Annotated in this window: 98 protein-coding genes and 1 pseudogene (1 of these 99 cut by a window edge); 57 read left to right on the forward strand and 42 right to left on the reverse strand. The window is 55.4% G+C overall.

Features of this window, described 5'->3' with window-relative positions; all coding sequences use genetic code 11:
• Positions 1-30 precede the first annotated feature (30 nt).
• A complete protein-coding gene (locus IEX10_RS04545; protein ID WP_188671306.1) occupies positions 31-681 on the reverse strand; it encodes a tyrosine-type recombinase/integrase in 651 nt (216 codons plus the stop codon).
• Between the two features lie 87 nt (positions 682-768).
• Positions 769-1,077 (reverse strand): annotated as a pseudogene (locus IEX10_RS04550) (Arm DNA-binding domain-containing protein); the annotation flags it as partial.
• A 421-nt stretch (positions 1,078-1,498) separates the two neighbouring features.
• Here IEX10_RS04550 and alaS point away from each other — a divergent pair.
• The 6 genes from alaS to IEX10_RS04580 all read left to right on the forward strand — a co-directional run bounded on the left by alaS (position 1,499) and on the right by IEX10_RS04580 (position 8,314).
• Complete coding sequence (gene alaS / locus IEX10_RS04555; protein WP_188671309.1) at positions 1,499-4,150, forward strand: alanine--tRNA ligase; 2,652 nt, start codon at positions 1,499-1,501, stop codon at positions 4,148-4,150.
• On the forward strand, positions 4,151-4,435 hold the full coding sequence (locus tag IEX10_RS04560; protein ID WP_188671311.1) for a DUF1330 domain-containing protein: 285 nt from the start codon (positions 4,151-4,153) through the stop codon (positions 4,433-4,435).
• Positions 4,435-4,719: a DUF1330 domain-containing protein gene (locus IEX10_RS04565; RefSeq protein ID WP_188671314.1), complete on the forward strand. Its 285-nt coding sequence runs from the start codon at positions 4,435-4,437 to the stop codon at positions 4,717-4,719. Before IEX10_RS04560 ends, IEX10_RS04565 begins: the two co-directional genes overlap by 1 nt.
• A gap of 111 nt (positions 4,720-4,830) precedes the next feature.
• The gene (locus tag IEX10_RS04570; RefSeq protein WP_188671316.1) at positions 4,831-5,604 is read left to right on the forward strand and encodes an RNA methyltransferase; all 774 of its coding nucleotides are present in this window, start codon (positions 4,831-4,833) and stop codon (positions 5,602-5,604) included.
• A 60-nt stretch (positions 5,605-5,664) separates the two neighbouring features.
• A complete protein-coding gene (ctaA, locus tag IEX10_RS04575) occupies positions 5,665-6,813 on the forward strand; it encodes a heme A synthase (protein WP_188671318.1) in 1,149 nt (382 codons plus the stop codon).
• A gap of 13 nt (positions 6,814-6,826) precedes the next feature.
• Positions 6,827-8,314, forward strand: a complete 1,488-nt coding sequence (locus tag IEX10_RS04580; protein WP_188671320.1) for a carboxypeptidase M32 — start codon at positions 6,827-6,829, stop codon at positions 8,312-8,314.
• Positions 8,315-8,331: 17 nt separating this feature from the next.
• On the opposite strand, the gene IEX10_RS04585 is transcribed toward IEX10_RS04580, so the two are convergent.
• A complete protein-coding gene (locus IEX10_RS04585; RefSeq protein ID WP_188671322.1) occupies positions 8,332-9,126 on the reverse strand; it encodes an enoyl-CoA hydratase in 795 nt (264 codons plus the stop codon).
• A 68-nt stretch (positions 9,127-9,194) separates the two neighbouring features.
• On the opposite strand from IEX10_RS04585, the gene IEX10_RS04590 reads away from it, so the two are divergent.
• From IEX10_RS04590 to IEX10_RS04650, 13 genes are all read left to right on the forward strand, one after another.
• Positions 9,195-9,626, forward strand: a complete 432-nt coding sequence (locus IEX10_RS04590; RefSeq protein WP_188671324.1) for a PaaI family thioesterase — start codon at positions 9,195-9,197, stop codon at positions 9,624-9,626.
• A 182-nt stretch (positions 9,627-9,808) separates the two neighbouring features.
• Positions 9,809-10,276 carry a 50S ribosomal protein L13 gene (gene rplM / locus IEX10_RS04595; RefSeq protein WP_188671326.1) on the forward strand — a complete coding sequence of 156 codons (468 nt, stop codon included), beginning with the start codon at positions 9,809-9,811 and terminating at the stop codon, positions 10,274-10,276.
• The gene (gene rpsI / locus IEX10_RS04600; RefSeq protein ID WP_188671328.1) at positions 10,273-10,779 is read left to right on the forward strand and encodes a 30S ribosomal protein S9; all 507 of its coding nucleotides are present in this window, start codon (positions 10,273-10,275) and stop codon (positions 10,777-10,779) included. Before rplM ends, rpsI begins: the two co-directional genes overlap by 4 nt.
• A 162-nt stretch (positions 10,780-10,941) precedes the next feature.
• Positions 10,942-11,754, forward strand: a complete 813-nt coding sequence (locus tag IEX10_RS04605; protein WP_188671330.1) for a glutamate racemase — start codon at positions 10,942-10,944, stop codon at positions 11,752-11,754.
• Positions 11,755-11,856: 102 nt separating this feature from the next.
• Positions 11,857-12,900, forward strand: coding sequence for an N-acetyl-gamma-glutamyl-phosphate reductase (gene argC / locus IEX10_RS04610; protein ID WP_188671332.1), 1,044 nt, complete (start codon positions 11,857-11,859; stop codon positions 12,898-12,900).
• Positions 12,900-13,724, forward strand: coding sequence for a YihY/virulence factor BrkB family protein (locus tag IEX10_RS04615; protein WP_188671334.1), 825 nt, complete (start codon positions 12,900-12,902; stop codon positions 13,722-13,724). Before argC ends, IEX10_RS04615 begins: the two co-directional genes overlap by 1 nt.
• On the forward strand, positions 13,724-14,164 hold the full coding sequence (gene ccmE / locus IEX10_RS04620) for a cytochrome c maturation protein CcmE (protein WP_188671336.1): 441 nt from the start codon (positions 13,724-13,726) through the stop codon (positions 14,162-14,164). The genes IEX10_RS04615 and ccmE overlap by 1 nt, the downstream gene beginning before the upstream one ends.
• A gap of 75 nt (positions 14,165-14,239) precedes the next feature.
• On the forward strand, positions 14,240-14,851 hold the full coding sequence (locus IEX10_RS04625; RefSeq protein ID WP_188671339.1) for a holin-associated N-acetylmuramidase: 612 nt from the start codon (positions 14,240-14,242) through the stop codon (positions 14,849-14,851).
• The gene (locus tag IEX10_RS04630) at positions 14,842-15,303 is read left to right on the forward strand and encodes a holin family protein (RefSeq protein WP_188671341.1); all 462 of its coding nucleotides are present in this window, start codon (positions 14,842-14,844) and stop codon (positions 15,301-15,303) included. Before IEX10_RS04625 ends, IEX10_RS04630 begins: the two co-directional genes overlap by 10 nt.
• Positions 15,304-15,493: 190 nt before the next feature.
• Positions 15,494-15,829, forward strand: a complete 336-nt coding sequence (locus tag IEX10_RS04635; RefSeq protein WP_188671343.1) for a hypothetical protein — start codon at positions 15,494-15,496, stop codon at positions 15,827-15,829.
• Between the two features lie 86 nt (positions 15,830-15,915).
• Positions 15,916-17,898, forward strand: coding sequence for a heme lyase CcmF/NrfE family subunit (locus IEX10_RS04640; RefSeq protein ID WP_188671345.1), 1,983 nt, complete (start codon positions 15,916-15,918; stop codon positions 17,896-17,898).
• A gap of 2 nt (positions 17,899-17,900) precedes the next feature.
• Positions 17,901-18,356: a cytochrome c-type biogenesis protein gene (locus IEX10_RS04645; RefSeq protein ID WP_188671347.1), complete on the forward strand. Its 456-nt coding sequence runs from the start codon at positions 17,901-17,903 to the stop codon at positions 18,354-18,356.
• A 67-nt stretch (positions 18,357-18,423) separates the two neighbouring features.
• Entirely contained in the window at positions 18,424-19,200 is a 777-nt protein-coding gene (locus tag IEX10_RS04650) for an enoyl-CoA hydratase-related protein (RefSeq protein ID WP_188671348.1), read from the forward strand.
• Between the two features lie 87 nt (positions 19,201-19,287).
• Here the strand turns inward: IEX10_RS04650 and gltA are convergent, their stop codons facing one another.
• A complete protein-coding gene (gene gltA / locus IEX10_RS04655; RefSeq protein WP_188671350.1) occupies positions 19,288-20,583 on the reverse strand; it encodes a citrate synthase in 1,296 nt (431 codons plus the stop codon).
• 67 nt (positions 20,584-20,650) lie between these two features.
• Entirely contained in the window at positions 20,651-22,060 is a 1,410-nt protein-coding gene (gltX, locus tag IEX10_RS04660; RefSeq protein ID WP_188671352.1) for a glutamate--tRNA ligase, read from the reverse strand.
• Positions 22,061-22,153: 93 nt separating this feature from the next.
• On the opposite strand from gltX, the gene IEX10_RS04665 reads away from it, so the two are divergent.
• Entirely contained in the window at positions 22,154-24,208 is a 2,055-nt protein-coding gene (locus IEX10_RS04665; RefSeq protein WP_188671354.1) for a ComEC/Rec2 family competence protein, read from the forward strand.
• 18 nt (positions 24,209-24,226) lie between these two features.
• On the opposite strand, the gene lexA is transcribed toward IEX10_RS04665, so the two are convergent.
• The 6 genes from lexA to IEX10_RS04695 all read right to left on the reverse strand — a co-directional run bounded on the left by lexA (position 24,227) and on the right by IEX10_RS04695 (position 29,098).
• The gene (gene lexA / locus IEX10_RS04670; protein WP_188671356.1) at positions 24,227-24,916 is read right to left on the reverse strand and encodes a transcriptional repressor LexA; all 690 of its coding nucleotides are present in this window, start codon (positions 24,914-24,916) and stop codon (positions 24,227-24,229) included.
• Between the two features lie 111 nt (positions 24,917-25,027).
• The gene (locus IEX10_RS04675) at positions 25,028-26,212 is read right to left on the reverse strand and encodes a molybdopterin molybdotransferase MoeA (protein ID WP_188671358.1); all 1,185 of its coding nucleotides are present in this window, start codon (positions 26,210-26,212) and stop codon (positions 25,028-25,030) included.
• Positions 26,209-26,679: a cyclic pyranopterin monophosphate synthase MoaC gene (gene moaC, locus IEX10_RS04680; protein ID WP_101656738.1), complete on the reverse strand. Its 471-nt coding sequence runs from the start codon at positions 26,677-26,679 to the stop codon at positions 26,209-26,211. Before moaC ends, IEX10_RS04675 begins: the two co-directional genes overlap by 4 nt.
• 10 nt (positions 26,680-26,689) lie before the next feature.
• On the reverse strand, positions 26,690-27,502 hold the full coding sequence (trpC, locus tag IEX10_RS04685; RefSeq protein WP_188671360.1) for an indole-3-glycerol phosphate synthase TrpC: 813 nt from the start codon (positions 27,500-27,502) through the stop codon (positions 26,690-26,692).
• Positions 27,495-28,520: an anthranilate phosphoribosyltransferase gene (gene trpD, locus IEX10_RS04690; protein ID WP_188671361.1), complete on the reverse strand. Its 1,026-nt coding sequence runs from the start codon at positions 28,518-28,520 to the stop codon at positions 27,495-27,497. Before trpD ends, trpC begins: the two co-directional genes overlap by 8 nt.
• Positions 28,517-29,098: an anthranilate synthase component II gene (locus IEX10_RS04695; protein WP_188671362.1), complete on the reverse strand. Its 582-nt coding sequence runs from the start codon at positions 29,096-29,098 to the stop codon at positions 28,517-28,519. Before IEX10_RS04695 ends, trpD begins: the two co-directional genes overlap by 4 nt.
• A 157-nt stretch (positions 29,099-29,255) precedes the next feature.
• Between IEX10_RS04695 and IEX10_RS04700 the strand changes: the two genes are divergently transcribed.
• On the forward strand, positions 29,256-30,998 hold the full coding sequence (locus tag IEX10_RS04700) for a divergent polysaccharide deacetylase family protein (protein ID WP_188671363.1): 1,743 nt from the start codon (positions 29,256-29,258) through the stop codon (positions 30,996-30,998).
• A 32-nt stretch (positions 30,999-31,030) separates the two neighbouring features.
• On the opposite strand, the gene trpE is transcribed toward IEX10_RS04700, so the two are convergent.
• The 3 genes from trpE to IEX10_RS04715 all read right to left on the reverse strand — a co-directional run bounded on the left by trpE (position 31,031) and on the right by IEX10_RS04715 (position 35,734).
• Positions 31,031-32,548, reverse strand: coding sequence for an anthranilate synthase component I (gene trpE / locus IEX10_RS04705; protein WP_188671364.1), 1,518 nt, complete (start codon positions 32,546-32,548; stop codon positions 31,031-31,033).
• On the reverse strand, positions 32,545-34,410 hold the full coding sequence (locus tag IEX10_RS04710) for a SurA N-terminal domain-containing protein (RefSeq protein WP_188671365.1): 1,866 nt from the start codon (positions 34,408-34,410) through the stop codon (positions 32,545-32,547). The genes trpE and IEX10_RS04710 overlap by 4 nt, the downstream gene beginning before the upstream one ends.
• A gap of 121 nt (positions 34,411-34,531) precedes the next feature.
• Positions 34,532-35,734 carry an aminotransferase gene (locus IEX10_RS04715; RefSeq protein WP_188671366.1) on the reverse strand — a complete coding sequence of 401 codons (1,203 nt, stop codon included), beginning with the start codon at positions 35,732-35,734 and terminating at the stop codon, positions 34,532-34,534.
• Between the two features lie 78 nt (positions 35,735-35,812).
• Between IEX10_RS04715 and IEX10_RS04720 the strand changes: the two genes are divergently transcribed.
• Together IEX10_RS04720 and IEX10_RS04725 are read left to right on the forward strand one after the other, a co-directional pair.
• Positions 35,813-37,636 (forward strand): ABC-F family ATP-binding cassette domain-containing protein, encoded by a 1,824-nt coding sequence (locus tag IEX10_RS04720; protein WP_188671368.1) that lies wholly within the window; start codon positions 35,813-35,815, stop codon positions 37,634-37,636.
• Positions 37,637-37,865: 229 nt separating this feature from the next.
• Positions 37,866-38,861 carry a response regulator gene (locus IEX10_RS04725; protein ID WP_188671370.1) on the forward strand — a complete coding sequence of 332 codons (996 nt, stop codon included), beginning with the start codon at positions 37,866-37,868 and terminating at the stop codon, positions 38,859-38,861.
• 55 nt (positions 38,862-38,916) lie between these two features.
• Here the strand turns inward: IEX10_RS04725 and hemB are convergent, their stop codons facing one another.
• Positions 38,917-39,930: a porphobilinogen synthase gene (hemB, locus tag IEX10_RS04730; RefSeq protein ID WP_188671372.1), complete on the reverse strand. Its 1,014-nt coding sequence runs from the start codon at positions 39,928-39,930 to the stop codon at positions 38,917-38,919.
• A 114-nt stretch (positions 39,931-40,044) separates the two neighbouring features.
• Between hemB and IEX10_RS04735 the strand changes: the two genes are divergently transcribed.
• Positions 40,045-40,569, forward strand: coding sequence for a component of SufBCD complex (locus IEX10_RS04735; protein WP_188671374.1), 525 nt, complete (start codon positions 40,045-40,047; stop codon positions 40,567-40,569).
• A gap of 54 nt (positions 40,570-40,623) precedes the next feature.
• Positions 40,624-44,067 (forward strand): transcription-repair coupling factor, encoded by a 3,444-nt coding sequence (gene mfd / locus IEX10_RS04740; RefSeq protein WP_188671376.1) that lies wholly within the window; start codon positions 40,624-40,626, stop codon positions 44,065-44,067.
• 26 nt (positions 44,068-44,093) lie between these two features.
• On the opposite strand, the gene IEX10_RS04745 is transcribed toward mfd, so the two are convergent.
• The 3 genes from IEX10_RS04745 to IEX10_RS04755 all read right to left on the reverse strand — a co-directional run bounded on the left by IEX10_RS04745 (position 44,094) and on the right by IEX10_RS04755 (position 47,695).
• The gene (locus IEX10_RS04745) at positions 44,094-45,290 is read right to left on the reverse strand and encodes a multidrug effflux MFS transporter (protein ID WP_188671378.1); all 1,197 of its coding nucleotides are present in this window, start codon (positions 45,288-45,290) and stop codon (positions 44,094-44,096) included.
• A 67-nt stretch (positions 45,291-45,357) separates the two neighbouring features.
• Positions 45,358-46,005 (reverse strand): DsbA family oxidoreductase, encoded by a 648-nt coding sequence (locus IEX10_RS04750; RefSeq protein ID WP_188671380.1) that lies wholly within the window; start codon positions 46,003-46,005, stop codon positions 45,358-45,360.
• Positions 46,006-46,102: 97 nt separating this feature from the next.
• Positions 46,103-47,695 carry a class I adenylate-forming enzyme family protein gene (locus IEX10_RS04755; protein WP_308420679.1) on the reverse strand — a complete coding sequence of 531 codons (1,593 nt, stop codon included), beginning with the start codon at positions 47,693-47,695 and terminating at the stop codon, positions 46,103-46,105.
• A gap of 538 nt (positions 47,696-48,233) precedes the next feature.
• Here IEX10_RS04755 and IEX10_RS04760 point away from each other — a divergent pair.
• On the forward strand, positions 48,234-50,048 hold the full coding sequence (locus IEX10_RS04760; RefSeq protein WP_188671382.1) for an extracellular solute-binding protein: 1,815 nt from the start codon (positions 48,234-48,236) through the stop codon (positions 50,046-50,048).
• A gap of 81 nt (positions 50,049-50,129) precedes the next feature.
• Here IEX10_RS04760 and IEX10_RS04765 read toward each other — a convergent pair whose 3' ends face one another.
• Positions 50,130-50,684 (reverse strand): lipid-binding SYLF domain-containing protein, encoded by a 555-nt coding sequence (locus tag IEX10_RS04765; protein ID WP_188671384.1) that lies wholly within the window; start codon positions 50,682-50,684, stop codon positions 50,130-50,132.
• 184 nt (positions 50,685-50,868) lie between these two features.
• Here IEX10_RS04765 and IEX10_RS04770 point away from each other — a divergent pair, with 184 nt between their 5' ends.
• Positions 50,869-51,972 carry a CaiB/BaiF CoA transferase family protein gene (locus tag IEX10_RS04770; RefSeq protein WP_229678420.1) on the forward strand — a complete coding sequence of 368 codons (1,104 nt, stop codon included), beginning with the start codon at positions 50,869-50,871 and terminating at the stop codon, positions 51,970-51,972.
• Positions 51,948-52,952, forward strand: a complete 1,005-nt coding sequence (locus IEX10_RS04775; protein WP_188671387.1) for an Ldh family oxidoreductase — start codon at positions 51,948-51,950, stop codon at positions 52,950-52,952. The genes IEX10_RS04770 and IEX10_RS04775 overlap by 25 nt, the downstream gene beginning before the upstream one ends.
• 15 nt (positions 52,953-52,967) lie before the next feature.
• Here the strand turns inward: IEX10_RS04775 and IEX10_RS04780 are convergent, their stop codons facing one another.
• The 4 genes from IEX10_RS04780 to IEX10_RS04795 all read right to left on the reverse strand — a co-directional run bounded on the left by IEX10_RS04780 (position 52,968) and on the right by IEX10_RS04795 (position 56,721).
• Entirely contained in the window at positions 52,968-53,627 is a 660-nt protein-coding gene (locus tag IEX10_RS04780) for a hypothetical protein (RefSeq protein ID WP_188671389.1), read from the reverse strand.
• 144 nt (positions 53,628-53,771) lie between these two features.
• Positions 53,772-54,140 carry a hypothetical protein gene (locus IEX10_RS04785; RefSeq protein ID WP_188671391.1) on the reverse strand — a complete coding sequence of 123 codons (369 nt, stop codon included), beginning with the start codon at positions 54,138-54,140 and terminating at the stop codon, positions 53,772-53,774.
• Between the two features lie 78 nt (positions 54,141-54,218).
• Positions 54,219-56,201, reverse strand: coding sequence for a DNA topoisomerase IV subunit B (parE, locus tag IEX10_RS04790; RefSeq protein ID WP_188671393.1), 1,983 nt, complete (start codon positions 56,199-56,201; stop codon positions 54,219-54,221).
• A gap of 94 nt (positions 56,202-56,295) precedes the next feature.
• Positions 56,296-56,721 (reverse strand): hypothetical protein, encoded by a 426-nt coding sequence (locus IEX10_RS04795; RefSeq protein ID WP_188671395.1) that lies wholly within the window; start codon positions 56,719-56,721, stop codon positions 56,296-56,298.
• A gap of 131 nt (positions 56,722-56,852) precedes the next feature.
• On the opposite strand from IEX10_RS04795, the gene IEX10_RS04800 reads away from it, so the two are divergent.
• Positions 56,853-57,743, forward strand: coding sequence for an endonuclease/exonuclease/phosphatase family protein (locus tag IEX10_RS04800; protein WP_188671397.1), 891 nt, complete (start codon positions 56,853-56,855; stop codon positions 57,741-57,743).
• Positions 57,744-57,809: 66 nt separating this feature from the next.
• Entirely contained in the window at positions 57,810-59,174 is a 1,365-nt protein-coding gene (locus tag IEX10_RS04805; RefSeq protein WP_229678421.1) for an MATE family efflux transporter, read from the forward strand.
• A 93-nt stretch (positions 59,175-59,267) separates the two neighbouring features.
• Here IEX10_RS04805 and guaA read toward each other — a convergent pair whose 3' ends face one another.
• The gene (guaA, locus tag IEX10_RS04810; protein ID WP_188671399.1) at positions 59,268-60,854 is read right to left on the reverse strand and encodes a glutamine-hydrolyzing GMP synthase; all 1,587 of its coding nucleotides are present in this window, start codon (positions 60,852-60,854) and stop codon (positions 59,268-59,270) included.
• A 212-nt stretch (positions 60,855-61,066) separates the two neighbouring features.
• On the opposite strand from guaA, the gene IEX10_RS04815 reads away from it, so the two are divergent.
• Positions 61,067-62,617 (forward strand): trimethylamine methyltransferase family protein, encoded by a 1,551-nt coding sequence (locus IEX10_RS04815; protein ID WP_188671401.1) that lies wholly within the window; start codon positions 61,067-61,069, stop codon positions 62,615-62,617.
• Between the two features lie 104 nt (positions 62,618-62,721).
• Here IEX10_RS04815 and IEX10_RS04820 read toward each other — a convergent pair whose 3' ends face one another.
• From IEX10_RS04820 to mnmA, 3 genes are all read right to left on the reverse strand, one after another.
• Positions 62,722-63,933 carry an ATP-binding protein gene (locus IEX10_RS04820; RefSeq protein WP_229678434.1) on the reverse strand — a complete coding sequence of 404 codons (1,212 nt, stop codon included), beginning with the start codon at positions 63,931-63,933 and terminating at the stop codon, positions 62,722-62,724.
• Between the two features lie 164 nt (positions 63,934-64,097).
• A complete protein-coding gene (locus IEX10_RS04825; RefSeq protein WP_188671405.1) occupies positions 64,098-64,655 on the reverse strand; it encodes a heme NO-binding domain-containing protein in 558 nt (185 codons plus the stop codon).
• A gap of 70 nt (positions 64,656-64,725) precedes the next feature.
• Positions 64,726-65,871, reverse strand: a complete 1,146-nt coding sequence (gene mnmA, locus IEX10_RS04830; protein ID WP_188671406.1) for a tRNA 2-thiouridine(34) synthase MnmA — start codon at positions 65,869-65,871, stop codon at positions 64,726-64,728.
• Positions 65,872-66,045: 174 nt separating this feature from the next.
• Here mnmA and sciP point away from each other — a divergent pair, with 174 nt between their 5' ends.
• The 4 genes from sciP to recG all read left to right on the forward strand — a co-directional run bounded on the left by sciP (position 66,046) and on the right by recG (position 71,575).
• The gene (gene sciP, locus IEX10_RS04835) at positions 66,046-66,321 is read left to right on the forward strand and encodes a CtrA inhibitor SciP (RefSeq protein ID WP_188671409.1); all 276 of its coding nucleotides are present in this window, start codon (positions 66,046-66,048) and stop codon (positions 66,319-66,321) included.
• A gap of 136 nt (positions 66,322-66,457) precedes the next feature.
• Positions 66,458-67,171: a response regulator transcription factor CtrA gene (ctrA, locus tag IEX10_RS04840; protein ID WP_188671411.1), complete on the forward strand. Its 714-nt coding sequence runs from the start codon at positions 66,458-66,460 to the stop codon at positions 67,169-67,171.
• 177 nt (positions 67,172-67,348) lie between these two features.
• On the forward strand, positions 67,349-69,478 hold the full coding sequence (ligA, locus tag IEX10_RS04845; protein ID WP_188671413.1) for an NAD-dependent DNA ligase LigA: 2,130 nt from the start codon (positions 67,349-67,351) through the stop codon (positions 69,476-69,478).
• 9 nt (positions 69,479-69,487) lie between these two features.
• Positions 69,488-71,575: an ATP-dependent DNA helicase RecG gene (gene recG, locus IEX10_RS04850; protein WP_188671415.1), complete on the forward strand. Its 2,088-nt coding sequence runs from the start codon at positions 69,488-69,490 to the stop codon at positions 71,573-71,575.
• A gap of 423 nt (positions 71,576-71,998) precedes the next feature.
• Here the strand turns inward: recG and IEX10_RS04855 are convergent, their stop codons facing one another.
• Positions 71,999-72,445 carry an iron-sulfur cluster assembly scaffold protein gene (locus tag IEX10_RS04855; protein ID WP_188671417.1) on the reverse strand — a complete coding sequence of 149 codons (447 nt, stop codon included), beginning with the start codon at positions 72,443-72,445 and terminating at the stop codon, positions 71,999-72,001.
• A gap of 78 nt (positions 72,446-72,523) precedes the next feature.
• On the opposite strand from IEX10_RS04855, the gene hisI reads away from it, so the two are divergent.
• Positions 72,524-72,883: a phosphoribosyl-AMP cyclohydrolase gene (gene hisI / locus IEX10_RS04860; protein ID WP_188671419.1), complete on the forward strand. Its 360-nt coding sequence runs from the start codon at positions 72,524-72,526 to the stop codon at positions 72,881-72,883.
• Here the strand turns inward: hisI and gluQRS are convergent.
• From gluQRS to ssb, 5 genes are all read right to left on the reverse strand, one after another.
• The gene (gluQRS, locus tag IEX10_RS04865) at positions 72,873-73,724 is read right to left on the reverse strand and encodes a tRNA glutamyl-Q(34) synthetase GluQRS (protein WP_188671421.1); all 852 of its coding nucleotides are present in this window, start codon (positions 73,722-73,724) and stop codon (positions 72,873-72,875) included. The genes hisI and gluQRS overlap by 11 nt on opposite strands.
• Before the next feature lie 36 nt (positions 73,725-73,760).
• The gene (trmFO, locus tag IEX10_RS04870; protein WP_188671423.1) at positions 73,761-75,113 is read right to left on the reverse strand and encodes a methylenetetrahydrofolate--tRNA-(uracil(54)-C(5))-methyltransferase (FADH(2)-oxidizing) TrmFO; all 1,353 of its coding nucleotides are present in this window, start codon (positions 75,111-75,113) and stop codon (positions 73,761-73,763) included.
• A 293-nt stretch (positions 75,114-75,406) separates the two neighbouring features.
• Positions 75,407-76,240: a LysR family transcriptional regulator gene (locus IEX10_RS04875; protein ID WP_188671425.1), complete on the reverse strand. Its 834-nt coding sequence runs from the start codon at positions 76,238-76,240 to the stop codon at positions 75,407-75,409.
• A 153-nt stretch (positions 76,241-76,393) separates the two neighbouring features.
• A complete protein-coding gene (gene gyrA, locus IEX10_RS04880) occupies positions 76,394-79,153 on the reverse strand; it encodes a DNA gyrase subunit A (protein ID WP_268237027.1) in 2,760 nt (919 codons plus the stop codon).
• 245 nt (positions 79,154-79,398) lie between these two features.
• Positions 79,399-79,920, reverse strand: a complete 522-nt coding sequence (gene ssb / locus IEX10_RS04885; RefSeq protein ID WP_188671426.1) for a single-stranded DNA-binding protein — start codon at positions 79,918-79,920, stop codon at positions 79,399-79,401.
• A gap of 185 nt (positions 79,921-80,105) precedes the next feature.
• Between ssb and IEX10_RS04890 the strand changes: the two genes are divergently transcribed.
• Positions 80,106-80,687 carry a lytic transglycosylase domain-containing protein gene (locus tag IEX10_RS04890; RefSeq protein ID WP_188671428.1) on the forward strand — a complete coding sequence of 194 codons (582 nt, stop codon included), beginning with the start codon at positions 80,106-80,108 and terminating at the stop codon, positions 80,685-80,687.
• A gap of 149 nt (positions 80,688-80,836) precedes the next feature.
• Entirely contained in the window at positions 80,837-83,695 is a 2,859-nt protein-coding gene (gene uvrA, locus IEX10_RS04895) for an excinuclease ABC subunit UvrA (RefSeq protein WP_188671430.1), read from the forward strand.
• A 185-nt stretch (positions 83,696-83,880) separates the two neighbouring features.
• On the opposite strand, the gene IEX10_RS04900 is transcribed toward uvrA, so the two are convergent.
• Positions 83,881-87,660 (reverse strand): calcium-binding protein, encoded by a 3,780-nt coding sequence (locus IEX10_RS04900; protein WP_188671432.1) that lies wholly within the window; start codon positions 87,658-87,660, stop codon positions 83,881-83,883.
• A 559-nt stretch (positions 87,661-88,219) separates the two neighbouring features.
• Between IEX10_RS04900 and IEX10_RS04905 the strand changes: the two genes are divergently transcribed.
• The 4 genes from IEX10_RS04905 (at position 88,220) to IEX10_RS04920 (ending at position 91,105) form a co-directional block, all read left to right on the forward strand.
• Positions 88,220-88,399, forward strand: a complete 180-nt coding sequence (locus IEX10_RS04905) for a hypothetical protein (protein ID WP_188671434.1) — start codon at positions 88,220-88,222, stop codon at positions 88,397-88,399.
• Between the two features lie 38 nt (positions 88,400-88,437).
• Positions 88,438-88,599, forward strand: a complete 162-nt coding sequence (locus IEX10_RS20180) for a hypothetical protein (protein ID WP_373287414.1) — start codon at positions 88,438-88,440, stop codon at positions 88,597-88,599.
• A gap of 92 nt (positions 88,600-88,691) precedes the next feature.
• The gene (locus IEX10_RS04915; RefSeq protein WP_188671436.1) at positions 88,692-89,759 is read left to right on the forward strand and encodes an alpha/beta fold hydrolase; all 1,068 of its coding nucleotides are present in this window, start codon (positions 88,692-88,694) and stop codon (positions 89,757-89,759) included.
• A gap of 128 nt (positions 89,760-89,887) precedes the next feature.
• Positions 89,888-91,105, forward strand: a complete 1,218-nt coding sequence (locus tag IEX10_RS04920) for an MFS transporter (protein ID WP_188671438.1) — start codon at positions 89,888-89,890, stop codon at positions 91,103-91,105.
• A gap of 568 nt (positions 91,106-91,673) precedes the next feature.
• Here the strand turns inward: IEX10_RS04920 and IEX10_RS04925 are convergent.
• Complete coding sequence (locus tag IEX10_RS04925; protein ID WP_188671440.1) at positions 91,674-92,705, reverse strand: LacI family DNA-binding transcriptional regulator; 1,032 nt, start codon at positions 92,703-92,705, stop codon at positions 91,674-91,676.
• Between the two features lie 97 nt (positions 92,706-92,802).
• Here IEX10_RS04925 and IEX10_RS04930 point away from each other — a divergent pair, with 97 nt between their 5' ends.
• The 5 genes from IEX10_RS04930 to IEX10_RS04950 are packed head-to-tail and all read left to right on the forward strand — an operon-like array spanning position 92,803 to position 98,786.
• Complete coding sequence (locus tag IEX10_RS04930) at positions 92,803-94,314, forward strand: tripartite tricarboxylate transporter permease (RefSeq protein WP_188671442.1); 1,512 nt, start codon at positions 92,803-92,805, stop codon at positions 94,312-94,314.
• Positions 94,311-94,781: a tripartite tricarboxylate transporter TctB family protein gene (locus IEX10_RS04935; RefSeq protein WP_188671444.1), complete on the forward strand. Its 471-nt coding sequence runs from the start codon at positions 94,311-94,313 to the stop codon at positions 94,779-94,781. The genes IEX10_RS04930 and IEX10_RS04935 overlap by 4 nt, the downstream gene beginning before the upstream one ends.
• 53 nt (positions 94,782-94,834) lie before the next feature.
• Positions 94,835-95,797 carry a Bug family tripartite tricarboxylate transporter substrate binding protein gene (locus IEX10_RS04940; protein WP_188671446.1) on the forward strand — a complete coding sequence of 321 codons (963 nt, stop codon included), beginning with the start codon at positions 94,835-94,837 and terminating at the stop codon, positions 95,795-95,797.
• Positions 95,797-97,260, forward strand: a complete 1,464-nt coding sequence (gene sauS / locus IEX10_RS04945) for an acylating sulfoacetaldehyde dehydrogenase (RefSeq protein WP_268237031.1) — start codon at positions 95,797-95,799, stop codon at positions 97,258-97,260. The genes IEX10_RS04940 and sauS overlap by 1 nt, the downstream gene beginning before the upstream one ends.
• Positions 97,257-98,786, forward strand: coding sequence for an AMP-binding protein (locus IEX10_RS04950; RefSeq protein WP_188671449.1), 1,530 nt, complete (start codon positions 97,257-97,259; stop codon positions 98,784-98,786). Before sauS ends, IEX10_RS04950 begins: the two co-directional genes overlap by 4 nt.
• Before the next feature lie 550 nt (positions 98,787-99,336).
• Here the strand turns inward: IEX10_RS04950 and IEX10_RS04955 are convergent.
• Complete coding sequence (locus IEX10_RS04955; RefSeq protein WP_188671451.1) at positions 99,337-99,978, reverse strand: DUF1415 domain-containing protein; 642 nt, start codon at positions 99,976-99,978, stop codon at positions 99,337-99,339.
• 552 nt (positions 99,979-100,530) lie between these two features.
• Here IEX10_RS04955 and IEX10_RS04960 point away from each other — a divergent pair.
• From IEX10_RS04960 to IEX10_RS04975, 4 genes are all read left to right on the forward strand, one after another.
• Positions 100,531-101,328 (forward strand): transporter substrate-binding domain-containing protein, encoded by a 798-nt coding sequence (locus IEX10_RS04960; RefSeq protein ID WP_188671453.1) that lies wholly within the window; start codon positions 100,531-100,533, stop codon positions 101,326-101,328.
• 67 nt (positions 101,329-101,395) lie between these two features.
• The gene (locus tag IEX10_RS04965) at positions 101,396-102,139 is read left to right on the forward strand and encodes an amino acid ABC transporter permease (RefSeq protein WP_188671455.1); all 744 of its coding nucleotides are present in this window, start codon (positions 101,396-101,398) and stop codon (positions 102,137-102,139) included.
• Positions 102,139-102,975, forward strand: coding sequence for an amino acid ABC transporter permease (locus IEX10_RS04970; RefSeq protein ID WP_188671457.1), 837 nt, complete (start codon positions 102,139-102,141; stop codon positions 102,973-102,975). The genes IEX10_RS04965 and IEX10_RS04970 overlap by 1 nt, the downstream gene beginning before the upstream one ends.
• A 9-nt stretch (positions 102,976-102,984) precedes the next feature.
• Positions 102,985-103,731 (forward strand): amino acid ABC transporter ATP-binding protein, encoded by a 747-nt coding sequence (locus IEX10_RS04975; RefSeq protein WP_308420680.1) that lies wholly within the window; start codon positions 102,985-102,987, stop codon positions 103,729-103,731.
• A 111-nt stretch (positions 103,732-103,842) separates the two neighbouring features.
• Here the strand turns inward: IEX10_RS04975 and IEX10_RS04980 are convergent, their stop codons facing one another.
• From IEX10_RS04980 to IEX10_RS05000, 5 genes are all read right to left on the reverse strand, one after another.
• On the reverse strand, positions 103,843-104,304 hold the full coding sequence (locus IEX10_RS04980) for a hypothetical protein (RefSeq protein ID WP_188671459.1): 462 nt from the start codon (positions 104,302-104,304) through the stop codon (positions 103,843-103,845).
• Positions 104,305-104,674: 370 nt separating this feature from the next.
• On the reverse strand, positions 104,675-105,547 hold the full coding sequence (gene mmsB, locus IEX10_RS04985) for a 3-hydroxyisobutyrate dehydrogenase (protein ID WP_188671461.1): 873 nt from the start codon (positions 105,545-105,547) through the stop codon (positions 104,675-104,677).
• A 9-nt stretch (positions 105,548-105,556) separates the two neighbouring features.
• The gene (locus IEX10_RS04990; RefSeq protein ID WP_188671463.1) at positions 105,557-106,582 is read right to left on the reverse strand and encodes an enoyl-CoA hydratase/isomerase family protein; all 1,026 of its coding nucleotides are present in this window, start codon (positions 106,580-106,582) and stop codon (positions 105,557-105,559) included.
• A complete protein-coding gene (locus IEX10_RS04995; RefSeq protein WP_188671465.1) occupies positions 106,579-107,724 on the reverse strand; it encodes an acyl-CoA dehydrogenase family protein in 1,146 nt (381 codons plus the stop codon). The genes IEX10_RS04990 and IEX10_RS04995 overlap by 4 nt, the downstream gene beginning before the upstream one ends.
• Positions 107,725-107,903: 179 nt before the next feature.
• Positions 107,904-109,403 carry a CoA-acylating methylmalonate-semialdehyde dehydrogenase gene (locus IEX10_RS05000; RefSeq protein ID WP_188671467.1) on the reverse strand — a complete coding sequence of 500 codons (1,500 nt, stop codon included), beginning with the start codon at positions 109,401-109,403 and terminating at the stop codon, positions 107,904-107,906.
• A gap of 148 nt (positions 109,404-109,551) precedes the next feature.
• On the opposite strand from IEX10_RS05000, the gene IEX10_RS05005 reads away from it, so the two are divergent.
• The 5 genes from IEX10_RS05005 to IEX10_RS05025 all read left to right on the forward strand — a co-directional run bounded on the left by IEX10_RS05005 (position 109,552) and on the right by IEX10_RS05025 (position 112,761).
• Complete coding sequence (locus tag IEX10_RS05005) at positions 109,552-110,457, forward strand: LysR family transcriptional regulator (RefSeq protein WP_188671469.1); 906 nt, start codon at positions 109,552-109,554, stop codon at positions 110,455-110,457.
• 56 nt (positions 110,458-110,513) lie between these two features.
• Positions 110,514-110,948, forward strand: coding sequence for a CBS domain-containing protein (locus IEX10_RS05010; RefSeq protein ID WP_188671471.1), 435 nt, complete (start codon positions 110,514-110,516; stop codon positions 110,946-110,948).
• Positions 110,949-111,091: 143 nt separating this feature from the next.
• On the forward strand, positions 111,092-111,583 hold the full coding sequence (coaD, locus tag IEX10_RS05015; protein WP_188671473.1) for a pantetheine-phosphate adenylyltransferase: 492 nt from the start codon (positions 111,092-111,094) through the stop codon (positions 111,581-111,583).
• A 93-nt stretch (positions 111,584-111,676) separates the two neighbouring features.
• A complete protein-coding gene (locus tag IEX10_RS05020; RefSeq protein WP_188671475.1) occupies positions 111,677-112,183 on the forward strand; it encodes a peptidylprolyl isomerase in 507 nt (168 codons plus the stop codon).
• Positions 112,183-112,761 (forward strand): peptidylprolyl isomerase, encoded by a 579-nt coding sequence (locus tag IEX10_RS05025; protein ID WP_188671478.1) that lies wholly within the window; start codon positions 112,183-112,185, stop codon positions 112,759-112,761. Before IEX10_RS05020 ends, IEX10_RS05025 begins: the two co-directional genes overlap by 1 nt.
• A 183-nt stretch (positions 112,762-112,944) precedes the next feature.
• Here IEX10_RS05025 and tyrS read toward each other — a convergent pair whose 3' ends face one another.
• A complete protein-coding gene (gene tyrS / locus IEX10_RS05030) occupies positions 112,945-114,198 on the reverse strand; it encodes a tyrosine--tRNA ligase (protein WP_188671480.1) in 1,254 nt (417 codons plus the stop codon).
• A gap of 71 nt (positions 114,199-114,269) precedes the next feature.
• On the opposite strand from tyrS, the gene IEX10_RS05035 reads away from it, so the two are divergent.
• On the forward strand, positions 114,270-115,343 hold the 5' portion of the coding sequence (locus tag IEX10_RS05035; RefSeq protein ID WP_188671482.1) for an anhydro-N-acetylmuramic acid kinase. The gene runs 27 nt beyond the window's last position; 1,074 of the gene's 1,101 nt are visible here — the first part of the coding sequence; it begins with the start codon at positions 114,270-114,272; the stop codon falls past the right edge of the window.

Consider the following 115,343-nt stretch of genomic DNA (forward strand, 5'->3'; position numbering starts at 1 on the left):
TATGGATTACCTGAGAACTGACGCTTAGCATCATTTCCCACCAACCAAATTTTCCGCCCAATCCGCCAAGTATGGCTTCCGGCGCTCCAGATAATCCGCGCGGTTATAGGCATCTTCCACATCGTTGACGGCAAAGTGCCCGAGGCAGGCTTCAGCCACCTCTCGGGCGCATTCTGTGCGTTCGGACAGCCATGTGCGCAATGTAGAGCGGAAACCGTGGGGGCGGGCTTCAAGGCCGCGCTCGACCATGTAGTTGCGCATGGACATCTTGTTCAGGGGACCGCCACGGCTGTTGGGAAAGAGATAGCCGTTCTGCTCTATCGCGCGGGCGAGATCGATCACGCGCAGGGCCTCATTGGACAGAGGCGCACGGAAGGGTTTGGTAAAGCCTTTGTGGCCTTTGACATGCTCTACAGGTACCGTCCAGACGTCCTCGATGATCTGCTCAAGCTGCATGTTGTTGACCGCATTCGAACGCACTCCTGTCAGCATCAGCATGCGGAGCGCCAGTTCTGCGGGTGCTAGTTCTCCGAGCGATTGGTAAGAGGCTGGTGCCTCAGCCCAGTCGAGCGCGGCGATATGGGTAACCGTGTGCCTTGGTGCTCCAAGCAGGATACGTGCTTGGTCGATGATGCCGAGGTTCACGTCAAAGCCTTCAGCGATTGCATAGCTCAGGATCACCTTCAGTCGGGAAAGAGCCTTCTTTGCTGTAACAGGAGACGTCTCCCAGCCACGGGACAGTGCTTGCTTAATGTCATGTTGGTCAATCTAGACGACCGGCATCATTCCGAGATGGGGCAGAAGATGGTATTTGATCGGGCTGAACCACATCCCGTCCGCCCCTTCATGCTTCAGCGTAGAGCGATGGGCTTCGAATGCAGCATCGGCTAGTACAAGAAACCGACCTTCCTGTGCGCTTGCATGGTTTCTCTGCCGCCGCTTGATCTTGATTGGATCATCGCCGTTCGCCACAATCCGCCGCACATCATGGGCCGCTTTCCGCGCTTCTGCGAGAGACAGGAGGGGATAGGAGCCAAGCCCCATCTCGCGCTGCCGACCGAACAGCGAAAACCGGAAGGTCCATCGTGCCTGCCGTCTTTCCTCTTAAACAACCATAAGCCCTGTCCGTCGCAATGCTTGCCGGGCGGCAAGAATTTTAACTGCGCGACTGTAAAGAAATTGGATTTTGCCATAAGGGTACCTCCGAAATATCTACAAACGCAGATGGTACTGCCCGGAAACTTCCGGACCGCGCTGAGACGCTACCGCACTCTTATTAAAGCACGATTTAAATCTCAGAGCGTTCGTGAAAGCGCTTGATACGAAGGATATACCCCTCCGGCGGGAGTATTTGGGGAACATTGAATGTGCTTTAAGGCGCCGCGGGCTTTGTCTGCGGCGCCTTGCGTTTCGGCGTGGTTAAATGGGATGTGGACAGAATGCACAGGCAGGGTATAACCGCCCCTGACAAATTTCCAAAGACTGCAAAGGCATACACATGGTTGGCGTAAACGATATCCGCAGCACGTTTCTGTCCTATTTTGAGAAGAACGGCCATGCGGTTGTAGACAGCTCTCCGCTGGTGCCGCGCAATGACCCGACGCTGATGTTCGTGAACTCCGGAATGGTGCAGTTCAAGAACCTGTTCACCGGCGCGGAAACGCGGGACTACAAACGGGCGACTTCGGCGCAGAAATGTGTGCGTGCAGGGGGCAAGCATAACGATCTGGATAATGTGGGCTATACCGCACGGCACCATACATTCTTTGAGATGCTGGGAAACTTTTCCTTTGGAGATTACTTTAAGGAAGAGGCTATTCCTTTCGCGTGGAACCTGATCACCGAAGAATTCGGTATCGACAAATCCCGTTTGGTGACAACGGTTTATCACACAGACGACGAGGCGTTTGAAATCTGGAAGAAACTGGGTGTTCCAGAGGACCGGATCATCCGCATCGCGACATCTGATAACTTCTGGCAGATGGGGCCGACTGGTCCGTGTGGTCCGTGTACCGAGATTTTCTATGACCACGGCGATCATATCTGGGGCGGGCCTCCGGGTTCGCCTGAAGAAGACGGCGACCGGTTTATTGAGATCTGGAACGTGGTTTTCATGCAGAACGAGCAGTTCGAGGACGGCTCTATGCGGGCTCTGGACATGCAGAGCATTGACACCGGCATGGGGTTGGAGCGGATCGCGGCGCTGTTGCAGGGCAGCCATGACAACTATGACACCGACCTGTTCAAAGCGCTGATCGAGGCTTCGGCCCAAGGCACGGGCGTTGATCCTTATGGCGATCAGAACGTGCATCACCGTGTGATTGCGGATCACTTGCGGTCGACCTCTTTCCTGATTGCGGACGGTGTGTTGCCCTCTAACGAGGGGCGTGGCTATGTGCTGCGCCGGATCATGCGGCGCGCGATGCGCCATGCCCATCTGCTTGGCGCGAAAGATCCTTTGATGTGTCGTCTTGTGCCCGAACTGGTGCGCCAGATGGGGCAGGCCTATCCCGAACTTGGCCGTGCGCAGCCGATGATCGAAGAAACGCTGCTGCTGGAGGAAACCCGTTTCCGCACTACTCTGGATCGGGGGCTGAAGCTGTTGGATGCAGAACTGGAGGGCATGGCAGAAGGTCAGGCGCTGGAAGGGGAAACCGCGTTCAAGCTCTATGACACTTACGGGTTCCCGCTGGATCTGACGCAGGATGCGCTGCGCGAAAAAGGCGTCGAAGTTGACACAACCGGATTTGATGCCGCGATGGAAGCCCAGAAAGCCAAAGCGCGCGCGGCTTGGTCCGGTTCGGGTGAGGCAGCAGATGAATCTGTCTGGTTCGATATTGCGGACGCGGAAGGCCCGACAGAGTTTCTGGGCTATGATACCGAAGAAGCGGAAGGCCAGATCCGCGGGGTTATCGTGGATGGCAAACCCGTTGAGAAGGCCGAATCCGGTGCGGCGGTGCAGGTGGTTTTGAACCAGACACCGTTCTACGCTGAAAGCGGCGGTCAGGTGGGTGACACTGGTGTCATCAAGACGGCCAATGGTGAAATTCGTGTGTCGGATGTGAAGAAAAAAGCTGGTGTCTTTGTGCATATCGGGACCATAATTGACGGTTCGATTGCTAAGGGAGAAGCCGCGGAGCTGGTTCTGGATCACGCACGTCGCAGTGCGATCCGTGCGAACCACTCGGCAACGCACCTGTTGCACGAAGCCCTGCGTCTGGCGCTTGGCGAGCATGTTGCACAGCGCGGGTCGTTGAATGCTGACGATCGGTTGCGGTTCGATTTTAGCCATTCCAAAGGCATGAGCCTTGAGGAACTTAATCAGGTGGAGCGGGAGGTGAACGCCTATATCCGCCAGAACTCGCCCGTGGATACGCGGATTATGACCCCTGATGAGGCCCGCGAATTGGGCGCACAGGCGCTGTTTGGAGAAAAATACGGCGATGAAGTGCGGGTTGTCTCTATGGGGCAACTGGATGGCAGCGGTAAGGGCAGTGACAAGCGGACCTATTCGCTGGAACTTTGTGGTGGCACCCATGTGCGGCGCACGGGTGATATCGGCGCTTTTGTTCTGCTTGGCGACAGTGCCAGCAGTTCCGGTGTGCGCCGGATTGAGGCGCTGACCGGACAGGCGGCGCAAGATTATCTGCGCGGGCAGGACCATCTGCTGGCCGAGGCTGCGCTGGCGTTGAAAGTGCCTGCAAACGATGTCCCTGCACGGATCAAAGCCTTGCAGGATGAACGCAAGGCGCTTCAGAACGAAGTGGCAGAGCTGCGCAAACAGGCCGCGATGGGCGGTTCCGGCGGTGGATCGGACGCTGAGGATGTGAACGGCGTTCCCTTCCTTGGTCAGATTCTGGCGGATGTGCCGGGCAAGGATTTGCGCGGATTGATTGACGAGCACAAGAAGCGGCTTGGCAGCGGGGCGATCCTGTTGATCTCTGGCGCGGGTGGCAAGGCTGCGGTTGCGGCAGGGGTGACGGATGACTTGACGGACCGTGTCTCTGCGGTTGATCTGGTCAAGGCGGCTGCGGCGGCTTTGGGTGGCAAAGGTGGCGGTGGTCGTCCTGACATGGCGCAGGCGGGTGGACCGTCCGCTGACAATGCCGAGGCTGCGATCACGGCGGCCAAAGAAATTCTGGAGGGTTAAATGACTGTTTACACAATGGCGCATATAGATGTGCATGACGAAGAAGAATACGCACGCTACGCCGAACTGGCTGGACCTGCGGTAAAACAATACGGCGGCGTCTTTCTGGCGCGTGGCGGGGAAACTGTTGTGATGGAAGGTCAGGCGCGGTCGCGTAACGTGATCATCCAGTGGCCTGACATGGACACAGCCAAGGCGTTTTATAACGGTCCGGAATACCAACGCGCACTGAGCCACGGTCTGCCGGCGGCAAAACGCGATTATCTGTTCGTGGAGGGCGTGTAATGGCGGCTTATGTTATTGCACAGATCGAGGTGACGAACCTTGACGGCTATATGGAATATGCCAGCCAGACGGTTGCTTGTGCTGAGAAATTCGGCGGGCGCTTTCTGGTAAAGGGTGGTGCTGCGGAATGGATCGAAGGCGATGGTGCGGCACGTAATGTGGTCATCGAATTTGACAGCACAGAGGCGGCCAAGACCTTTTATTACTCTGACGAGTATCAGAAAATTCTGCCTCTCGCGTTGAAAAATTCCAACCGTTCTATGGTTCTGGTTGAAGGCGTTTAAGTCTTACACGTTCTAACAATTTTGGGGAAGGCGGCTCTGACGGGGCCGCCTTTCTTGATCTTCGGCCCCTTGCAGCGTAACAGGCAGGCCAGCACATTCAGGAGTCGTTACATGTCCGGTACAGATCACGCTAAAGCCGCCGAATGGGGCGGACCCCAGCCAGCGGTTATTCTGGTAGAACCCCAGATGGGCGAGAATATCGGTGCGGCGGCGCGGGCGATGTGGAATTTCGGTCTGGAGCGGATGCGCATCGTGAACCCTAGGGATGGGTGGCCGAACCAGAAGGCTGTCACAATGTCGAGCGGTGCGGCTAGGGTGATCGACGCGGTGCAGGTGACGCAAACCACTGAAGAGGCGGTTCAGGACCTGAACTATGTTTTTGCAACCACGGCGCGGGGGCGGGATCTGACCAAACCTGTGGTGACACCGGAGCGGGCAATGGAACAGGCCCGCGCGATGGTGGCCGAGGGGCAGAATGTGGGTATTCTATTCGGGCCGGAGCGTTCGGGCCTTGAAAACCCTGATATTGCGCGGGCGAATGCGATTATTTCCGTGCCGGTTAATCCAGCTTTTGCCTCGCTCAACCTTGCGCAATGTGTGTTGTTGCTGGCCTATGAATGGCGCCGCCAACAAGGGGATGCGGCGCCAGAAGTTCTGGAACTGGCAGGGACAAAACACGCCGAAGCCATTGAAATCCAGAAGCTGAGCGAAACGCTTGAGGCGCGGCTGGAGTCCGTTGGTTTCTTCTGGCCGGATCACAAAGCCGAAAGCATGGTGACGAACCTGCGCAACATGATCTCGCGGATGCCGCTGACACAGGCCGATGTGCGGATGTTCCACGGCGTCATCAAGTCGCTGGCAGACAAGCACCCGAAGTCCCGTTAACCATTGATCGCGCCTGCCGCCCGTCCTAGATAAAGACGAGCATTTTGAAAGGCGCGGCCCATGAGCAAGACACGCAGCATCTTTGAAGAGGTTTCCAGCGAGAAACCGGCTTCTGACGTTTCTAAAGGCGGGTCCAAAGGTGGGTTAATTGACGCCGGAAAAACCGGTGCGCGCCGTGCCATTGCAGTGTGGTTAATGGTGCTGTTTGCCTTGGTGGCGCTGATGATCCTTGTGGGCGGGATGACCCGTTTGACGGACAGCGGCCTGTCCATCACGGAATGGAAGCCAGTCACCGGTGCGATCCCGCCGCTAAGCGAAGCGGTGTGGAGCGACGAATTCGCGAAATATCAGGCAACACCGGAATATCAGTTACAGAACAAGGGGATGAGCCTTTCCGAGTTCAAGACGATCTTTTGGTGGGAATGGGGCCATCGCCAGTTGGGCCGCCTTGTGGGTTTGGTTTGGGCGCTTGGCTTCTTTTACTTCCTGCTGCGCCGCCAAATTCCCAAAGGGTGGACCGGACGGCTGCTGCTTGTGGGCGGGCTTGGTGGCCTGCAAGGCGCGATTGGTTGGTGGATGGTGTCCTCTGGCCTGACCGGACGAATGGTGGATGTGGCCTCTTATCGGCTGGCAACCCATCTGGGGCTGGCGTTCATTATCCTTTGCGTATTGATCTGGTACGCATGGCAGTTGCAGCGCCGCGAAATGGATTTGTTTCAGTCCCGCCGTAATCAGGAAAAACCGCTGGTGACGCTATCTACCGTGATGCTGGCGCTGGTTTTTGCGCAAATCCTGCTGGGGGCGTTGGTGGCTGGTATTGACGCGGGCCGTGGCTATATCGACTGGCCGCTGATGAACGGAGAGTTCCTGCCGTCGGAGTCTTTTGATTACGTCCCGTTCTGGACCAACTTCTTTGAAAATCCCGCGCTGGTGCAGTTCAATCACCGGATGCTGGGCTATGTTGTTTTGCTTGGTTCACTCTACCTCTGGTTTTCGTCTCGCAGCTCGGCTATTGTCGCGACACGGCGCGCGGCTTTGATTGCTCTTGGCATGGTGGTGGCGCAGATGGTTATGGGGATTGTGACTGTGATGCACGCAGCCCCGGTCCATCTGGCGATCTTCCATCAGGTGGGCGCTGTGATTGTTATTGTAAGTATTTTGAACGTCCGTTTTTCTGCGCTCTACCCGAAAGCGCAAAAGCTTAGATAATTGAGGTGATTTGATGAATTCCAAGACAGCTTATGCGGCGCTGGCCGACCATTTTCGCGATGTGGTGGCTTTGGGGCAGGTGTCTGGACTGCTCGGCTGGGATCAGGAAACCATCATGCCCAAAGGGGCCGCCGCGCAGCGTTCCGAGTGGATGAGTGCCCTTGAAAAGTTGAGCCACAGCCAGCGCACCGATCCACGCATTGCCGAGTGGCTCGACGCAGTTGAAGGGGCGGACCTGAATATGGTGGAGGCGGCAAACGTGCGCCTGATCCGCCGCCAGTTTGAGCGCCAGTCCAAAGTGCCGGCCGCACTCGCCAGCCAGATCGCGCGGGTGACCTCTCAGGCCCAAGGGGTTTGGGCCAAAGCGCGGGAAGCGGGTGATTTCTCGGCGTTTCAGGATGTGCTGACAGAAGTGCTCGCGCTGCGCCGCGAAGAGGCGGCAGCACTGGCGCAAGGCGGTAATCTATATGATGCGCTGTTGGAAGATTACGAACCGGGCATGAAGGAACCGGAACTGGTGACGCTGCTTGGCGGGTTGCGTGACGGTTTGGTGGACCTGCGGGGCAGGGTGGGCGCAAGCGATGCGGTTATTCCTGACATTCAGGGCAGTTTTTCCCACGGGCAGCAGACCATGATCGCCCACGAGCTTGCCACTGCTTTTGGCTATGACTGGTCGCGCGGGCGGCTTGATTTCAGCGTCCATCCGTTTTCCAGTGGCAGCTTTAACGATGTGCGGATCACCACCCGCGTGTCCGAAACCGATCCGTTCAACTGTTTCTATTCCACCATCCACGAAGTTGGCCACGCCACCTATGAGCAGGGGATTTCGCAGGATTACGGGCTCAGCATGCTGGGGCGTGGCGTGTCTATGGGCGTGCATGAAAGCCAGTCCCGTATTCTGGAGAACCAGCTTGGTCGCAGTCGCGCCTTCACCGGCTATCTGTTTAACCGCATGACCGAGGTGTTCGGTGATTTTGGCATCAGCGACGCGGAGAGCTTTTACCGTGTGGTAAACAAGCTGCATCGTGGCTTCATTCGTACCGAGGCAGACGAGGTGCAGTATAACCTGCACGTCCTGCTGCGCTTTGATCTGGAGCGCAAGATGATTGCCGGAGAGTTGGAGGTGGCCGATCTGGAAGCCGCTTGGAACGAACGCTTTGAGAAAGATTTCGGCTATCCGGTGGACCAGCCTGCGAATGGTGTTTTGCAAGATGTGCATTGGTCCGTGGGGCTGATCGGATATTTCCCGACCTATTCCTTGGGCAATATCTATGCGGGCGAATTGTTTGCGGCGATGTCGGGCGATTTGCCTGATCTGCAAGAAGATCTAGGCAAGGGCGATACCAAGGCCGCGCTGGCGTGGTTGGGGGATAAGATCCACCAGCATGGCGCCTTGTACGAGCCACGGGAAACCATCACCCGCGCGGTGGGCCATGCGCCAACCGCCAAACCTTTGTTGGCCTATCTGAACGCCAAATTCGGCGATATTTACGAACTGTAACCTATCGGCGGGGTCGCTTAATTCTGCGACCACTCCGGCGCACGCTTTTCAAGAAACGCCGCGATGCCTTCTTCGGTGTCGCGGTAGAGCATATTCTGCGCCATCACATCGCCCGTGTAGGCATAGGCCTGATCAAGCGGCATTTGGATCTGCTCGTAAAACGCCTGTTTCCCGATGGCCACCGCCGCGCCCAGCTTGGCAGCAATCTGTTCTGCCAGAGCCTGCGTTTCCTGTTCCAGTTCAGCGGGTGACACCACTTTGTTCACCAGCCCGAGGTCTTGGGCCTTTGATGCAGGTATAAATTTCCCGGTTGTCAGCATTTCAAACGCATGTTTGCGGGGGATATTGCGGGACAGGGCCACCATCGGGGTGGAGCAGAACAGGCCGATATTCACCCCGTTCACGCCGAACTTTGTCTCGGTATCCGTCACCGCCAGATCGCAGCTTGCCACCAGCTGGCACCCTGCTGCCGTGGCCAGCCCGTGGGGTTGGCAGATCACCGGCTGGGGCAGTTTGGGGATCGTCGTCATCATTTTTGTGCATTTGGCAAACAGGTCGAGGAAATACTGCTTTCCGCCGTCTTCAGCCTGCCGCGCTGTTGTCATTTCTTTAAGGTTATGTCCGGCGCAAAACGCTTTGCCATTGCCTTTAAGGATCACCACGCGGATGGATTTGTCCTGCATCAGCGCGTCAAACTGGCCCTGAAGTGCGTCGAGCATATCATCAGACAGCGCGTTCAGGGTGTGCGGTGTGTTCAGGGTCAGCGTGGCAATCGCGCCGGAATCGTTGCGTAACAGGATGTCGGAGGTCATCGTTTCCCCTTGTTTGGTCGTGCCGTTTGACCCAAACCTTAGACAAGACAACAGGCCGAGGAAAGACCATGCCCCTTAAAATGACCATAGAAGAGCTGCGCGATTTCTTTGAAGACGTTTTCCCGCAAGTTAAGGAAGACTTCGTGATCGAAGAGATGAACGAAGACGAGATCACTGTTCGTCTGAAAGTCTCGGACAAGCACCTGCGTCCGGGTGGCACGGTTTCGGGGCCGTCCATGTTCGGACTGGCAGATGTTTGCTTCTACCTGATCATCATGGGCAATGTCGGACCAAAGGCACTGACGGTGACAACCAACTGCTCCATCGACTTCATGCGCAAGCCGGAACCCCGCGATATGATCGCTAAGGCCCGTCTGCTGAAATTGGGCAAGGCTTTGGCTGTCGGGGATGTCATGCTGTATTCGGAAGGTATGGACAAACCGGTTGCCCACGCCAATGTGACCTATTCCATACCGCCACGGGATGAATTTGTGCGTTAATGGGGCTGGAAATACCCCTTGTTGAGTGGGGTATAATGATACCATAATTTTAAGGTATTGTTTTTCCACATCTTTAATGGGTTTTTTGTAATTGACTGGACCGCTCAGACGGGTAGAACTGGCGCAGAATTCGACGGGGCCTTCTGGCCTTGTTTTCACTTCCAGAAATTGGACCTAAAACCATGAAAACTTTCTCAGCAACGCCTGCTGATATCGACAAGAAATGGATCCTGATCGACGCAGAAGGCGTTGTTCTGGGCCGTTTGGCGTCGATCGTAGCCATGCGCCTGCGTGGCAAGCACAAGGCATCTTTCACACCGTCTATGGATATGGGCGATAATGTTATCATTATCAACGCCGACAAAATCCAGATGACTGGTAAGAAACGCACCGACAAGATCCACTACTGGCACACCGGTTATCCGGGTGGGATCAAATCCCGCACTGCCGGTCAGATCCTTGAAGGCAAGCACCCAGAGCGTCTGGTCACACAGGCCGTTAAACGGATGCTGCCAGGTGGCCCTCTGTCCCGTGAGCAAATGACAAACCTGCGCGTTTACGCAAGTGCAGAGCACCCCCACGAGGCGCAAAACCCCGAAGTGCTGGATGTCAAAGCGATGAACCCTAAAAACACGCGGAGCCAGTCATGAGCGACGAAATCAAATCCCTGGACGATCTGAAAGACGCTGTAGAAGCTTCTGACATCGTGATCGAAGACGCTGCTGGCGAACCTGCTGCTGTTACCCGCGAAGCCGTGCGTGACGAACTGGGCCGCTCCTATGCGACAGGCAAACGGAAAGACGCGGTTGCCCGTGTCTGGATCAAACCCGGTTCCGGCAAAGTAACCATCAACGGCAAGCCGCAAAACGAATATTTTGCACGCCCTGTTTTGCAGATGATCCTGGCACAGCCATTTGAAATCGCTGGTGTTGTTGGCGAATTTGACGTGATGGCGACTGTTAAAGGTGGCGGTCTGTCTGGTCAGGCTGGCGCTGTAAAGCACGGTGTTTCCAAAGCGTTGCAGCTGTACGAACCATCCCTGCGCGCAGCCCTGAAAGCTGCCGGCTTCCTGACACGCGACTCGCGCGTTGTGGAACGTAAGAAATACGGCCGTGCCAAAGCGCGTAAGAGCTTCCAGTTCTCCAAGCGTTAAGCTTTACGAACAAGTTATCGAAAAGGGGCGGTGTTTCACTGCCCCTTTTTTTGTGCGTTCCGAAAGGGACTTCTTTCAAACACTGCTTTACCAGTTCGCTGCGCAGCGTTACTTGTACGTCCAAACAGCGCGTTTTCTTGTTATCTTCACGGACCAAACCCCATGCCCGTAGGCGTATTTGACAGTGGACTGGGCGGCCTGACCGTCTTTGAGGCGATCCGCCAGCGGATGCCGGACCAGCCTTTGGTCTACTTCGGGGATAACGCTATTGCGCCGATCGGCGTGCGGGATGCGGATGATATTTACGGCATTACCACGCGCGCTTGTGAGCGTTTGTTCGACGAGGGCTGCAATCTGGTGATTCTGGCTTGCAATACAGCCTCGGCGGTGGCGCTGAAGCGGATGCAGGAAAACTGGGTGCCCAAGGACAAGCGTGTGCTTGGTGTGTTTGTTCCGATGATCGAAGCAATGACGGAACGGATGTGGGGGGATATATCCCCACCGCGTGAGGTTGAGGTAAAGCAGGTAGCCCTGTTTGCAACACCTGCGACTGTGGCCAGCCGCGCGTTTCAGCGGGAACTGGCGTTTCGTGCCGTCGGTGTGGACGTAGAGGCGCAACCTTGTGGCGGGCTCGTCGATGCGTTGGAAGACAATGATCTGGAATTGGCTGAAGCCTTGGCGCGCAGCCATGTGGCCGCGCTGAAGCGACGGATGCCTAATCCACAGGCCGCTGTGCTGGGGTGTACCCACTATCCCATTCTCGAACGTATTTTTCAGGATGCGCTTGGGCCTCAGGTGTCTGTCTATTCCCAAGGCCGCCTAACTGCTGCCAGCCTTGAAGATTATTTGAACCGCCATCCTGACATGGTTGGTGCGACGGGGGAAACCCGTTGCCTGACATCCGGCGATCCGGACCGCGTTGGCGTTGCTGCGACCCGTTTTATCGGGCGAAGAATGGTGTTTGAGGGCGTCTGAGCGTCCCGAACACCTGACCCACATTCCCCTAAACCTGTCGGGTTGATTGCACAGAGATGCAATTTGCCCTAGATCAATCATTGAATTCCAAGGAGATGGCCCATGACCACGCATGTAGACACGCCGAAAAATATCGCGATTTTGGGGGCGTCCGGTTACACCGGCGCAGAGCTGGTGCGCCTGATCGCAACCCACCCCGGAATGGTTGTGCGTGCGATGACAGCGGATCGGAAGGCTGGCATGGCTTATGGCGCGGTGTTCCCCCATCTGCGGCATCTGGACTTGCCCGAGCTGACCAAAATCGAAGATGTCGATTTCTCAGAGATCGATCTGGTGTTTTGTGCGCTGCCCCATGCCACAAGTCAGAACGTGATCCGCGAACTGCCAAATACTGTGAAAGTGGTGGACCTGTCGGCAGATTTCCGGCTGCGCGATCCCGAAACCTACGCGAAATGGTACGGGGGCGAGCATACTGCCGTGGAACTCCAGAAAGAGGCGGTTTACGGGCTGACCGAATACTACCGTGAGCAGATTAAGTCGGCGCGTCTGGTGGCAGGCACCGGTTGTAACGCGATGACCGGCCTGATGCCGATCCTGCCCCTGCTACAAGCTGGGGTGATCGACAGTGACGACATCATCATCGACCTTGCCACGGGCGTCAGCGGGGCAGGGCGCTCGCCTAAGGAAGGGATGCTGCACTCCGAAGTTTCTGAAGGCTACCGCGCTTACAACGTGGCCGCGCATCGGCATCTGGCAGAGTTCGATCAGGAAATGTCCCTCATTGCGGGCAAGCCAGTAGAGGTGACCTTTACGCCCCATCTTTTGCCCCAGAACCGCGGTATTCTGGCGACGATCTACGTGAAAGGCGAAGCGCAAGCGATCCATGATGCGCTGCGTGCGAAATACGACGACGAGCCGTTTGTCTATGTGCTGCCCTTCGGAGAGTCTCCGGCAACGCAACACGTGCGCGGATCGAATTACTGTCATCTTGGCGTGATACCGGACCGCAAGCCTGGCCGTGTGATGGTGTTTTCAACGCTCGACAATCTGACCAAAGGATCAAGCGGGCAGGCGATCCAGAACGCCAATCTGATGCTGGGGCTGCCTGAAACAATGGGGCTGGAACTGGCACCGCTGTTCCCGTGATGCATTCACCACTCATTGTTGTTCCGCGCGATGCAGTGAACTCTTTCATCGCGCGGGGCGGGGATATGCAGGCCGGGTATATTGCCTATTCCCTGCTGCTCGCGATTTTTCCGTTCCTGATTTTCTGCGTCTCGCTGACGGGCTTGTTCATTGGCGTGGACCGCAGTGCCGAAGCGGTTGGCGTGCTGTTTGATTTTGCGCCGCCCTATCTTGCCAAAGTGCTGGAACCGGCTGTGGTAGATGTGCTGGCGCGGTCGCACAGCCTGTTCACCTTGTTCATTCTAGTGGCGATCTGGGCGGCTATGCGCGGGGTTGAGGCAATTAACCGCGCCTTTGACGGCATCTACGGTGAGCGGGACGGCGGTGTATGGGTCTTACGAAAAACCAAGGCGCTAGTGACGGTTTTCTTGTCCGCGATTGCGGCTGTGGTGCTGGGGCTGTCGATCCTGTTGGCGCCTGGTTTGATCCTGATGATTGAGGAGTTTACCCAAGTGGAAATTCCGACCAACATCACTTTGATGCGATATGCTGTTGGTATTGTTGTGTTTTACTGTTTGATCTGGAGTCTCCACTGGTTCCTGCCAAGCAACCACGCCGAAGGTTTCACCCGCTGGCCAGGTGCCGCGTTCACAACCGTAAGCTGGCTTGGCATGGCCACTGGGTTATCAATATTCCTCGCAAATTGGGGGCGCTATTCCGTCACTTATGGTGCTTTGGCAGGGATTGTGATCACCATGTTGTTTCTGTACTTTTCCGCCGCAATCATTTTGTTAGGGGCGGAACTGAACGCAGCCCTACAACGCTATAGGAAAGAGAACGCCTGATGGCCGGATTGAAGAAACAACGTCGTATCCAACTTATTATTGCCGGTTTCTCCTGCCTGTTTGCAGGGTTCGTGGTGATCTATCTCGCGGCGGGCGATGCTTTCCAGTATTTTTACAGTCCGTCAGATTTGGCCGCGAAACCACCGGCGCAGGGGCAGATTATCCGGATCGGTGGTCTGGTCGAAGGGGGCTCTATTGAAAAGACGGGCCAGACCGTTCGCTTCACCGTCACGGACGGGGGCGCAACGGTTCCTGTGGTGTTCACCGGCATCTTGCCTGATCTCTTTACTGAAGAACAAGGTATGATTGCGACGGGAGTGATGTCGGAGGGGGTGTTTGAAGCACAGGAAATTCTTGCCAAACACGACGAAGAATACATGCCCAAAGAGGTTATGGATGCCTTGAAAGAACAGGGCGTTTACCAAGAAACCGAGGAGTAGCGTTCGCGCCTCTCACCTGACCTTAGGGATTATTCCCGATGATTTTCGCCGAGAGTAACAGACCGGCAGGAAATCATGAAAACAGTAGATGAAATCGCCAAAGACATCGTGCGCCGTGAAGGCGGATATGTGAACGACCCGGATGATCCCGGTGGCGCGACGAAACACGGTGTGACCGTTCACACCATGCGACGTTTGGGTCTGGATCTGAACGGCGACGGAACAGTGGATGCGCAGGATGTGCGCGCTCTGAGTGAGGCGGAAGCTGTCGAGATCTTCAAATCCCATTATTACAGCAAACCCGGCATCGGTGGCCTGCCACCCGCCCTTCAACCAAGTGTATTCGATATGTATGTCAACGCCGGCAGCCACGGGGTGAGGATACTTCAACGCTGTCTCGGACAGTTCGGTCAGACCGTTTCAGTTGACGGCGTGCTTGGTCCTCAAACGCGCGCGGCGGCCCAAGAGGCTTGGGCTATGGCGCCGGATTATCTGGTGGATGCTTACGGAATTGCACGGCGAAACTATTATTACGCCCTGGCGGACCAACGACCAGCTTCGCGCAAATATGCGCGCAGCCGTTCAGGTGGCAAAGGGGGATGGATCCGTCGTGCAGAGGCGTTCATTGCACCGAAATACCATCTCAGCCTTGCAGATCACAAACGGAGGTGCGCGGCATGGGGATGATCGGTGATTTGCTGGGGATCGGCAAAGCTGTGCGTGATGTGGCAGAGGTGTTTGTGCCGAACAAAACGGCCACTGTGGAGTTCGAGCATCTCGAACATAAAGCTTCGGTTGCGCAGTTCGGAGCGGAATTCGCGCGGGCGCGGGGCGGCTTTTTTAACAACTGTGTCGACGGCTTAAATCGGTTGCCGCGCCCTGTTTTCGCGCTCGGGACGGTGGGGTTGTTTATCTTTGCCATGTGGAATCCGGTCGCATTTTCGCGCCGGATGGTTGGTCTTGATGCTGTGCCTCGAGAGTTGTGGTGGCTTTTGGGCGCGGTTGTGTCGTTCTATTTTGGTGCGCGTGAATTGCATCATGTGCGCAATCGTGCGCGAAAGCCAGACGTGGGGCCGCGGATCGTGGCGCCGGATCAGGCAGAGAATGCAGCCGTTCGTGCGTGGCACGAGGCACGGTGAGTGAGGCTGATCGGGTAGTTCAAGGTGCTGTTTTTGCGCTGTAAACCGGTTTAACATACTGCCTATATGAAGCTTCTTAAATGAAGCTTCATAAAACAAGCTTCATTTAAGAAGCTTCCAAATTAGGGAAATCTTCACGAATCGTCGCATATATTTTTAGGCATCATGTTTCTAACCCCAAAGGTGCCTGATGCAGACCTATCGCCCCGACAAGTTTAAAACCACCTATGGCAATATGCAGGGGGAGGCGCTTTGGAAATTCCTGAACGAAACCTCGACCATCGCAATCATGGAAACCGCCAGCTACCTGCGGCGCCCCGCAATAGAGCCGCTCTCGCCCTTTTTACAACACCGTTTCCCCAAGGTGCGCCGGTCGGCACAGATGCGGCGCATGATCGGCCACATGGTCCGTCAAATTCTTGAGGATCGGGGCTTCGGGCTTTACCGTAGCAACCTGCGGATCACTAACCCCGCCAATATCTTTGCTTTCGGATCCGCCTACCACAGCCCAGACGCCGGACTGTGACATTTCACGCATCCGCCTCAAGCTTTATTGAATTGTGACAAGGGGCGAGCCTGCTATAACCGATCCGAGCAATAAGGGGCAGCACCATGTTCGCAGAGATCGGCCACTTCACAGTCCTATTGGCCTTCGCCATGTCAATCGTTCAATCTATCGTGCCCCTGATCGGCGCGCAAAGGAACTGGGCCGGTTGGATGCGCCTTGCAGATACCGCCGCACTGGCGCAGTTTCTGCTAATCGGTTTCAGCTTCGCGGCCCTGACCTACAGCTTTGTCGTCTCCGATTTCTCGTTGGCCATTGTTGCGGCGAATTCTCACTCTGCCAAACCGATGTTGTACAAAATCACGGGGGTCTGGGGGAATCACGAAGGCTCGATGTTGTTGTGGATATTGATCCTAGTTTTCTACGGCGCGCTGGTTGCCTTGTTTGGTCGCAACCTCCCAAGCGCTTTGAAGGCAAGGGTCCTTTCGGTTCAGGCGATGATTTCAATGGCATTTTTGGCGTTCCTGATTTTCACTTCAAACCCGTTTCTACGCATCGCTGTGCCGCCGGCGGACGGTAATGATCTGAATCCGTTGCTTCAGGACCCTGGCCTCGCCTTCCACCCGCCCTTTCTGTATCTGGGGTATGTGGGTCTATCGATGTCTTTCTCCTTCGCTGTCGCCGCTCTGATTGAAGGGCGTGTTGACGCGGCATGGGCACGTTGGGTCCGGCCCTGGACCCTGCTTGCGTGGGTTACGCTGACCATCGGGATCGCGCTTGGGTCCTGGTGGGCCTATTATGAGCTCGGTTGGGGCGGCTGGTGGTTCTGGGATCCGGTGGAAAACGCCAGTTTCATGCCTTGGCTGATCGCGGCTGCGCTGCTGCACTCTGCGATCGTGGTGGAGAAACGGGACGCACTCAAAAGCTGGACGGTCTTGCTCGCGATTCTTGCGTTTTCCTTTTCCCTGATCGGCACATTCATTGTCCGCTCCGGCGTGATCACCTCGGTCCATGCTTTTGCGAATGATCCTGAACGGGGCGTGTTTATTCTCGCGATCCTTACGGTTGCGATTGGCGGCGCGCTTACGCTGTATGCCGCGCGGGCGGGGCAGTTGCGCACCACTGCGGTATTCGGACTGGTCAGCCGCGAAAGCGGGCTCGTGCTGAACAATCTCCTGCTTGTTGTTGCCACCGCTGTGGTGTTCTTTGGCACCATATGGCCGCTGGTAGCAGAGCTGACGACCGGGCGTAAGCTCTCGGTCGGGGCGCCGTTCTTTGACGCCGCTTTCACGCCCTTCATGATCGTACTGGTGGCGATCCTGCCGCTTGGGGCGATCTTGCCTTGGAAACGGGCGCAGGTCGGCAAGTCCCTGAAGAACCTGCGCGGGGCAATGGCGCTTTCGATTGCCCTTGGTGTGTTGGTCTGGAGCCTGCAAACCGGTGGCCGGATGCTGGCACCGTTCGGTCTAGCGCTCGCGGCTTGGTTGGTGCTCGGGGCTGCGATGGATTTGCTGGTGCGCGCGCGGTTTCGCGATAACCCGATTAGAACAACGCTACGCCGCCTGCGCAATTTGCCCCGCTCTGATTGGGGCAAAGCTGTGGCCCACGCGGGGCTTGGGCTCACTGTTTTTGGCATCGCTGCAATCACCGCCTGGGAGCAAGAGGACATCCGCGTGGTAGACCTAAACGAACGGTTCACCGTCGGGGCCTATGACTTTGAGCTGACCAAAGTCATAGATCAGAATGGCCAGAACTATTCTGCGCAGATCGGCTCTGTCACTGCTTATAAGGGCAGCCGTGAAGTGGCTCAGTTGAGACCTGAAAAACGGTTTTATCCTGTGCAACAGATGCCGACGACTGAAGCCGCGATCGATATTGGCCTGACACGCGATCTCTACGTTGTGTTGGGGGATAAACAGGACGATGGCGGCTGGACGATCCGTACCTATATCAAACCGTTTTCGAACTGGATCTGGATTGGCTCACTCGTTATGGCACTCGGCGGTTGTCTTAGCCTGACTGACCGGCGCTACCGTGTTGCTGGGGCCGCCCGCCCATCCGCGCGGCGCGTGGCAGAACCGGCGGAGTGATGATGCGACACCTGTTTTTGATCCTGACCCTATTGCTCTCTAGCCCGCTTTACGCGGTCGAACCGGACGAAATCCTAAGCGATCCGGTGCTGGAACAACGGGCGCGCGATATTTCCAAAGGCCTGCGCTGTCTGGTGTGCCGCAATGAAAACATCGACAGCTCTAACGCTGGCATCGCCAAGGATCTGCGCCTGCTGGTAAGGGAGCGTCTGGTCGCGGGGGACAGCAACACCGAAGCGGTGGATTTCATCGTGGATCGCTACGGCGAGTATGTGCTGCTGAAACCTCGTATGACGCGGGAAAATGCGGTGCTTTACCTCATCGGTCCGGTTCTGCTGATTGTCGGGGCCATCGGTGCGTTCTTGTACCTGCGGCGCCGGTCCCGTCGTCCGGAAAAGCCGTTGGACAATCTATCCCGTGAAGAAGCCGATCGTTTGGAACAGCTACTTAAAGACTAAGCCGGTTTCTGCTTTCTGGAACCAGTCCAGCGCGATAGGGTAATGGCAAACAGCGGAGCATAAGCCTATGGACTACGAAACCCTTCTTTACGATCTGTCCGATAATATCGCGACCATCACGCTGAATCGGCCTGACGTGCTGAACGGGCTGACAACACAGATGCGGGCTGAACTTCTGGACGCGGTCAAACGCGGAGAGGCCGAGGCGCGGGTGCTGGTCCTGACCGGAGCAGGGCGTGGATTTTGCGCGGGACAAGATCTCGGCGATGCTTCAAAAGTTTCCGATATTGATATGGAAGGCACGCTGCGGGATGAATACGAACCGATGCTGCGGGCGATTTTTGATTGCCGGATTCCGACCATTAGTGCGGTAAACGGCATGGCGGCGGGGGCAGGCGCCAATCTGGCCCTTGCCGCTGATGTGGTGATCGCCGCAGAAAGCGCGACTTTTCTGCAGGCCTTCTCGCGTATTGGTCTGATCCCTGATGCGGGCGGCACCTACTGGTTACCCCGCCAGGTCGGGTTTGCCCGCGCGATGGGTGCGTCCCTGTTTGCCGAGCCTGTATCGGCGGTGAAAGCCGCGGAGTGGGGCATGATATGGGAATCGGTTCCCGATGGCAGCTTCGCGGCTGTGGTGCGCACTCGTGCGCTGCATCTCGCAAATGGCCCGACCGAGGCCTACCGTCTGATCAAACGGGCCATGCGGATGAGCGTGGATCAAACGCTCGACGAACAGCTTGAAACAGAGGCCCATCTGCAAGGCAAAGCCGGGCGCACCGCCGATTTCAAGGAAGGTGTCATGGCGTTCCTTGAAAAACGTAAAGCCAAGTTTGAAGGGCGGTAAACGCGCAGCCTCCTGAAAAGCTAACCAAGCATAAAAAAAACCGCCCCGAAAGGCGGTTTTCTTTATTTTTAGGACCAAAAAGCGGTCTTACCGGTCTTCGACGTTCACATAGTCGCGCATCGGTTCGCCTTTATAAAGCTGACGCGGACGGCCGATTTTTTGTGTCGGATCGCCGATCATTTCTTTCCACTGGGAAATCCAGCCCACCGTACGGGACAGAGCGAAGATCGGAGTGAACATGGATGTCGGGAAACCCATCGCTTCCAGAATAATACCGGAATAGAAATCCACATTCGGGAACAGTTTCTTGGACACGAAGTAATCGTCTTCGAGCGCAATCCGCTCCAGTTCCTTGGCCACTTGCAGTTTGGGGTTGTTTTCAACGCCCAGCAGGCTCAGCACTTCGTCTGCGGATTCCTTCATCACCGTCGCGCGTGGATCGTGGTTCTTATAGACGCGGTGTCCAAAGCCCATCAGACGGAACGGATCGCTCTTGTCCTTCGCGCGCTCGATGAACTCCGGAATACGATCGACAGAGCCGATTTCTTCCAGCATCTCAAGACATGCCTGGTTCGCACCACCGTGGGCAGGACCCCACAGACAAGCAATGCCAGCAGCGATACAGGCAAACGGGTTCGCGCCCGAAGAACCGGCCAGACGCACAGTCGATGTAGATGCGTTTTGCTCGTGGTCGGCGTGCAGCGTGAAGATCCGGTCCATTGCGCGGCTCAGGATCGGGTTCACTTCGTAATCTTCAGCCGGAACTGCAAAACACATACGCAGGAAGTTCGAGGCATAATCCAGATCGTTGCGCGGGTACACAAACGGCTGGCCGATGGAGTATTTATAGGCATAAGCCGCGATTGTCGGCATCTTGGCAATCAGGCGGATAGAGGCAACTTCGCGCTGCCATTCGTCACTGATATCGGTGCTGTCATGATAGAAAGCGGACATCGCGCCGACGACACCTGTCATGATGGCCATCGGATGCCCGTCGCGACGGAAACCACGGAAGAAATTCATCATCTGCTCGTGCAGCATGGTGTGGTTCGTCACGCGGTTTTCGAAATCTTCCAGCGCTTCGGCACTTGGCAGATCACCATAAAGCAGCAGGTAGCACACTTCGAGATAGTGGGATTCGCTGGCCAGCTGGTCAATGGGATACCCGCGGTGCAACAACTCGCCTTTGTCGCCATCAATAAAGGTGATGGTGCTGTCACAGGCGGCTGTGGATGTGAAACCGGGATCATAGGTGAAAACCTGCCCTTCCGCATAAAGACGACGGATATCAATTACATCCGGTCCTGCTGTTGCGGAATACATTGGCAGGTCCAGCTCTTTATCGCCAAAAGTGAGTTTTGCTGTTTTCGGACTGTCTGTCATGCGACCTCTCTATCATTATAGGCAGGCAATGGCCTGCGCATATTTATCCTCGGAACTGACGTGGGCTTCAGGCGGGCGATGTCGCATCCTGAAGGCGGCCGAGGGTTTCCTCCTTGCCCAACGCAGCCATCATGTCAAAAACCGACGGCGACACTGTGCGCCCGGTTAAGGCCGCGCGTAAGGGTTGCGCAATCTTTCCGAGTTTTAGATCTCTGGCTTGAGCAAAATCCTTCAAACAGGTCTCAAGTCCTTCGAGCGTCCATGTAGCATGCTGCAATGCAGCGGTCAATTCTTTCAGTATGCCAAGGGATACCGAATCGAGCAGCTTTTCCGCTGCGGCATCTGGAGTGAACGGGCGGCTTCCCAAAATAAAATAGGCTTTCTCAAGCACATCCGTCAGTTTTTTCGACCGATCCCGCAGCAAAGGCAGCACATCGGCCACTTTTGCGCGGGCTTCTTCGTCCAGTTCATCCTGTCCGGTGGCCCGCAGATAGGTTTGCAAATCCGCCAGTAGAACGTCATCCGGCGCGATGCCGATCTGATAGCCGCCCACATGATCCAGCTTCTTCAGGTCCAGACGGGCAGGGGATTTGCCCAAGCCCTTGAAGTCGAACCACTCAACAGCCTGTTCGGTGGTGAACAGCTCGTCGTTGCCGTGGCTCCAGCCCAGACGGGTCAGATAATTGCGCATGGTCGCGGGGGTATAGCCCATCTCGCGGTAGGCCTCCGCCCCAAGCGCGCCGTGCCGCTTGGACAGTTTCTTGCCATCGTCGCCGTGGATCAGTGGAATATGGGCGAACACCGGAACTTTCCAGCCCATCGCACGGTAGATTAGGCTTTGGCGGCCTGCGTTAATCAAGTGATCATCACCGCGAATGATATGGGTCACGCCCATGTCATAGTCATCCACAACAACCGCCAGCATATAGGTCGGCGTCCCGTCAGAGCGCAGCAGCACCATATCGTCGAGCGTATCTGCCTGCCACTTAACGTCTTTTTGCACCTTGTCCTTGATCCGCACTTCGCCCTCGCGGGGGGCTTTCAGGCGGACTACAGACGGCAGATCCGGCGCATCCGCAGGATCAGCGTCCCGCCACGGGCTTTGGTAAAGGGTTGATTCCCCTTTGGCGCGGGCGGCTTCGCGGAAAGCTTCGATTTCGTCCTGCGTCGCATAACAGCGATAGGCTGTCCCATTGTCGAGCATGGCCTGCGCCACTTCGGCGTGACGGTGGCGGCGCTCAAACTGGCTGATCGCCTCACCGTCCCAATCGAGCCCCAGCCATTTCAACCCGTCATAGATCGCTGCTGTCGCTTCGGGTGTAGAGCGTTCGCGGTCCGTGTCTTCAATCCGCAGCAGGAATTTTCCACCCTGATTGCGGGCATACAGCCAGTTGAACAAGGCGGTGCGCGCGCCCCCGATATGCAGGAAACCTGTGGGGGACGGGGCGAAACGGGTAACTACGGGAGTGTCGGACATCAGCAATCTTAACCTTTTGGAAACCAAGCGGGTGCAGGGTTGGCACTACATATTCCATAACGGCGGTAAAGGACAAGGCAACGATGGGCGGCGATGGGGTTTGATCTTCTGGCAGAGGCACTGTTTGCGCAGCGTCACCGCTTTGGCTTGTGGGTTCCGGTCTGGTTGGGGCTTGGCGTTTCTGCGTATTTTTCCCTGCGATTTGAACCGGATGCATGGATTCTTTCAAGTGTGACGGGACTGGTGTTGATGGCTTTCCCACTCAGCCGGATCGGGCCGGACGTTATGCGCGTTCTTGTCTGGGTGCCCGCTTTGATTGCGCTTGGCTTTCTGGTCACAGCGGGGCGCGCCCGATTGGTCGCGGCCCCGAAACTCGGCTGGCACTATTACGGTTCGATTGAGGGAACGATCGTGCATCTCGATCGCTCCGGTTCTGACAAGCCCCGTGTTACGCTGGCCGACCCCGTGCTGGAGCGAACGGCCCCGCAGCGCACCCCTGATCGGGTGCGGGTCTCGCTGCATTCCGAACTGGCAGGAACCGCGCTGAAACCGGGGGCGCGGATCATGCTCACGGCGAGCCTGTCGCCCCCCGCCGGTCCGGTCGAACCGGACGGTTTTGATTTCCAGCGCATGGCGTGGTTCAACCGGCTTGGCGCGGTGGGCTATGCCCGTGCGCCGCCCGTTCTGGCGGTTCCTGCCAACAATCGCGCCTTTGCGCTGCGGGTTTTTGCGCTTCGGATGCAGATGTCGCGGCATATCCAGCACCATATCCCCGGACGCACCGGGGCTTTTGCGGCAGCAATCATCACTGGCGACCGCTCGCAGATTGATCCAGTACTGTTGGCTGATCTGCGTCGTTCCAATCTCGCGCATCTTTTGGCGATTTCGGGCCTTCATATGGGGCTGTTAACGGGATTCGTCTTTGCCTTGATCCGCCTTGGCATCGCTGCAGTCCCTTACCTGTCAGTGCGCGTGCAGGCCAAGAAGATCGGCGCGGTTGTGGCGCTGCTGGCGGGGGCCGGATATCTTTTGGTGTCAGGCGCCAATATCGCGACGCAACGGGCGTTTGTGATGGTGGCCGTGATGCTTGTCGCGGTGCTGCTAGAGCGGCCCGCAATCACCTTACGTGCAGTTGCAATCGCTGCGACCCTGATCTTGCTGTTCCGCCCCGAAAGCCTGTCTGGACCGGGGTTCCAGATGTCCTTTGCCGCAACCACCGCCCTTGTTGCGATGTTTGAGGCGTTGAACAAGTCCCGCGGATGGCAGGCGTTGCGTCAAAGTCGGTTCTGGCTGCTGTCCCCCTTTGCATCTCTGGTCATAGCCTCGGCTGTGGCGGGCGCGGCCACAGCGCCGTTTTCCGCGTTTCATTTCAATCAGATGGCCCAGTACGGTCTGCTTGCCAATCTGGCATCGGTTCCGGTGATGAGCCTGATCGTGATGCCTGCTGCCGTAATCGCCGGTGTCCTGACCTTGATCGGGCTAGAGAGCGGCGCATTTTGGGTGATGGGGCAGGGAATCGACTGGATTCTCGGCGTCGCCCATTTTGTGGCTTCCCAAGAGGGGGCGATCACGCGGATCAAATCAGGGCCTGTCTGGACCTTGGGACTGGTCACTTCGGGCGCGTTGATCGTGGTCATCTGGCAAGGGGCGCTGTGCTGGGTCGGAGTGCCGGTGGCAATTCTTGGCCTTGTTTTCTGGGCATCTGCGGATCGACCGGATCTGCTACTGACCCACAACGGGCGAATGGCAGGACTACAGACAGAGCAGGGCCGCGCTGTGTCGCGGGCAAAAGGCAACGGATTCGCAGCGATGAACTGGCTCGAAAATGATGGAGATGGCGCGGGTCAGGCGGAAGCGGCGGCAAGATTTGAACTTGATGGGGATGATTGGCGGGTGGCATTCAAAGGCACAACAGTCGCTTACCTATGGGGCAAAAAGCGAAGCGTAGCGGAGGTTCAATCCGCCTGCGATGCAGCAGACTTGCTTGTCGCTCCGCAGTGGACGGAGAAAATCACCGGCCCGTGTCAGGCCATCACAGCGGCAGAGCTTCGCAAGGGTGGGGCTGTAGCGATCAGCGTAGAACCGGAAGGTCTGAAAATAACAACCGCGCGACAGGTATCCGGCGCGCGATTGTGGAACATGCGATAGCCCTGCAGGGCCGGTGGCTTAGTAAGTGCGGATCAATCCGACCAGTTTGCCCTGAACCTTCACCTGATCATCCCGATAAACGCGGGTTTCATAGGCCGGGTTGGCCGCTTCCAGCGCAATGGCGGAGCCTTTCTTGCGCAGACGCTTCAAAGTGGCTTCTTGATCATCGACCAGTGCCACAACGATATCGCCGTTTTCCGCGTCGGACTGTTCGTGGATGACCACAATGTCACCTTCGTTAATCCCGGCGTCGATCATGGAATCGCCTTTGACCTCTAGCGCATAGTGGGAGCCCTGGTTGTGCATCATCCCGCCCGGCACAGCCACATGGCTGGTGGCGTGCTGGATTGCCTCAATCGGGGTACCCGCAGCGATGCGGCCCATAATCGGCAGGGATTGCGCATCTATTTTGGACACAGGAAGGGCTTCACGGGGCGGCGGTGGCGGTGCGGAGCCTTCAATCACGCGGGGTTTGAAGCCGCCGGAGTCAATAGAATCGGGAAGACGCACAATTTCGATTGCACGGGCGCGGTGGGCAAGCCGGCGGATAAATCCGCGTTCCTCCAGCGCAGTGATCAGGCGGTGGATGCCGGACTTGGAACGCAAGTCCAGTGCTTCCTTCATTTCGTCAAAAGAGGGGGGAACGCCGTCCTTTTGCATCCGGCTGTGTATAAACTCCAGCAAATCCATCTGCTTACGAGTGAGCATAATATCCTCCTGTTTCGCGCGTTTGTTCGCTTCTGTTCCCACATGTTCTACAAGCGTTCCTGTTTTGTGTCAAAACCTATTTTCAACTATAGGCCGGAACGCAGTGTGGAGTTACAGGCGAATGAAGGGGACCATTTCACCGGCCTTGCGCGGTGGATCGTCCGGGTCGCGCACCAAAAGGGCATCCGCGCGGGACAGCACCGAGAGAAGCGAACTGTCTTGCCGCGCCTCGGGCGTGCAGGTCAGAACACCGTCTTCAATGGAAAGCTGCGCGCGCATGTAATGGCTGCGCGGCCCGTTCTGCCCCATATCCCGCCCAAGACGCGCCACTTTGCGGGGCATCGCCTGTTTGCCAAGGCCAAGCATCGCCCGTAACGCAGGGATCAGAAATACGGTGCCGCACACCATTGAACTAACCGGATTGCCGGGCAGTCCGATCATCGCAGTATGGCCGAGTTGTCCTGCCATAAGCGGTTTTCCCGGACGCATGGCGACTTTGTAAAAGGCCTGTTCCAAACCGGCCTCTGTCGCGACTTGGCGGACCAGATCATGATCGCCAACAGATGCACCGCCGAGCGTTACGATCGCGTCCGCGTCAGACCCCAGATCGAGCACAGCGCGCAGGGCATCCGGATTATCAGCGGCAATCGGCAGGATGCGGGCAATCCCGCCATTTGCTTCGATCAGGGCTTTTAACCCGAAGTTATTGCTGGAAATAATCTGACTGGGGCCTGGGGTTTCGCCCGGCATGACCAGTTCGTCGCCCGTGGCTACCAAAGCGATCACAGGTTTGCGGCGCACCACCACAAACGGGCAGTTCATGGAAGCGAGTAAGGCAATATCCCCCGCAGACAGAATGCGGGGCGCGGACATCACGTCACCGGCTTTAAAATCGCCACCGGCAGGGCGGATAAAGAAGCTCGGGTCCAGAGTATCGCCCACTGTGATGACATCGCCGTCCCGCGTGCAGTCTTCCTGAATAAGGATGCGATCAACGCCCTGTGGCACCGGAGCGCCGGTGAATATTCGCACGGCTTTACCGCTTTGAACCGATCCATCGAACCCGCCACCAGCGGCGCTTTCACCGATCACTTGCAGTTGCGCACCTGTCGCCAGATCGCCGTTCTGCACCCCGTAGCCATCCATAGCGGAGGACGCGAACGGCGGTTGGCTGAAGGCGGCAACAGCGTCACGCGCCAGCACCCGACCTGCCGCTTCGCGCAGGGGTACGGTTTCGCATTCCAAGGGCGCAAACAGGTTAAGAACCTTCTCAAGCGCCTGTGCAACGCTGATCATTCGGATTCAAACCGGCCGGACTTGCCGCCGTCTTTAAGAACGACCCTTACATCGCTGATTTGCATCGTTTTGTCGACGGCTTTCACCATATCGTAAACCGTCAAGGCTGCCACGTTAACAGCTGTCAGGGCTTCCATTTCAACACCGGTCTGGCCGGTGGTTTTGACAGTCGCTTCGATCATTACGCCATCGTCTGTCACCTCAAGATCCAGCGAAACCTTAGAGATCGCCAGCGGGTGACACAGCGGGATCAGGTCCGACGTTTTCTTGGCCCCCATAATCCCTGCCAGCCGCGCGACAGCCAGAACATCGCCTTTCTTGGCGCGTCCCTCTTCGATCATGGCGCGGGTCTCTGCGTTCATGATCACACGGCCTTTGGCGACAGCGACACGGCTGGTCACGGGTTTTTCCGACACATCCACCATATGGGCCGCGCCGGAGTCATCAAAATGGGTCAGTTTAGCCATGATCCACCCGTTACATTGCCTGCGGTGCCCAAGGGCTCGCAATTAGGTCGCGGGTGGCTTTGGTCACGTCATCCTGCCGCATCAGGGATTCGCCGATCAGGAAGCAGCGCACGCCGAATTTGGCGAGGTTCGCGAGGTCTTCCTTGGTGTTCAACCCGCTTTCGGAAATCAACAACCGTTCCGCAGGCGCGTAACGGGCCAGCGTGGTCGATGTTTCAAGCGATGTTTCAAAGGTTTTCAAGTCACGGTTGTTGATGCCAAGCAGCGGAGAGCGCAAATGGGCAGCGCGGTCCAGTTCGGCGCGGTCGTGGATTTCCACTAGAACATCCATTCCATATTCAAACGCGGCGTTTTCCAGTTCCTGCGCCTGCGTGTCTGACACGCTGGCCATGACGATCAGAATGCAATCTGCACCCCATGCGCGGGCTTGGGCAACCTGATAGGTGTCATACATGAAATCCTTGCGCAGGCAGGGCAGGTCGCAGGCATCGCGCGCCTGTGTCAGATACTCCGGTGCGCCCTGAAAGGACGGTGTGTCGGTCAGCACGGACAAACAGGTCGCGCCGCCTTCGGCATAAGCTGTGGCCAACGCAGCGGGATCGAAATCCTCGCGGATGACGCCTTTGGACGGGCTGGCTTTTTTTACTTCTGCAATCAGGCCGTAACCACCAGACTGTGCGCTTGATTTCAAAGCATCCGCAAAGCCGCGGGGCGAAGATTGCTCGTCTGCCAGTGATTCAAGCTCTGCCAGAGATACCTCTTCTTTGGCAGCGGCGATTTCTTCCAGTTTATAGGCTTTGATTTTTTCGAGAATATCAGTCATCTGCTGCCTCTGTCGTTATTTTTGCCAGCGCGTCCAGCTTGGCGGCTGCTGCGCCACTGTCTATGCTTTGGGCCGCGACTTCAACGCCTTGACGCAGATTTTCTGCCTTATCTGCAACGACTAACGCGGCGGCAGTGTTTAAAAGCACCGCATCGCGGTAGGCTGACGCTTCCCCGGCCAACAGCGCCTTTAGCGCAGCGGCGTTATGGGCGGGATCGCCCCCGACGATCGCTTCAAACGGATGCACCGGAAGTCCTGCATCCTCGGGCGAGATTTCTGTATCAGTGACCGTTCCGTTTTCCAGTTTGGCCACCCAAGTCGGACCCGCGATAGAGATCTCGTCCGTTCCGTCAGACCCATGCACGAGCCACGCCTTATCCGAGCCGAGTTGCTGGAGAACTTCGGCCATCGGGCGGATCATTTCGCGGGAAAACGCGCCGGTCAGCTGGCGCTTTACACCGGCGGGGTTGGTCAGCGGGCCGAGAATGTTGAAAATTGTGCGGGTGCCGAGCGCTTGGCGGGCGGGCATCACATGGCGGGTGGCCGGGTGGTGCATCGGGGCCATCATAAAGCCGATCCCAACGGAATTGATCGCCTGCTCCACGACTTTCGGACCAACCATAACTTCAACGCCCAATTGGCCAAGTGCATCTGCGGTGCCAGATTTGGACGACAGGTTGCGGTTGCCGTGTTTGGCAACGACCACACCGGCACCTGCGGTAACAATGGCTGTCGCGGTGGAGATGTTCAGGGTGGATTTTCCATCCCCGCCGGTGCCAACAATGTCGATTGCGCCTACGGGGGCGCTGACTTTGAGGCACTTTGCGCGCATCACTGCGGCAGCGGCGGCGTATTCTTCAACGGTTTCGCCCCGTGTGCGCAGGACCATAAGAAACCCGCCGATCTGTTCTGGCGTTGCATCGCCTTCCATGATGGTGGTGAAGGCGGCTTCTGCTTCTGCGCGGCTAAGAGGGGCGTCGATGGCTTTGGCAATCAGGGTCTTTAGCGGCGTGCTCATGCGGGTTCCATTGCGGTCTTGAGGAAATTGTTCAACAGCGCGTGTCCCTGTTGCGAAGCTATGCTTTCGGGATGGAACTGCACGCCGTGTATTGGCAGGGTTTTATGGGCAAGCCCCATGATGGTGCCGTCTTCCAGCCATGCGGTGACTTCTAGTTCGTCGGGCAGGCTTTCCCGTTCTACCACCAACGAATGATAGCGCGTTGCCTCAAACGGGGCAGGCAGGCCGGCAAAAACAGAAGCGCCCTTGTGGTGCATTCTCCCCATTTTGCCATGGACGATTTCATGACAGCGGACCACTTTGCCGCCAAAGGCCTGACCGATCACCTGATGGCCAAGGCATACCCCCAATAGCGGCGTTTCGGTTTCAGCAGCGGCTTTCACGAGATCAAGGCAGATGCCAGCCTGATCCGGATCGCAAGGGCCGGGGGACAGCAGGATCATGTCGGGCTTCATATCCATTGCATCCTGAACCGTGATCTCGTCGTTGCGTTTGACCACCGTTTGCGCCCCCAGTTCCCCCACATAATGCACCAGATTATAGGTGAAACTGTCGTAATTATCGATCAAAAGCAGCATTTTGCCCGTCCTCAACATCGGTGATTTAGGGGGATGATCCCTGTGGTGAATTGCGCTATACATTGCTCATGGGCGTGCGCAGAGGTCAAGGGCAGCGAACCAAGAAAAGACACGCACGATTGCAGGCAAATGATATAAAAGGCGCAAGAGGCTTATAATGGCAAACTGGGGTAAAACCGCAGGAGTTGTGTCCGGACTGGCCGTCGGGCTGACATCTGGTGTCTTTTTGGCGGCACTCAATCCGATCCTGCCCAAAACCGACACCACCACTGTTTCAAATGCACCCGAGCAAGCCGCCGGAGCGCCGTCATCCGCTGCTAATGTAACAGACAGCACCTCTGTGGTGCAGGGGGCCGGGACCCAAGACAGCAGCACCGACGCAGACCAATCCCCGACACTGGCGCTGGGTAAGACCGGCAGTTCGACAGAGCCACCGTCACTGGATCAATCGCCCCGCGAGGTTGTTACTGTTGATCAGCAGGACAACGCCCCAACCAGTGTTGATGCGGCGCGCCAGCGCACGGTGAATGCCGACGTGGCTGTGCTGACACCAACGACGCAAGTGCCGTCTGAAACAGAACTCTCTATCACTATGCCGGTAGAGGCAGACACGCCCGAAACCACGGAACTGGCCCTTATCAATCCTGATGACGGTGCCGAAATCCAGCCGACGGTATCGTCTGATCCGGCAGACCCTGTGATAATGCGCCGTCCCTCGGCAGAGACCGCAGGGCCCGATGCGCTGGTACCTGAAACGGACGAAGGCGGCGCTGATGTACCACGCTTGAACGCGGACGGAACGGTGGAGCGTCAGGAAATTAGCGACTCGCGCAAGATCGGCGTTCTGGAAGATGCGGCCAGCCTGCTGCCGCAGCTTGATACTGAACCAGATGTGATTCTAGCAACCAAACCGGAACCGGAAGCGGCGCGAACGCCAGTGCGTATTTTGCCAATCGTACCTGATGCCAGCGACGAAGAAATCGCAGAACCGGCGCCCCGCGGGGAAACAGTGCGCAGCGCCGTATTCAGCCCGACCGCCCAACCCAACACCTCTGGAACATTTGCAACGCTCGGTTCGCGTTTGCCAACCATCGGGGACAGTGGCGAAAACGGTATCTCTACCTTGGGCCAATCCGCAATCAGCAAGCGGATTCCGACGATAGGGGATGATGAACCGGTGCTCTCGGGGCAGATTGCAACACCCGAAATCGGCGCGTTGCGGGCAAATGCCAATGACTTTACCCCAACTGGAAAGCCGCTGGTTTCCGTTGTTCTGCTCGACAACGGGCAGATCGAAGAGAAACTGTCCAAATTCTCGCGGCTCGGTTTGCCCCTGGCGATTGCCATTCCGGTGGATCAACCCAACGTCCCGGCCAAGGCGCGGGCCTACCGGAATGCAGGTTTCGAAGTGTTGGCACTAAGCCCGCGTGATGTGAAACTTTCCTTGCCAGGTGGACAGACCGAAGATCAGGTGGCCGCCTTGCTGGAGCAGTTTTTTACCTTGATGCCAGAAGCCATTGGGCTGATTGATCGACCCGAAGCGTTGATGCAACGGGACCAGCGGCTGGTCCGCTCGGTTGTGGGATATTTTGCGCAGACCGGTCACGGGATCATCACTTATGCGGGCGGGCTGAACGCGGCGCCCCGCCTTGCGGATCAACAAGATGTGGCCTTTGGTTTGGTCAGTCACATTTTGAATGGCGCAGAGGATACGGAAACGGTTGTGTCCGGATATCTGAACCGTGCGGCGCGCACAGCACGGAGCAAGGGCAGTTCGATCGTGCTCGCGATTCCAAATGATGAAACCCTGACGGCGCTGTTGAACTGGTCTTTGGGGATCAACGCGCGCACTGTTAGCTTTGCACCGGTGTCTGCTGCGCTGATGGCGGGCAACCCATAGGGCCCCCCGCCACCGTTTATCGTTAAGAAGCGTTAATAGTTGCCGTTTGATTTTACAAAGGTCACAGCGTCCTTGGCAGCTTTGCGTAGCGCGTTCGATTTATTGACGGTTTCCTGAAGCTCTGCCTCGGGATCGCTGTCATAGACCACGCCGCCGCCCGCTTGGATATGCAGCTTCTGGTCCTTCAGGACAGCGGTGCGCAGGGCGATACAGATGTCCATTTCGCCTGTGGCGCTGAAATATCCGACGCCGCCGCCATAAACGCCGCGTTTCTCTTTTTCCAACTCGTCAATGATCTGCATGGCGCGCACTTTGGGCGCACCGGATACCGTGCCCGCAGGCAATCCCGCAAGCAAGGCGGACAGGGCATCCTGATCTTCCGCCAGTTCACCGACCACGTTGGACACGATGTGCATCACATGGGAATAGCGTTCGATTATAAACTGCTCGTTCGGGTTTACCGTGCCGATTTTGGAAACACGACCCACATCGTTGCGCCCCAGATCCAGCAGCATCAAATGTTCAGCCATTTCTTTGGGATCGCCCAGCAGATCCGCTTCTAATGCGCGGTCTTCGGCTTCATTGGCGCCGCGGTGGCGGGTGCCCGCGATGGGTCGAATGGTGACTTCTTTGTCTTTCACGCGCACCAGAATTTCGGGACTGGCGCCGATGACCTGAAAGCCGCCGAAATTAAAAAAGAACATATAGGGCGACGGGTTGGTGCGGCGCAGTGCGCGATAGAGCGCGAAGGGCGGCAGTTTGAAATCCTGCGTCCAGCGTTGGCTCGGCACCACCTGAAATATGTCACCGGCGCGGATGTATTCCTTCGCCTTGTCAACAAAGCCGAAATATTCCTCGCGGCTGGTGTTGGACACAGGTTCCCCCACGGCGGTTTCGGGATCAGCTACGGGGGAGGCCATCGGGGCAGGGCGCTCCAGATCGCGCACAGCGTCCATCACCCGTTCAGCCGCCTGATTATACGCCGCACGCGCGGACAACCCGCCTGTGGCCCAAACCGGCGAAACCACGGTGATTTCATCCTTAACGCCGTCCACGACCACCACCACAGAGGGGCGCATCATCACCGCATCCGGCAGGCCGAGCGGATCGGGGTTCACATCCGGAAGGTTCTCTACCAAACGGATCATATCATAGCCGAGATAGCCAAACAGACCCGCTGCAATCGCTGGCAGGTCTTCGGGCAAATCAATGTGACATTCATCCAGCACGGCGCGCAGGCTGGTCAAGGGATCAGACTTCATCGGTTCAAACGCATTGGCATCAAACCGTGCCTGACGGTTGATCCGCGCGGTGTTCCCGTGACACTGCCAGATCAGGTCCGGTTTCATGCCGATACAGGAATAGCGGCCACGGTTTTCGCCGCCGGTCACGCTTTCCAGCATGAAACTGTCTTTCTGCGCCTGTGCCAGCTTCAGCATCAGGGACACAGGCGTGTCGAGATCGGCCACAAGGCGGGTGTAGACCACCTGATTGTGACCGTCTTTATGGGACTTTTCAAAAGCCTCGTAGGAGGGGATTAGCGTGCTCAAAATCCGGTAACCTGTGTATTGACCTGATTGATGATCGGACGGTTCAGTTGGACACCGGCCTGCGATTGGACGGCATCAGTATAGTAGCTTAGCAGGTCGAGCGAGATTTGCGCGTTCAGCTGACCATTGATCCGATCCAACAGCTGGTCGTTGTTGCCAAGATCGGGGTCAAAGGCGGTGACGTTGGTCAGACGTGCCAGCACCACGCGGTCGCCACCATCCACAATCGCCACGCCGCCGTCTTCAAGCTTGTAGACCTCGGGAACAGTGGTCGGGGGCAGTTGTTCAAGATACGTGTTCCGCTTGATGCCATCCACGGCGGTCATTTCCAGACCGAGTTCGCTAACATCGCCACCGTCTTCCAGTTCCGCCTTCAGCGTTTCAGCGCGGGCTTTCAGAGCAGCGTTTACCTGATCGGCGCGCCAGTCTGCGACAACCCTTTCGCGGACCTCTTCCAGCGGAATGGCCTGAGGCTGGTCAATGCCGTCAAGACGCAGGGCAAAGACGCCGCCATCAGACAGGTCGATCACTTCCGGGAAATCGCCTTCTTCAGCGGCTAGAGCCGCCTCGCGGAAGGCATCGTATCCGGCGATTTCCTCGGTGGTTTCGGCGGAAAAAGCAATGGTGCCAAGGGTCATTTCAGTCTCTTTGGCGAGCGCTTCCAGCTCGGCACCCCCGGCAAGAAGATCATCAATATCCGTCACGCGATCGGACACCAGACGGCGCGCGGCTTCACCGGCGAGTTCGTTGCGCAATTCGTCGCGGACTTCTTCAAAGGGTGTGCTGTCTGCATCCAGAACCGCGTTGATGCGGAACAGGGCTGGACCTAGATCGGATTGCACCGGACCCACAACACCGGGTTCGTCAGCGGCAAACAGCATCTCTGCTGCTTGGGCGGAGACATCGCTGCGGCTGATTTCGCCCATATCAACATCCGCTTCTTCAAGACCCCGTTCGCCGACGATTTCGCCAAATGTGGCTTCCTCGGCGTCAATACGATCCCGCGCGGATTGGGCGTCTTCCATGGTGGAGAACACCAACCGGTCAACGGCCCGTTGCTCTACCTTATTGAAACGGTCGTTTTGCAGGTCATAGCTTTCACGGATGTCGGCTTCATCCACATCTACCGCATCGAGCATCGCAGAGGGATTCAACCAAGCATATGTGATGTTGCGAGTCAGGGGAGACATGTAGTTTGACGCATGGGTGTCGTAATAGGCTTGCAGATCCGCGTCACTTGGATCGGCAATCGTGGCGTCCAGATCTTCCTCGCTCAGGGCGACCCATTCAAAAGAGCGTTCCTGTTGGGCAAATTTCATCAACGTGTTTGGGACCGTCAGATCGCTTTTCACGCCGGTCACAATGGTGTTTTCCAGCAACGCGCGCGCGTTTTCCTTGCGGATCAGGGTTTCAAACTCTGACGCTGTGATCCCAAGCTGGCGTTCCAGATAAAAGTCATATCCTTCGCGATCAAATGTCCCGTCGAGGCCTTGAAACTGCGGGCTTTCAAGAATCGCCTTGCGCACGGTGTCATCACCGATTGACAACCCGCGTTCCGCCGTTTCGTTGCTGAGCGCGGCTTGACCGACCACAGCGTCAAGAACCTGATCCAGCACGCCGAATTGTTCTAGCTCGGCTGCGGTCAGTGTGCGTCCGGCCTGCTGGTTGATCCGGCTCGCCGCGTTCTGATAGGCCCGCGCGTAGGTGTTTACGAGAATGGGTTCATCGCCCACTTTACCAATGGAGTTCACCGTGCCGCCGCCAAGGCCGCCAATGCCAAACCCCGTCAGACCGAGCATCAGCAGCCCCATGATAACCCACATGACCTTGCTTTGGCCTTTTCCGCGCATTGAATCGAGCATTTACCGGACCTTTTTTTCCCTTGTCTGAAGGCTGGTTTTAGGCAGCAAAAGGCCGAAGGGCAAGCGTCAACACGGATCGTGCTTGCCTTGGGGCCGGATCAGGGCGCGATTGTTTTGCAGTTTACATGGAAAAAGCGGCCAGTCTGGCGAAAAGCCCGTCAATTCCGGCGCGATCCACATTGGCAAAAGCAATCCGCATATGGCGCTCTGCGTGGCCTGTGCCGCCTTCGCCGTGGCGTGGGCTGAACATGGTTCCAGGCAGGGGCAGAACAGCCGCTTTTTCGACCAGTGCTTTGGCCACCTGATCGGACGGTGCTTCAAACGGGTGGGACACATAGGCAAAATATGCGCCGCAGCCTTTCAACTCCCACCCATCAAGTTGTGGGAAACCTTCGCGCATGGCATTTGCGCGGTCGAGAATCTCTGCCCGTTCCCGTGCCAGCCAGTTTCCAAGGTGGCGCATCCCAAACAGCGCCCCGCGTTGGCCAAGCTGGTTGGGGCAAATGGTCAGCGTGTCGAGGAATTTTTCCACCTCTGCCATACGGGATTGCGAACAGACAATCGCACCAACGCGGTGGCCGGTCAGGCGATAGGCTTTGGAAAAGGAATAAAGCTGGATCAGGGTGTCGGACCAGTCGGGATCGCTGAACAGGCTGTGCGGGGCTCCGCTGGCAGAATGAAAATCGCGGTAAGTCTCGTCAATGATCAGAGAGATCTTTTTCTGCTGCGCCAGCTGATAAAACGCCGTGACCAGCCCGTCAGGGTATTCCAAGCCGGTGGGGTTGTTTGGCGTGACCAGAACGATGGCTTTCACCCGCTCGTCGATCATCGCGGCGGCCTGTTGCGGATCGGGCAGCATATCGTCGCCACACATCAGCACGCGGCATTCGATCCCAGCCATATCAAGCCACATCTTATGGTTAAAATACCAAGGTGCGGGCAGGATGACAGCATCCCCCGGACCCGCGAGCGAGGAAATCGCCGCGCAAAACGCCTGATTGCACCCCGAAGTGATACCCACATTGCCCGTGGAAATCGTGCCGCCATAGGTCGCGCTACAATGACGGGCCACAGATTCGCGCAGCTCCGGCAGGCCGAGCACGGGGCCGTACAGATGCGCGCTGACATCGTTCGACACTGCTTCAGCCAAGGCCTGACGCATCGGGGCAGGGGGTGGATCAACCGGCGCTGCCTGACTGACGTTGATCAGGGGCATGTCCTCGGAAAAGGTCACATTTTCAACCCAACTGCGGGATTCCACGATGGGAGAGGTGATGGTTCCTTGTAAAAGCGGGTTCATCGGGCTGGAGTGCGCTGCCGTCATCAGAGTTTTCCTTTTGAATTCGGGGGAGCCTAGCAAGCGCCTCTTGACGGCGCAATCCGCATAACCGATAGGGGCTGCATGGCTAATCCTCCTGTACTGACCCTCTCCGATATCATGCTCACGTTTGGCGGCAACCCGTTGTTTGACGGTGTTGGGCTGACCGTTCACGAAGGGGCGCGCATTTGCCTTGTGGGGCGTAACGGCTCTGGCAAATCCACGCTGCTTAAGGTGATCGCCGGACTGGTAGAACCCGACGCGGGCAACCGCTTTGTGCAACCCGGTGTGTCCGTGGGCTATATGGACCAACACCCCGATCTGTCGGACTTTGCGACTTTGGGCGATTTCGCCATGTCCGGCCTGCAACAGGGCGAAGAATATAAGGTAGAGATGGCCGCCGAAGGGTTGAAGCTGAACCTTGAACAGTCGCCATCCTCTGCATCCGGTGGGGAGCGTCGCCGCGCAGCACTGGCAAAAATTCTGGCCGAAGCGCCTGATCTGATGTTGCTGGACGAACCGACCAACCACCTTGATATTGAAGCGATCAAATGGCTCGAGGATCACCTTCGCCAGACCCGTGACGCCTTTATCCTGATCTCGCACGACCGCGCGTTTTTACGCTCGCTGACACGGGACACCATGTGGGTGGATCGTGGTATCGTGCGCCAACATCCTAAGGGATTTGAAGCCTTTGAGGAATGGCGCGACAAGACCTTTGAAGAAGAAGACCAACAGCGCCACAAGTTGAACCGTCTTATCAAGGCCGAGGCCCGATGGGCCGTCGAAGGTATCTCTGCAAGACGCAAACGCAATCAGGGCCGTGTGCGGCGGCTGGCGGATTTGCGGGCAGAACGGGGCGCGCAGATCAAACGCTCCGGCGCTGCGGCGATGGCGTTTGACAGCGGCCAGAAATCCGGCAAGCGGGTGATAGAAGCGACCGGTATTTCCAAAACTTTCGGGGATAAGGTTATCGTCGGCGATTTTTCCATTCGCGTTGCGCGGGGGGAACGGATTGCGATGATCGGGCCGAACGGTGTGGGCAAAACCACGCTTCTCAACATGCTGACGGGCGCGCTTGAGCCGGACACAGGCTCGGTTAAGCTCGGCACCAATCTGTTGCCTGCGATCTTTGATCAGAACCGCGCCGTGCTCGACCCCAAGGTTTCGCTTTGGGATACGCTGACCGAGGATAAGGAACTGGGTGTTTCAGGGCAAAATGACCAGATTATGGTGCGGGGTACGCCCAAACACGTTGTGGGGTATTTGAAAGAGTTCCTGTTTTCTGAAAATCAGGCCCGTGGTCCGGTGTCGGCCCTGTCGGGTGGTGAAAAAGCACGGCTGTTGCTGGCGCGTTTGATGGCGAAGGAAAGCAACCTTCTGGTGCTCGATGAACCGACTAACGATCTGGATGTGGAAACGCTGGACCTGTTGCAGGAAATTCTCGACGATTACGAAGGCACCGTGCTTCTGGTCAGCCACGACCGCGACTTTCTCGACCGCGTGGCGACCACGTCCATCGTGATGGAAGGCGACGGCGAGGCCACGATCTATGCTGGTGGCTGGTCCGACTATCAGGCCCAGCGCAAGGAAATCAGCAAAGCTGCGAGGTCCGATAAGGACACTAAGAAGCCCGCTTCAAAGGCGCAACCGGCCGAAAAACCCAAAGCCGCGCCCAAGAAGATGAGCTTCAAGGATGAGCATAGGTTGAAAGAGCTTCCAAAGGTGATGGAACGCTTGGAAGCCGAAATCGCCAAGCTGCACGAGTATCTGTCCGATCCGGAACTTTACACAACGGCCCCCGTCAAATTTCAGAAAGCAACCGAAGCCTTGTCCGAAAGAGAGACAGCGCTAGAGGCTGCTGAAATGGAGTGGTTGGAGCTGGAAGAACTGTCTCAACAAGCTTAAAGTGTTGATAATAAACGGATTACTCTATTCCTCCCGTCAAATGTTATCCACAGAGGGGCGGTGCGCCTGTGGATAACTTTAGGGATATTGGTTAACAATTTCTTAATCTTGCCCAATTTCAAACTTATTTTCAGACCAATTCCACGCAAGAAGGATTACACGTAATGAGTGAAATCCCCCGTTGCCCGGACTATCTAGGGGGAATTACCTAGAGTGGAGAGGTATGAATATGAGAGCACTAGCCGTCGATGACGATCCCCTGATCCTAGAAGTCTTGAAAAACAACTTTGATGAGATGGGAATTAAATCTCTGGAATGTGCGGAGTCCGGTTCTGTGGCTCTCGCGATTCTCAAGAAATCCCCCACACCTTTTGACGTTATACTGCTGGACATCGAAATGCCCGGTATGGACGGGATCGAGGTTTGTCGCAAAATCCGCATGATACCGGAGTATAACTCCACGCCGGTTCTGATGGTGACAACCGTGACCAATGAAGACAGCGTTCGTGAAGCCTTTACAGCAGGGGCCACGGATTATGTTTGCAAACCGGTAAAGCCCCTAGATCTGGCAGCGCGGATTCAGTCTGTGACCCATCTGTTGCGGGAACGCCGTCGCGCTGAAAGCAACTTTGAAGCGGCGCAATCCCTTAAGGCCCAGATCGAACAGGACATGAAGCTGACCCGTGAAAAAGGTCTCAAGGTGGATTTCGTCCCGAACATGATCGACAAGCTGGAGATGGAAAACTACATTCTTCAACTGTCGCGGCTGCAAATTTCCCGCACGCAGGTCTATGCCTTCGGTATCAAGGAATTTAACGAGATTTACGACCGCACCACAGCCTTTGATCTGTATTACACCATCGGTGATGTGGCCTCTGCGCTGCAAAGCTGTTTCTCCAGCGAGAAATCCCTGCTGTCTTACTGCGGTGCGGGGCGGTTCGTTGTGGTTTCCCGTGAAAGCGAAAGGGAAAACCGCTATAACATCGCCCAGATCGTTCAGAAGGCGGTGAATGAACTGGAGCTCGTCTATAACAACGGCAGCCCTTGTAAGGTGACGATGGTGACTGGTGAGCCGGTTCAGGCGTCCTTCTGGTCTATGGGCAGTTCGCTGCGCTTGATAGAACGTGCGCTCAACGCGCTTGATACGGCGCGGGGCGGGCATGACACTTACACGGAAACACGCAAATACAAATCCCTGCTGCGCGAATGTCTCGACGTTGCATGACGTGAACCGTATGCAAACGAAAACGGCGCCCTTGTGGCGCCGTTTCTTTGTGGGGCTAGAACAGGTCCATATCGCGGCGCAGGAATTTGGCGGTTTCCAGTGCGAAATAGCTTAAGATACCGTCACATCCGGCCCGTTTGAACGCCATCAGGCTTTCCAACATAGCTTTGTCTCGATCAATCCAGCCATTGTCGCCCGCACCCGCAATCATCGCGTATTCGCCAGAGACCTGATAGGCGTAGGTCGGCACGGCAAATTCCTGTTTCACCCGCTGACAAATATCAAGATAGGGCATTCCAGGTTTCACCATGACCATATCCGCCCCCTCATCCAAATCCCGCGCCACCATGCGCAGGGCCTCGTCCGAATTGGCCGGATCAAGCTGGTAGGTTTTCTTGTCACCTTTCAGAGCGCCGGATGCGCCCACGGCATCGCGGAAAGGACCATAAAAGGCGGATGCGAATTTCGCGGAATAGGCCATGATCGCCGTGTCGGGGAAATCGTTTTGTTCCAGCGCGCGGCGGATAATGCCAATGCGCCCGTCCATCATATCGGATGGGCCAAGGATATCCGCACCCGCTTCGGCCTGTGTCAACGCCTGCTGTTCAAGTGCGCCAAGGGTTTCGTCGTTCATGACAACGCCCTCGCGCACGATCCCATCGTGACCGTCAGAATTATACGGATCAAGGGCGACATCCAGCATAATGCCAATATCCGGCACCTGCGCTTTGATCGCGCGGGTGGCTGTGTTTACCAGATTTTCCGGATTCCAAGCCTCGGCCGCGTCAGGGGTTTTCTTGTCTGGATCGGTATATGGGAACAGCGCAATCAGGGGAATCCCGTGATTGGCGGCTTCATTCGCAGCCTCTACCGCGCGGGACACGCTTAGACGGTTCACGCCGGGCATGCTGTCGATCGGTTCCACCACATCGTCGCCTTCGCGCACGAAGATCGGCCAGATCAAATCCGAGGCAGACAGGCTGTTCTCCCGCGTCAGGTCGCGCATCCAGTCGGTGCGGCGGTTGCGGCGGGGGCGTGATACCGGAAACGGCGGTGGGGTATGTACCATAAGTTGATCCTTTTGACGGGTTCCCCCAAATGCGCCAGAAAAGCCCCAAACTGCAATTGGAATTTTTGACGCAATAGGCTAACACCGCGCCCAGACCAGACAGAAGGGCCGGTGATGGAAGGCTTTTATCAGGAAGTAATCGGCTCTCGCAGTTTCGCCAGTATTTGGTACTGGATCGTGTTTGCTGTGGTCTGGACCCGCACCACACACTGGACGCTTGGCGTGCCTTATGAAGACGCGCGCAATGCCAAACGCTTTGGTGGGCAGTACCAGATTGATTTTGAAACCCAGATCGAGATCAACATCCGCAAAACGCTAGAGGTGTTTGAAGGCCACTCGATCGCACTGACAGGGCTGGCTGCGTTCTTTCTGGCGACGATCTTTATGCTGGGGTTTTCCTTTAACATTCAGTTCATGCAGGCAGGATTTTTGCTGATCTTCCCGTTGACCATTGTGTCCGGTCTGTCGATCCACCTTGCCAGAAAGCTGCGGACCGAAGATCTGGACGGCGCGGCGCTCTATTCGGCCTATGTTTGGCATCGTCGGATCAAACAGGGGATCGGTGCGTTTTCGATCTTTTTCGCCGCTTTCTGGGGCGTTTCGCAGATCCTGTTCTCGCCTTATGCTGGGACGTTTTAAAGGCGGCGGGTTTTCCACCTTGTCCGATGTCACCGGCTGCGCTAAATCCGCTTGATGGCACAGCAGTATAACGAAAACCACCGTACCGTCGGGGGCGCCCCCGAAGGATTTGACGCACATCTGCTGGCATCAGCACTGGCGGCGGGGAATGGCCCCGTTATGCACATCGCCCGCGATGACGCCCGACTGGCTGCAACACGCACAGCACTTGGCCTGTTTGCCCCCGAGGTTCCGGTGTTCACTTTTCCGGCGTGGGACTGTTTGCCCTATGATCGTGTGTCCCCGAATGCGGAGATATCTGCCGCGCGTATGGCCGTTCTGGCAGCTCTTGCGGCGGGGTTTGATCGACCGTTCATCCTGCTGACAACAGTGGCCGCTGTCACCCAGCGCGTGCCAGCCCGCGACACGCTGAAATCGGCGAGCTTCGTGGCCGAGGTGGGCCGACAGGTGGACGAGAAAGCCTTGCGGGACTTCTTTGCCCGTATGGGGTTTGTGCAAGCACCAACCGTTACAGAACCTGGCGATTTTGCGATCCGTGGCGGCCTGATCGATGTCTACCCTCCCGGCGAGAGCGGCCCTGTACGGCTCGACCTGTTTGGCGATGTCCTTGACGGGGCGCGGCGGTTTGATCCTGTGACCCAGCGCACCACGGAATCCCTGCAACGCTTGGAACTGGCACCTGTGTCGGAGGTTATTCTCGACGAGCCATCAATCCAGCGGTTCCGCCAGAACTATCGCATTGAATTTGGCGCTGCCGGTACGGACGATCCCCTGTATGAGGCTGTCAGCGCAGGGCGCAAGCATCAGGGGATTGAGCACTGGGCACCGTTCTTTCATGATAAGATGGAAACCCTGTTTGATTACATCCCGAATGCGCAGGTGTTTCTGGACGACCGCACCACACAGGCGCGTCTGTCACGATGGGAAAGCATTGCAGATCAATACGATGCTCGCAAAGAAGCGCTAAGTAACAAATCTCGCATGGACAGTGTGTATAAACCCTGTCCGCCCCATCTGCTGTATCTGGACGACGCCGCCTTTGAGGTGGAAATCACCGATCTGACGGTCAAACAATTCTCGGTTCTGCCCCAGGGCACCGGTCCTAATGTCACTGATGCAGGTGGTCGATTGGGGCGCAGTTTCGCGCCGGAACGCCAGCAGGAAACCATCAGCTTGTTTGGGGCTTTGGCCGATCATATCCGGGATCGTCAGAAGCAAGGCAATGTGGTGATTGCCAGTTATTCGGAAGGCGCACGGGAGCGATTGGGCGGTTTGCTTGCCGATCAGGATATCAACGGCGCGATAGAGATTGCGAAGCTTGGGGATCTGAAAGGCAGCGGCACGGTTGCGCTGGCGGTCTGGCCGCTGGAACAGGGGTTCGAAGCCAAAAACCTGACGGTGATTTCTGAACAGGATGTGCTGGGGGACCGGCTGATCCGCAGTCCGCGTCGTAAACGGCGGGCTGAGAACTTCCTGACCGAAGCACAAAGCCTGTCGCCCGGTGATCTGGTGGTGCATTTGGACCATGGTGTCGGGCGGTATCGCGGGCTGGAAACGGTTTCGGCGGCGGGTGCGCCTCATGATTGCATCTTGCTGGAATACGCCAACAACGACCGTCTGTATCTGCCGGTGGAAAACATCGAGCTGCTGTCTCGCTTTGGGCATGAAGAAGGCATTCTCGACCGTCTGGGCGGCGGCGCGTGGCAGGCGAAAAAGGCTAAGCTGAAGGAACGCATCCGCGAGATGGCGGATAAACTGATCCGGATCGCGGCGGAGCGGGCCTTGCGCAAAGCCGAGGTCATGGAGCCACCGGTTGAGGCTTGGGATAAATTCTGCGCCCGCTTTCCTTATGCAGAGACCGACGACCAGTTGCACGCGATCGAGGACGTTTTGGCGGATATGGCGTCGGGTTCGCCAATGGACCGTCTGATTTGCGGCGATGTGGGCTTTGGCAAAACCGAGGTCGCCTTGCGCGCGGCCTTTGTTGCGGCCTCTGCGGGGACGCAGGTGGCGATTATCGCGCCGACCACGTTGCTGGCACGCCAGCATTACAAATCTTTCGCCGAACGTTTCCGTAACACAGGCATCCGCGTGCGTCAGCTGTCCCGTTTTGTCAGCGCAAAAGAGGCCGAAGCCACCCGTCAGGGCATGGCAGACGGAGGCGTGGAAATCGTGATCGGCACCCATGCGCTGCTGGCGAAAGGGATCAAATTTGCGAACCTCGGCCTGTTGGTGATTGACGAGGAACAGCACTTCGGTGTGACCCACAAGGAACGGCTGAAACAACTCCGCTCTGATGTGCACGTGCTCACGCTAACTGCAACGCCGATCCCACGGACCTTGCAAATGTCCCTGTCCGGCGTGCGCGAACTGTCGGTTATTGGCACGCCGCCGGTGGATCGTCTGGCGATCCGCACCTATGTGTCCGAATTCGACGCCATCACCATCCGCGAGGCGCTTTTGCGCGAACACTATCGCGGCGGGCAGTCCTTTTTTGTGGTGCCCCGCGTGTCCGATCTGGCGGAGATCGAAGAGTTCCTGAAAACGCAGGTGCCCGAGGTCAGCTTTATCACCGCCAACGGCCAGATGGCCGCCGGAGAGCTGGACGAGCGGATGAACGCCTTTTACGACGGCAAGTACGATGTACTGCTGGCCACAACGATTGTGGAATCCGGTTTGGATATTCCAACCGCCAACACCATGATCATTCACCGCGCAGATATGTTTGGCCTGTCCCAGCTGTACCAAATCCGCGGTCGGGTCGGGCGTTCCAAAACCCGTGCTTATGCCTATCTTACCACCAAACCGCGCAAGCCGCTGACACCCAACGCAGAAAAACGTTTGCGGGTGCTCGGCAGTCTCGACAGTCTGGGGGCGGGCTTTACGCTGGCGTCACAGGATTTGGATATTCGCGGGGCAGGGAACCTGCTTGGCGATGAACAGTCCGGCCATGTGCGCGAAGTAGGGTTCGAGTTGTATCAGGAGATGCTGGAAGAGGCGATTGCCAAGATGAAGGCAGGCGAGATGGAAGGCCTTTCGGAATACGAAGGGTCGTGGTCGCCGCAGATCAATCTTGGCGTGCCTGTGCTGATCCCCGAAAGCTTTGTGCCCGATCTTGACGTGCGCCTTGGTCTTTACCGGCGTCTGTCGTCCCTGTCGACAAAGGTGGAACTGGAAGGGTTTGCAGCCGAACTGATCGACCGGTTTGGCAAGCTGCCGTCCGAGGTTAACACTCTGCTGCGCATCGTGCGGGTGAAATCCATGTGTAAACGGGCCGGAATTGCGAAGCTGGACGGGGGCCCGAAAGGGGCAGTGATCCAGTTCCACAACGACAAATTCGCCAATCCAGCAGGGCTTGTGGACTATCTGCAAAAGCAAAATGGCACGGCAAAGGTGAAGGACAACAAGATCATCGTGCGCCGTGACTGGTCCAAAGACGACACGAAAATCAAAGGCGCATACATCATCGCCCGCGATCTCGCCGCGCAAGCCAAGTAGGTCGGGCTTCAGCCCGACCCATTACTTCACACCGAACGCGGGTTCTGCAAGTTCAGAAAAAAACCGATTGCAGCGCAAGTCCCGACCCCGAACATCAGGGGCAGGCCGGTCCCGTTGAACATTTGCCCGATCGGCACGGCGATCAGGATGCTGGCCAGTGTGGACACCGACCCGATAATCGCACTGGCGGTGCCTGCAATATGGCCCATAGGCTCCATCGCGAGCGCGTTGACGTTGGAAAACACCAATCCGCTGAGGAAAAACAGCATCATGGACCAACCGATCACCACATAAAGCAAAACATCGCCAGAAATCAGACCTGAGGCGATCAATGTACCGACACTGATCGAACCCACAGCAAGCAGGGCGAGCCCGATGGTGCTGAGCAACCACATGCCAAGGCGCACGACCAGCGCCGCGTTCAAGGCGCTTGCCGTCCCTGATACGAGTGCGATGATGGCAAAATAAACCGGAAAGCGCGCGCCTGCATCCAGCCAGACCACGAAGAGTTGTTGGGCGCTGGAAATGTAAGAAAAAACAATCGCGTAGGACATGCACAGGACAAGCAGGGAGATCACTACTCGTCTGGATGCTGCCATCTCTTTGGCCGCAGAGATCATTGTCGCGACCCGCATAGGGCGGCGTCTTTCGGGAGTGTGGGTTTCCTCTTGCCGGATCCACAACCACAGTCCCACCGCGCAGCCAAGAACCACAAAAGACATGAAGATCGCGCGCCAGCCAAAGGCCAGCATGATGCCCTGTCCGATCAGCGGCGCAACGGCAGGCACCAGCACAAACATCATCATCGCCAGCGAGACCACGCGGGCCATCTGTCGACCGGTGTAAAGGTCACGGACCATCGCCATGCCAACGGTACGGGGGGCGGAGATTCCCAAGCCTTGGATGAAACGGGCCAGCAGCAGCATTTCAAGGGACTGACTGCCCCATGCCCAAAAGCTGGTTATGATAAACACACCGATCCCGCCCAGCAGAACCGGCTTGCGCCCAATCGCATCGGAGAGGGGGCCGCTGATCAGCTGCCCACAACCGGTGCCCAGCACAAAAGCCGCCACAACCAGTTGCACGCGGTTGGCGTTACTAGTGTTCAGATCCGCCGCCATTTCACCGAAAGCCGGCAGCATCGCGTCTGTGCCAAAGGCGATCAGCGAAAACAGCAGGGCCGTCAGCAGGATAAATTCAGGCAGCGCAAGACGTTTTCCCATGAGAGGACTCCGATAGACGGGGCAGGCGCAGCTACCCCGATAAAATTTCTTAAAGCAACTTTGCCGGTTAGGAGCCGGCCTTTTCGTGCGCTTCGCTGATCTCTGAGATAACTTTTTCCCAAAGCTCGGTCGGTTGCGCGCCCTGAACCACGTAATGCTTGCCAATAATAAAGCAGGGAACGCCGCTGATTCCCCGTTCGCGTGCAGAGGCATCCCGTTCCTGAATCTCTTTGGCGTCCTGATCCCCGTTCAACAACCGGCGCACCATTTCGCCGTCCATACCGGCGTCAGATGCGATGGAAACCAGCAGATCAACGTCAGAGATGTCCTGTCCTTCCTTGAAGTAGGCGGTAAACAGGCGATCCACCACGGCGTTCTGATGGCCCTCAACGGCTGCCCAGTGAAGCAGGCGGTGGGCGTTCAGGGTGCTTGGCGTGCGTTTGATGCCCTCAAAATCTATATCGATTCCCGCATCCTCGGCGGCTTGGGCAATCGCGCCATAGGTTTTGATCGCGCCTTCCTTGCCTCCGAATTTCGCTTCCAGATATTCGCGCCGGTCCATGCCTTCGGCTGGCATGGTCGGGTTCAACTGGAAGGGATGCCACTCGATCACCAGATCATGATCGGGGTGCTTTTCCAGCGCGCGATCCAGTTTTGTCTTTCCGATATAGCACCACGGGCAGATCGGATCAGAAATAATATCGAGTTTCGTCATGTTGTTTCAACCACTTAAGCACGGCGGGCCGATTCAGTTCCGACATGCCGCGATGTTTCGCATAAAAAGGGAAACGCTGCGTGGGAACACGCTGCGCCTAGACCTTCCAGTCACGCAACGCCTTGCGCTGCACCTTGTTGTTCGCCCCCGTGGGAAGCGTGTCCATTCGCACGAACATACGCGGCTGTTTGTATTTTGCCAGCGTCCGCGCGCAATTTTCTGTGAGCTTTGCGTCCAGATCGCGGTCAGCCACATAAAATCCGGCGATAACGTGGACACCGGCACGGACCTCTACCTCCGCTGCGGCGGCATGTTCGACACCTTCGCAGGCCAGCATGGCAGCTTCGACTTCAAGCGGGGACACGCGATACCCGCCCGCGTTCATCATATCGTCATCCCGCCCTAAATAGGTGATGTAGCCGTCTTCATCCATCGACACAGTGTCACCCGTGACAAACCAGTCTCCCTGAAATTTTGCCGCCGTTTCAGCGGGTTGCCCCATGTACCCCAGCATGAGCCCCTGATCGGAGCGATGGACCGCAAGGACCCCCGGTTGATTGGCCTCAACCGGACCGTCAGGACCAAGCACCCCAATGTGGCGGCCCTGCTGAACGCGACCGGATGTGCCGGATTTCGGGGGGACATTCGGGCTGGAGGAGACAAAAGTGGACACCTCGCTCATGCCGAGCGCCTCGTACACCTGTTTGCCGGTCTGTTCCTGCCAAGCGGACAGAACCGCAGCAGGCATCTTTTCCCCCGCGCTAAGCCCGTGGCGCAGCCCGTCAAAGCCGTCTGCGCCGGTTTCCACAATCTGGCGATAGACACCCGGAGCCGCTGCAAAAATCGTGGCGCGGTGTTGCGCCACCAGTTTGCCCCAGATGCTGCGATCGGGCGGGCCTGTGTAAACCATCGCCGTGGCGCCGATGGCCCAAGGGTCAAGCAACCCCGTCCCAAGGGTGTAGGTCCAATTAAAGGCGCCAGCGTGCAGCATGCGATCATCTGCGCGCAGGCCGTACCAGCCGTTCCACATCATCCGTCGCGCCCAAACGGCACGATGGGCGTGCATCACGGCGCGGGGCTTCCCCGAGGTGCCGGAGGTATAGATCATATAGGCCAGCCTGTCCGGATCGCCCATCACAGGGGCCGCTGGTTCTGCTGCGCGCAGTCGTGCGACACCGGCGGCATCCAGCGTGGGAACACCAAGTTTTGCAATCGGTTCCAGCCCACCTGCAAAGGCGACTAGCTTTGGTTCAAGCTCTGCCACGATGCTGCGGACTTCGGGTTCTGTCAGCAAGGCAGATGTGGGGACGGGAACGATTCCCACAGCAATCGCCGCAAGAAACAATATCGGAAAGGCCGCATCATTCCCAACCCGCAGCAACAGGCGATCGCCCGCCACCAGGCCGGTATCCAACAAACCACCAGCTGTGCGCCAAACCGCATCCCGCAAATCTGCATAACGCCAGCGGGTCGTCGTCTGTGCGATGACCTCTAACGCGATGGCATCATCTTTACCGGCGGCCAAAACATAGTGCGCAAGATTGAATGACACGGGGCAGGGCAAGGGCGCACCTTCGTTGAATATTGCAGCTTGGGACATGGAACCTGTCTGTGTGAAGTAATACGGGACAGCACGGGGATAAGCCCCAAGCGGACCATGTTCAAGGTGAACGCTGGATCGGCTGGTCAAACTCGGGATTCCGCTGCGTTCGGTGCACGGAAACCGGCGCTGCCCGCGCGAACTTCCACTCAGCTTGTTAAGACTCTGTTAACCAAGGGAAACTACCTAAAACTTAACAATTTTCAACCTAAGGTATTTGTCGTGAATTGTTCAAGAATATGTGAATCCGGTCCGCCTGCTGCCTGTTGACGTGAGAGAATCGATTCTTCAAAAGGCGGACTTCCCTAGGATCGGTTCATTCATGGTCAACTTGGGGAGACGCACTGAAGAGAGCGGGCAACTCCCAAGATGGCACCGTAGCGTCAATGGAATAAGGGGATTCCACTCTGGAGGCTTTGAATTGTTAGATAAACAGATCAAAAAAAAACGCCCTCACAAGGAGGGCGTTAAGTTATTGAGGCAGGTTTCATACAGGCAAGAAACCTATCGAGCAGTAAAGATGTTATACAAAATCCCAATCCCTGCGCCAAGCAAAATTTTGAAGTATTTCCCCGACAGGCTTGATACATATGGAAAAACGTCAAACCGAGAGTGTAATGTTGCGCCGATGTCACGTCTGATCTGTAGAACCCGTAGAATTGTAACTATTATGGCAGGGCTCGCCCTGATTGCACCGCAATTGGCCCTTGCAGCGCCCCAACATGGCCTCGCTATGTACGGCAAACCGGCCCTTCCGGCGGGGTATGAGTCGCTTCCATACACGAATCCTGACGCGCCGCAGGGGGGAACCGTTGTACTGGCGGAACCGGGCAGCTTTGACTCGCTCAATCCGTACATTTTGAAGGGGCAAGCGCCTTGGGGGATTCGCACCCATGTGGTGGAAAGCCTGCTCGGGCAAAGCTATGACGAACCGTTCACGCTGTACGGGCTGCTGGCCGAGACCGTTGAAACCGATGATGCGCGCTCTTGGGTGGAATTTACCCTGCGCGCGGAGGCACGGTTTTCAAACGGCGATCCGGTCACGCCACAGGATGTTATCTGGTCGTTTGAAACCTTGGGCGACAAAGGGCATCCGCGCTATCTGAACAGTTGGGACAAGGTGGCAAGTTCTGAAATCACCGGCCCGCGCAGTGTGAAGTTCACCTTTAACACGCCGGATCGGGAATTGCCGATGATCCTTGGCTTGCGCCCGGTGCTGCGCAAGGCGGATTGGGAGGATCGCCCCTTTGAGGAAAGCGGTTTGCAGCCGATCACCGGAACAGGGCCTTATGTGATTGATGAATTTGAAGCAGGGCGTTTCGTCAGTTTCAAACGGAATCGCGACTACTGGGGCAATGATCTGGGATTTAACGCGGGTAAGCACAATCTGGATGAGATCAAATACGATTACTACACCGATCAAAGCGTGATCTTTGAGGCATTCAAAGCAGGCGCGCTATCGGTCTTTCGTGAAGGCAACGCGCAACGCTGGTTGCAGGAGTATAACTTTCCGGCAGCGACCACGGGTGAGATCGTGAAATCCGAGATCCCACACGCCAGACCGACAGGCATGACCGGATTTGTGATGAACACACGGCGCGAGATTTTTGCGGATATCCGTGTGCGCGATGCGATGATGCATGCGTTTAACTTTGAATTCATCAACCAGGCCCTGAACGGCGGGGGGCTTCCACGGATTACCAGCTACTTTTCGAACAGTCAGCTTTCTATGAAGGACGGAGAAGCTGATGACGCGGTGCACAGCCTCCTTGCACCGTTCAAGGACAGTTTGCCAACAGACGCCCTGACCGGATACCACCTGCCAAAATCCGACGGATCGGGGCGCAACCGGCGCAATCTGCGCAAAGCCGCGAAGTTGCTGGAGCAAGCTGGATGGACGGTGAACAATGGCGTTCTGGTCAATAACGCAGGAGAGCCGTTCACCTTTGAAATCCTGTTGAAAAACACTGCCACCGAAAACGAAGCCATCATGGGTATCTTTGTGGATGCGCTTAAACGGCTTGGGATTGAGGCGCGATTGAAGCTGATTGATCCGGTGCAACATCGCGAACGGCTGAAGGACTATGATTACGATATGGTCCATTTCACCCGCTATATGTCCCTGTCGCCGGGCAACGAACAGCGGCTTTACTGGGGGCGGGACGGGGTCAACACGCCGGGCACCCGCAATTATATGGGAATGGATAGCGCGGCGGCAGATGCGATGATCGACACTATGCTGGAAACCCGCGACGCCGAGGTGTTCAATGCGGCTGTGCGGGCGTTGGACCGGGTTTTGACCACTGGACGATATGTGATCCCGATCTGGTATAATCCGGTCAGCTTTCTCGCCCATGATGCGAAGCTGCATTACCCCGAACGCCTGCCGGTTTACGGAGACTGGACCGGTTTCCTGCCAGATGTCTGGTGGTATCAGGATTAAGCCGCCCTTGTTTCAGGTATAAAAAAGCCCGCCGGTTACTGGACCGTGCGGGCTTTCTCAAATTCTTGGCTCGTCGGGACCTTATGGGATGATCCGGTTGTATTTGGACCCTTCGATCGAAATCCCGAGCAGGATACCAGCCTGATTAAACACAACCGCGTAAACCGCGTCGTCAATCGTGTTGTTGTCCACGCCAGCCGCGCCCGCGTTGTCAATCAGCGTGTATTCTACGTCTGCACCAAGGGTCCAGCCTGGCCGTTCACGGAATTTGCGCAAGTGATCGGAATCCATAAAAAACAGGGCCGAAGAATACTGTTGCGCACCGGCCTGCAGGCCATAGCTAGCGGCGAATACTTCGTAATAATCCACCGGCGCCTGCCCGATCAGCAGGGACCCTTTACCATACGCGCCCCCAACGATCAGACCGGCCTTCGTTACGGTCGGCATCATCAAGACACCGGCGGCGTTGGCCATTAGGGATCGTGTGAAGGGAAGTTCGGTTTGCATTTGTCGCACAGCCGCGCTGACGTCATCGTCGATTTTGAACCGTGCGTCGCTGCGTGTTCCGCCTGAACAGGCGCTCAATCCACCTGCGGTTGCACCCATCAAAAAAGTGCGCCTGCTCCATCCTGTCATGGGATGTCTCCTGATTACTGCTCAACCGGTCTGATGCCGGCCCTGCGGCGCATAATACGCGCTTTTGACAGCTCTGTCATCCCAATGCGGCCTTGTGCGCAACGTAAATGGCGGGAAATTGCTTTTAACTGGCTGGAGTTTGGGAAAACGGGTATCGAATCCACAAGAAATGAGGAGGAAGATCATGTCAAACGGTCCATTGCACGGGGTCAGGATTGTGGAATTTGCCGGACTGGGGCCAACGCCTTTCGCGGCTATGACGCTGGCGGATATGGGGGCAGAGGTAATCCGCATTCAGCGTCCGGGCCTGAAACATTTGATGGGGCTGAAGTATGACATTCTGGATCGGGGCCGCAGTTTTGTGGAACTGGACCTGAAAGATGCGGACGATATTGACACGGTGAAGGCGCTGCTCGGTTCGGCTGATGCGTTAATTGAAGGCATGCGTCCGGGTGTGATGGAGCGTTTGGGGCTCGGCCCGGATGAGGTTTCCGCCCTGAACCCGCGGTTGGTTTATGGTCGGATGACCGGCTGGGGGCAAAGCGGACCGCTTGCCCATGCGGCGGGGCATGACATCAATTATATTGCGCTGTCAGGCGCGCTGCATGCAATCGGGCCAAGGGATACACCAGTTATCCCATTGAACCTTATCGGAGATTTCGGTGGCGGTGGCATGTATATGGCCTATGGTATCGTCTGCGCACTGTTTGAAGCAACCCGCTCGGGATTGGGGCAGGTGGTGGATACGGCGATCACCGATGGCACGGCGCATCTGATGTCGATGATTTATGCCATGCAGCAAGGAAATGCTTGGGAGGACCGGCGCGAGTCCAACATTCTGGACGGCGCGGCACCGTTTTATGGCGTCTATAAATGCGCTTGCGGAGGCCACGCGGCAGTCGGGGCTATCGAGCCTAAGTTTTATGCCGAATTGCTAGCGCGCATTGGTGCGGACGCGGAACTGGCGAAAACCCAGATGGATCGCAGCACCTGGCCTGCGGTACGCGAAGAATTCGCAGCGATTTTTGCCACAAAAACCCGCGATGCGTGGAGCGATCTGTTGCTTGGGACTGATTCCTGTTATGCACCCGTACTGACCATTGCCGAGGCATATCACGCCCCGCATAACACGGCGCGCGGGCATTTCGGCAAAAAAGGTCAAATAGCCGAGCCAGCCCCCACTCCCAAGCTTTCGCGCACCCCCGGTTCCGTGCAAGACTGCTCTCAGAGTATTCCATTAAACGTGAAGGACGTGGTGCAAATATGGCAGGAAGCGCGCAAAAGCTGACCGTAACGCTGGACGAGATCGAAGCGACGACGAAACAGGCGATGGTGAAACATGGTGCTGCGGATTGGATCGCAGCAGAAGTGGCCAAAGCGGTGCGCAAGGCAGAGGCTACGGGCAATCTGATTTGCGGGCTGTATTATCTGGAGAGTTATTGCGCGCAGTTGCGGTCCGGTCGGGTCAACGGGCAGATAGAGCCGGTCGTATCCAAGCCCAAACCTGCCAATGTCAAAGTGGATGCTGGGTTGGGTTTCGCCCAGCCAGCCTTTGCGCGTGGTCTGCCTGTTGCTGTTGAAACGGCGCAGGAAATGGGCACGGCGAGCCTTGCAATCTGTCATTCCCATACCTGCACATCGCTTGGGTATTTTACCGAACAAATTGCGCAAGCCGGTTTGATCGGGATCGGGTTTACCAATGCTTCGGCAGTCGTTTCCCCACCCGGCGGCAATGCAGCGGTGCTTGGGACCAACCCGATGGCGCTGGCGGTACCGGCCAAGGATGGCGGCGTTGCCTTTCAGTTTGATCAATCAACCTCTGCTGTAGCTTTGGGAAAGATTACCATGGCAGCGAGCGCGGGGGAGTCTATCCCGCTCGGCTGGGCGGTGGATGCGGACGGCAACCCGACGCAGGACCCGAACGCGGCGCTTAAAGGTTCGCTGGTGTCGACCGGTGGCCATAAGGGCTGGGGGTTCGGTCTAATGGTAGAGGTTCTGGCCGCGGCCGTAACCGGATCAGTAAATTCGCTGGACGTTAAAGGACTGAAAGCGACTGATGGCGCCCCCCATAATTTGGGGCAGTTTTACCTGCTGATTGATCCGAAAGGTTATTCCGGCGATGCCTTTTATGACCGTCTGGCCCGCGTGGCGGATGCGGTTGCAGACCAGCCGGGGGCCCGATTGCCGGGTGCCAAGCGTAAAATACCCACTGAGGTTTTAATAGATACGGCCCTGTGGACACGGTGTCAGGCGCTGATGGATCAATAAACAGGTCGGGCGGGTTTAATTCCGCTCTGCGTTTCGTTTGGCGATCCGGCAGGTTTCGACAACTGGGCTTAAGGCCTTGCTGGAACCGCGCAACGGGAAACGCTCTGTTGTGCCATAGGCCAGCAATTTGATGTCGGCGTAATTTCCGGAAATCAGGCGGCTGAACACGGGGGATAGAGGTTCTTTTTCCTCTATTTCCCAATCCGTTGAAGTTGGATCGTAATGTGCGACGCCGGTGTAACCGAATGAGCTGAAATCCATAAACACCATCTCTGCCGGACCGTCATCGATGCCGGAAGGGATGGTTTTGATACCGCCGTCGTCATAAGGGATCGCTGCAACGATTCTGGCTGCTTCCTGATCTTCAGGGCTAAGCAAATCGCCAGCCTGTGCGCCGGTGTTTTCATCTTCGTCCAGCTTTGGCGGTGTATAGTCAAATCCCGGACGGTAGCGCATCACCATCCGCACGTTTTCAGCATCGCATTCAATCCGCAGGGCGAGCCATTTTTCGCTTTCGCGGTTACAAAACAAAAGCGCAGTGGGTGCTGTTCCAAGGGCGTCAGAGGCTGGCACATGTTCCCAGACATCGCATTCTGCTCGTCGATTAACAGTTTCGGCTTGCACAGAAGTGGCCGCCATTATGGCAAGGCATCCGGCACTCAGCAGCGTTTTCATAGATCAGTCCTTCTTGTCCCTGTCGCAAATTGGTCGTTTTTGCAACAGCGCAAAAGCTAGGCGGTAAAGCACCGGAGATAAAGGGGTTTATGGAAGCAGCAGTGCAGCAGGGGCGAGGCGTGGTTTTTGTGCCGCGCCAAGCTGTCAACCACCAGTTGGGGGCAACATTTTATAACAACCGGTGCCAGAAAGCGTGCTCGACACCACACGGTTGTTTTGCAAGTCCGCCACATAAAGACACTTCTGGTTCACGATCTGGTTGTCGTATCCCACCAACAGCATCACGCCGCCGATACGTTCATACTCCGGATGGCGCACCACGTAACTGTTGCGACGCTCCCAGACGGCTTGGGTTGAAGTGCTGCTGACGGGCGTGCCAAGGGACGCCATGACCTGTTCGACAGTCTTACCGTTATGCTGGGTCAGGCGCTGCTGTTTTTCCGCAGGGGTTTCACAGGCAGCCAGCGCCAGCACGGCAATAGAGAGTAGGGCAGGTTTCAAGGCGTTTCGCATAACAGGTTCCGTTTCATCGCGGCTGATCCTGATATAGTTCATATCAAAGGCAGGGCAATCCCGCTGCCCGCCAAAGGTTCAGAGGTCCAGTTCTTCCACAAACTGTGCGTTTTGCTGGATATATTCAAACCGCAGCTCGGGTTTTTTCCCCATCAGACGTTCCACCAGATCGGATGTTTCGCCCGGTTCGTCGTCATCCACAGACACGCGGATCAACTGGCGGGTTTTGGGGTTCATCGTGGTCTCTTTCAGGTCAATGGCGTTCATTTCGCCCAGACCTTTGAACCGCGATACGTCGATTTTACCGCGCCCGCCCAAACCTTTAGCCAGCAAGCGGTCGCGTTCAGCCTCGTCCAGGACGTAGACGGTTTTGGCCCCTTGGGTCAGTTTGAACAGAGGCGGGCAGGCAAGGTACAGATGACCGCCATCCACCAGCGGGCGCATCTGGGTGAAGAAAAACGTCATCAAAAGCGCCGCAATATGGGCGCCATCCACATCCGCATCGGTCATGATGATGATTTTTTCGTAGCGCAGGTCCTCGATGTTAAACCGCGTGCCCATGCCAACCCCAAGGGATTCGCAAAGATCACTGATTTCCTGATTGGAGGTCAGCTTACCGCTGGCCGCACCAAGGACGTTCAGGATTTTACCTTTAAGCGGCAGCAGAGCCTGCGTTTTGCGATCTCTTGCGCCTTTGCCCGATCCCCCCGCAGAATCACCTTCCACGATAAACAATTCAGTGCCGCTGCGGTCTTTGTTGGTGCAATCCACCAGTTTACCGGGCAGGCGCAGTTTCTTCGTTGCCGACTTGCGCTGTGTTTCTTTCTCAGCACGGCGGCGCATACGTTCTTCGGCCTTCAGCACCATATAATCAAGAATGGCGCCCGCCGCTTTGGTATCGGCAGCCAGCCAGTTGTCAAAATGGTCCCTTACAGAGTTTTCAACCAGCTTTTGCGCTTCAACCGTGGCCAGACGGTCTTTGGTCTGTCCCACAAATTTTGGTTCGCGGATAAAGACTGACACAAGCGCACAGCCCCCGCCCATCACATCATCGCGGTTGATCTGGGTGGCTTTTTTGTTGCCGACAAGCTCGCCGTAAGCCTTGATGCCCTTAAGAACCGCAGCCCAGAAACCCGCTTCATGGGTGCCGCCTTCGGGGGTCGGGACCGTGTTGCAATAGGACTGCGTAAACGCATCCCGTGCGGGGGTCCAGTTGATCGCCCAGTCCACATTGCCCACTTCACCAGCGCCGAATTTCTCGGCGAAATTCACATGGCCCGCAAACGGACGCTCGGAATATGTAGAGGACCCTTCAAGACGCTCTGCCAGATAATCCGCCAGACCGTTGGGAAAATGAAAGCTGTCGCTCGTGGGGGTGGTGTCATCTTTGCCAAGGCAGGACGGATCGCATTTCCAGCGAATTTCAACGCCGGAAAACAAATAGGCTTTGGACTTTGACATGTCGTAAAGCCGCTTGGCCTTGAACCGTGCTGCGGCCCCGAAAATCTCTGCGTCGGGGTGGAAGGTCACGGATGTGCCACGGCGGTTCTGGGTCGGTCCCAGCTTTTGCAGGGATCCTTGCGGGATGCCGCGGCTGAATTCCATTGCGAAAAGTTCACGGTTGCGGGCAACTTCGACACGGACATGATCGCTCAGCGCGTTGACAACCGAACTGCCGACCCCGTGCAAACCGCCCGATGTTTCATAGTTGTCGCCGTTGAATTTACCACCCGCATTCAGCGTACAGAAAATGATTTCTAACGCCGATTTGCTGGGGTCTTTGGGATGGGGATCAATCGGAATGCCGCGCCCGTTATCCCGCACCGTAACCGAGAAATCTGCGTTCAGCTCAACTTCGATCCAGTTGGCGTGACCGGCGACTGCCTCGTCCATGGAGTTGTCCACGATCTCGGCAACCATGTGATGGAGCGCGCGGTCATCTGTGCCGCCGATATACATGCCGGGGCGCAGGCGCACGTGCTCCATATCTTCCAGCACCTGAATGCTGGAGGCGTCGTAGGATTGTTCCGCTTTTTCACGGAAGAGATCATCTGCGGCCATAATTGCTCGATTCCTGCTGGCTCTTTGGTTGTGTGCATTAGACCAAAGAGGGCGGGTCGGCGCAAGATGCAGAGTGGGTTTGAAACTGCCCCGTTCAGAGTGCGGCAACCGTTTGTTGTCCCACAGATCGGTAAGCGATTGATCCGATCCAACCAGCCAATGCCAGCGCGCTGAGTCCAAGACACAGATAAACCAGCGGATAGCTGTCGTTAAACTCCTTCAGAACCAACACGCCGATCAGATGCAGGCCGGCCCAAAGGAAGGCGGTGATCGTGAAAATCGGGGCAAGCCATGCCTCCAGTTCCTCGGATTCGGTGGTAGCGGTGCGCATTGCCTCCCCAAGACGCCCAGGAACCAGGCCGACCAGAATAACAATCACAGCGCAGCAATAGGATGGAAGCAGCATTAACCGGATCAAAAGGTTCAGCGGATTGCTCTCGTCTCCCCAAGGCAACAGCACAAAGACAGGCAACATCAATGACAGGGCAAAAAATGCGTAGTATCTAAAAAACAGGCTCATACCAACCTCGGACACGTGAATTTACTTTAACTTAAAATTATTTAACCAAACGGTGGTGCCATTTAAGGGCCAGACTGTGGCAATTATAAGAAACCATTGCACCTTTTTTCCAGTTGCGCCATGACACCGTGATGAAAAAGGCCGCTGTTTGTATCTTGTTTGTTCCCCCGATCCTGCTGGTTGCAAGTGCCGGCGGGGCGGTGCATCCGCTTGGTGACAGCCTTGCAGTGTTCCGCCTGTATCTCGGGTTTATCTCTTTGATCTGTGGTGGCGGGCTTTTTCTGTTAAACTGGCGTCGCAGCGGGCTTGGCGCAGCTGTCATGGCTGTTGCGGCCAGTGGCACAATTTTATGGAGCTATGATGCACCGCAGCCCGACGGTGATCTGCCTTACACGCACTATCAGAAAAATCTGCTCTATGTGCTCTACGATCCTGCCGAAATCATCGCCGACATTAAGCAGCAGAGCCCCGATTTTATCACGCTACAGGAAATGACCCCGCGCTCTGACGGGTTGATGGTGGCGCTAGAGGACGACTATCCGACACAAAGTGTCTGTCTTGGCGAAGATGACCGGGGCATCGCGCTGGCAAGCCGGTTTGATATGGTACCGGACAGCCGCGTTTGTATGCCCGGCCACGGGTTGCTGGCAGTGCAGGTGGTAACGCCGGAAGGCCCGGTCTGGCTGGTGACATTGCATCTCCGCTGGCCGTTTCCGTTGGAACAGGCCGAACAAGTCACGCGGATTCTACCGGTCCTTGAAAAGTTAACAGGGCCTGTGGTGCTGGGGGGGGATTTTAACATGGTGCCTTGGTCCTACACGATGACGCGGATCGAAACGGCAACGCGAACCCAGCGGGTCGGGCGGACTGTCGATACCTTTCTGGTGGAGGGGCACGTGATGGTTCCAATAGACCATGTGCTTGCCCCCAAGGGGTGCGAAGGGCGGGTATCAACCCTTGATCTTCTGGGGTCCGACCATCATGGTGTGCTGGCACACTATCCACTAGGTGCCTGTCCCTAGCTACGGTCGGGAAATTTCTCCTGTCGGGCCGGTCACATCATCGAAACCGTTAACAGAGCAAGCCCTATGAATACGATTCCCCCCATGTCCTGGCGAGGCCACATCCGCGCGTCCCTGCTGCTTGGTTTGCCCCTGGTGGGGAGCCATATCGCGCAGATGCTGACCCATATCACCGACGTGGCCATGCTTGGCTGGTATTCGGTAGATGCGCTGGCGGCGGTCGTTCTGGCCACGCAGGCATACTTTGTCGTGTTTATCGTCGGGTCCGGCTTTGCCTTTGCGGTGATGCCGCTCTGTGCGAGTGCCATTGGGGCCGAGGATGATCGTCAGGTCCGCCGTTCAGTGCGTATGGGGGCTTGGCTGGTGCTGTTTTACGGCCTGCTATTGGCTGTTCCGCTCTGGCATATCGAAACGATCCTTCTGTTTCTCGGGCAGCAGGAACATCTGGCGCGGATTGCTTCAGAGTATATGCGAATCGCGGTGTTCGGACTGTTCCCCGCGCTTTGGATCATGGTGTTGAAAAGCTACCTCTCGGCACTGGAACGGGCCCAAGTGGTCCTGATCGCAACGCTGGTTGCAGCCGGGGCCAATGTGATCTTCAACTATGCGTTCATCTTCGGGAATTTCGGCTTTCCGGAAATGGGGGCGCGCGGGGCGGCTTGGGCCTCTATCCTCACGATTACAATCGATTTCGTCTTTTTGCTATATTACTGCTGGGTCTTGCCAGCACTGAAAAAATACGACCTGTTTCTGAACCCGTTCCGCTTTGACCGCGAGGCATTTGTCGAGACTTTCAAACTCGGTTGGCCCATCTCGCTGACCCTGCTTGCGGAAACCGGGTTATTTTCAGCCGCTACGGTTATGATCGGATGGTCGGGCACAGTGGCGCTGGCAGCCCATGCGGTGGTTCTGCAAATCACTTCAGTCGGCTTTATGGTGCCGCTTGGAATCTCCAACGTGGGAACGATCCGCGCGGGTCGCGCTTTGGGGCGCAAGGATAAGCTCGGCCTGTCCCGCGCCGCCGCCGTGGTGATATGGGGGGCGTTCCTGTTTTCATTGGTGACGATGACGCTGTATCTGACCATCCCGCGTCCCTTGATGCGGTTGTTTCTGGATCCGTCTGAACCGAACCTCCCCGCGATTGTCGAAATGGGCGTGTTGCTCCTGATGATCTCGGCCGCGTTCCAGATCGTTGACGCCACCCAAGTTGCAGCGCTCGGGATGCTTCGCGGGATCAAGGATACCACCGTCCCTATGGTTCTGGCCGTCTTCAGCTATTGGTGTGTCGGCGCGCCTATGGCTTATATCCTCGGCTTTCCGATGGGATACGGTGCGCAAGGCGTTTGGGGCGGGCTGGTGATAGGCCTGACACTGGCGGCCGTTACGATGCTGGCACGCTATTACAAACTGCAACGCGCACTCAGTTTCTGAAACGGAAAAACGCGCCGCAGGTGTGTCCTGCAGCGCGTCTCTTTTTGGTTCAAATATCCCCGCGCGGAGCGCTCGGAATTTACCGGAACGGGATCACTCCCACTCAATAGTGCCCGGAGGTTTTGATGTGATGTCATAGGTCACGCGATTGATGCCTTCGACTTCATTGATGATCCGCGTTGCGGTTTCGCCAAGGAATTCATGGCTGAACGGATAATAATCTGCCGTCATCCCGTCCACAGATGTCACAGCCCGCAGCGCGCAAGCATAATCATAAGTCCGCCCGTCGCCCATGACCCCCACGGTTTTCACCGGAAGAATGGCGACAAAGGCTTGCCAGATTTCATCGTAAAGTCCGTGCTTGCGGATCTGGTCGATATAAACCGCATCGGCTTTGCGCAGAATTTCCAGTTTCGGGCGGGTAATTTCACCGGGGCAGCGAATGGCAAGGCCGGGTCCGGGGAAGGGATGACGCCCGATAAAGCTCAGCGGAAGGCCGAGCTCCTGGCCCAGCGCGCGAACCTCGTCTTTGAACAACTCACGCAGAGGTTCCACCAGTTTCAGCCCCATCTTCTCTGGCAATCCTCCAACATTGTGGTGGCTTTTGATCGTCACAGATGGACCACCCGAGAAAGACACACTCTCGATCACATCCGGATAAAGCGTTCCTTGTGCAAGAAACTTTGCGCCACCCACTTCACCAGCGTGTTTCTGAAACACATCAATGAACAGCTTGCCGATAATCTTGCGTTTGGTTTCCGGATCGGACTGCCCGTCGAGCTCGCCGAGGAACAATTCCTGTTCGTCAGCGTGGATCAAAGGCATGTTGTAGTTGTCGCGGAACATTTTCACGACTTCTTCAGCCTCTCCCTGACGCAGCAGGCCATGATCGACAAATACACAGGTCAGCTGATCGCCGATCGCTTCATGAATCAGCACCGCTGCCACAGAACTGTCGACACCGCCAGAGAGCCCGCAGATCACTTTTGCATCACCAACCTGTTCGCGGATCGTCGCAATCGCCTGTTCGCGGTAAGCCCCCATTGTCCAGTCGCCACTGAATCCGGCAAGTTTGACAAAATTTTCATATAAAGTCGCGCCATTTGGCGTGTGGTGTACTTCGGGGTGGAATTGCACCGCGAAGAAGTTGCGATCCAGATCCGCAGTCACCGCAAAAGGTGCGTTGGGGGATGTGCCATATACCTCAAAACCGGGAGCAATGGCGCTGACGTGATCACCGTGGCTCATCCAAACCTGCTCCCGCTCTTCAAGGAACCAGCCATTCAGAAGATCAATCCGTTCGTCCCGCGGTGTCACGTAGGCGCGCCCGAATTCTGCCGTGCCATGCCCGCGTTCCACTGTACCGCCCAACATGTGCATCATAACCTGCTGGCCGTAACAGATGCCAAGGATTGGGATGCCCAGATCAAACACCTTCTGGGGCGGTCGCGGCGAGCCTTCGGTCATAACAGAGGCCGGCCCGCCTGAAAAGATCACCGCTTTGGGGGCGAACTCCTCAAGAAATTCTTCTGTTACGTTCTGGAACGGATGAATTTCACAATAGACGTTCAGCTCGCGCAGGCGGCGGGCAATCAGTTGCGTAACCTGAGAGCCGAAATCAATAATCAGCAGCTTCTCGTGGTCGAAGGTTTCAGCGGGGAGGGGGGCATGATCTGTCATGGCAAGCCCATAGTAAATAGCTGGGATTCGCGCAAGGTCACATTCGTCGCGGGCGGGCTGTATGCGGGGCGAAATGACGGGAAATTTTCCCACAGCAGCCCAATTCTGACCCGCCATGTCGCTTTGTGCCAGAAACGGGCGAATTTACACCTTACCGTCCGCAGGAAAACGCTAAACCAACTTTTAATGATGTGAACATAAGGTGATCCCAGATGTCTGAAGCCGCGCCAGCAACCCGTCGAAGAACCCGTGGTGGTGGAGGCGGCGCTGCCCGTCGCGCCGATCGCACAACTGTGCGGCTTGAAGTGGCGAAATACATCGAGCGCAACATTCCGAATTTCGAGGTGCTGACCGAAGAGGCGCTGGAGATTATCGAAAACAATGCAGAAACCATCCTTGAAGAAATAGGCGTCCATTTCCCGGACAATCCGGGCGCGCTGAAACGCTGGGCTGATGCGGGTGCGGATGTGGATGGAGAAAGGGTGCGGATCCCCCGTGGATTGGCTCGCGAGCTGATAAAAACCGCTCCTTCTGAGTACACACAACATGCGCGAAACCCCGACCGGAACGTGCGCGTTGGCGGAAATTCCATGGTGCTTGCCCCTGTATACGGCCCGCCTTTTGTGCGCGATGTGAACGGCGGGCGGCGGTATGCCACTATGGCGGATTTCCAGAAGATGGTGAAACTGACCTATATGTCGAAGTGGTTGCACCATTCCGGTGGAACCGTTTGTGAACCGACTGACATCGCGGTGAACAAGCGGCATCTGGACATGCTTTACGCCCATATGACCCTGTCGGACAAACCCTATATGGGGTCTGTGACTGCGCCGGAGCGGGCGGTGGACTCGGTTAAAATGTCCGAAATCCTGTTCGGTGGCAGCCTTGAAAACAAAACGGTGATGACGTCTCTCATCAACATCAACTCTCCGCTGACGTTTGATGAAATCATGATGGGTGCGATGGAGGTTTATGCCAAGAACAATCAGGCCTGCATCGTTTCGCCCTTCATCGTTGGGGGCGCAATGGCGCCGGTTTCGGTTGCGGGTACGCTGGCGCAGGTTATGGCCGAAGGATTGGCCGGTGTGGCCTACAACCAGCTTTGCAATCCTGGCGCACCGGTGATTTTCGGGGCTTTTGTATCGTCGATCGACATGAATTCCGGCGCTCCAACCTTCGGAACACCGGAAGCATCGAAAATCCTTTACGGGGCCGGTCAGATTGCGCGTCGTTTAGGGTTGCCGTTCCGGTCCGGTGGGGCGCTCTGCGGGTCCAAATTGCCTGATGCACAGGCCGCCTATGAAACTGCAAACACGCTGAATGCGGCTTTGCTTGGTGGTGTGAACTTCTGTTTGCATGCGGCTGGTTGGCTGGAAGGCGGTCTTGTCACGTCCTTTGAAAAATTTGTTATGGACGCGGACCAACTGGGTGTTCTGCATTCTATCGCTAAAGGTGTCGACATGTCTGAAAACGGGCAGGCGCTTGACGCGGTGCGTGAGGTCGGACCAGGGGGGCATTATCTTGGGTGTGCGCATACGCAGGCAAACTTTAAGGACAGTTTCTGGAAATCGCAGCTTCTGGATTACAAACCTTTTGAAACCTGGTCGGACGAAGGTGGCAAAGATACGATGCAGTTGGCGAGCGAGCGGGTGGAGCGGATGATGGGTGAATATACACAGCCACCGCTGGACCCTGCTATTGATGAAGCGCTACAAGCTTATATGGAAGAGCGTAAAGCCTCTGAGCCTGACGCTTTCGTTTAACGTCTCCGGGTGATCGCGGTCGCTGCGTTGGTAGCGACCGTCAGCGGAAAGAGAAACGGCAGTGCTACGCCGGACCTGTAAAATCCGGGTCCGGTTACTGTTCCTTATGGAATGCATCCACGCTCTGTGACCGAACGAAGCGAGTCAGAGAGAGTGCGTAATAATACGCTTTTCTTAATCGGTTTGGACAGATGGCCATCCATTCCCCCGTTAAGGTATTCGGCAATTTGATAGGTCATCGCATTTGCCGTTAACGCAAGTATGGGAGACGGCGCGCGCGCGGTGTCTTTTTCCCATTGCCTGATTCTTGCAGTCGCTTCCATGCCCCCAAGCACTGGCATGTTAATGTCCATCAAGATCAGGTCGAAGGTCTGCGCCGTTGCCAGTTCAACTGCCTCTGCGCCGTTTGAGACCAGAACCAAATCCAGTTCCAAGTCTTTTAGCTGTCTTTCCAGCACCAACCGATTTGTTCGATTGTCTTCAGCCACTAGGATTCGCCACTGCCGGGAAGACATGAAACGGAACGCCTGATCGTCTTCTTGGGGTGTCGGTTCTATAGAGCGGACGGCTGGATCTACCTTCATACTGGCGACGAACTCTGATCCTTCGCCAAATGTGCTATTGACTGTCAGGTCCCCGTCCATCAGGCGGCAGATCTGACGGGAGATGACCAATCCAAGACCGCTTCCCCCGAAATTTCGTGTGATGGAATCGTCTGCCTGTTTGAAAGGTTGAAACAGATTTCTGAGCTTGTCCTGCTGAATGCCAATTCCGGTATCGCGGACGCTAGTTTTTAGGAACGCCCCTTTCGTTGTTCTCTCTAGATCCACCCGCACACAGACCTTACCCTCACTGGTAAATTTTAGGGCGTTGGAAACCAGATTACCGACCACTTGGCGCAGGCGGACTGGATCGCTTTTGATCCAGACACCGGCGGACGGCGCAAGTTTTATGTCAAATTGCAAGTTCCGCTTCACCGCTTTCATCGCGTAAAGCTGTTTTGCGGCGTTAAAATGCGCCACGAGATCGAATGGGATTTGTTCGATTGTCAGCTCGCCCGCTTCGATTTTGGAAACATCGAGAATATCGCTCAGCACTGACAGCAGCAGCCCGCCGCTTTCGAGAATGGTGTTCGTCATTTCCTGTTGTTCAGCGCACAGCGCGGTATCAGTTAGGGCTTCCGCCATGCCAAGCACGCCATTCAATGGCGTTCGTATTTCGTGACTCATACTCGCAAGAAAGACGCTTTTGGCCCGGTTGCTGGCCTCCGCAACCTCCATCGCGTGGTGAAGTTCAGTGGTGCGGGCGCCCACCATTTTTTCCAATTCGTCTGCTTGCCGGATGAGCCTTTGGTTCGCCTCCCAAAGGGCGCGGCTCTTAATGTCCAGCAAAGACTCCGCTTCCAGACGTGCAGTTCTTTCACGGTCGTAGCGTCGCCGTGAGACGGTGTCTTTTGGTCGGGGCGCGGTCTGTGAATCCATTAGGCGGCCAGTGGGGAGTTCAGTCGTATGGTAAAAGTCGCACCTGAACCCGTCTCTGATCGGACCGGAGTTCGCAGAACCGAGGCTGTTTCGCCAAAATGTTCCACGCAGGCCTCTATCATGCCTTGGCAGAAATCTACCAAGGGTCTTTCCGAAATATAGATCATTTCAAAGCTCTGCGGGCTTAGGAAACGGGTCGCAAAGCTTGGAAGTTCAGCATCGGGGTAAAGTTTGCGTACCTCTACATGGACTTCACCCTCTATAGAATCGAGCATCTGAAAGGCGGTTTCTTTTCCTTCCATGAACGGGGCGTGTGTTTGCGCGAATCTGCGAAAAATCCATTTTCCGAAAATTGTCTGTAGAATTTCGGGCGTGGTGCCAGCGTGCTGGGAAAGCGCGCCCAGCAGGGCCATCAATTCGCTGCAAGAATAGTTTCCCACCGCAGAATAGGCCCCGCCAGACGCCAGTTCAGTAGAATTGAGAACGTCATCAACGGCCTCTTCCCCGATAAGGGAATCCGCCAGAGACAATAGTTCTACAAATACGACACCTTTCATCCGGTCCTCCTAGGCTGCGAGACGCACAGCTTAGGCCGCAGGAGTTAACAGGTGCCTAATAGGACAGAATTTAGTAACCGCGCCAGATCCAGCCGCCACCCCAAATGCGGGTGCCTTCGGTTTCGTAGAAAACACAGGCCTGTCCGGGCGCAACCCCTTCTTCGGGCGACAATAATTCGACCTCTGCCTCGGTGGCAGACAGCGGACGGACGATCGCCTCTTTGGGCGCGCGAGTAGAGCGGACGCGCACCGAAACATGCCATTCTTCACGGCTTTCAAAGGGTTCATCACCAAGCCAGTTGATTTCCCGTACAGGCACTTTGCGCGTTGCCAGTGCCTCTTTCGGGCCGACGATAACGTGCTTTTTGTCAACGTCCAGCTTGACCACATACAGCGGTTCACGCCCCCCGATCCCCAAGCCGCGACGTTGGCCCACCGTATAGTGGATCACACCTTTATGTTCGCCCAGAACCTCACCGTCCAGATGTACAATCTGACCGGGGTCTGCGGCACCGGGGCGCAGCTTTTCGATCACTGAAGCATAAGATCCGTTTGGCACGAAACAGATGTCCTGACTGTCCGGTTTATCCGCAACCGGCAGCCCGAATTTACGTGCAAGTTCGCGGGTTTCCGCCTTGCTGCGCAGATGCCCGAGAGGGAAGCGCAGGTAATCAAGTTGTTCCTGTTTTGTTGAGAAAAGGAAATAGCTTTGATCACGATCCCCGTCCGCAGCTTTGTGCAGTTCGGCCTTTTCCGAGCCCATGAAACGCTGGATGTAATGGCCGGTCGCCATGCAATCCGCGTCCAGATCTTTGGCGGTTTCCAGAAGATCGCGGAATTTGACCCGTTCGTTGCAGCGGATGCAGGGCACAGGCGTTGCACCAGCAAGATAGCTGTCGGCAAACTCGTCAATTACGCTTTCCCGAAACTTGTTTTCATAGTCCAGCACGTAGTGGGGGAAGCCCATTTCTTCGGCCACGCGGCGGGCATCGTGAATGTCACGACCCGCACAACACGCGCCTTTTTTGGCCAGCGCCGCGCCATGGTCATATAGCTGTAGTGTGATGCCGACCACATCATAACCCTCAGAGGCGAGTTGTGCGGCCACCACAGAGCTGTCAACGCCGCCAGACATAGCGACGAGTACGCGTGTATCTTTGGGTGCTTTCGCGAATCCCAATGAGTTCAGTTCGGTTTTTGGAGTGTCGAGTGCCATCGCATCGCCGGAGTTCTGGAGCCGATCCTCTGGGCCGGGCCGCAACGCCAAGCCGATAGATCAGGTTTGATATGGAATATAGTAAAACCCTAAGTGTTCTCAAGGGCTGGGTTCACTAGTTATTAGGTGTTTGGGCGGAGTTTGGCCACAGTGAAAATAGTTAGAAGGTGCCCCATGTATATTAGAAAGGACCCCGGTCCTGCATCCGTAACGCTTCCCGATGGAAGCCGTCTCAGCCGATCCGATCTTCCTCCTAAGAACACGTCACGCTGGGTTGCACGGCGCAAGGCCGTGATTGTCGCCGCGGTGGAAGGAGGTTTGATTACAGATCGGGAGGCTTGTCAGACCTATGACCTGACACAAGACGAACTGTCCAGTTGGATCAGTGCAGTACAAAGCCACGGACCGGCGGCGTTACGGATCACAGCAATCCAGAAATACCGGAGCTAAGCATATTGCAGAGGATGTTAATCATTTAAGTGGACAACCTTAACGTGTGTTGCTAAATTCTTGCTTAGCGTAACGCATATTTAACTAAGTTGTAGAATACTGAGCCCACAAAAATCTTATTGATCCGGAGTCTGCTATGCGTGTTCTACTTGTTGAAGATGATCCTACGACCTCCAGAAGCATTGAATTTATGCTCTCTAATGCCAACTTGAATGTCTATGCCACTGATCTTGGCGAAGAAGGCATAGACCTTGCAAAGCTCTATGATTACGATTTGATCCTGCTGGACTTGAACCTGCCGGACATAAACGGACACGAAGTTCTCCGCCAGTTGCGCGTTGCAAAGATCCAAACGCCCATCTTGATTCTCTCTGGTAACGACGACGCTTCAGAAAAGGTTAAGGGGTTGGGGTTCGGCGCTGACGACTATCTTACCAAGCCGTTTCACCGCGAAGAACTGGTGGCGCGCATCCATGCAATTGTGCGCCGGTCCAAGGGGCACGCACAATCTGTGATTGAAACCGGAAGTATTGTGGTGAATTTGGACGCAAAAACTGTATCGGTCAGAAATGAAACAGTCCATCTGACCGGTAAGGAATACCAGATGCTGGAATTGCTCTCTTTGCGGAAAGGAACGACCCTGACAAAGGAGATGTTCCTGAACCATCTTTACGGCGGTATGGATGAACCGGAACTCAAGATTATCGATGTGTTTATTTGCAAATTGCGCAAAAAGCTGGCCGAGGCGACGGGAGGGGAAAACCACATCGAAACCGTTTGGGGCCGTGGTTATGTCCTTCGCGACCCTGACGAGGTAGCGGATTCGGTGAAAATGGTGGCTTCCGCATAACGAAGTTTTGATCAGAGTAGCCATGTTCGTGGTGTGGAAACCGTCGACTGATCTGCTCTCGCCGGGGGACTGGGAATTTGTCTTCAAATTGTTGATTGGAACAAAAGCCCACTAGACCCGGCACAGACAGCCAAATAGAACGGTTCGGTACGATCAGTTTTTGGGGATTATCGGATCATGTCAGTCGAACGCTCGGTAACGCAATTGTCTGTTCAGGAGGCTGAAAAAGAGCTGGCGCGGTTGGCCAAATCCCTGGCAGAGGCCAATTCCGACTATCACACAAAAGATGCTCCAAAGATCAGTGACGCAGAATATGATCGTCTAAAACTGCGTAATGCGGAAATAGAGACACGCTTCCCCGACTTGAAACGGACAGACAGCCCTTCTGATCAAGTGGGTGCGCCAGTTTCCGATGCGTTTGCAAAGATAAAACACAGTCAGCGTATGCTGTCGCTGGGGAACGCGTTTTCCGATGAAGATGTAGAAGACTTCACGCAAAGGGTAAGGAAATACCTTGGGCTTCGGGATAGCGAAACGATAGCCTTTACTGCTGAACCAAAAATCGACGGCCTGTCTCTATCATTGCGATATGAAGACGGCAGGCTGGTTCAGGCTGCCACACGCGGTGACGGGGAGGTTGGAGAATCTGTCACCAACAACGCGCGAACAATTGCAAATATTCCGGAAACCCTAAAGGGTGCCCCTACGGTCCTTGAGGTGCGCGGCGAAGTCTATATGAGCCACGCTGATTTTGAGAAATTGAACCTGGCGCAGGCTGCAAAGGGGGCAAAAACCTTCGCAAATCCGCGTAACGCTGCCGCAGGATCATTGCGTCAACTCGATTCCAATATCACGAGACAGCGCCCGCTATTGTTTTTTGCCTATGCTTGGGGGGAGGTTTCCGAACCCCTCGCCGATACCCAATTAGAAGCCATCAAGAGATTGGAAACGTTAGGGTTTTCAACAAACCCGCTTACAAAGCGGCTAGACGACACTGCGCAGATGCTGGAGCATTATCACGCTATTGAAGAACAGCGGGCTACGCTTGGTTATGATATCGACGGGGTGGTGTACAAGGTGGACGATCTCACCTTGCAATCCCGTCTTGGGTATCGCGCAACCACACCCCGTTGGGCAATCGCCCACAAGTTTCCAGCGGAAATTGCTCATACCATTCTCGAAGCGATTGAGATTCAGGTGGGGCGAACCGGTGCGCTGTCCCCCGTTGCGCGGTTGCATCCTGTGACGGTCGGCGGCGTGGTCGTTTCTAACGCAACGCTGCATAACGCGGATTACATTGCAGGGCAGGACAGTAAGGGCGAACCGATCCGTGAAGGTCGGGATCTTAGGGTCGGTGACTGGGTCGAAGTGTACCGCGCCGGCGATGTAATCCCGAAAATTCGTGATGTGGATATTTCCAAACGTCCCAAGGACTCTGTCCCTTTCGAATTTCCGACCGAGTGTCCTGAATGCGGATCTGATGTCGTCCGTGAAGAAGGCGATAGCGTTGCTTACTGCACAGGCGGGTTGATCTGCCCTGCGCAAGCGGTTGAAAAGCTAAAGCATTTTGTGTCTCGATCCGCCTTTGATATTGACGGCCTTGGGGCCAAGCAGGTGGAAATGTTCTTCAATGATGAAAGTCTTCCCATTAAGGAACCGGCGGATATTTTCACCCTGTCGCAGCGCGATGCCGCAAATCTGACCAAACTGAAGAACCGCGACGGATTTGGCGACAAATCTGCAAGCAAACTGTTCGCTGCGATCGATGAAAAGCGTCAGATTCCTTTGAATCGTTTGATCTTTGCGTTGGGTATTCGCCATGTAGGGGAAACCAGCGCGGCGATGTTGGCCCGTCACTATACCAGCTGGGACAGTTTTTTCAGCGCGATGACCCAAGCACGTAAAAAAACAGGCGAGGCTTGGGAGGATCTGTTGAATATCGACGGTGTCGGCACCGTTATGGCGGAGGCTCTGGTTGACGCATTTCATACCCAAAACACCCGCGAGGCTATTTCGCGGCTGGTTGGCGAACTTCAAGTGCAGGACGTTGCCGCGCCGGATACCTCCGGTAGTGCCGTTGCAGGAAAAATTGTAGTCTTCACCGGAACGCTCGAAAAAATGACGCGGGCCGAGGCAAAGGCCCGAGCTGAAGCTTTAGGAGCCAAGGTTTCGGGCTCGGTTTCGGCCAAAACGGATCTTGTTATTGCCGGACCGGGTGCGGGCAGCAAAGCAAAAAAGGCTGAATCCTTAGGGGTGGAATTAATTTCAGAGGATGATTGGCTCGAACTGATCGGTGCGACAGGGTAGGGTCGCCGGATGAGCCGCCGCCCCGAAATTCTTTTCCCGCTTTTTGCGGATCTGACCATGCTGGAGGGTATCGGTCCGAAATCTGCACAGAATTACGCTAAAATTGACATCAACCGTCCACGTGATTTGCTGTTCCTGCTCCCTCACAGTTTGATTAATCGCCAGATCCGCGCCAGTATACTTGAGGTCGAAGCGCCTGCGGTGGTGACGGTCGAGATTGTCGTCGGCATTCACACCCCGAACGCGATCAAAGGGCGTCCATACAGGGTGACGGTTCAGGACAGTCAAACCAGTTTTCAACTGGTGTTTTTCCACGCGCGCTCTGACTGGCTGCGAGAGCAACTGCCAAGCGGTCAAAAACGGGTGGTGTCTGGCAAGATCGAAATGTTCGACAGCGTCGCCCAAATGGTCCATCCCGATTACATCCTGCCGCCGGACGCTGCGGGCACGATCCCTGCCAACGAACCGCTTTACCCTCTGACCGCCGGCGTCAGCCAAAAGCAGGTGTTTCGTGCAGCCCGTTCAGCCTTGCGGCTTTTACCTGATATGGAGGAGTGGATTACGCCGTCGGTAATCACCAAATTTGGATGGCCATCCTGGAAGGCCGCAGTCGAAACGGCCCATGCGCCCACATCCCAAGCGGATGTTCAAATAACCTCACCTTCGCGTGCACGGTTGGCCTACGACGAATTTTTTGCCCATCAGATTACCCTTGCGCTGGCGCGTAATTCTCAGCGGCGGTCCTCTGGTTTGGCGACCAAAGGTACGGGAGCTTTGCGCAATAAGGTATTGAAATCACTGCCCTATGCGCCAACAAATGCACAGTTGCGGGCCTTTTCGGAAATCACAGAAGATATGGCGAGCAAGCGCAAGATGAACCGCCTTTTGCAAGGGGATGTGGGGTCCGGAAAAACGCTCGTCGCTTTGATCGCGCTATTGGCTGCGGTGGAATCCGGGGGGCAAGGAGTGCTGATGGCGCCGACGGAAATTCTCGCGCGCCAACATGTTGAGGGGCTGCAGCCACTGGCATCCGAGGCAGGGGTCGTGTTGGAACTGTTGACCGGACGGGATAGCGGAGCAGAGCGCCGTAAGAAACTCGAAGCTTTGGCCAAAGGCAATATACAAATACTTGTTGGTACACACGCGGTCTTCCAGAAAGACGTTCAATTTCAAGACCTTCGGCTGGCCGTAATTGACGAGCAGCACCGCTTTGGGGTGCGTCAGCGGCTGGACCTTGGCGCCAAAGGGGCGGCTGTGGACGTTTTGGTCATGACGGCAACGCCAATCCCGCGCTCGTTGGAGCTGGCGAACTACGGTGATATGGATGTCTCGGTACTTGATGAGAAACCGGCTGGCCGCAAACCGATAGACACAGTTTTGGTGTCCAATAAGCGACTTGAGGAGGTCGTAACGCACCTGCGAAATGCAATTTCAGAGGGGCGGCAGGCCTATTGGGTGTGTCCACTAGTGGGCGAAAGCGAGACAAAGGATTGGGCGGCAACTGAAGAACGGTATCGCTTGCTTCGTCTTGCTCTTGGCGAAGAAAATGTCGGAATGGTTCATGGGCAGATGCCTGCTGCGGACAAAGACGCTGCTATGGCGGATTTTGTGACTGGTCGCAGCAAAGTTCTGGTCGCCACGACAGTGATTGAGGTCGGGGTGAACGTCCCGACCGCAAGCATCATGGTGATTGAGCAGGCCGAAAGTTTTGGGCTGGCGCAGTTGCACCAGTTACGGGGGCGTGTGGGCCGCGGGTCCGAGGCGTCAACTTGCCTGTTGATGTACGGCACCCTTGGCAAAACTGCAGAACGCCGCCTGAAAACCATGCGGGATACCAATGACGGCTTCCGCATCGCGGATGAAGATCTTAAAATCCGCGGGGCCGGTGACGTTCTGGGAGTTGCACAGTCGGGGTTGCCACGGTTCCGGATAGCGAATTTGGAACGCCAATCCGAGTTGATGAAAACGGCGCAAGATGACGCCCGTTTGTTGCTGGGGGAAGATCCCGATCTGACGTCAAAACGGGGGCAGGCGGCGCGTGTTCTCCTCTATCTAATGGAACAAGAAAAATCTTTTCGTTACATATCAGTTGGTTAGCATGGAATTGGTTAAGAACTCGTTAAGTGTTCCTATTTAGTTCTTGCAACAGTGGAACATTTGCGGAACATTGTGGGAACTGACGAGAACATAACCATTGAGGTCTGACTATGATCCGCGACATGATCCGAATTTTAAATGCTAACTCTGCCACTGTCCTTGAAGATATTGTGGGCGTTTGTGCCATTTTTGTGATGTTGGTCGTGGTTTTGCACCTCCCCGGTTACACCCTCTAAGCTCTGTCCGCGGTTGTAAGGCTGCACTTGGGTATCTGGATGCCTCGTCCTTGTGATACCTGCCGTCCCCTTGACGGCCCAGAGACGTTGCCCCGTCTCTGTCGTGCCTGAAATCTGACACCGCACACCTTTTACGCCGCGCCCACAAAGGTTGCGGCGTTTTTTTTGGCGTGAGTTAACAGTATTTTTACGCGGCTTGGGATAAGCTTTCTATGGCAGTAACGGTTGCATCAAACGCCAAAAGGATAGAGGCATGCCGATTTTTATAGGCCTTGGCTGGCTGTAAGACTTCTAACCCGTCAAACGGCGCATCGGGGACTGGACCGTCGGATTTCAACATCGCGGCCAATTGGTCGCGTCCGGTTCTGATGGTTTCAAGGGTCTGCCCCATAACCGCGCCGCCCAGTACACTGGCCGAGGCTTGTCCCAATGCACAGGCTTTTACATCCTGTCCAAAGTCGGAAACCACACCGTCTTTCATGCAAACATCTACAGTTACGGTAGAGCCACATAAAGGAGACCGCTTCATTTCACTTGCATCTGGTGCTTCCAGCCGTTCAGAATGGGGAATATCCGCCGCCAGCGCCAGTATCCGGTTCGAGTAGAGTTTTACCATTTCGGATGCGTCAGTCATCGCGCAGCCCTTCTATTTCTCGTGTTACCTCTATAATTAGGCTTCAACCCCAGTTTTGGAAAGAGGAACCGGTCCGAGATGGAAAATTTTGATCCAGCCACACTGAAATTTGATGATCGCGGGCTGTTGCCAGCCATCGCGCAACAACACGACACGGGCGAGGTGCTTATGCTTGCCTGGATGAACGCCGAAGCGGTTGCAAAAACACTTGAAACCGGTCGCGTGACGTATTGGTCGCGGTCGCGCGCTTCATTCTGGATCAAAGGGGAAACCTCGGGGCACACACAAAAACTGGTCGATATGCGGATCGACTGCGATCGGGATTGCATTTTGGTGATGGTGGATCAGGAAGGGGCAGCGTGCCACACAAACCGTCGAAGCTGTTTTTACACCAGTGTGACCGATGGTGAAGTGGAGTTGTTAAAGCCTATGGCGTGACAGCGGCGCGAATGTCTTCCGGCGTCCAGCCAGCATCGCGTAACGTGCGCAGCGCCAGTGCATCGTGACGTTTGGCCAAGCGTTTGCCCGTGTCATCGCGGATTAACCGGTGATGGCGATACAGGGGTGTTGGTAGAGACAACAAGTTTTGAAGCAAAACGTGGATCGGGGTGGCCGGTGCCATATCTGAACCACGTGTCACATGGGTGATGCCTTGTGCGCCGTCATCTACCACCACTGCAAGATGATATGATGTGCCAATGTCACGCCGTGCCAACACTATGTCACCGCAGCACTCGACTAGGTATTCATCAGATAAGGGGTGGAACCCTGCATTTTCACCAATTTCGATGTAGCCTGCGTCCGCCCGTTCGCCGAGCATTGCAACAGCTTTGCGCATGTCAAGACGCACGGCATCCGCGTCGGTTCTATGCGTCATGGATCGGGCACAACAGGTGCGGGGATAGATGACGCCGTCCGGACCGAATTGTTGCGCGGCGCCTTCTTGCGGTGCGCTAAGCGCTTCGGCAATATCGCGGCGGGTGCAGGAACAGGGGTAACATAACTCCATGTTTACAAGCCGGTTCAGCGCTTCGTCGTAAAAATCCATCCGTTCCGACTGACGCAACGCCGGCTCTTCCCACTTCAGTCCAAGCCATCGCAGGTCTTCATAGATGGCAGCTTCAAATTCCGGTTTGGAGCGCTCGGTATCGATGTCCTCAATCCGCAGAAGGAACCGGCCATTCTGTGCTATTGCCCCGCCATGGGCTGTCAGCGCAGAAAAGCCGTGACCGAGGTGGAGGAAACCGGTGGGCGAGGGGGCGAATCTTTCAACAACCATTTCCACCTCCCTTCCTGTTGTTCAAATCTAACTGACCTATTGTTCAGCGCCAAGCCAACCTTGCCAGTCCGCTTTGGCTCGATCCGTGTAGGCTTTGTAACGGTCTTTCCTGTTCCGCCGCCCGCCTTTGACGTTGTCCACCGGTGGGAAAAGACCGAAGTTTACGTTCATAGGTTGGAAGGTTTTCGCATCCGCGCCGCCGGTGATATGCGTCACAAGTGCGCCCATCGCGGTGGTTTGTGGCACCGATTCGAGCGTTTTGCCTTTTGCCTCGGCGACGGCAAGACGACCCGCGAGCAGACCCATCGCGGCACTTTCAACATAGCCCTCTACGCCGGAAATCTGGCCTGCAAAGCGAATATCTGGCCGGTTTTTCAAGCGCATCTGCTGGTCCAGCAGGCGTGGTGAGTTGATGAAGGTGTTGCGATGGATGCCGCCCAGTCGGGCGAAACGCGCGTTTTCGAGACCGGGGATCAGGGCAAAGGCCGCAGCCTGTTCGCCGTATTTCATCTTCGTTTGAAATCCCACGATATTGAACAACGTGCCAAGCGCATTATCCCGGCGCAGTTGCACCACAGCATAGGGTTTCACGTCGGGTTGATGGGGATTGGTCAGCCCGACAGGCTTCATTGGCCCGAACCGCAGGGTTTCGCGGCCCCGTTCAGCCATAACTTCGATGGGCAGGCAGCCGTCAAAATAGGGCGTGTCTTTTTCCCAATCTTTAAACTCGGTTTTGCCGGAGTCCAGCAACGCATCGATGAATGCCTCATAGGTCTCTTTGTCCATCGGACAGTTGAGATAGGCCGTGCGCTCTTCTTCGGTTTCACCCTTGTCATAGCGGGATTGAAACCACGCTTTGGACATATCAATACTATCCGCGTAGACAATCGGCGCGATGGCATCAAAGAACGCCAGAGAGCTTTCGTCGGTTACGGACAGGATCGATTGCGCCAGTGCCGATGACGTCAGCGGTCCAGTGGCGATGATTGTTTGCCCCCAGTCCTGCGGTGGAATTTCAGAAACTTCGCCCCGTTCTAGTGTGACCAACGGGTGATTCAGCAATCGTTCTGTAACAGCTTGCGCAAAGGGTTCGCGGTCCACAGCAAGAGCGCCGCCAGCAGGGAGCTTGTGCTGTTCTGCCATCTCCATAATCAGGCTGCCTGCCTCGCGCATCTCCCAATGCAGCAATCCGACGGCATTTGCCTCATGATCGTCCGAGCGGAAAGAATTGGAACAAACCAGCTCTGCCAGATTGTCGGTTTGATGCGCGAAAGTGCCCACTTCGGGGCGCATTTCATGGATAACGACGGGCTGTCCCGCCTGAACGGCTTGCCAAGCTGCTTCGCTGCCGGCCATACCGCCGCCGATGATGTGAATAGGTTTGCTCATGCATCCGCATTTAGGACAGGTCGCAGGGAATGGAAAGGGGCTTAGTGTTCCCACTGCGGTAGGGGTTCGCAGTGGGAACGGGTAAACTGCCAAAAAAGGCAGAATTGGACCCAGTAGATGGGTAGCGGGTCCAATTACCCTCCTAACAAGACGGGATACTGACGCGAGGGTAAAGCGCTAAAGATGCAAAGGCGGGTTTGCATTTATCAAGAGTGCGCAAGAAATTTTAGGGAGATCACGTATAATGCTAAAGTGGAGCAGCATGCCTGTCAATTCATTGAATAGAATTGAATCTATTCGGTCATTGTCGCAAAGGACTGTTCCAGCCATCGGCAGGTGCTGCGTAACACTACGTCTTCTTTACGGGTTTCGTGATAAAGCAACCATAGTTCCCTAAGACGCATTTCCTCATAAGGTTGCAAAAGCTCAAGCTCTTTCGCCTCTTTTGCCATGACCTCTGGAAGAATGCCGGGTTGTCCGGTCAATCTGATCGCCTGTAAAATCGCCTGAAACGATGACATTCGCAGCTTTGGTTCCCGTGCGAATACAGCCAGACCGTTCTTCATCTCGGGCGTCCAGTCCAGATCAAAAGTCAGCCCAATCCAGTCCTGCGAATTGTAATTTTTGGGCCCGTACACCCCCATGCGAATGTCTGCGATGCGATGTGCCACAAGGCGGCCTTCGGTCGGTCGGGTCAGACGCAGGGCGATATCCGCTTCACCGTAGGCAAGGCTGACACGGTTGTTGTTACCGCTCAGTTCCAATGTGACATTGGGGTGCTGACAGGTGAACGCATTGAGGGATTTGCTGAGCACCGTTGACACAAGAAAATCAAGCGCGGTGACACGGACAGTCTGGGTCGTCTGCAGGCCGGACGGAGTTGTCGCATGGAAGGAGCGCAGGTCATCACTGAAACCGGCTGCCAGTTCGAATAGCCTGCGGCCTTCGGTAGTCAGTTCCCATTCGGCGCCGGATTTTTGAAACAAAAGTGTGTTGGCGGTTTCATTCAGTCGCTTGATCCTACGTGAAACTGTGGCGGTGTTGGTGCGCAAGTGAAGGGCGGCTTTTGACATGGTTCCGTAGCGCGCCAAGGCCACCACAAACCGCAAATCATCCCAATTTTCCATCACGCAACCGCCATACACACAAGTAATGCCAAACGCGGTTCGGTAATTCGAACCCCCCGCATGGCAGTTTGAACGTAGGCGGGGATCTGTAAATCGTCAAGAAAAGGAGCCGATATCAACCCCTTTTCTATTTTTTATCAAATAAATCTGCGTTTATTCTTCGGTTGGTGCTGCGGAATCGCCGTTAGCGTCACCGGTTTGTCCATCTGTTTCCGCAGCGTCTTCATCGCCTTGTTCGGCGATATAGGCCACGGAGACCACTTTTTCGCCCTCGGCTGTGTTGAAAACTTTTACACCGGAAGAGGTGCGCCCCTGACGGGAGATGCCAGAGACTGGACAGCGGATGGATTGGCCGGTGGATGTGGCCAGCATGATCTGGTCGTCCTCATCCACAGTGAAGCTGGCGATGATCCGGTCGTTGCGCCGTCCCAGATTGGCTGCTGCGATGCCCTGACCACCCCGTCCTGCGACGCGGTATTCGTGGGCGGAGGAGCGTTTTCCATAGCCCCCTGATGTCACGGTCAGGATCCACTGTTCCAGTGCGCCGAGTTCTGCGTAGCGTTCCGGCGAGATGTCGCCTTCGGCTGCGTCTTCGATAACGCCGGCCTCTTCACCTGTCACAGCGCGGCGGCGTTTGAAATAACCCGCCCGCTCTTCTGCGCTGGCATCTACGTGGCGTATAACAGCCATCGAAACAACGGAATCACCGTCCGCCAGACGGATACCGCGTACGCCGGTGCTATCGCGGCCTTTAAAGACGCGCACATCGGTTACAGGGAAGCGTATCGCCTTGCCGAGTTCAGTCGTCAGCAGAAAGTCATCGCTCTCTGTGGCGATATTCACATTCACGATGGCCACATCTTCGGGCAGTTTCATCGCAATCTTGCCGTTGGATTTCACGTTGGTGAAATCGCTCAGCGCATTGCGGCGCACGTTGCCTGCGGTGGTGGCAAAGACAATATGAAGGTTGTCCCATTCATCTTCAGGCACATCGACGGGCATGATTGCAGCGATAGACACGCCTGCAGGGATCGGCAGAATGTTAACAATTGCCTTCCCGCGAGAGTTCCGGCCACCGGGGGGCAGGCGCCACGTTTTCAGTTTGTAAACCATACCGTCGGAGGTGAAGAACAGCAGCGGCGTGTGGGTGTTGGCAACAAACAGGTTGGTAACGAAATCTTCGTCCTTGGTGTTCATCCCCTGCAAGCCTTTGCCGCCCCGTTTCTGGGCGCGGTAATCCGCAAGAATGGTGCGTTTGATATAGCCGGAGTTGGTGATGGTCACGACCATGTCTTCCCGCTCGATCAGGTCCTCGTCGTCCATGTTGTCCACATGCTCGACAATTTCCGAACGGCGCGGCACGGCAAACATCTCACGGACTTCGGTCAGTTCGTCGGTGATAATCGCCATGATCCGTTCCCGCGAGCGCAGGATTTCCAGATAGTCGGTGATCTTCGCGGCGAGTTCTTCCAGCTCGTCGGTGACTTCTTTCACGCCAAGGGCGGTCAGACGTTGTAGGCGCAGCTCCAGAATGGCGCGGGCCTGAATTTCAGACAGGTGATAAGTGCCGTCTTCGTTGATTGTATGGCTCGGATCGTCAATCAGCTTGATGTAACCGGAGATATCCTGCGCAGGCCATGCACGGGTCATCAGACGATGACGGGCCTCTGCGGGATCGGCAGAACTGCGGATCGTAGCAACGACTTCGTCCACGTTGGACACGGCCACGGCCAGACCGCACAGAATATGAGAGCGTTCACGCGCCTTGCGCAGTTCAAACGCCGTGCGCCGTGCGACAACTTCTTCGCGGAATTTGATAAAGCTGGACAGGAAACCGTGCAGGTTCAACTGCTCTGGGCGGCCACCGTTCAGCGCCAGCATGTTGCATCCAAAGGAGGTTTGCAATGATGTGAAGCGGAACAGCTGGTTCAGAACCACCTCGGGCGTGGCATCCCGTTTCAGTTCCACAACGACACGCACACCGATCCGGTCAGATTCGTCCTGAACGTGGGCGATGCCTTCGATCTTTTTGTCCCGCGCCAGTTCCGCGATTTTTTCGATCATTGTGGCCTTGTTCACCTGATAGGGAACCTCGTCCACGACAATGGCGTAACGGTCCTTGCGGATCTCTTCTATCCGCGTCTTGGCGCGAATAATGACGGAGCCGCGCCCTTCGGTATAGGCTTTGCGCGCGCCGGAGCGGCCCAGAATGATCCCGCCAGTTGGGAAATCGGGGGCAGGGATGTATTCCATCAACTGCACGCTGTCCATGTCTGGATCTTTCATCAACGCAAGGGTTGCGTCGATCACTTCGCCCAGATTGTGCGGCGGAATATTGGTGGCCATGCCGACCGCGATACCACCGGCACCATTGACCAGCATATTGGGGTAACGGGCGGGCAGAACCGTCGGTTCACGGTCTTTGCCATCATAGTTGTCCTGAAAATCGACCGTATCCTTGTCGATATCTGCCAGAAGGCTCGCGGCGGGTTTGTCCATCCGAACTTCGGTGTAACGCATCGCAGCCGCGCTGTCGCCGTCCATAGACCCAAAGTTTCCCTGACCGTCGAGAAGGGGCAGCGACATGGAAAAGTCCTGCGCCATCCGCACCAGCGCGTCATAAATGGCTGAATCCCCGTGGGGATGGTATTTCCCCATCACATCGCCAACAGGGCGGGCTGATTTGCGGTAGGATTTATCGTGCGTGTTGCCAGTCTCGTTCATGGCGTAGAGAATTCGGCGGTGTACCGGCTTCAGGCCGTCGCGCAGATCGGGGATCGCACGGCTGACAATCACGCTCATCGCGTAATCGAGGTAGGAGGTTTTCATCTCCTCTTCGATAGAGATGGTCGGGCCATCGTGGACCGGGCGTTCTGGTGGAGTTATCGGCTGATCTTCGGTCTCGTCGCTCACGTCTGGCCGCCTTGCTTCTTTACACAATATCTAGTGTGCTATCTATAAACCAGCCTCAGCATAAGGGCAATCATTCTACCCCGATTTCGGCCGGATTCGGCGAAATTTTCTCCCTATAAAGACCCCTGCGGACCTCCCTCGGGCGCTGTAGGCTGGCATGTGTTCCAAAACGGTAAATGCGCATAGTAAAATGGCCCCGCAAAGGGGGCCATTTTACTAGTGTAAGATAGATCGGTTCGCGTCGATCAGAACGGGATTTCGTCGTCCAGATCAGAGTTGCCGCCGCCCTGATTGCCGCCTTGGGAGCCGCCGCCATAGCCGCCACCCTGATCGTAACCGCCGCCGTAGCCACCGCCACCTTGGTTGCCGCCGCCCTGATCGTAGCCGCCACCTTGCGAGCCGCCACCGCCGCCGTCACGTCCGTCCAGCATGGTCAATGTGCCGTTAAAGCCTTGCAGAACGACTTCGGTGGAATACCGGTCATTGCCGCTTTGGTCCTGCCATTTGCGGGTTTGCAACTGGCCTTCGACAAAAACCTTGGAGCCTTTGCGCAGGTATTGTTCACACACGCGGACCAGTCCTTCGCTGAAAACAGAGACCTGATGCCATTCTGTCTTTTCGCGGTTCTCGCCAGTGTTCTTGTCGCGCCACCGCTCGGAGGTTGCGATACGCAGATTGCACACCTTACCGCCGTTTGGAAAGCTGCGCACTTCCGGATCACGGCCCAGATTGCCGATCAACATAACCTTGTTCAAACTGCCAGCCATAGGCGTTTCTCCCTAAACTCGAATCTTTTGTCGTTTCTTGCGTGCATGGTAGTTAACCATCTTCTCTGTGCCCTGCAACCAATGAACAAACCACTAACATGGCTGTCGTTTGGGGGATATCTTTTCAAATTGGCAAAAACGCTGTAAAGGGTGTGCCAGAGTTTTGATCGGGCAGGGGCACGAGAATGATAAAGATACTTGCAGGCAGTCTTGTAGTTGCGATTGGACTTGGGCCGATTGCTGCTGTCGCTGATGTGACGAAATCGTCCAAATCCCGTCTTGGTATTTCCTCCAGTCATTCCAAACTGATCGACAAGCGTTTGTCCAACCAGTATTCCAGCTCCGCCCGTTTGCTGCCCAAGGACAACCGTCTGGACCTTATTCCACGCTACACAGGGTCCTATAAAGGTGTGTACAGACCAATGGCCGAAGCCGCTGCGCGCAAGCATGGCATTCCGGTGGATCTGTTCAACCGTCTGGTGCAACAGGAAAGTAACTGGAACCCCAAAGCCAAAAGCCACGCTGGCGCGATCGGTCTCGCGCAGTTGATGCCGTTTACGGCCCGCCATCTGGGGGTGAACCCTCATGATCCGCGACAGAACCTCGACGGTGGTGCGCGGTATCTCAAGCAGCAATACGCAAAGTTTCGAAGCTGGCGTCTGGCGTTGGCGGCTTATAATGCAGGTCCGGCAGCTGTTGAGAAATACAAAGGCGTGCCGCCCTACAAGGAAACGCGCAACTACGTCAAAGTCATTCTGGGCAAATAACTGCCGGACCGTTTTGTTCTCCTGACATCCTCTGTCAGTAGAACATCCTGTTCCTGTACTGTTCCCGAATTGTTCCCGCTTTTCTGTTGGCAATCCCCGGCGGATGACCTAGATATTGTCGGGTCTGATCGGCAAATTAGGGCAGAGCATTGGCTGAACTGAAAAATATCGAAATACGTGGTGCGCGTGAGCATAATCTGAAATCCATTGACGTGGATATTCCGCGCGACCAGTTGGTAGTGATCACAGGACTTTCCGGTTCGGGGAAATCCTCTCTGGCGTTTGATACGATCTACGCCGAAGGGCAGCGGCGCTATGTGGAATCCCTGTCGGCCTATGCGCGGCAGTTTCTGGATATGATGCAAAAGCCGGATGTGGACCATATTTCTGGTCTGTCGCCAGCTATTTCCATCGAACAAAAGACCACATCGAAAAACCCGCGCTCTACCGTTGGCACGGTGACCGAGATTTACGACTATATGCGGCTGTTGTTTGCCCGTGTCGGCACGCCGTACTCGCCCGCGACTGGCCTGCCGATTGAGGCGCAGCAAGTGTCCGAGATGGTCGATCGTGTGATGCTGATGGAAGAGGGCACGCGGGCCTATCTGCTTGCACCGATTGTGCGGGACCGTAAGGGTGAGTACCGCAAGGAATTTGCGGAGCTTAAAAAGACGGGGTTTCAGCGGGTTAAGGTCAATGGCGAATTTCACGATTTGGACACGCCGCCCACGCTCGACAAAAAATTCCGCCATAACATTGATGTGGTTGTGGACCGGATCGTTGTAAAGGAAGGTCTGGAAACACGTCTCGCGGACAGTTTGCGCACAGCACTTGATCTCGCAGACGGGATTGCCATCCTTGAGACTGCCCCCAAAGAGGGTGATCCGGAGCGCCACACATTTTCCGAGAAGTTTGCCTGCCCTGTTAGTGGCTTCACCATCCCCGAGATTGAACCGCGTCTGTTTTCATTCAACGCGCCATTCGGGGCCTGTCCTGAATGTGATGGGCTTGGGGTGGAGCTGTTCTTTGACGAACGGCTCGTCGTGCCTGATCCGTCATTGTCCCTGTATAAAGGGGCGCTGGCGCCTTGGGCGAAAGGGAAATCCCCATATTTCCGCCAGACAATTGAAGCCATCGCGCGGCACTACGAATTTGACAAGGATCTGCCGTGGCGAGATCTGCCCGCCCATGTGCAACAGCTGATGTTGCACGGTTCGGGTGATGAAGAAATCAAGTTCCGGTACGATGAAGGCGGCCGCGTTTACGAGGTGTCCCGCGCATTCGAGGGCGTGATCCCGAATATGGAACGGCGCTACCGCGAAACCGACAGCAATTGGGTTCGTGAGGAATTCGAGCGCTATCAAAACAACCGCCACTGTGGTGTTTGTGACGGATACCGCCTGCGCCCCGAAGCGCTGGCCGTGAAAATTGGTGGCTTGCACGTGGGGCAGGTGGTGGAAATGTCCATTGCTGAAGCCCATGACTGGGTGGATGGCATCCCTGCGGAATTGTCTGCACAGAAAAACGAAATCGCCCGTGCGATCCTTAAGGAAATCCGTGAAAGGCTGGGCTTTTTGGTGAATGTCGGGCTGAATTACCTGACACTGTCGCGCAATTCCGGCACTTTGTCTGGCGGTGAAAGCCAGCGCATCCGGCTCGCGAGCCAGATCGGTTCGGGGCTGACCGGAGTGCTTTATGTGCTCGACGAGCCGTCTATCGGGCTGCACCAGCGGGACAACGACCGGCTTTTGACCACGCTGAAGAACCTGCGGGATCAGGGCAATACCGTGATTGTTGTCGAACACGATGAGGAGGCGATCCGTGAGGCGGATTATGTGCTCGACATCGGGCCAGGTGCTGGTGTTCACGGGGGTGAGATCATCGCCAAGGGCACGCCGGCACGCATCGCGAAGAATAAGAAATCCATTACGGGCCAATACCTTACCGGCAAACGGAGCATCCCGATCCCTGCCGAGCGACGCAAAGGCAATGGTAAGACGCTGGTGGTGGAAGGTGCGACGGGAAACAACCTTAAAAATGTCACCGCAAGCTATCCGCTGGGGACGTTTTGTTGTGTGACCGGCGTTTCGGGTGGCGGCAAATCCACGCTTACCATCGAAACCCTGTTCAAAACCGCCTCCATGCGGTTGAACGGCGCGAAACAAACGCCAGCCCCCTGTGAGGCGATCAAGGGGCTTCAGTATCTCGACAAGGTGATCGACATTGATCAGCGGGCCATCGGCCGCACGCCGCGCTCCAATCCCGCCACATATACCGGTGCCTTCACCCCGATCCGCGAGTGGTTTGCCGGACTGCCGGAAGCCAAAGCGCGTGGGTACAAACCCGGGCGCTTCTCTTTCAACGTGAAGGGCGGGCGCTGTGAGGCCTGTCAGGGCGATGGCGTGATCAAGATAGAGATGCACTTTTTGCCGGATGTCTACGTCACCTGCGAGAGCTGTAACGGTAAACGCTACAATCGCGAAACTTTAGAAGTTTTGTTTAAAGGCAAGAGCATAGCAGACGTTCTTGATATGACTGTTGAAGACGCCGAGACCTTCTTTCAGGCGGTTCCAGCCATTCGCGACAAGATGACGGCACTGCTGCGGGTCGGGCTTGGCTACATTAAGGTGGGCCAACAAGCCACAACCCTTTCGGGTGGTGAGGCACAGCGGGTGAAGCTGTCCAAGGAGCTATCGAAGCGATCGACCGGACGCACGCTCTATATTCTGGACGAACCCACCACGGGGTTGCATTTCGAAGATGTGCGCAAGCTGTTGGAAGTACTGCACGAACTGGTTGATCAAGGCAATTCCGTGCTGGTGATCGAGCATAACCTCGACGTAATCAAAACGGCCGACCATATTATCGACATTGGTCCTGAAGGCGGTGACGGTGGTGGCGAAATCGTGGCGACAGGGACTCCTGAAGAGGTGGCGCAAGTCGAAGGCAGCCACACCGGGCGCTATCTAGCAGAGATGTTAGGGATCAAGCGGGTCGCAGCGGAGTAGGGCCTCCAGCGGGGGTGTTGCTGAGTTTCTTTCGGATCGCAATCCCAAGCAGGAATACGTCAGATAAGGGACTTAACCAAAAGTTCGTTTTACTTCGTAGCTGAGAGGCATTCCACCAATGCGGTATTCCTTTAACGCCTAGCTTGCGCAATGTATCGCGCAAGCTAGGTGATCATTTCAATACCTTAGACGAAGTCGATTGTAAGTTCGCTTTCGAGATACTTTTTGTTCTTAAGCAGTATCTCTCCGCCGTCAAAGTCGATGACAGTGCCGTCTGCCGACTCTTTAACATCAACCTTTTCAATGCCCGTGAACTGCAAAGTATCGGCTGCGGCATTGAAACCTAGTATTTTATCTATCCCGGTGCGCGCACCGTCGCTGAGATCAAAGACAAATACGTCAGATCCTCCGCCACCCTTAAGGACATCATTACCGCCGCCGCCTTCGATGGTATCATTACCGCCGCCGCCAATAAGCTTGTCTTTGTGGAACCCGCCGGAGAGCGTGTCTTTGCCCCCGCCGCCTTTCAGTACGTCTTCGCCCGCATCACCAATCAGAGTGTCGTGACCGCCGCCGCCCTTCAGCGTGTCGTTGCCTGCGCCACCTGTTGCGTGGTCATTCCCACCGCCGCCGATAACTTTGTCATGGCCATTACCGCCGTGCAAAGTGTCGTGGCCGTTCTTGCCTAGCAGTTTGTCGCTGCCGCCACCGCCTTTTAGCACATCATCATTGTGATGCCCTACGTGCTTATCAGCCGTTTTTGAACCGTTCAGCGTGATGCCGAAGACCTCGAACGTGCCTGTCGTCGTGGCAGAACCTGCATGATATTCAAAAATATCTTCGAACAGATCAGCAGTCAGGGCTTCCAGTTCACCCTCAAGGCGCACAATAGGTCCAAGCCCGAGTTCCAGCTCAAAGCTCGGGTCGATCCCCAGAAGGGAGAGACCGGGAATGTCGCTCACAGGAAGATCCAATCCCAGTTTTGCGTGGGCTTTCAACAGATCGAGTACATACCCCAGCTTGAAAGCGATTTGCGTATCGTTGAACAATTGCGCATCGGGCGTGATGGAAATTGAGTAATCGATAATCCCATCCCCGTTTTTGTCGTGGAAGTCAGAGCCATGTACATTAAAGTTCTTATCCAGGGCTTTGTAGGTGATGGTTTTCTTGTTTCCTTCCAGCTTGACGTTGAAGACCATATCGTCAATCGACAATCCGAACTTCTGCTCGATACCTGCTTCGGCAGACACATGGAGGTCCAGAATTTCAAAGCCGACGTCAAGGGTTAGGGGGCCATCTGGTTCCTCTACTTCCTCATCGTCTTTGGGGTCTGTTTTGTCATCCTTCGGTTCGTCATCTTTTTCATCGCCGCCAAAGATGTCGCTCGCGTCAAAGCCGATATCGAACGGGTTCAGGACTTCTGCAGGAACGCCGCCTTCCGCGATTGCAGAAACGATCGTAGCAATCAGCTGGTCCACATCGACATCTACCTTAACCAGCGGTTCGGATTTTCCGGTGGCCATGTAAAAGCCGAATTTGCCCATCTTGTTAATGTCAAATCCGTCGTCGTTTACAACGTCGTCATAGGTATTGATGTGGAACAACGCATCGCTAAGTTCGTCATCGTCCCCTTCTTTGGTCAAAAGGAAAATCGGCACGACACCGTCGCCATCAAGGTCCACAGTCGGATCGGATGCGGCTGTAAGCAGATCAAGTGCATTCTTCAGCACGGACTTCAGCGTGGCAACAAATCCATCGCCCGAAACTTCGGATTCCAGTTCGTGCTTGGCAAGGAAGGCTTTGAATTCTTTACTGATATGCGGGTCGAAATCAAACAGATTAAGAAGCTTGTCTGCCAGTCCGTCAAGGCTGAACGCGGCCGGATCTTTGTAGAACTCTTCTTTCAACTTCGCCTCGATCCCCAAGGTTTCAATGCTTGGGAAATTGAATTCTACGGACAGAATATCCCCGAGCAAGCCCGGGATTGGCGGCTCAAAACTTGCGTCGGTGCGGCTGTCGTAGTCGAAAATATCAAGCCAACCGGACAGTCTAATTTCGTCAGACCATTGGACAGGTTCGTCACCGGGCACGTCAATCAACGTGATTCCTGCAATTTCTGCCAGCATGTCAAATGTCGCCGAGAGCTTGGCACCCACATCATAAACGATGCCAGCGTAGAACTGCATGCTGGGGCTGTGGGTATCAAAGGCAACCATGTCACCAGTCGTCTGGTTGGTCAGCATCAGTTTTAGATCAACTGAGTCCGTTCTGTCGCGATGAATGATCTCGGTATCCAGCGTGTAATCGATCTTGCTGTTTACCGAACCGCCATCAAGGACGAAATCAACCTGCAACCCGGCCTGCGCATGAGCATCGATATCCACCTTGCCAGTCAGTTTTAGTTCGCTGCCATCAAGGCCGGTCGCCAAAAGGTCGAGAACCTGATCCTTTGCGTAGCCAGCTTCGTTTGCAAGAACTTGCAACAAAGACTTATGCTCCACAGCTTTGCTTATGTCGGATTCAAGTTCAGTGATGAAACCGGTAATTTCTTCCACTGACGGGAAGAATGAAAAGTCATTTTCGGCGATTTGCCGGTTGAGTTCTGCGATCTCGGCATCAACACTGCTTTGACGCCTTAAGTTTGAATCCAACTTGTCCTCAGTCTCAGAGTGGCCGAAATCGAAAAACGTTCCAAAAAAGCTGAACCGAGCATGGTCGGGTTCATGTGCTAATTCTTCGCGCAGGTGTTCTGCTTCTGTTTCCAGCGCCGCCAGTTCATCATTTAACTTTGTAATTTTGCGTTCGGCGAATGTACTTTGCAAAGTAAAAAGTTCAGTCGCGATCTGTTCTTCATAGGATATAAGCAGCTCTTGCAGGGACTCCAGATCATCTTCGGCAGCATGCAATTCTGCTTCGGCAAGTTGTTCAAGCAGTTGTGCCTCGCGTGCTACCAGACGGTCCAGATAATCTACCGCATGATCGAGCTCTCGCTCTGCCTCGTGCAAATCGTGCTTTCTTTCCGCCAAAAATCCTCGTGCGCCGTCAAAAATGCCCTTTTTGTGGTCTCTTTCGTTCTTTTCGTCTTCTCCACTGCTCCCGAACCAGCTCGAAATAAAGCCGCCGATTGCACTCAGGGCGTTTTGGGCGACATCCAAAGCACCACTCGCCAGATCCAGCGCCACATCCGCAGAGGACACCGCAGCGTGCGCCGCGGATTTGGCTGCAACAGCGGCTGCATGAGCAGCTTCGGCAGCAATCTTATCGAGCCGGACAGTCTCCAGAACGGTCTCAAGGCCTTCTACCACGTGTTCCGCCAGCTCGGCAGATTCAATCGCAATCGCCAAACCTTCTTTTTTGACGGTCAGAGAGATAACGTCCTTCATATGAACGATCTCTTCATTCAAGTGATCTAGTTGGACTTCTGCTGCATGCAGCATTGAATTTTTATGCGCCGCTTTCTCTTCTACGGTCGAAGAGGCGGCTTCGATCATCTTGCGCAGATCGCCGACCAAATCCCAGTTGATATCAATCGGTGTGACCGTATCGAAATTATGGGGGTTCCCCATGATGTCTTCGGCCTTGATAACGGTGAAAGTGTATTTTCCGCCGTCCGCTTTGGCATCATCAGGCACAGTAAAAGTTGTGCCAAAAGACGTTCCAGTGGCCGTGATCGTCAGGGTTTCACTTTTGGTGGTTTCGCCTTTTGCTTCAATGTCATATGAGATGATGATGGTCTTGGTGGCACCATCGGCGAGATCATCATAGCGGTCTTTTGGATCAAAACTGATGTCTCGCCCGTCTGCGACGACTATGCCATTTCCGTCAACTTTGACGTTTGCGATTTGCCAGTCGACGCGGTCACCGCCGATTAGCGGGAAGTATTCGTGCCATTCTAATTTGAGTGCATCTCCCGTCGCCCACATGTTTTGATCTTTGGATTCAAACGTAATCAGTTCGCTTGTCATAATTTCCCCTCGAATATGACTGCAAAAGTATATGTCAGCGCAATTTGGCATGTTTTTATTTATGATGATACATTTTAATTATAGGAAGATTGAAAAAATCAAACTATTAGTTATTTACGCAAGTGTTTCAGCCACTTAAGGGAAGAAGCATATCCGGGTGCCCAACCGTCCTGCATGGTCTGGGTTGTGGAAAAACCAACCCAAAGTTGCAGCCTTGAGAGGGAAGGCCGCGATAGCACCTCTGAACCAGAATCGTAGTTCTAACATTCAATTCTTAGGCTTTGTTGAGGCAACATGGCGTGGTCGCGTGCAAGCGTTCAGAGGTGCTCGCGCCTCGTACGTGTGTCTAGGTTTTGTGCCAGATGTTCTACTGAGTGAGAGGTTGCAGCCAAACAGAAATCAAGCCGCAAAACAGCGAACTTCGCGTCGGTATCTCGCGCCCAGTCTTTATACGTCTGGTCGTCTCATTTCGTATTTCTGGGGGATCGTCCAGAAGCCAAAAACAATTTTTAACTCGGACTACATTCCAGAGTTGGAGCGAAGCCTTCTTTTCAAGAAAATGATCGTTACGGCACAGGATTTGGAAATCGCAACGTGGATCGGCCATTCTGATCGCGGTATATTACGACAGGACATGGCTACCGCTTTGTCATCCCTAGGATTGACCAACCTCGGGTTCGCTTTTGAAAGCGCTTCCGCCGGTGCGATTTTTGAAATGCTCGGCATACCGATTTTCTGACCGTTCTGCCCAGCTATGCCATTCGGGACGGGGACGCGATGCAGAAACTTGCAGCACTCCCTGTCCTTCACAAACCCTTACTGACGAGCGTGGGAATGGTGACGCGTCGTAACCGGCACCAAAGCCCACTGCTACACGCCTTCGCGGCCCACATGCGAGACTATGTCGAGAACGACCTGAGGGGCAGTTTCAAGCTTTAGGTGTTCGTTGCGGTGAACCAAATAGCAAAGCGGGCAACCTGTTGCATAAATTGCCGGTGCCTGATTTTGTTTAATCTGCTACCCTGCATTGCATGAACTCCGAATTTCAGCAGCAACAAGAAATCAGGTTTGTTACGTCAAAAGACGGCACCCGCATTGCAACGGCGACAATAGGGCGGGGCCCGATCATTGTGCGCGCTGCGCATTGGCTGACCCATGTGTCCCGTGATCCCGAAAGCCCGATCTGGCGTCATTGGATTGCCGAGATGTCGGCACAGAACCGGCTGGTCAGATACGATCTGCGGGGATGTGGACTGTCAGCGCGTGATGTCTGTGACATCAGCTTTGAGGCTTGGCTGGCGGATCTGGAGGCCGTCACGCAGCAGATTAACGAACCCTTTACCTTGATTGGCATGTCTCAGGGTGCTGCGCTGTCGATTGCTTACGCACTGCGCCATCCTGAAAAAGTAGAGCGCCTTATCCTGATCGGCGGTTATGTCCAAGGCATACGTGCAAGAGCATCAGAGGCTCAACACATAATCGAGGCTGACACTTTAACAAACCTGATCCGGCTGGGATGGGGCAGTGACCTGAATGCGTTTAACGAGGTTTTCACCAACCTCTTTATTCCTGACGGAACCGATGAACAATGTGCGTGGTGGCAAAACCTAGAGCGTGAAACTGCGTCACCTGAAACGGCTGCTCTAACGTTTGAGGTTCTGCAACAGATTGATGTGTCGGATCTGGCACCAAAAGTGAACGTTCCAACGCTTGTATTGCATGCCCGCAATGACGCAAGGGTTCCGTTTGAAGAAGGTCAAAGGCTTGCGGCGTGCATACCGGATGCGCAATTTGTGCCCCTTGAAAGCGCCAACCACGTGCTTTTACAGGATGAACCTGCCTGGAAAACGCTCATGGCATCGGTTCGGGCATTTCTCCCGCCAAGGCTAGCATCCCGCCCTTCAGTTGGGGAAATCGCACTCACTCCGGCAGAGCGGGCGGTTCTGGGGATGGTTGCTAAAGGGCTTGGTAACAGTGATATTGCCGCTAACCAGAACAAGAGCGAGAAAACGGTTCGCAATCAGGTTTCCATTCTTTTTGAAAAGTTTGGTGTCCACTCTCGCGCCGAACTTATCGTGCGTGTTTTGTCCGATCCCTAGGGTGCCTGTCCCAAAATTTTTTAGATCTGGTTTCAAACTCGGGACAAATGTCTCATGCGTTGGTGACTTGTTCCTTGCATCCTTAGGTATGTAAGTCGAAAGATGCTAAATAACTGAAAGGACTGCCAATGTCTGATGAAATCGTTCAGCCGTCGTATCGCTGGGTGGTGGTATTTGCCTCTGCTTTGATACTCGCCATTTCGATGGGATCTATCGCTAACGGGCTGTCTGCGTACATTGTGCCGATGCAGGAAACATTTGGCTGGCAGCGTGGTGAAATCGCTCTGATCAACTCTATCGGCATCCTAGGTTTGGCATTCGGTGGGCTGGTCATGGGCCCACTGGCCGATCGCAAAGGCACGCGCCCTGTGGTACTGACGGGGGTGATCGTTCTTGGCGTTTGTTACATAGCCGCTTCGTTTGCCACCTCGCTTTGGCAATTCTATACGTTGTTTTTCATCGCGGGTTTTTTCGGGGCAGGCGCAATTTTTCCACCGATCATGGCAGCCGTTGGAAACTGGTTCCATATCGGAGCAGGTGTGGCCATCGGTATCGCGTCAGCGGGGCAAGCGTTGGGGCAGGGCGGTGTTCCATTTGCTTCGTCCTTTCTGATCAAGCGGTTTGACGTTGACGGGGCATTTTCGCTCACGGGGCTTGCCATGCTGATCTGCATGGTTCCGCTTGCCTTGCTGTTGCGCCAACCTCCGCCAGTGCAAACCACCCAGAGCAGTTCGCACAGCGATGAAACCACCGCCAGTCCAACCAACAGGGTGATTGCTACCCTCTGTGTCGCGATTATCTTGTGTTGCACATGTATGTCAGTGCCTTTGATGCATCTTGTCCCGCTTATCCAAGACCAAGGAATTGCGGCCGAAGACGCCGCGGGTGTCATTTTCATCATGCTGGTTGTTGCCGTTGCAGGACGTGTTGCATTTGGCAAACTGGCTGACATGATCGGCGCGCTTCAGGCATATATGACCGCAACAGCGTGGATGACCCTTTTGATCTTTGGATTTACCTACATTGAAAACCTTCAGACCTTTTACGTTTACGCAATCGTCTACGGTTTTGGCTATGCGGGTGTAATGACCGGCGTTCTGGTTTCCATTCGGGTGCTGATACCTCAGTCCCGCCGTGCGTCGGCATTTGGAATAGTCACCATGTTTGGATGGTTCGGACACGCGATCGGCGGTTTTCAGGGGGGGATGTTGTATGACCTCACCGGAAGCTACACGATCCCCTACGGAGTGGCGGCCTTGGCGGGGGTATTGAACCTGATCGTGGTCAGCAGCCTGTTCCGCAAAACGCGAACGCCGCTTAATCTGGCTGTGGGTCAGGCGTCCTAAACTTGGTGATGAGGGTTCTGGCGCTTTGCTTGACCTTTTGCCTGCCAAGCTAATGTCCCTGACCCGCCAGAAGCAAACAGCGCAACCGGTTGCGCTTGCGTAGGAGTATTTCAAGCAACCGCTTTTCGCTATCCCCCGGTACGCGCCGCAACGCGGTAATGCATTGCGCAACGCTGTCTGCCGATACGGCCCGACCAGACCGATCACAATCGTCCATATGTGGGAAAGTTTGCTGCATACAGAGCGCAAAAAAGTACGGCGGGTGGACCGTGATCTTAACTTTTATGCGGACCGGAGCGGAATCGTATCGGCGCCAAGTTGAACGCGGAAGTGTATTCCTCCGGAAAGGGCTGCGCAAACGGGGGATGGGAGCTTCCAATAATTAAGCTGTCTCGGTCTTATCGCATAGCAGTGCCTGATCGGCGTGCATCGGAGTTAAAGCTTGTAAATATCATTAGCCTATTTCTCTGTTTCCAATGAAAACTCAGAGTTTACAGTCCGTGACTTTTTGTTCCTATTCGCCGATCATCTTCTATCGTTTGGCTGTTTCTTGATGATCTCTACACGATTACTTTATCCGAATTGTCGAACCGCGCGCGGCTAGAACCAAATCGCATTCGAATGCGTTCGGGTTTTCCGGCAAGTTGGCAACGGAATCTAGTATGAGTTTTGCGGCAACGATACCTATCTGTCTTGCGGGTATCCGGATCGTTGAAATGGACGGCTCGAACTCTGCTGATCCTTTGAAGTCACCTATCCCCATCACCGACAGATCGCGCGGGACGTCCAAGCCACCGCTGCGCGCAGCAAACAACACCCCCTGCGCGATGATGTCATTGCCACACAGGATCGCAGTCGGTCGGCTGCTATGGCGCAGCATTGACGCACTGGCCCGCTTTGCCTCGGCAATGTTATAGGGCGCTTCAAGCTGCCAGTCCGCAGGCACTTCAACGCCAGCACGCTGAAGCGCTTCGGACGCGCCCAGCAACCTGTCTTTGGCGCGGTCGTTTCCGTCGGTTTCAGGAAAGATCAGCCCGATGTCACGATGCCCGAGATCCAGAAGATGTTGCGCCGCCATCCGCCCCGCTTTGAGGTTCTGAACCCCGACGCAGGGCAAACGGGCACCCTGAGCATAATTCCAGATCGCAACAGCCGGAAGGTCCTGTTGCTCTATTAGTTTATAAGATGCTTCGGAATGCTCCAGCCCGATCACTGCGATGCCGTCCACACGGTGCTCCATCAATTTGCGCAGCATCTGATATTCGCGATCCAGATCGAACCCGTGTGACGCAATCAGCATGGTAAAGCCGTTGGCATCCAATTCAGCCGAAAAGGACTGGATCAATTCGGCAAAGATCGCATTGTCAATTGTTGGCACCACCAGCCCGATGGTCGCGGTCCGCCGCCCGTGCATAACCTGTGCGGCACGGTTGCGAATATAGCCCACACGTTGCACGGCGCGATCAATCTTTTTGCGAGTCGCCGGTTTCAACAGTTCGGGGTGGTTGAAGCTGCGCGACACGGTTGAAATGGATACGCCAGCGGCTTTTGCAACAGCTACGATATCCGGTTTACCCTTTGAATTTAAATCTTTATTCACGTTCAAATCTCGAATCTATGAAAACATTTGCAAAACTATTTTCATCTCTTAGGCTGAAAAGTCAAGAAAGCGATATGACAGCTTGGGGGGAGAAAGCTTGGAGTTCCTTTACTATTTTGCCGATGTTTTTACGCCCTTGTCCTTTGGCCTTTTGTTGCTGGGAACGATCGGTGGTTTGATCCTTGGGGCCACGCCCGGACTGTCACCAACGATGGCGGTTGCGCTGCTTATTCCGTTCACATTTCATCTTCAGGCCACGCAGGGGCTTATTCTTCTCGGCGCGGCTTATACATCGACAGTGGCAGGCGGGGCGGTCAGTGCGATCCTGCTTAAGATACCGGGGGCGCCTGCCAATATCGCGACGACACTTGACGGTCACACGATGGCCCAGCAGGGCAAAGGCGCAAAGGCGTTGCAGCTTAGCTTTCTGGCATCCGCTGTCGGGGGAATCTTTGGCGTGCTGCTGCTGATTTTCCTTACCCCGCTTTTATCACAATGGGCGCTTGCGTTCGGGCCGAGCCATCTTTTTTGGCTGGCCATCCTCGGGGTGACTGTAATCGGCTCGCTTGACAGTGCGTCGGTGGTGAAGGGGTTGCTGTCTGGGTGTATCGGTCTCTGGCTCGCGACGATAGGATTTGATGACATTATGGGCGCGCAGCGGTTTATCTTTCATCCTTCGCTGGGTGGTGGGATCAATATTATTGCAGCCCTCATCGGGTTGTTTGCGATCCCCCAAGTGCTGACCATGTTTGCCAAGGGACGTCAGGATAACGACGCAGAGGTTCTTGTCGTCGAAAAACATTCTGTCCGAGATGCAATGCGCGAAATAATGCGCCGTCCGAAGGCGCTGGGTATCGGGACGATTACTGGCTCGATCATCGGACTTATCCCCGGTGTAGGCGGTCAGATTGCGGGGCTTGTGGCCTATGACCAGACCAAGAAATTCAGTTCTGAGCCTGAAAAATTCGGCAAGGGTCACAGTGAAGGCGTGATAGCAGCGGAATCCGCAAACAACGCGATGGTCGGCCCAAGCCTCGTTCCGTTGTTAACCTTGTCGATCCCGGGTTCACCCACTGCGGCCGTATTGTTGGGCGGGCTTCTGATCCACGGCATTTTTCCAGGATCCGATCTTTTTGACAATCACCCCGATGTTGCTTGGACATTTATAAATTCCATGCTGATCGGGCAGGTTCTTATGTGTATTTTCGGGCTGTATGTTGCGGGGCTGGCGGCGCGTGTTGCACAAGTGCCCCAAAGCGTGATGGCCGCCATTGTGCTCGGGCTGGCGGTATTTGGCAGCTATTCCGTACAGTCGAGCATGGGCGATGTCTATGTCATGGCCGCGCTTGGGGTGATGATGTATTTTCTGGAACGTTTCGGCTTTTCTGCGGCACCCCTCGTTCTGGGACTGATCCTTGGACCGATTGCCGAAGCCAATTTCATTCAGGGAAGCATGATTGCGAACGCCACAAACGGGATGGGGTCTTACTTCCTGTCCGGGGCGCTGAACATTGGTTTGATCGTGGTTGTGATCGCGTCCATTGGCTATTCGGCTTGGATGGAACTGCGCTCGCGTCGCTATACATCGAAAGAGGAGATCATCGGATGAGCATGCAAAGCCTTCCCCGACTGCAGCATATTCTGGCGTCAGGCGTTGTCGCAGCGGTTGGTCTGAGGGTCGCATGGATCAGCTACACCGCGCAACCAAGCGAAGCTTTTCTGTTTCCACGGTTAATCGCCACCGTTTTTGTTGTCCTTGCGCTTTGGACTTTTGCTAAAGCCGTCCTTGGCTGGACGAAGATAGGTCACGGTATTTCAACGGGCCAGATGGTCAAACTGGCACCGGGTCTTGCGATCGCCCTGATCTATATTTTCTGGGCTGCCAAAGCTTTTGGCTTTTACACTGCAGGCACGGCGACCTTTTTCATTCTGCTCTCACTTTACGATCCTGCACCCCACAATGAAGCCAAAAGCTGGATCAAGCGCGCAATAATTACCGCAGGCTATCTTCTTGTGATGTACGGACTCTTTGCAAAACTGCTCAAGGTCTACACTCCAAGAGAGATATTTTTCTAACCAGACTGCCGGCAAGGCAGCGTTCAAATCACCAATCCTAGGGAGGACGAATTATGAGACATCTTATAGCAAGCGCCGCAGTTGCGTTGACGGCCCTGACGGGCAGTTCGACACTCGCGGAAGGCTATCCGGAGCGCCCCGTCATGATGATGGTCAGCTACGGCGCTGGCGGCGCGACAGACTTTCAGGCGCGCATCGTGACGATGACAGCGGGCAATGAAGACGCCCTTGGCATGCCGATCGCAATCCTTAACAAGCCGGGCGCGGGAGGGCGTGTCGGCTGGAACTGGTTTGCGACACAAGCGGATGCGGACGGATATACGCTGGCGGCCTACAACATCCCCCATTTTATTGCTCAGTCCGTAAAGGGCGGGGTGCAGTATTCCGCAGACAGTTTTGAACCTATTGCCAATTGGGGCGCGGACCCTGCCGTTTTTGTCGTCGCTGCCGACAGCCCGATGAACTCGATGGATGATGTTGTCAATTACGCCAAAGAAAACGCTGGAAAGCTGACGTTTTCGGGGGCAGGCCTCTTTGTGGGACATCACATTGCGGCCCTGCAGCTTGAACAGGCCGCGGGTGTTAAAATGGCCTACATCCCCACAAAAGGCGGTGGCGCGGCTGCGATGAAGGCGGTTATTGCCGGTGATGTGATGGGCGGTGTGAACAACTTGTCGGATGCATTCCGCGCAGAACAGGCTGGCAATGTCAAAATCCTCGGTGTGTTCGATCTGGAGCGCAATGAGTTTCTGCCCGATGTTCCAACGCTCAAGGAGCAAGGCTACGACATCGACAATGCCAGCGTGAATTTCCGAGGGATCATGGTCCCCAAAGGAACCCCACCAGAGGTGATCGACAAACTTGCCACCGTTGTGCCGGAGATGTTCAAGAACCCGCGTATTGCCTCCAAGATGCAGGCTGGTGGATCTCCCATGCACATAATGACCCGCGACGAAGTGAAAGAGATGTGGGCCGCCCGTGAAGAAACGCTCAAAGAGCTGCTTGCCGGCCTTTAATTCAGGAAACCAACGGCTGGGGCGGATCGCGCCCTAGCCAAACCAGAAGGAATGTTGCGATGACCGCCACTGATGAAATCGCAGAGGTCGAGGCAATCATGGGCCGTGCCCGTAATGCCCAGAAAGCCTATGAGAACGGCGCAGACCAGATCCGCTATGACCGCGCGGCGCAGGCCGCTGCTTGGGCTATTATGGAACCATCGCGTAACAAGGCGCTGGCCGAACTGGCCGTTAAAACAACCGGCCTTGGCAACGTTGCGGACAAGATTATCAAAAATCATCGCAAAACCCTTGGCCTGATGCGCGACATCAAGGGGATCAAAACCCAAGGTATTCTACGCGACGACCCCGCAACAGGGATCACCGAAATCGCGCGTCCCGTGGGCGTTGTCGGCGCTGTTGTGCCTTCCACCAATCCAGCAGCGACGCCGGCCAACAACATCATCAATGCACTGAAATGCGGAAATGCGGTGGTTGTTGCGCCTTCCCCCAAAGGGGTTGCAAGCTGCGAACTGCTGCTCGGCTTTATCTACGACGAGTTTGACAAGATCGGGCTGGATCATGATCTGGTCCAGATGATCCCCGCGCCCGGTTCCAAAGCGAAAACGCAGGCAATGATGGAGCAGAGCGATCGGGTCATTTGCACCGGTAGCCAGAACAACGTGCACCGTGCCCAGACTTGCGGAACACCGGCAGTCGCCGTCGGCGCTGGCAACGTCACCGTGATCGTGGATGAAACCGCGGATTTAAAGGCCGCAGCTGAAAAGATCACCGCATCCAAAACCTTTGACAACGCGACCTCTTGTTCGTCGGAGAATTCGATGATTGTCGTTGATGAGGTCTATGACGATTTTGTCGCTGCACTGGCTAAAGCGGGCGGCGCGCTGGTGCGAGACGAGTCAACGATTGTTTCCAAACTCTGGCCGGACGGACACCTAAACCGCTCTGTAATCGCGCAGGACGCTGACAAGATGATTGCGGCTCTTGGTATGACGAAGCAAGTCCCCGCCGATACAAAGTTTCTAGCGGTGGAGACAAAAGGGATCGGGCCGGATCATCCCCTCTCGGGTGAAAAACTCAGCCGTGTTGCCGCGCTCTACCGTGCCAGCGATTTTGGCGATGCGCGCAGGATTGCCGCTCGTATTCTGACTTATCAGGGGGCGGGCCATTCGATCGGGATTCACACAGCGCAGGATGATCGCGCGGTTGCCCTTGGCGCAGATATGCCGACCTGCCGCGTGATCGTTAATCAAGCCCACACCTTTGCCACCGGCGGAGCCTTCAACAACGGGATGCCCTTTTCGCTGTCGATGGGTTGCGGAAGCTGGGGCGGTAACGCGATTGACGATAATCTGCACTGGAAACACTTTATCCAGACGACCAAAGTCATCCGTGAAATTCCGCCAAATGAACCGGCGCTGGACGATATCTTTGCGGATTATTGGGCGGATGCGGGCAAATGAAATTTGATACCGCGACACCGCCAAACGGGACAGTCCGCGACTGGCTTGATTACCGTGCAAACACATCCGGCGGGCAACAAGCGTATATTTTCGCTGATGGCTCCGAGCCGTTGGATTGGAACACACTGGTGAAATCTGCGCGGCAGCTGGCCCAACGGCTTACCGCAGCCGGTCTTGCAAAAGGCGAAAGCGTTGCGATCCTGCAACCAAACGGGCAGGGCGCTGTCACCAGCCTCTTTGGCGCGCTTTATGGCGGCTTTCGCGCAACGGTCGTTAACCTTGTAGCCGGCGATGAAGCGATCGGATATGCTCTGGAGCATTGCGAAGCACGGTTGGCACTGGTTGATGACAGCCAGCTTGAGCTGTTCAATCGGGTGCGCCCCGGAACCCTTTCACTATTGTCTGAAGCACGTGAGGGGCAAGAGCCGGATCTGCACCCGCTTTCACCGGAGGATGATGCGCTCCTGATGTATACATCAGGCACGACAGGCCGTCCCAAAGGTGTCATCCATAGCCACTCCAGCCTTCTGGCGGGCGGGTGGACACCTACGGTCGCACACGCACTGTCAGATCGCGATAGCGGTCTTTGCGTGCTGCCGATCTATCATATCAACGGCCTGTGCGTGACCGTGATGAGCACGCTTCTGACCGGTGGGAGGCTCTGCATCGCACCCAAATTTTCGGCAACTCGCTTCTGGGATCAATGCGAAAGTGTTAAAGCAACATGGTTTTCCGTGGTGCCGACAATTATCTCTCATTTGCTACATTCAGACGTGACACCAACCTCTGAAACGCGCGTGCGCATCCGGTTTGGCCGCTCTGCCTCATCGCCGCTTTCCCCTGATGTGCAGACAGCATTCGAAACGCGGTTTGAAGTTCCAATCGTTGAGACGATGGGGCTCACCGAAACTGCAGCACAAATATTGTCAAACCCGCTGCCGCCGGGATTACGAAAGATCGGATCACCGGGCAAAGCCTTTGGAAATGAAGTGTGTATTCTTTCGACGGACCTAGCCCCGCTGCAAGCAAACATCCAAGGAGAAATCGCTGTTCGCGGCCGGAATGTAATGCGGGAATATTTCAAAGACTCCGAAGCGACAAAGGCCTCATTTACGAATGATGGCTGGCTTCGCACTGGAGACTTGGGTCATGTCGATGAAGACGGCTACTTCTTTGTGACCGGTCGCTTGAAGGAACTTATCATAAAAGGCGGGGAAAATATTGCGCCGCGGGAAATAGATGAAGCGCTCTATTCCCATCCCGATGTCGTCGAAGCCGCCGCCTTTGCCCGCCCCTGCGATACCTACGGAGAGCGCGTCGAGGCGGCTGTAAAACTGTGTAACGGGTCGACGCTTTTGCAGAATGAGTTGATCGAAATCTGCACGAGCAAGCTGGGTAAGTTTAAATCACCGGACTGGGTGCACATAATGGATGAACTGCCTAAAGGTCCGTCCGGGAAAATCCAGCGAATAAAGTTGCTTGAAGCCGTATCGGACAGCGAAATGCCGGACAAAGTTCAGATCTAAGGTCATTGTTTCAATCCCAGAGAAGTCCTCTCAAAGCCAAAATGTACGTCTAGTAGAAAGGGTGTGGATCCACTCACGAAATGCGTCAGATACAAAATGAGTCTACAGTTTTTTCTTGTTTTTCTTCCTCCTAATCGAAGCTGACGTCAAAATCTCGATGGACCGGAGAGGTCGATATCTTCACCGAACGGCTGTGGCAGTCACTTAAACAGGAGTCTGTCTGCATGAATTGCAGGACGGTTTCCAAGCCGATCCCGTGATCAAAGCCTTGATCAACTCCTACGACATTGAGCCGCCCCACACGATCCTAGAAAAATAATTCCCTGACGACGCATCCTTCAACACACACCGGACCCAGAGGGCGACATGAAACCAACCAAATCACATTTTACCGGAGCCACAAAGCTGTTCCAAAAGCGGGACCACTTGGCCACAACGTAGGGCCAGAGCAATGCAACAAACCTGATAAGGCAAACTCTCTCATAGTTTAAGCCGCCTTTGGACCCAAAACCTTGACGGCGCGCGCGGTTACAAGGCGGTGCAACAGGTTTTAAATACCCCAGGGACAGAGTGCTTCGACTTTTCGGCGACCGAGCTTATTTAACGTTTTTATGTTATCTAAATAGATCTTCTCTGGGTTCGAAACGTGAGCGAGGGCTTTAGTCACTTGATCTTGACGCAGAATATGTATGGTTGGATAGGGTGAGCGATTAGTAAAGTGGCTAAGATCATCTGCAGCCACACCCTCAAATTGATATTGGGGATGAAAAGATGCCAGTTGCAAATATTCTGTCAGTTCTGCTTTCTCCAATAACTGCTGAAACCAGTCGAGTAAGGCGAGGTAATCATCGAACTCGTCTAGTCCTTGGGTAAATATGAGCAAGCTAGTGGCAACGTCATTTTCGTTAGCCTCAAGAAGGCGCTGTAATTCGTCCACAAAGAACTGCTTTAGGTGCTCATCGGCGGTGGCATCACATACAGAGTAATGCACTTGGTCTCGGGCTATAACGCTATGGGCAAAAGGGCACAGATTTAATCCAACTACCATTTGGCCAAGCCATTGACGGGTGTCTTCAACCACGTCTTGATGAGCTATTGATAGCGTCTTAGGGTTAAACTTATTAATTCGATCAATCCTCTCTTGATTGTCTAACTTAATGCATTTTATGCCGGTATTTCCACCTTTTTGCATAAGCTAAAACCATCGGTTCGGCGCAGTCGCAACCGCTATTGCGTTATAACATCCCTCGCCATTGGCAAACAGCCAAAAGCTGACATCTGGAACCCGACATCGTTGCTCCATCGCGGCCCATCAAAGACAGTATCCCGTCACGGCCTGTGAGACAGAGTAGCGGTCACGCCCAAAGTAACAATTTCTGCGACACAGCCATTCAATCCGTACACACCAATTGAGAATTCCTAAGGTCTATACAAACGAACAACGGATTGTTCCGATATAGGAATGCATGCTTTGATGAAGGGTCATCCCGAGTGCTTGATATCCTCACCGCGCTTTGTGCCTAATTATCTTTGCTGACAATCTGACCTGCGCCCCAATAAAATATCAGCAAAAACAATGCTTAGATAGATGTGTTGACATTACGGGTTTATGCTGGCTGGATGATCTCTCTGATTGTGGAGCGGTTTGCCGCTCTCAAAAGTATTAACCGTTCATGATGTGAATGCCCTCAGATCGAAAGGGCAACACAGCTCAATAGAACTACAACAGCAACAGGGAAAACTAATGAAAATCAAGACACTTGCAGCGACGCTTGTTGTATCGGCACTCAGCATCTCGGCCGCCACTGCCGATATTCTGGATACAATTAAGGAACGCGGAACACTGATCGTTGGCACAAAAGCTGACTATAAACCTTACGGTTTTCTAGACACTTCGGGCGCAGTGATTGGTATTGAACCTGATCTTGCGAAGGACGTTGCGGATAAACTGGGCGTCGACATCGAATTCGTACCAGTGGTCAGTTCGAACCGGATGCAATTTTTAGAACAGGGCAAGATTGACCTGATGATTGCGACAATGACGGACAAACCCGACCGCCGCGAGGTCGTCTTAATCCCGGATCCCAACTATTATTCCTCTGGCACTAACGTTCTGGCGCTCAAGAGCCTTGGCTTGAAGGAATGGGAAGATCTGCGCGGCAAACCGGTTTGCGGCATTCAAGGCGCATTCTACAACAAAGCCACATCGCAGACCTACGGTGCGGAGATCGTCGCGTTTAAGGGCACCGCCGAAGCCTACTCAGCGCTGAAGGGCGGCAACTGTGCAGCATTCGTTTATGATGACAGTGCGATCGTGGCCAAAGCGGCTGATCCTGATTGGGCCGACTACGAAATGCCACTTCAAACTATTGATGATGCGCCTTGGGGACTGGCTGTCGCTTTGGGCGAGGAAAAGTTCGGTCAAATGATGAGTGAAATGATCATCGAATGGCACAAGACCGGCCGCATCCTCGAGCTTGAAACGAAATGGGGCGTGACAAACACGCCGTTCGCACAAGCCATGCACGACAAATATAAATAAAAAGAAGACGGCGGTTGGGCGGAGCATTCTTGTTCCGCCCAACCGAAACGCCTGAGGGGATTTATATATGGAAATGGTCTACGAATGGTTTCGTACTCTCTACCAAGAGACAGGCATAAACCTCCCATTTCTCTATGACGAATACGACCGGAATCGTATGATTGATGGTTTGTTTACTACGGTTAAGCTTTCGCTCGTTTGCTTGTTCTTTTCGATAATTATTGGCGTTATCGGTGCATGGCTTCAGGGCTCGTCATTTAAATGGACGCGACGCTTTGTAAGCGGCTACATTCAATTATTCCGCAATACACCACCACTGGTTCAACTCTATTTCTTCTACTTCGCTATCGGCACCTTGCTGCCACGGGTGGAGAATGACTGGGGTGGGCAATCGCCGATTTTTGGCAGTTTCGCGTGGGCGGCGATTTCGCTGTCCTTTTTTGCAGGGGCCTTCAACGTCGAGATTTTCCGCTCCGGCATTGAAGCTGTGCCAAAATCCACAGTTGAGGCCGCCGAAGCGTTGGGATTTTCCAAGCTGCAAATCTACCGCGACATAACGCTGCCATTGGCGTTTCGTGTTGTCCTGCCCGCGCTGAACAATAACTTGGTTAACTTGGTTAAAACCACCACACTGGCCTATGCAATCGCAGTGCCGGAAATGCTGTACGAGGCGAACCAAATCTGGTCAGACAACGTCAATGTCACCGAAATGATGGTGTTCTTGCTACTCGCCTATTTCGTACTGGTAGGCATTTTGGTGAGCGGCATGAACCGTTGGGAACGTGCGATGAAAATTCCGGGGTATGGCTGATGAAATATGAAACTGATCTTCCCGTGATGCTGCCGCTGGAGCGGCATCAGAGCGAGCCATTCCTGGGCCTGAAATCAAAGCACATTCTAACAGTCGCTTTAATAGCGATTATTGGGCCGTGCGTTGCGTTCGCGCAGGCGCCATCCGGTCAGGAATCACCCTTGGCTGTTCTGGTGAACTGGGCCCCGTTGTTGTTAAAAGGGTTCATATTCAACTTGATTATTTCGATCAGTGCTATGGCATTTGGAACAGCCATCGGCGCCATTTTGGGGCTAGGACAGATATCGCTGATCGCGGCGACCCGCCACAGTTCGTGGTTTGTCACACAGTTCTTCCGCAACGCGCCGTGGTTGGTCCTGTTGTTCTTTGCGATGTTCTTGCTGCCGTTTGAAATTAACATTCTTGGCTTCAAAATTCCTTTCCCCGATTGGTTGAAGGCAATTTTGGGCCTGTCCCTGCCTGTCATGGCCAACGTATCCGAGATCGTGCGCGGGGCGGTTCGCTCATTGCCAAGTGGTCAATGGGAAGCGGCAGAAAGCCTAGCCTACACCAGAATGCAAACTCTGTGGCTGATCATCCTGCCGCAATGCGTCAAACGGATGCTGCCACCTTGGATGAACCTTTACTCCATTCTCACAATGGCCACAGTTCTGGCTTCTATTGTTGGTGTATCCGAAGTGATGACCCTAACCGGACAGGCGCTTGCCTCGGAAGGCGGACGCCCCGAGCTGCTGGCCCCTTTCTACGGCTTCGTCCTGCTGTTGTTCTTTATCTATTGCTATCCAATCGCACGCTTTACTGTGTGGCTGGAGAAGAAATACGCTGTCATTAACTGAGGAAAATTCATGAGCTGGACAACCGCAGACCCTATGGTCTCTCTTAAGGATGTGCACAAATCGTTCGGGGAATTGAAGGTCTTGAACGGCGTATCGCTGGACGTCATGAAAGGCGATGTTATTTGCATAATCGGCCCTTCGGGGTCCGGTAAGTCTACCCTTATCCGATGCATAAATGCGCTCAACGATATTCAACAGGGATCAATTTTGGTGGAGGGCCAAGAGGTCAACGACCCAAAAGTGGACAAGCTTGAATTACGCAAGAAAGTGGGCATGGTTTTCCAGCAGTACAATCTTTTTCCGCACAAAACGGCTTTGCAAAACGTTATGATGGCACCTATCCGCGTTTTGAAACATGACAAGATCAAAGTGGAAGAAGTGGCGCGGGCTTTGATCAAAAAAGTGCGGTTGGAAGGAAAAGAAAACGCTTATCCGGGGGAGCTGTCAGGCGGCCAACAACAGCGCGTCGCAATTGCACGATCTCTGGCTATGCAACCGGACGTGATTCTCTTCGATGAGGTGACCGCAGCCCTTGATCCTGAAACCGTGGGCGAGGTTCTGCAGACTATCAAAGACCTTGCCGAGGACGGTATGACCTGCATTCTGGTAACCCATGAAATGGCATTTGCACGGGAAGTCGCGGATCACATCTACTTCACTGATCGCGGCGTTATCGTGGAACATGGCCCGCCCGAAACATTCTTCCAGAATGCCCAAGATCCAAGAACCAAGGAATTCCTAAGCCAAATCCTGTAGTAAAGCTGAGGTAGATTTGCATTTCCAAACGAAAGAAATACCCCTCCGGCGGGAGTATTTGGGGAACATTGAGGCGGGGGCGCGTTTTGGCGGCCCCCGCTTTGTTAGGGCTCAGTTCAGCAGATCTGCTGCTAGACCGATCATGGCCACAACCTTAAGCGTTTCGGGGTCCATTCGGTAGATCCGGTCAGCCGCGAGGTAATACGGGAAGTTCGGGTTCAGGCCGTAAATCTCAGGATTGGTGACGCGTTCGTAGTTGCTTTCGATCCTGTCACCCCCACGATAGACATGACGGTGAACGGTTTTGTGCTCTACCACTGATTTGCGTGGCAACGTGGTCACGTAAACTGTGTCACTGCCACCATTGGCTTTGCGCCATTCCTTGTCGGCCTTGGCCTGAGCCTTATTCGCCTTTTCTTGCGCCTTGTGCGCTTTCTTATGAGCTTTTTCCTGCTCTTTATAGGCTTTCTCTATTTTCTTTTCGATTTTTTTATAATCGTCTTTTTTCGCTTCGGCGATGACGGGCATCAGAGCGACTGCGGCGGCGATCATGGTTGTTGTGGTTCTGCGCATAAGGTTTCCTTTCGGTTCTTCGTCGTATCGGGGGTTAAACGCGAAACCTCCATCAAAAGTTCGATGAACGGCTCTGGCTGGCGAAAGTTTGCCTGTCTGTGCCTTGATTTGCCAGACGGCTGAGAGGCGGGACGGGCTTTTGATTGCCGGTCCCGTTTCTTTCGTGACTTTAACGGTGATGCAGGCCAACAACGGGTGTGCCGTTGAAGGCTTAACGGGATTGTGCGGTTGCGGTGAGTGAAAGGCTGAGGCCTGCGGCGAACAAGGCTAACATTGAAAGTTCACGCATGTTTTTTCCTTTCAGGGGCGCTTGAGCCTACGATACGTCCCTGAAAGTTTTTTCTGTCGCTGGTGGTGTGCGTTTTTTGTGCTACCCGCGTCCGCGTTTTTCAAAGCGGGGCAACATCGCAGAGAAATCCTTGCCGTTGCCGTCTTCTTCTTCAACAAAAGTCTGGTAGAGTTCCATTGCCTGCTGACCCAGCGGTGTATCCGCATTCGAGGATTCTGCAGCTTGTTGGGACAGGCGCAGATCCTTGAGCATGAGTTCGGCAGCAAAACCGGGGCGATAGCCGCGATCGGCGGGGGATTCCGGACCGACGCCAGGGGCTGGGCAATAGGCGTTCATGCTCCAGCTGTAACCGGAGGATGTAGAGACAACATCGAACATCTTTTGACGGTCGAGCCCGAGTTTATCCGCAAGGGCAAAAGCCTCGCAGGTGCCGATCATGGTGATACCAAGGATCATGTTGTTACAGATTTTAGCGGCCTGACCAGCGCCGCTGTCACCGCAGTGAACAGCTTTCTGGCCCATGATTTCAAACAGGGGCTCGGCCTTGGCGAAGGCTTCGCTGGACCCGCCTGCCATGAAGGTCAGCGTGCCGTCACTGGCGCCGCCAACGCCACCCGATACCGGCGCGTCCACGGCGAGAAGGCCAAAGGCGGTTGCAGCTTCAGCCACCTGACGGGCTGAATCAACGTCGACTGTGGAGCAATCAATAAAGGCCGCGCCCTTGCTCATCACTTCGATGATCTCGCTGGCCACATCGCCGAGGATCTTGCCGTTGGGCAGCATGGTGATCACGGCATCTTTGTCCTGTGCCGCTGCGCTGGCACTGTCGGCTTTGGTCACGCCCTCGGGCATCTCTGCGGCCAGATCAAAGCCGCTGACCTGATGGCCGGCTGCTGCAAGGTTGGCCGCCATCGGGCCACCCATATTCCCAAGTCCGATAAATCCGATTTTCATAGCTTCCTCCTACAGCTGTTCTGGTTTCAGGGGTTTGAGCATCCGCTCCACATCGGTTTCCGTAACGGATTCCAGATCGGGGCGCGTCCAAACCGGTGTGTGGCTGCGATCTATGATCGTGCTTTTGATGCCTTCAACGAAATCACCGTGTTCTGCGGCGCGGAAGGTGAACTGGAATTCTTCCTTCAGGGCTTTCTCGATGGTGTTTCCGGTACGCACACGTTGCACGATGATCGGTGTGCAACTGACAGACAGCGGGCTTTTCTGACGCAAAGCCTCTTCGGTTTTTGATCCGAATTCGGAGGTGTCAAGTTTGAGAGAGTCCAGAATATCGTTTACGGTTTCCCAAGCGAAGTGGTGGTCGATCTTGGCTTGCTGGCCTTGCAGGGAAGGGGGCGGGGCAGGGCGCGCGGCCCGTTCAATGGCGCCTACATCACCATTGGAACAAAGCTTTTCGATCAGCGCGGCCCAGTCGTCCCGTGGGATGAACGTATCCGCAAATCCGGCATAGATCGCGTTGCCAGCATCCATGCGTGCACCTGTTGTCCCGAGGTATTCCCCAAGTCGTCCGGGTGCGCGTGCAAGGATCAGTGAGCCGCCCACATCGGGCACAAGGCCGATGCCGCATTCAGGCATGGCGATCTGGCTGTTTTCACAGACGATCCGGTGGGAACCGTGACAGGACACGCCAACGCCGCCGCCCATAGTGAACCCTTGCATAAAGGCGATGTAGGGTTTGGGGTAGTTAAAAATCTTCTCGTTCAGGCGGTACTCGTCGCGCCAGAACTGGCGGCCGTAGTCGTAATCACCCGCGCTGGCGGTGTCATAAAGCTTCTGGATGTCACCTCCGGCGCAAAAGGCTTTGTCACCTTCCGCGTCGATAATAACCAAAGAAACATCAGCATCATCGCGCCATGCGTCCAGCGCGGCTTCGATGTCCAGACACATCTGATAGGTCAAAGCATTGAGCGCTTTGGGCCGTTGCAAGGTGATGCGACCGGCCTGACCCTCTTTGCGGATTTGTATATCCATCAATCCCGCTCCGCCAGAAGGTGACGGGCAGTGATCAGGCGCATGATTTCATTAGTGCCTTCAAGGATCTGGTGTACGCGCAAGTCCCGAACGAGCTTCTCCATCCCGTAGTCCGCCAAATAGCCGTAGCCGCCGTGCAGTTGCAGCGCGTCATTGGCGACTTTAAAGGCAGTGTCAGTCACAAACCGTTTGGCCATTGCGCAGTGTTTGGAGGCGTCCGGCGACCCGTTGTCGAGCTTCCATGCAGCCTGGCGGAGGAACACACGGGCGGCTTGGAGTTCGATCTCCATATCCGCCAGTTTGAATTGCAGTGCCTGAAACTGGTCGATGGTTTTTCCAAAGGCTTTGCGCTCTCCGGTATAGTTCAGCGCGGCTGTTAATGCGGCCTGTGCGCCGCCCAAAGCGCCTGCAGAAATGTTCAGGCGTCCACCGTCCAGACCGTTCATCGCATAGGCAAAGCCGCGGCCTTCTTCGCCGATCAGGTTGTCTGCTGCAATTTTGCATTCGTCAAACTGCACTTCGCTGGTGGGTTGGGAGCGCCAGCCCATTTTATCCTCTAACGCGCCGAACGACAAACCTTCCGCTCCGTCTTCGACTACAACAGCGGAGATGCCTTTCGGGCCGTCCTCACCTGTGCGGCACATGACGATATAGGCGTCAGAATAGCCACCGCCAGAGATAAACGCCTTGGTGCCGTTCAACGTGTAGCCTTCATTGGTGCGCAGGGCTTTGGTGCGCAGGGCGCTGGCGTCTGAACCGGAACCCGGTTCGGTCAGGCAATAGGAAAACACTTTTTTGAGCGATGTCAGGTCGGGCAGCCATTTGGCTTTCTGCTCGGCCGAGCCGAATTTGTCGATCATGCCGCCGACCATATTGTGGATCGACAGGAAAGACCCGACGGAGGGGCAGGCCATTGCCAAGGCTTCAAACACCAGTGTGGCATCAAGGCGGGTCAGACCAGCGCCGCCGGAGTCTTCAGACACGTAAAGCCCGCCAAAGCCGAGTTCACCCACTTCGCGCCAAAGCTCTTTCGGGATCGTACCGTCTTTTTCCCACTGCTGGGCGAATGGGGCAATCTTTTCCTGCCCGAAGGCATAGGCCATATCAAAAATTGCGGTTTGTTCTTCGCTCAGGGCAAAATCCATGAAAGGCTCCGGTTTTGGGGAATTGAACGCTTGTTAACTTTCAATTGTTACGCAAGTTTTGCAAGGGGAAAGAAACCGGAAATCTTTCGAATTTCCTGACGTTACTTCGCGCTGCTCAGTATGAAGCGCCTTGACTGCGTACAAAAAGGGCGGGGAAAGACCCCGCCCGATTTAAGTGATTATTCCATAGTCGGGATGGAGAAATCCGCCCCTTCTTTGGTGCCCGAAGGCCAGCGGGAGGTTACTGTTTTGGTGCGTGTGTAGAATTTGAACGCATCAGGACCGTGCTGGTTCAGGTCACCAAAGGCGGATTTCTTCCAACCACCGAAGGTGTGATAGGCCAGAGGCACGGGGATTGGCACGTTCACGCCGACCATGCCGATGTTGATCCGGTTGGCAAAATCGCGCGCTGTGTCACCGTCACGGGTGAAAATCGCGGTGCCGTTGCCGTATTCGTGGTCCATCGCAATGCCAAGCGCTTCTTCATAGGATTGCGCGCGAACAGTGGACAGAACCGGACCGAAGATCTCTTTCTTGTAGATGTCCATGTCTGTTGTGACGTTGTCAAACAGGCAAGCCCCGACAAAGAAACCGTCCTCATATCCTTGCAGGCTGAAGTCGCGGCCATCAACCACCAGATCAGCGCCGTCTTTCACGCCGGTTTCCACCAGCCCGAGGATGTTCTGTTTCGCAGCAGCCGTCACAACCGGACCGAAGTCTACGTCATTGCCAGCCGTGTAAGGACCGATCTTCAGGCTTTCCACCCGTGGGGCCAGTTTTTCGATCAGACGGTCGGCGGTTTCGTCGCCAACAGGGACAGCCACAGAAATCGCCATGCAGCGTTCGCCAGCAGCGCCGTAACCGGCACCGATCAGCGCGTCTACCACCTGATCCATATCCGCGTCAGGCATAACGATCATGTGGTTTTTCGCACCACCAAAGCATTGAACCCGCTTGCCGTTGGAACACCCGCGACCGTAGATGTATTCCGCAATAGGGGTGGAGCCGACAAAGCCCACGGACTGGATCACATCGTTGTCGAGGATCGCATCAACCGCTTCTTTATCGCCGTTTACGACCTGAATGATACCTTTTGGCAGACCGGCTTCTTCCATCAGGGCAGCCAGCATCATCGGAACGGAGGGATCACGCTCGGACGGTTTCAGGATGAAGGCGTTACCACAAGCAATCGCTGGGGCGAACATCCACATCGGGATCATGGCTGGGAAGTTGAACGGGGTAATACCCGCAGTCACACCAAGGGCTTGTTTCATGGAGTACATATCAATGCCCGGACCGGCGCCGTCGGTAAATTCACCTTTCAGCAGTTGCGGCGCACCAATGCAGTATTCCACAACTTCCAGACCACGGATCACGTCACCCTTGGCATCGGGGAAGGTTTTGCCATGCTCGCGCGAGAGGGTTTCGGCCAGTTTGTCCATGTCGCGGTGCAGCAGGGCGACCATCTTCATCATGACACGGGCGCGAACCTGCGGGTTTTTGGCAGCCCAAGCAGGCTGTGCGGCTTTGGCGATCTCAACAGCTTTCGCCATTTCTTCGTCGCTGGCCAGTGCAACCTTGGCCTGAACCTCACCCGTTGCAGGGTTGTAAACATCTGCGGTGCGACCGCTGGTGCCGGCAATATGCTCGCCGTTGATGTAATGTCCGATTTGTTCCATGTGAGGTCTCCCGTGAGTGTTCCAAGATTGTTGTCGGGAATTTAACCAAACAAAACTGTGGGGTCTATAGGTTAATCTCCAAGATCATTTTGCATTTTTGCAAAATGAATGTAAGCTGTACCACCAGAGATTTCCGTTAGGGTAGGTGATGGCAAAAGATACGAACTGGGATGATCTGAAGGTGTTTCTCCATGTGGCGCAGGCGGAGAGCCTGACCGCTGGTGCCAAAGTCTTGCGGATGGATCCTGCAACCCTGTCCCGCAGGATCGCACGGCTGGAAGAGGGCATGGGCGCGCGGCTGTTCGCAAAAAGCCCGCAGGGCTATCACCTGACAGAACGGGGGCAGCGCCTTTTGACCCACGTGGAGCACATGGAACTGGCGCTTCGTTCCGCGCAGGGAGAGGTGGAGGATCAGGATGACACGCTGTCCGGTTCGATCCGTATTGGCGCACCGGACGGGGCGGCGAACTTTCTGCTGCCGCAGGTTTGCGCCGAAATCTGTGACGAAAATCCCGGTCTGGATATGCAAATCCTTGCGGTGCCCCGTGTGTTGAACCTGTCCAAACGAGAGGCGGATATGGCCGTCACGGTGTCTGCGCCCAAAACGGGGCGGCTGAGCGTACAGAAAATCTCGGACTACACGCTACATCTGGCGGCCACGAAAGAATATCTCGCAAGCCATCCCCCGATAAGACACAAATCAGACCTGAAAGACCACCGGTTGATTGGCTATATCAATGATCTGATCTTTGATGATGAACTCGACTATATGGGGGAGATTGGCGAATCCACCCGTGCGCCGCTAACGTCGAACAGCTTCTCGGTGCAGATGAACTGGGCGCGACGGGGCGCTGGCGTCTGTATTGTGCATGATTTTGCCATTCCAACCTTCCCCGAGGTTGAACGTATCCTGACCGATCAGATTTCCCTGACCCGTTCGTTTTATCTGGTGCGTCACAGTGACGATCGGCGGGTGGAGCGGTTGAACCGTGTGGCGCAGCTTCTGACCGGAAAAATACGGCAAGAGATCAAGCGCCTGCAAGCTGCTGCTTGACAGACCGCGCCTGTGCGACGCACGATAGAATCTACAGTTTACAGGAGGTTGTGCCCATGCTGATCAAACAGATCCTTGCCGGAAAGTCTGCGGGAAAGATTACCACTGTGAAACCCAAGGACACGATAAGCGAGGCGGCAAAACTGCTGTCCACCCACCGGATCGGGGCGCTGGTCGTGTCTGAAACCGGAACCGATGTGCTGGGCATACTCTCAGAGCGCGATATCGTGCGGGAGCTTGGCCTGCGGGGCAGCAGCTGCATGTCGGATGTGGTCGGTGACTTGATGACTTCGGATATTATTACAGCCGTCCCCGCAGATACGGCTGAAAGCGTGTTGCAGACCATGACGGACAAGCGGTTTCGCCACATGCCGGTCATGGAGAACGGCGCGATGGTGGGGCTCGTTTCCATCGGAGATATCGTCAGCGCCCGTCTGGCCGAGGTGAGTTCCGAAAAGAACGCCATGCAAGATATGATAATGGGGCGATAAGAACGGCGACGATCAATGCCCTGAGATCCTTTTGGAGCAGGCGGTGTTACACACCGTGTTATTTGTAACGCCACGTTTTATCTTGCATTTTTCAGGACCACAGATCATCAAATGTGGGATTAACGCGAAAAAAGGCCCGACCCATGCGCACAGGACTCTACCCCGGTACCTTCGATCCCGTAACCCACGGCCATCTGGATATCTTCAGGCGAGCGTGCTCTTTGGTCGACCGTCTAGTCATCGGTGTCGCCATTAACCGCGATAAGGGGCCGTTGTTTTCACTGGAAGAACGGGTTGCCATGGTCGAATCCACCTGCGGGGATATTGCGCGGGATAAAGGGATCGAAATCGTCGTTCATCCCTTTGAAAACCTGCTGATCCATTGCGCCCAAGAGGTCGGGGCCAATGTTATTATCCGAGGGTTGCGGGCGGTTTCGGATTTTGAATACGAATTTCAGATGGTCGGAATGAACCGCGCGATGAATGATGATATCGAAACCGTTTTCTTGATGGCAGAGGCGCAGCACCAGTCGATTGCGTCGAAACTGGTCAAGGAAATTGCCCGCCTCGGCGGGGATATAGAGGGGTTTGTTCCCGAGGACGTGGCCGTCGCAGTGCGTAAAAAATACGCGTGATCCTGCCAATTTCAAGGGCAGGGGGTGAAAGCGCTCTTTCCCTTGGGAATTGCATCTATTAGGGTGCCGCAAATTCAAACTGCGGAGGCCCTAATGGCTGATTTCAAAGATCCCGAAAACGGTATCATCATCACACTGAAAGACGGCGATGTAAAAATCGACCTGCTCCCTGATGTTGCACCCCAACACGTTGCCCGTATGAAAGAACTCGCCCGTAGTGGTCAGTATGACGGCGTTGTGTTTCACCGTGTGATCGACGGCTTCATGGCGCAAACCGGCGACGTGCAAAACGGCAATGCAAACAACGACTTCAACCTGCGTATGGCGGGTACAGGCGGGTCCGATCTGCCAAATGTTCCAGCTGAATTTTCCAAGGTTCCCCACGCGCGCGGCTCTATCGGTGCAGCACGCAGCCAGAGCCCTGACAGCGCGAACTCCCAGTTCTTCATCAACTTCAGCGACAATGATTTCCTGAACGGTCAATACACCGTTTACGGTCAGGTTATTGAAGGCATGGAACACGTTGACGCGATCACTCGTGGCGAGCCACCTGCGCAACCGGATCAGATGATTTCCGTTAAAGTGGCGGCAGACGTATAATGCGGCTGTTCAAAACGCTTCTGGCGGTGGCAACCCTTGCCGCCGCACCGCTTTTCGCCGCAGAGGATGAAAACATCCTCGTGATCGAAGTCGCGGGCGACACCAGTGGCACAGTGGAAATCGAACTGCTGCCAGAGGTTGCCCCCCGCCACGTAGAGCGGATCAAACGCCTGACCCGCGATGGTCTTTACGACGATGTGGTCTTCCACCGCGTGATTCCCGATTTCATGGCCCAAACAGGCGATGTGGAACATGGCCAGCGCGAAGGTTTTAACCTGCGTTATGCGGGCATCGGCGGTTCTGCATTTCCTGATCTTCCTGCCGAGTTTTCGGACATCGAATATGAAACCGGCGTTGTGGGCATGGCCCGTTCACAGGACCCGAATTCTGCAAACTCGCAGTTTTTCATCATGTTCGCACCGGCCCCGTTCCTTAACGGTCAATATACGGTCGTTGGTAAGGTATTGTCCGGTCAGGACGTTGTCGACAGCATCAAAAAAGGCGATCAATCCGCCAACGGTGCCGTGGCTGAGCCGGACTATATGAAGACGGTTCAGATCAAGTCCGATATCGAATAAACGTATCGCGCCCCTGTGTTCGGGGGCGCGGACGACCCGTCCAAACAGGGATCACGTCTCTCTATTGGACCCCAGGCACGTTTGGGTGCCCATATCCGCAATTTTTGGATGATTTACCGGTTCAGCCCGCAGGCTGGATATGCCGCCCCGTATATTTAACAGGGCGACACGCATTCTTTCGGATCAGTCTTCGATCCGTGCCAGTGCATGGCGTTTCTTGCCAGCAGACAGCTTAACCGCTCCGCGCAGTTGATCGGGTGAAATGACTACTCCGGCATCTGTCAGAGCTACATCGTCCAGCTTAGCACCACCATCCGCGATCAGGCGCTTGGCTTCCTTACCGGAACCGCTCAGACCGGATTTCACCAACAGTTGCACGATAGAGATACCATCGCCCACATCTGCGGCGCTGAAAGTTACCGTTGGCAAATCATCCCCGACGCCGCCTTTTTCAAAGACTTCGCGGGCGGTGGCTTCTGCCGTGGCGGCTGCATCCGCGCCGTGGGCCAGCGTTGTGACTGCATTGGCAAGAACGGCCTTCGCCTCATTGATCTCGCTGCCTTCCAGTGCGCCCAAACGCTCACATTCATCCAGCGGCATCTCGGTATAGAGCTTCAGGAAACGCCCCACATCCGCATCGGTGGTGTTGCGCCAGAACTGCCAGAACTCATAAGGGGAGCGCATCTCCGGATTAAGCCAGATCGCACCGTCGGCTGTTTTGCCCATCTTCTTACCGTCAGATGTGGTCAGCAGCGGGGTGGTCAGCCCGTAAACCTCGTTAGAGATCACGCGGCGGGTCAGGTCGATCCCGTTCACGATATTGCCCCACTGATCCGAGCCGCCCATTTGCAGCACACACCCGTAGCGGCGGTTTAGCTCCATAAAATCATAGGCTTGCAGGATCATGTAGTTGAATTCAAGGAACGACAGGCTCTGTTCCCGATCAATCCGGCTTTTCACACTTTCAAACGAAAGCATCCGGTTCACCGAGAAATGGCGCCCGATGTCCCGCAGGAATTCAAGGTAGTTCAACCCGTCCAGCCATTCCGCATTGTTCAGCATCATGGCATCGGTGTCGCCGTCCCCAAACGTGACGTAAGAGGAAAACACCTCTTTGATTCCTGCAATGTTGCCGTTGATCTGATCATCGGTCAAAAGCGGACGCTCATCCGCGCGGAATGACGGATCGCCCACTTTGGTGGTGCCGCCGCCCATCAGGACAAGGGGCTTGTTACCGGTCTTTTGCAGCCAGCGGAACATCATGATCTGGATCAGACTGCCCACATGCAAGGATTTTGCAGTGGCGTCAAAGCCGATATAGGCTGGCACAATACCTTTGAGCAGGCGGTCGTCGAGCCCCTCCAGGTCTGTGCAGTCCTGTAAGAAGCCCCGGCTCTGCATCACGTGCAGAAACTCTGATTTGGGCTTGTAAGTCATCGGTCTTTGGCCTTCTTTGCTAGGAAATTGAGGGGCCACGTATAACGCTTGGCCGTGGAAAGGAAAGACCATTGACAGAATTTAAACCGATCCGTGCGCTTGGCCTAATGTCTGGCACCTCTATGGATGGCGTTGATGGTGCGGTTCTGACCACCGACGGGGCAGAGATTCACGACTTCGGGGAGAGCGCCTTTCGCCCGTTTACCAAAGCCGAGGCAGAGGTTTTGCGCACGGCCCAAGGGTTGTGGCCGGGGGAGAATCCCGCGGTGCTTCAAGCTGCGCTAGAGGTGATCCAGACGGCACACGCCGATCTGGTGCTGGAATTCGATGACATTGATCTGGTGGGGTTTCACGGGCAAACCCTGAACCACGATCCCGAGGCGGGGCGCACGTTCCAGCTTGGTGACGGGGCCGATCTGGCGCGGCGTACGGGCGTTCCGACAGTTTGGGATTTTCGCAGTAACGACATGGTGCTGGATGGACAGGGGGCGCCGCTGGCTCCGTTTTTCCACTTTGCCTGCGCGAAGTGGGCTGGGCTGACGGAACCGGCGGCCTTCCTCAACCTCGGGGGGGTGGGCAACGTTACGTTGGTTGACCCGAGCAAAAATGCCCCCGAAGACACTGAAGCTCTGATCGCGTTTGATACTGGTCCGGCCAATGCGCCGCTGAACGATATGATGACCGCACGTCTGGGAAAGGCGTTCGACGAAAACGGATCGCTTGCCGCCAGTGGGAAGGTGGATGAAACGGTGCTCACCCGCGTGTATCAACGTGCGTTTTTCGCACAAAAACCGCCTAAATCACTGGATCGTCACGATTTCCACGACGTGCTCAGTCTTGTGGACCCGCTTTGCGATGCGGATGCCGCTGCTACCCTGACAGCGCTCCCAGCCGCTTGCGTTGCTGCCAATCAAAGCCACCTGACGATAGAACCGGAACACTGGTTTATCTGCGGTGGGGGTGCCTGCAATCCGGTTATGATGCAGGAATTGTCAAACCGGCTGAGCGGTACAGTCGCCCCGATCAGCGAACTGGGTCTGGATGGGGATATGCTGGAGGCGCAGGCCTTTGCCTATCTCGCGGTGCGAAGCCGCCGCGCATTGCCGCTTTCTGCGCCCTCGACAACCGGATGCCGTGCACCGGCC

Origin of the sequence: Neptunicoccus cionae (genome assembly GCF_014643735.1) — a bacterium.
GTDB lineage: Bacteria > Pseudomonadota > Alphaproteobacteria > Rhodobacterales > Rhodobacteraceae > Amylibacter > Amylibacter cionae.

Coding starts and splice junctions, on each gene's coding strand:
- alaS (WP_188671309.1), top strand. CDS start 1,499: ATGGTTGGCGTAAACGATATCCGCAGCACGTTTCTGTCCTATTTTGAG.
- IEX10_RS04560 (WP_188671311.1), top strand. CDS start 4,151: ATGACTGTTTACACAATGGCGCATATAGATGTGCATGACGAAGAAGAA.
- IEX10_RS04565 (WP_188671314.1), top strand. CDS start 4,435: ATGGCGGCTTATGTTATTGCACAGATCGAGGTGACGAACCTTGACGGC.
- IEX10_RS04570 (WP_188671316.1), top strand. CDS start 4,831: ATGTCCGGTACAGATCACGCTAAAGCCGCCGAATGGGGCGGACCCCAG.
- ctaA (WP_188671318.1), top strand. CDS start 5,665: ATGAGCAAGACACGCAGCATCTTTGAAGAGGTTTCCAGCGAGAAACCG.
- IEX10_RS04580 (WP_188671320.1), top strand. CDS start 6,827: ATGAATTCCAAGACAGCTTATGCGGCGCTGGCCGACCATTTTCGCGAT.
- IEX10_RS04585 (WP_188671322.1), bottom strand. CDS start 9,126: ATGACCTCCGACATCCTGTTACGCAACGATTCCGGCGCGATTGCCACG.
- IEX10_RS04590 (WP_188671324.1), top strand. CDS start 9,195: ATGCCCCTTAAAATGACCATAGAAGAGCTGCGCGATTTCTTTGAAGAC.
- rplM (WP_188671326.1), top strand. CDS start 9,809: ATGAAAACTTTCTCAGCAACGCCTGCTGATATCGACAAGAAATGGATC.
- rpsI (WP_188671328.1), top strand. CDS start 10,273: ATGAGCGACGAAATCAAATCCCTGGACGATCTGAAAGACGCTGTAGAA.
- IEX10_RS04605 (WP_188671330.1), top strand. CDS start 10,942: ATGCCCGTAGGCGTATTTGACAGTGGACTGGGCGGCCTGACCGTCTTT.
- argC (WP_188671332.1), top strand. CDS start 11,857: ATGACCACGCATGTAGACACGCCGAAAAATATCGCGATTTTGGGGGCG.
- IEX10_RS04615 (WP_188671334.1), top strand. CDS start 12,900: ATGCATTCACCACTCATTGTTGTTCCGCGCGATGCAGTGAACTCTTTC.
- ccmE (WP_188671336.1), top strand. CDS start 13,724: ATGGCCGGATTGAAGAAACAACGTCGTATCCAACTTATTATTGCCGGT.
- IEX10_RS04625 (WP_188671339.1), top strand. CDS start 14,240: ATGAAAACAGTAGATGAAATCGCCAAAGACATCGTGCGCCGTGAAGGC.
- IEX10_RS04630 (WP_188671341.1), top strand. CDS start 14,842: ATGGGGATGATCGGTGATTTGCTGGGGATCGGCAAAGCTGTGCGTGAT.
- IEX10_RS04635 (WP_188671343.1), top strand. CDS start 15,494: ATGCAGACCTATCGCCCCGACAAGTTTAAAACCACCTATGGCAATATG.
- IEX10_RS04640 (WP_188671345.1), top strand. CDS start 15,916: ATGTTCGCAGAGATCGGCCACTTCACAGTCCTATTGGCCTTCGCCATG.
- IEX10_RS04645 (WP_188671347.1), top strand. CDS start 17,901: ATGCGACACCTGTTTTTGATCCTGACCCTATTGCTCTCTAGCCCGCTT.
- IEX10_RS04650 (WP_188671348.1), top strand. CDS start 18,424: ATGGACTACGAAACCCTTCTTTACGATCTGTCCGATAATATCGCGACC.
- gltA (WP_188671350.1), bottom strand. CDS start 20,583: ATGACAGACAGTCCGAAAACAGCAAAACTCACTTTTGGCGATAAAGAG.
- gltX (WP_188671352.1), bottom strand. CDS start 22,060: ATGTCCGACACTCCCGTAGTTACCCGTTTCGCCCCGTCCCCCACAGGT.
- IEX10_RS04665 (WP_188671354.1), top strand. CDS start 22,154: ATGGGGTTTGATCTTCTGGCAGAGGCACTGTTTGCGCAGCGTCACCGC.
- lexA (WP_188671356.1), bottom strand. CDS start 24,916: ATGCTCACTCGTAAGCAGATGGATTTGCTGGAGTTTATACACAGCCGG.
- IEX10_RS04675 (WP_188671358.1), bottom strand. CDS start 26,212: ATGATCAGCGTTGCACAGGCGCTTGAGAAGGTTCTTAACCTGTTTGCG.
- moaC (WP_101656738.1), bottom strand. CDS start 26,679: ATGGCTAAACTGACCCATTTTGATGACTCCGGCGCGGCCCATATGGTG.
- trpC (WP_188671360.1), bottom strand. CDS start 27,502: ATGACTGATATTCTCGAAAAAATCAAAGCCTATAAACTGGAAGAAATC.
- trpD (WP_188671361.1), bottom strand. CDS start 28,520: ATGAGCACGCCGCTAAAGACCCTGATTGCCAAAGCCATCGACGCCCCT.
- IEX10_RS04695 (WP_188671362.1), bottom strand. CDS start 29,098: ATGCTGCTTTTGATCGATAATTACGACAGTTTCACCTATAATCTGGTG.
- IEX10_RS04700 (WP_188671363.1), top strand. CDS start 29,256: ATGGCAAACTGGGGTAAAACCGCAGGAGTTGTGTCCGGACTGGCCGTC.
- IEX10_RS04710 (WP_188671365.1), bottom strand. CDS start 34,410: ATGCTCGATTCAATGCGCGGAAAAGGCCAAAGCAAGGTCATGTGGGTT.
- IEX10_RS04715 (WP_188671366.1), bottom strand. CDS start 35,734: ATGACGGCAGCGCACTCCAGCCCGATGAACCCGCTTTTACAAGGAACC.
- IEX10_RS04720 (WP_188671368.1), top strand. CDS start 35,813: ATGGCTAATCCTCCTGTACTGACCCTCTCCGATATCATGCTCACGTTT.
- IEX10_RS04725 (WP_188671370.1), top strand. CDS start 37,866: ATGAGAGCACTAGCCGTCGATGACGATCCCCTGATCCTAGAAGTCTTG.
- hemB (WP_188671372.1), bottom strand. CDS start 39,930: ATGGTACATACCCCACCGCCGTTTCCGGTATCACGCCCCCGCCGCAAC.
- IEX10_RS04735 (WP_188671374.1), top strand. CDS start 40,045: ATGGAAGGCTTTTATCAGGAAGTAATCGGCTCTCGCAGTTTCGCCAGT.
- mfd (WP_188671376.1), top strand. CDS start 40,624: ATGGCACAGCAGTATAACGAAAACCACCGTACCGTCGGGGGCGCCCCC.
- IEX10_RS04745 (WP_188671378.1), bottom strand. CDS start 45,290: ATGGGAAAACGTCTTGCGCTGCCTGAATTTATCCTGCTGACGGCCCTG.
- IEX10_RS04750 (WP_188671380.1), bottom strand. CDS start 46,005: ATGACGAAACTCGATATTATTTCTGATCCGATCTGCCCGTGGTGCTAT.
- IEX10_RS04760 (WP_188671382.1), top strand. CDS start 48,234: ATGTCACGTCTGATCTGTAGAACCCGTAGAATTGTAACTATTATGGCA.
- IEX10_RS04765 (WP_188671384.1), bottom strand. CDS start 50,684: ATGACAGGATGGAGCAGGCGCACTTTTTTGATGGGTGCAACCGCAGGT.
- IEX10_RS04770 (WP_229678420.1), top strand. CDS start 50,869: ATGTCAAACGGTCCATTGCACGGGGTCAGGATTGTGGAATTTGCCGGA.
- IEX10_RS04775 (WP_188671387.1), top strand. CDS start 51,948: ATGGCAGGAAGCGCGCAAAAGCTGACCGTAACGCTGGACGAGATCGAA.
- IEX10_RS04780 (WP_188671389.1), bottom strand. CDS start 53,627: ATGAAAACGCTGCTGAGTGCCGGATGCCTTGCCATAATGGCGGCCACT.
- IEX10_RS04785 (WP_188671391.1), bottom strand. CDS start 54,140: ATGCGAAACGCCTTGAAACCTGCCCTACTCTCTATTGCCGTGCTGGCG.
- parE (WP_188671393.1), bottom strand. CDS start 56,201: ATGGCCGCAGATGATCTCTTCCGTGAAAAAGCGGAACAATCCTACGAC.
- IEX10_RS04795 (WP_188671395.1), bottom strand. CDS start 56,721: ATGAGCCTGTTTTTTAGATACTACGCATTTTTTGCCCTGTCATTGATG.
- IEX10_RS04800 (WP_188671397.1), top strand. CDS start 56,853: ATGAAAAAGGCCGCTGTTTGTATCTTGTTTGTTCCCCCGATCCTGCTG.
- IEX10_RS04805 (WP_229678421.1), top strand. CDS start 57,810: ATGAATACGATTCCCCCCATGTCCTGGCGAGGCCACATCCGCGCGTCC.
- guaA (WP_188671399.1), bottom strand. CDS start 60,854: ATGACAGATCATGCCCCCCTCCCCGCTGAAACCTTCGACCACGAGAAG.
- IEX10_RS04815 (WP_188671401.1), top strand. CDS start 61,067: ATGTCTGAAGCCGCGCCAGCAACCCGTCGAAGAACCCGTGGTGGTGGA.
- IEX10_RS04820 (WP_229678434.1), bottom strand. CDS start 63,933: ATGGTGGGCGCCCGCACCACTGAACTTCACCACGCGATGGAGGTTGCG.
- IEX10_RS04825 (WP_188671405.1), bottom strand. CDS start 64,655: ATGAAAGGTGTCGTATTTGTAGAACTATTGTCTCTGGCGGATTCCCTT.
- mnmA (WP_188671406.1), bottom strand. CDS start 65,871: ATGGCACTCGACACTCCAAAAACCGAACTGAACTCATTGGGATTCGCG.
- sciP (WP_188671409.1), top strand. CDS start 66,046: ATGTATATTAGAAAGGACCCCGGTCCTGCATCCGTAACGCTTCCCGAT.
- ctrA (WP_188671411.1), top strand. CDS start 66,458: ATGCGTGTTCTACTTGTTGAAGATGATCCTACGACCTCCAGAAGCATT.
- ligA (WP_188671413.1), top strand. CDS start 67,349: ATGTCAGTCGAACGCTCGGTAACGCAATTGTCTGTTCAGGAGGCTGAA.
- recG (WP_188671415.1), top strand. CDS start 69,488: ATGAGCCGCCGCCCCGAAATTCTTTTCCCGCTTTTTGCGGATCTGACC.
- IEX10_RS04855 (WP_188671417.1), bottom strand. CDS start 72,445: ATGACTGACGCATCCGAAATGGTAAAACTCTACTCGAACCGGATACTG.
- hisI (WP_188671419.1), top strand. CDS start 72,524: ATGGAAAATTTTGATCCAGCCACACTGAAATTTGATGATCGCGGGCTG.
- gluQRS (WP_188671421.1), bottom strand. CDS start 73,724: ATGGTTGTTGAAAGATTCGCCCCCTCGCCCACCGGTTTCCTCCACCTC.
- trmFO (WP_188671423.1), bottom strand. CDS start 75,113: ATGAGCAAACCTATTCACATCATCGGCGGCGGTATGGCCGGCAGCGAA.
- IEX10_RS04875 (WP_188671425.1), bottom strand. CDS start 76,240: ATGGAAAATTGGGATGATTTGCGGTTTGTGGTGGCCTTGGCGCGCTAC.
- ssb (WP_188671426.1), bottom strand. CDS start 79,920: ATGGCTGGCAGTTTGAACAAGGTTATGTTGATCGGCAATCTGGGCCGT.
- IEX10_RS04890 (WP_188671428.1), top strand. CDS start 80,106: ATGATAAAGATACTTGCAGGCAGTCTTGTAGTTGCGATTGGACTTGGG.
- IEX10_RS04900 (WP_188671432.1), bottom strand. CDS start 87,660: ATGACAAGCGAACTGATTACGTTTGAATCCAAAGATCAAAACATGTGG.
- IEX10_RS04905 (WP_188671434.1), top strand. CDS start 88,220: ATGATCGTTACGGCACAGGATTTGGAAATCGCAACGTGGATCGGCCAT.
- IEX10_RS20180 (WP_373287414.1), top strand. CDS start 88,438: ATGCAGAAACTTGCAGCACTCCCTGTCCTTCACAAACCCTTACTGACG.
- IEX10_RS04915 (WP_188671436.1), top strand. CDS start 88,692: ATGAACTCCGAATTTCAGCAGCAACAAGAAATCAGGTTTGTTACGTCA.
- IEX10_RS04920 (WP_188671438.1), top strand. CDS start 89,888: ATGTCTGATGAAATCGTTCAGCCGTCGTATCGCTGGGTGGTGGTATTT.
- IEX10_RS04935 (WP_188671444.1), top strand. CDS start 94,311: ATGAGCATGCAAAGCCTTCCCCGACTGCAGCATATTCTGGCGTCAGGC.
- IEX10_RS04940 (WP_188671446.1), top strand. CDS start 94,835: ATGAGACATCTTATAGCAAGCGCCGCAGTTGCGTTGACGGCCCTGACG.
- IEX10_RS04950 (WP_188671449.1), top strand. CDS start 97,257: ATGAAATTTGATACCGCGACACCGCCAAACGGGACAGTCCGCGACTGG.
- IEX10_RS04955 (WP_188671451.1), bottom strand. CDS start 99,978: ATGCAAAAAGGTGGAAATACCGGCATAAAATGCATTAAGTTAGACAAT.
- IEX10_RS04960 (WP_188671453.1), top strand. CDS start 100,531: ATGAAAATCAAGACACTTGCAGCGACGCTTGTTGTATCGGCACTCAGC.
- IEX10_RS04965 (WP_188671455.1), top strand. CDS start 101,396: ATGGAAATGGTCTACGAATGGTTTCGTACTCTCTACCAAGAGACAGGC.
- IEX10_RS04970 (WP_188671457.1), top strand. CDS start 102,139: ATGAAATATGAAACTGATCTTCCCGTGATGCTGCCGCTGGAGCGGCAT.
- IEX10_RS04975 (WP_308420680.1), top strand. CDS start 102,985: ATGAGCTGGACAACCGCAGACCCTATGGTCTCTCTTAAGGATGTGCAC.
- IEX10_RS04980 (WP_188671459.1), bottom strand. CDS start 104,304: ATGCGCAGAACCACAACAACCATGATCGCCGCCGCAGTCGCTCTGATG.
- mmsB (WP_188671461.1), bottom strand. CDS start 105,547: ATGAAAATCGGATTTATCGGACTTGGGAATATGGGTGGCCCGATGGCG.
- IEX10_RS04995 (WP_188671465.1), bottom strand. CDS start 107,724: ATGGATTTTGCCCTGAGCGAAGAACAAACCGCAATTTTTGATATGGCC.
- IEX10_RS05000 (WP_188671467.1), bottom strand. CDS start 109,403: ATGGAACAAATCGGACATTACATCAACGGCGAGCATATTGCCGGCACC.
- IEX10_RS05005 (WP_188671469.1), top strand. CDS start 109,552: ATGGCAAAAGATACGAACTGGGATGATCTGAAGGTGTTTCTCCATGTG.
- IEX10_RS05010 (WP_188671471.1), top strand. CDS start 110,514: ATGCTGATCAAACAGATCCTTGCCGGAAAGTCTGCGGGAAAGATTACC.
- coaD (WP_188671473.1), top strand. CDS start 111,092: ATGCGCACAGGACTCTACCCCGGTACCTTCGATCCCGTAACCCACGGC.
- IEX10_RS05020 (WP_188671475.1), top strand. CDS start 111,677: ATGGCTGATTTCAAAGATCCCGAAAACGGTATCATCATCACACTGAAA.
- IEX10_RS05025 (WP_188671478.1), top strand. CDS start 112,183: ATGCGGCTGTTCAAAACGCTTCTGGCGGTGGCAACCCTTGCCGCCGCA.
- tyrS (WP_188671480.1), bottom strand. CDS start 114,198: ATGACTTACAAGCCCAAATCAGAGTTTCTGCACGTGATGCAGAGCCGG.